The organism is Pseudomonas sp. NPDC090203 (genome assembly GCF_044746765.1).
Classification (GTDB): Bacteria; Pseudomonadota; Gammaproteobacteria; order Pseudomonadales; family Pseudomonadaceae; genus Aquipseudomonas; species Aquipseudomonas putida_AD.
The window spans coordinates 1-115,343 of record NZ_JBIVCV010000016.1 but is presented as its reverse complement, the minus strand read 5'-3'; the positions used below and the strand labels follow the sequence as shown (position 1 = coordinate 115,343).

At 60.1% G+C, this 115,343-nt stretch carries 98 protein-coding genes, 3 tRNA genes and 1 pseudogene (1 of these 102 running past the window's edge); 39 read left to right on the top strand and 63 right to left on the bottom strand.

Features of this window, described 5'->3' with window-relative positions; genetic code table 11:
• The 5 genes from iolD to iolC form a co-directional block, all read right to left on the bottom strand.
• Positions 1-1,599, bottom strand: partial view of a 3D-(3,5/4)-trihydroxycyclohexane-1,2-dione acylhydrolase (decyclizing) gene (gene iolD / locus ACIPO9_RS24035; RefSeq protein WP_400783929.1) — the 5' portion only. The gene continues 333 nt to the left of window position 1, outside the view; the window shows 1,599 of its 1,932 coding nt (coding positions 1-1,599); the start codon lies at positions 1,597-1,599; its stop codon lies beyond the left edge, outside the window.
• 151 nt (positions 1,600-1,750) lie between these two features.
• Positions 1,751-3,250 (bottom strand): CoA-acylating methylmalonate-semialdehyde dehydrogenase, encoded by a 1,500-nt coding sequence (locus ACIPO9_RS24030; protein ID WP_400783928.1) that lies wholly within the window; start codon positions 3,248-3,250, stop codon positions 1,751-1,753.
• Between the two features lie 133 nt (positions 3,251-3,383).
• Positions 3,384-4,193 (bottom strand): 5-deoxy-glucuronate isomerase, encoded by an 810-nt coding sequence (gene iolB / locus ACIPO9_RS24025; protein WP_274133554.1) that lies wholly within the window; start codon positions 4,191-4,193, stop codon positions 3,384-3,386.
• Positions 4,194-4,195: 2 nt separating this feature from the next.
• On the bottom strand, positions 4,196-5,104 hold the full coding sequence (gene iolE / locus ACIPO9_RS24020) for a myo-inosose-2 dehydratase (protein ID WP_400783927.1): 909 nt from the start codon (positions 5,102-5,104) through the stop codon (positions 4,196-4,198).
• A gap of 62 nt (positions 5,105-5,166) precedes the next feature.
• A complete protein-coding gene (gene iolC / locus ACIPO9_RS24015) occupies positions 5,167-7,104 on the bottom strand; it encodes a 5-dehydro-2-deoxygluconokinase (RefSeq protein ID WP_400783926.1) in 1,938 nt (645 codons plus the stop codon).
• 235 nt (positions 7,105-7,339) lie between these two features.
• Here iolC and ACIPO9_RS24010 point away from each other — a divergent pair, with 235 nt between their 5' ends.
• Positions 7,340-8,263 (top strand): MurR/RpiR family transcriptional regulator, encoded by a 924-nt coding sequence (locus tag ACIPO9_RS24010; RefSeq protein WP_274133557.1) that lies wholly within the window; start codon positions 7,340-7,342, stop codon positions 8,261-8,263.
• 460 nt (positions 8,264-8,723) lie between these two features.
• Here ACIPO9_RS24010 and ACIPO9_RS24005 read toward each other — a convergent pair whose 3' ends face one another.
• The 11 genes from ACIPO9_RS24005 to ACIPO9_RS23955 form a co-directional block, all read right to left on the bottom strand.
• Positions 8,724-9,728, bottom strand: coding sequence for a lysylphosphatidylglycerol synthase domain-containing protein (locus ACIPO9_RS24005; protein WP_400783924.1), 1,005 nt, complete (start codon positions 9,726-9,728; stop codon positions 8,724-8,726).
• A complete protein-coding gene (gene clsB, locus ACIPO9_RS24000) occupies positions 9,725-10,975 on the bottom strand; it encodes a cardiolipin synthase ClsB (RefSeq protein ID WP_274133559.1) in 1,251 nt (416 codons plus the stop codon). Before clsB ends, ACIPO9_RS24005 begins: the two co-directional genes overlap by 4 nt.
• The gene (locus ACIPO9_RS23995) at positions 10,972-11,685 is read right to left on the bottom strand and encodes an endonuclease/exonuclease/phosphatase family protein (protein ID WP_337993894.1); all 714 of its coding nucleotides are present in this window, start codon (positions 11,683-11,685) and stop codon (positions 10,972-10,974) included. Before ACIPO9_RS23995 ends, clsB begins: the two co-directional genes overlap by 4 nt.
• An 89-nt stretch (positions 11,686-11,774) precedes the next feature.
• Positions 11,775-12,692 carry a DUF72 domain-containing protein gene (locus ACIPO9_RS23990; RefSeq protein WP_400783923.1) on the bottom strand — a complete coding sequence of 306 codons (918 nt, stop codon included), beginning with the start codon at positions 12,690-12,692 and terminating at the stop codon, positions 11,775-11,777.
• A gap of 110 nt (positions 12,693-12,802) precedes the next feature.
• A complete protein-coding gene (locus tag ACIPO9_RS23985) occupies positions 12,803-13,438 on the bottom strand; it encodes a CGNR zinc finger domain-containing protein (protein ID WP_400783922.1) in 636 nt (211 codons plus the stop codon).
• Positions 13,439-13,538: 100 nt separating this feature from the next.
• Positions 13,539-14,150, bottom strand: coding sequence for an adenylyl-sulfate kinase (gene cysC / locus ACIPO9_RS23980; protein ID WP_400783921.1), 612 nt, complete (start codon positions 14,148-14,150; stop codon positions 13,539-13,541).
• 24 nt (positions 14,151-14,174) lie between these two features.
• Complete coding sequence (locus ACIPO9_RS23975) at positions 14,175-14,957, bottom strand: bifunctional 2-polyprenyl-6-hydroxyphenol methylase/3-demethylubiquinol 3-O-methyltransferase UbiG (protein ID WP_274133563.1); 783 nt, start codon at positions 14,955-14,957, stop codon at positions 14,175-14,177.
• Positions 14,917-16,104 carry a hypothetical protein gene (locus tag ACIPO9_RS23970; RefSeq protein ID WP_400783920.1) on the bottom strand — a complete coding sequence of 396 codons (1,188 nt, stop codon included), beginning with the start codon at positions 16,102-16,104 and terminating at the stop codon, positions 14,917-14,919. The genes ACIPO9_RS23975 and ACIPO9_RS23970 overlap by 41 nt, the downstream gene beginning before the upstream one ends.
• Positions 16,105-16,142: 38 nt before the next feature.
• Positions 16,143-16,874 (bottom strand): SDR family NAD(P)-dependent oxidoreductase, encoded by a 732-nt coding sequence (locus ACIPO9_RS23965; RefSeq protein WP_274133565.1) that lies wholly within the window; start codon positions 16,872-16,874, stop codon positions 16,143-16,145.
• Positions 16,871-17,608, bottom strand: a complete 738-nt coding sequence (locus ACIPO9_RS23960; RefSeq protein ID WP_274133566.1) for a sulfotransferase family protein — start codon at positions 17,606-17,608, stop codon at positions 16,871-16,873. The genes ACIPO9_RS23965 and ACIPO9_RS23960 overlap by 4 nt, the downstream gene beginning before the upstream one ends.
• Positions 17,605-18,687, bottom strand: coding sequence for a transaldolase family protein (locus tag ACIPO9_RS23955; protein WP_400783919.1), 1,083 nt, complete (start codon positions 18,685-18,687; stop codon positions 17,605-17,607). The genes ACIPO9_RS23960 and ACIPO9_RS23955 overlap by 4 nt, the downstream gene beginning before the upstream one ends.
• A 686-nt stretch (positions 18,688-19,373) precedes the next feature.
• Here ACIPO9_RS23955 and ACIPO9_RS23950 point away from each other — a divergent pair.
• Complete coding sequence (locus ACIPO9_RS23950) at positions 19,374-19,916, top strand: cytochrome b (RefSeq protein WP_400783917.1); 543 nt, start codon at positions 19,374-19,376, stop codon at positions 19,914-19,916.
• Positions 19,917-19,925: 9 nt separating this feature from the next.
• On the opposite strand, the gene ACIPO9_RS23945 is transcribed toward ACIPO9_RS23950, so the two are convergent.
• Complete coding sequence (locus tag ACIPO9_RS23945; RefSeq protein WP_400783916.1) at positions 19,926-21,137, bottom strand: cytochrome c biogenesis protein DipZ; 1,212 nt, start codon at positions 21,135-21,137, stop codon at positions 19,926-19,928.
• Between the two features lie 17 nt (positions 21,138-21,154).
• The gene (locus ACIPO9_RS23940) at positions 21,155-21,415 is read right to left on the bottom strand and encodes a DUF2790 domain-containing protein (protein ID WP_274133570.1); all 261 of its coding nucleotides are present in this window, start codon (positions 21,413-21,415) and stop codon (positions 21,155-21,157) included.
• 1,009 nt (positions 21,416-22,424) lie between these two features.
• On the opposite strand from ACIPO9_RS23940, the gene ACIPO9_RS23935 reads away from it, so the two are divergent.
• The 6 genes from ACIPO9_RS23935 (at position 22,425) to ACIPO9_RS23910 (ending at position 30,560) form a co-directional block, all read left to right on the top strand.
• Positions 22,425-24,104 carry an MFS transporter gene (locus tag ACIPO9_RS23935; protein WP_400783915.1) on the top strand — a complete coding sequence of 560 codons (1,680 nt, stop codon included), beginning with the start codon at positions 22,425-22,427 and terminating at the stop codon, positions 24,102-24,104.
• Positions 24,101-25,300 carry an HlyD family secretion protein gene (locus tag ACIPO9_RS23930; RefSeq protein WP_400783914.1) on the top strand — a complete coding sequence of 400 codons (1,200 nt, stop codon included), beginning with the start codon at positions 24,101-24,103 and terminating at the stop codon, positions 25,298-25,300. Before ACIPO9_RS23935 ends, ACIPO9_RS23930 begins: the two co-directional genes overlap by 4 nt.
• A 152-nt stretch (positions 25,301-25,452) precedes the next feature.
• On the top strand, positions 25,453-25,809 hold the full coding sequence (locus tag ACIPO9_RS23925; protein WP_400783912.1) for a DUF427 domain-containing protein: 357 nt from the start codon (positions 25,453-25,455) through the stop codon (positions 25,807-25,809).
• A 49-nt stretch (positions 25,810-25,858) separates the two neighbouring features.
• A complete protein-coding gene (egtB, locus tag ACIPO9_RS23920; RefSeq protein ID WP_400783910.1) occupies positions 25,859-28,006 on the top strand; it encodes an ergothioneine biosynthesis protein EgtB in 2,148 nt (715 codons plus the stop codon).
• Positions 28,007-28,308: 302 nt separating this feature from the next.
• The gene (locus tag ACIPO9_RS23915) at positions 28,309-29,406 is read left to right on the top strand and encodes an enoyl-CoA hydratase/isomerase family protein (RefSeq protein WP_400783908.1); all 1,098 of its coding nucleotides are present in this window, start codon (positions 28,309-28,311) and stop codon (positions 29,404-29,406) included.
• 2 nt (positions 29,407-29,408) lie between these two features.
• Positions 29,409-30,560, top strand: coding sequence for an acyl-CoA dehydrogenase family protein (locus ACIPO9_RS23910; RefSeq protein ID WP_400783906.1), 1,152 nt, complete (start codon positions 29,409-29,411; stop codon positions 30,558-30,560).
• A 12-nt stretch (positions 30,561-30,572) separates the two neighbouring features.
• Here the strand turns inward: ACIPO9_RS23910 and ACIPO9_RS23905 are convergent, their stop codons facing one another.
• Both ACIPO9_RS23905 and ACIPO9_RS23900 read right to left on the bottom strand, forming a co-directional pair.
• Entirely contained in the window at positions 30,573-35,822 is a 5,250-nt protein-coding gene (locus tag ACIPO9_RS23905) for a dermonecrotic toxin domain-containing protein (RefSeq protein ID WP_400783905.1), read from the bottom strand.
• Positions 35,823-35,949: 127 nt separating this feature from the next.
• A complete protein-coding gene (locus ACIPO9_RS23900; RefSeq protein ID WP_400783904.1) occupies positions 35,950-37,269 on the bottom strand; it encodes an MFS transporter in 1,320 nt (439 codons plus the stop codon).
• Between the two features lie 290 nt (positions 37,270-37,559).
• Between ACIPO9_RS23900 and ACIPO9_RS23895 the strand changes: the two genes are divergently transcribed.
• Positions 37,560-38,444 (top strand): LysR substrate-binding domain-containing protein, encoded by an 885-nt coding sequence (locus ACIPO9_RS23895; protein WP_400783902.1) that lies wholly within the window; start codon positions 37,560-37,562, stop codon positions 38,442-38,444.
• Between the two features lie 98 nt (positions 38,445-38,542).
• On the opposite strand, the gene ACIPO9_RS23890 is transcribed toward ACIPO9_RS23895, so the two are convergent.
• Entirely contained in the window at positions 38,543-39,400 is an 858-nt protein-coding gene (locus tag ACIPO9_RS23890; RefSeq protein ID WP_400783900.1) for a LysR substrate-binding domain-containing protein, read from the bottom strand.
• A gap of 111 nt (positions 39,401-39,511) precedes the next feature.
• Between ACIPO9_RS23890 and ACIPO9_RS23885 the strand changes: the two genes are divergently transcribed.
• Entirely contained in the window at positions 39,512-40,621 is a 1,110-nt protein-coding gene (locus ACIPO9_RS23885; protein WP_400783899.1) for a 2-aminoethylphosphonate--pyruvate transaminase, read from the top strand.
• A 66-nt stretch (positions 40,622-40,687) separates the two neighbouring features.
• Positions 40,688-41,515, top strand: coding sequence for a phosphonoacetaldehyde hydrolase (gene phnX, locus ACIPO9_RS23880; protein WP_400783897.1), 828 nt, complete (start codon positions 40,688-40,690; stop codon positions 41,513-41,515).
• Positions 41,516-41,620: 105 nt separating this feature from the next.
• Here the strand turns inward: phnX and ACIPO9_RS23875 are convergent, their stop codons facing one another.
• Positions 41,621-42,184, bottom strand: a complete 564-nt coding sequence (locus tag ACIPO9_RS23875; RefSeq protein WP_274133583.1) for an NADPH-dependent FMN reductase — start codon at positions 42,182-42,184, stop codon at positions 41,621-41,623.
• A gap of 313 nt (positions 42,185-42,497) precedes the next feature.
• Here ACIPO9_RS23875 and ACIPO9_RS23870 point away from each other — a divergent pair, with 313 nt between their 5' ends.
• Positions 42,498-42,713 carry a hypothetical protein gene (locus ACIPO9_RS23870; RefSeq protein WP_274133584.1) on the top strand — a complete coding sequence of 72 codons (216 nt, stop codon included), beginning with the start codon at positions 42,498-42,500 and terminating at the stop codon, positions 42,711-42,713.
• A 74-nt stretch (positions 42,714-42,787) separates the two neighbouring features.
• On the opposite strand, the gene ACIPO9_RS23865 is transcribed toward ACIPO9_RS23870, so the two are convergent.
• The 4 genes from ACIPO9_RS23865 to ACIPO9_RS23850 all read right to left on the bottom strand — a co-directional run bounded on the left by ACIPO9_RS23865 (position 42,788) and on the right by ACIPO9_RS23850 (position 46,387).
• The gene (locus ACIPO9_RS23865; RefSeq protein WP_400783896.1) at positions 42,788-43,363 is read right to left on the bottom strand and encodes a GNAT family N-acetyltransferase; all 576 of its coding nucleotides are present in this window, start codon (positions 43,361-43,363) and stop codon (positions 42,788-42,790) included.
• A 17-nt stretch (positions 43,364-43,380) separates the two neighbouring features.
• On the bottom strand, positions 43,381-44,139 hold the full coding sequence (gene dnaQ, locus ACIPO9_RS23860) for a DNA polymerase III subunit epsilon (protein ID WP_400609503.1): 759 nt from the start codon (positions 44,137-44,139) through the stop codon (positions 43,381-43,383).
• Between the two features lie 990 nt (positions 44,140-45,129).
• Positions 45,130-45,582, bottom strand: a complete 453-nt coding sequence (gene rnhA / locus ACIPO9_RS23855) for a ribonuclease HI (protein WP_274136705.1) — start codon at positions 45,580-45,582, stop codon at positions 45,130-45,132.
• A 46-nt stretch (positions 45,583-45,628) separates the two neighbouring features.
• Positions 45,629-46,387 carry a class I SAM-dependent methyltransferase gene (locus ACIPO9_RS23850; RefSeq protein WP_274136704.1) on the bottom strand — a complete coding sequence of 253 codons (759 nt, stop codon included), beginning with the start codon at positions 46,385-46,387 and terminating at the stop codon, positions 45,629-45,631.
• 97 nt (positions 46,388-46,484) lie between these two features.
• Between ACIPO9_RS23850 and gloB the strand changes: the two genes are divergently transcribed.
• The 9 genes and pseudogenes from gloB (at position 46,485) to fabI (ending at position 57,388) form a co-directional block, all read left to right on the top strand.
• Complete coding sequence (gene gloB, locus ACIPO9_RS23845) at positions 46,485-47,264, top strand: hydroxyacylglutathione hydrolase (RefSeq protein ID WP_400783894.1); 780 nt, start codon at positions 46,485-46,487, stop codon at positions 47,262-47,264.
• Positions 47,265-47,363: 99 nt separating this feature from the next.
• Positions 47,364-47,475: pseudogene (locus tag ACIPO9_RS23840) on the top strand (lytic transglycosylase domain-containing protein); the annotation flags it as partial.
• A 65-nt stretch (positions 47,476-47,540) separates the two neighbouring features.
• Positions 47,541-48,971 carry a LysM peptidoglycan-binding domain-containing protein gene (locus tag ACIPO9_RS23835; RefSeq protein WP_400609633.1) on the top strand — a complete coding sequence of 477 codons (1,431 nt, stop codon included), beginning with the start codon at positions 47,541-47,543 and terminating at the stop codon, positions 48,969-48,971.
• Positions 48,972-49,175: 204 nt separating this feature from the next.
• Positions 49,176-51,005 carry an extracellular solute-binding protein gene (locus tag ACIPO9_RS23830; RefSeq protein WP_400783892.1) on the top strand — a complete coding sequence of 610 codons (1,830 nt, stop codon included), beginning with the start codon at positions 49,176-49,178 and terminating at the stop codon, positions 51,003-51,005.
• Positions 51,002-52,867: an extracellular solute-binding protein gene (locus ACIPO9_RS23825; RefSeq protein ID WP_400609496.1), complete on the top strand. Its 1,866-nt coding sequence runs from the start codon at positions 51,002-51,004 to the stop codon at positions 52,865-52,867. The genes ACIPO9_RS23830 and ACIPO9_RS23825 overlap by 4 nt, the downstream gene beginning before the upstream one ends.
• Before the next feature lies 1 nt (position 52,868).
• Complete coding sequence (locus ACIPO9_RS23820; protein ID WP_400783890.1) at positions 52,869-53,942, top strand: microcin C ABC transporter permease YejB; 1,074 nt, start codon at positions 52,869-52,871, stop codon at positions 53,940-53,942.
• Between the two features lies 1 nt (position 53,943).
• Positions 53,944-54,963, top strand: a complete 1,020-nt coding sequence (locus ACIPO9_RS23815; RefSeq protein WP_400609494.1) for an ABC transporter permease — start codon at positions 53,944-53,946, stop codon at positions 54,961-54,963.
• A gap of 1 nt (position 54,964) precedes the next feature.
• Entirely contained in the window at positions 54,965-56,575 is a 1,611-nt protein-coding gene (locus ACIPO9_RS23810) for an ABC transporter ATP-binding protein (RefSeq protein WP_400783888.1), read from the top strand.
• 18 nt (positions 56,576-56,593) lie between these two features.
• Positions 56,594-57,388: an enoyl-ACP reductase FabI gene (gene fabI, locus ACIPO9_RS23805; RefSeq protein WP_274136695.1), complete on the top strand. Its 795-nt coding sequence runs from the start codon at positions 56,594-56,596 to the stop codon at positions 57,386-57,388.
• Positions 57,389-57,794: 406 nt separating this feature from the next.
• On the opposite strand, the gene ACIPO9_RS23800 is transcribed toward fabI, so the two are convergent.
• The 9 genes from ACIPO9_RS23800 to ACIPO9_RS23760 form a co-directional block, all read right to left on the bottom strand.
• Positions 57,795-59,669, bottom strand: coding sequence for a SurA N-terminal domain-containing protein (locus tag ACIPO9_RS23800; RefSeq protein WP_274135003.1), 1,875 nt, complete (start codon positions 59,667-59,669; stop codon positions 57,795-57,797).
• 240 nt (positions 59,670-59,909) lie between these two features.
• Positions 59,910-60,182: an HU family DNA-binding protein gene (locus tag ACIPO9_RS23795; protein WP_003183171.1), complete on the bottom strand. Its 273-nt coding sequence runs from the start codon at positions 60,180-60,182 to the stop codon at positions 59,910-59,912.
• Between the two features lie 153 nt (positions 60,183-60,335).
• Positions 60,336-62,732: an endopeptidase La gene (gene lon / locus ACIPO9_RS23790; protein ID WP_274135004.1), complete on the bottom strand. Its 2,397-nt coding sequence runs from the start codon at positions 62,730-62,732 to the stop codon at positions 60,336-60,338.
• Positions 62,733-62,915: 183 nt separating this feature from the next.
• Positions 62,916-64,199, bottom strand: a complete 1,284-nt coding sequence (gene clpX / locus ACIPO9_RS23785) for an ATP-dependent Clp protease ATP-binding subunit ClpX (protein WP_081568662.1) — start codon at positions 64,197-64,199, stop codon at positions 62,916-62,918.
• 116 nt (positions 64,200-64,315) lie between these two features.
• The gene (gene clpP, locus ACIPO9_RS23780) at positions 64,316-64,957 is read right to left on the bottom strand and encodes an ATP-dependent Clp endopeptidase proteolytic subunit ClpP (RefSeq protein WP_274135006.1); all 642 of its coding nucleotides are present in this window, start codon (positions 64,955-64,957) and stop codon (positions 64,316-64,318) included.
• A gap of 90 nt (positions 64,958-65,047) precedes the next feature.
• Entirely contained in the window at positions 65,048-66,358 is a 1,311-nt protein-coding gene (gene tig, locus ACIPO9_RS23775; RefSeq protein ID WP_400609487.1) for a trigger factor, read from the bottom strand.
• A 376-nt stretch (positions 66,359-66,734) separates the two neighbouring features.
• Positions 66,735-66,819: transfer RNA gene (locus ACIPO9_RS23770), tRNA-Leu, on the bottom strand.
• A gap of 57 nt (positions 66,820-66,876) precedes the next feature.
• Positions 66,877-66,952, bottom strand: a tRNA-His gene (locus ACIPO9_RS23765).
• Positions 66,953-66,992: 40 nt separating this feature from the next.
• Positions 66,993-67,069: transfer RNA gene (locus tag ACIPO9_RS23760), tRNA-Arg, on the bottom strand.
• Between the two features lie 309 nt (positions 67,070-67,378).
• On the opposite strand from ACIPO9_RS23760, the gene folD reads away from it, so the two are divergent.
• On the top strand, positions 67,379-68,233 hold the full coding sequence (gene folD / locus ACIPO9_RS23755) for a bifunctional methylenetetrahydrofolate dehydrogenase/methenyltetrahydrofolate cyclohydrolase FolD (protein WP_274135010.1): 855 nt from the start codon (positions 67,379-67,381) through the stop codon (positions 68,231-68,233).
• Between the two features lie 361 nt (positions 68,234-68,594).
• On the opposite strand, the gene ACIPO9_RS23750 is transcribed toward folD, so the two are convergent.
• The 6 genes from ACIPO9_RS23750 to ACIPO9_RS23725 form a co-directional block, all read right to left on the bottom strand.
• Positions 68,595-70,400 carry an ABC transporter substrate-binding protein gene (locus ACIPO9_RS23750; protein ID WP_274135012.1) on the bottom strand — a complete coding sequence of 602 codons (1,806 nt, stop codon included), beginning with the start codon at positions 70,398-70,400 and terminating at the stop codon, positions 68,595-68,597.
• A gap of 156 nt (positions 70,401-70,556) precedes the next feature.
• Positions 70,557-70,829 carry a DUF2160 domain-containing protein gene (locus tag ACIPO9_RS23745; RefSeq protein ID WP_274135013.1) on the bottom strand — a complete coding sequence of 91 codons (273 nt, stop codon included), beginning with the start codon at positions 70,827-70,829 and terminating at the stop codon, positions 70,557-70,559.
• A 12-nt stretch (positions 70,830-70,841) separates the two neighbouring features.
• The gene (locus ACIPO9_RS23740) at positions 70,842-71,642 is read right to left on the bottom strand and encodes a carbohydrate ABC transporter permease (protein ID WP_274135015.1); all 801 of its coding nucleotides are present in this window, start codon (positions 71,640-71,642) and stop codon (positions 70,842-70,844) included.
• Positions 71,643-71,652: 10 nt separating this feature from the next.
• A complete protein-coding gene (locus ACIPO9_RS23735) occupies positions 71,653-72,519 on the bottom strand; it encodes a carbohydrate ABC transporter permease (RefSeq protein WP_274135016.1) in 867 nt (288 codons plus the stop codon).
• The gene (locus ACIPO9_RS23730) at positions 72,512-73,639 is read right to left on the bottom strand and encodes an ABC transporter ATP-binding protein (RefSeq protein WP_274135017.1); all 1,128 of its coding nucleotides are present in this window, start codon (positions 73,637-73,639) and stop codon (positions 72,512-72,514) included. The genes ACIPO9_RS23735 and ACIPO9_RS23730 overlap by 8 nt, the downstream gene beginning before the upstream one ends.
• Positions 73,639-74,733 carry an ABC transporter ATP-binding protein gene (locus tag ACIPO9_RS23725; protein ID WP_400609481.1) on the bottom strand — a complete coding sequence of 365 codons (1,095 nt, stop codon included), beginning with the start codon at positions 74,731-74,733 and terminating at the stop codon, positions 73,639-73,641. The genes ACIPO9_RS23730 and ACIPO9_RS23725 overlap by 1 nt, the downstream gene beginning before the upstream one ends.
• A gap of 326 nt (positions 74,734-75,059) precedes the next feature.
• Here ACIPO9_RS23725 and ACIPO9_RS23720 point away from each other — a divergent pair, with 326 nt between their 5' ends.
• Positions 75,060-76,925, top strand: a complete 1,866-nt coding sequence (locus ACIPO9_RS23720) for a sigma-54-dependent Fis family transcriptional regulator (RefSeq protein ID WP_400783886.1) — start codon at positions 75,060-75,062, stop codon at positions 76,923-76,925.
• 223 nt (positions 76,926-77,148) lie between these two features.
• Here ACIPO9_RS23720 and cysS read toward each other — a convergent pair whose 3' ends face one another.
• A complete protein-coding gene (gene cysS / locus ACIPO9_RS23715) occupies positions 77,149-78,531 on the bottom strand; it encodes a cysteine--tRNA ligase (RefSeq protein WP_400783884.1) in 1,383 nt (460 codons plus the stop codon).
• A 10-nt stretch (positions 78,532-78,541) separates the two neighbouring features.
• On the bottom strand, positions 78,542-80,239 hold the full coding sequence (locus ACIPO9_RS23710) for a glutamine--tRNA ligase/YqeY domain fusion protein (protein WP_400783883.1): 1,698 nt from the start codon (positions 80,237-80,239) through the stop codon (positions 78,542-78,544).
• 273 nt (positions 80,240-80,512) lie between these two features.
• On the opposite strand from ACIPO9_RS23710, the gene ACIPO9_RS23705 reads away from it, so the two are divergent.
• A complete protein-coding gene (locus ACIPO9_RS23705; RefSeq protein ID WP_400609473.1) occupies positions 80,513-81,016 on the top strand; it encodes a peptidylprolyl isomerase in 504 nt (167 codons plus the stop codon).
• The gene (gene lpxH, locus ACIPO9_RS23700) at positions 81,013-81,771 is read left to right on the top strand and encodes a UDP-2,3-diacylglucosamine diphosphatase (RefSeq protein ID WP_400609471.1); all 759 of its coding nucleotides are present in this window, start codon (positions 81,013-81,015) and stop codon (positions 81,769-81,771) included. The genes ACIPO9_RS23705 and lpxH overlap by 4 nt, the downstream gene beginning before the upstream one ends.
• Positions 81,772-82,320: 549 nt before the next feature.
• Here lpxH and ACIPO9_RS23695 read toward each other — a convergent pair.
• From ACIPO9_RS23695 to ACIPO9_RS23670, 6 genes are all read right to left on the bottom strand, one after another.
• Positions 82,321-83,853 (bottom strand): DHA2 family efflux MFS transporter permease subunit, encoded by a 1,533-nt coding sequence (locus ACIPO9_RS23695; protein ID WP_400609469.1) that lies wholly within the window; start codon positions 83,851-83,853, stop codon positions 82,321-82,323.
• A gap of 62 nt (positions 83,854-83,915) precedes the next feature.
• Entirely contained in the window at positions 83,916-85,148 is a 1,233-nt protein-coding gene (locus ACIPO9_RS23690; protein WP_400783881.1) for an efflux RND transporter periplasmic adaptor subunit, read from the bottom strand.
• A gap of 10 nt (positions 85,149-85,158) precedes the next feature.
• Positions 85,159-86,655, bottom strand: a complete 1,497-nt coding sequence (locus ACIPO9_RS23685; protein ID WP_400783880.1) for an efflux transporter outer membrane subunit — start codon at positions 86,653-86,655, stop codon at positions 85,159-85,161.
• A complete protein-coding gene (locus ACIPO9_RS23680) occupies positions 86,652-87,125 on the bottom strand; it encodes a MarR family winged helix-turn-helix transcriptional regulator (protein WP_274135028.1) in 474 nt (157 codons plus the stop codon). Before ACIPO9_RS23680 ends, ACIPO9_RS23685 begins: the two co-directional genes overlap by 4 nt.
• 672 nt (positions 87,126-87,797) lie before the next feature.
• Entirely contained in the window at positions 87,798-88,064 is a 267-nt protein-coding gene (locus ACIPO9_RS23675) for an antitoxin Xre/MbcA/ParS toxin-binding domain-containing protein (protein WP_400783878.1), read from the bottom strand.
• A 528-nt stretch (positions 88,065-88,592) separates the two neighbouring features.
• Positions 88,593-88,871 carry a hypothetical protein gene (locus ACIPO9_RS23670; RefSeq protein ID WP_400783876.1) on the bottom strand — a complete coding sequence of 93 codons (279 nt, stop codon included), beginning with the start codon at positions 88,869-88,871 and terminating at the stop codon, positions 88,593-88,595.
• Between the two features lie 882 nt (positions 88,872-89,753).
• Here ACIPO9_RS23670 and ACIPO9_RS23665 point away from each other — a divergent pair.
• Both ACIPO9_RS23665 and ACIPO9_RS23660 read left to right on the top strand, forming a co-directional pair.
• Complete coding sequence (locus tag ACIPO9_RS23665; RefSeq protein WP_400783875.1) at positions 89,754-89,930, top strand: hypothetical protein; 177 nt, start codon at positions 89,754-89,756, stop codon at positions 89,928-89,930.
• Between the two features lie 373 nt (positions 89,931-90,303).
• Positions 90,304-90,537: a hypothetical protein gene (locus tag ACIPO9_RS23660; protein WP_400783873.1), complete on the top strand. Its 234-nt coding sequence runs from the start codon at positions 90,304-90,306 to the stop codon at positions 90,535-90,537.
• A 259-nt stretch (positions 90,538-90,796) separates the two neighbouring features.
• Here the strand turns inward: ACIPO9_RS23660 and ACIPO9_RS23655 are convergent, their stop codons facing one another.
• The 3 genes from ACIPO9_RS23655 to ACIPO9_RS23645 form a co-directional block, all read right to left on the bottom strand.
• Positions 90,797-91,489, bottom strand: coding sequence for a type 1 glutamine amidotransferase domain-containing protein (locus ACIPO9_RS23655; RefSeq protein ID WP_400783872.1), 693 nt, complete (start codon positions 91,487-91,489; stop codon positions 90,797-90,799).
• A gap of 139 nt (positions 91,490-91,628) precedes the next feature.
• Positions 91,629-94,154, bottom strand: a complete 2,526-nt coding sequence (locus ACIPO9_RS23650) for a GAF domain-containing protein (RefSeq protein ID WP_400783940.1) — start codon at positions 94,152-94,154, stop codon at positions 91,629-91,631.
• Between the two features lie 494 nt (positions 94,155-94,648).
• Complete coding sequence (locus ACIPO9_RS23645; protein WP_400783871.1) at positions 94,649-95,020, bottom strand: NUDIX hydrolase; 372 nt, start codon at positions 95,018-95,020, stop codon at positions 94,649-94,651.
• A gap of 223 nt (positions 95,021-95,243) precedes the next feature.
• On the opposite strand from ACIPO9_RS23645, the gene ACIPO9_RS23640 reads away from it, so the two are divergent.
• On the top strand, positions 95,244-95,495 hold the full coding sequence (locus ACIPO9_RS23640) for a hypothetical protein (RefSeq protein WP_400783870.1): 252 nt from the start codon (positions 95,244-95,246) through the stop codon (positions 95,493-95,495).
• A gap of 824 nt (positions 95,496-96,319) precedes the next feature.
• On the top strand, positions 96,320-96,754 hold the full coding sequence (locus tag ACIPO9_RS23635; protein ID WP_400783869.1) for a GFA family protein: 435 nt from the start codon (positions 96,320-96,322) through the stop codon (positions 96,752-96,754).
• 349 nt (positions 96,755-97,103) lie between these two features.
• Here the strand turns inward: ACIPO9_RS23635 and ACIPO9_RS23630 are convergent, their stop codons facing one another.
• Positions 97,104-97,358, bottom strand: coding sequence for a DUF1652 domain-containing protein (locus ACIPO9_RS23630; RefSeq protein ID WP_400783868.1), 255 nt, complete (start codon positions 97,356-97,358; stop codon positions 97,104-97,106).
• 270 nt (positions 97,359-97,628) lie between these two features.
• A complete protein-coding gene (locus ACIPO9_RS23625; protein ID WP_400783866.1) occupies positions 97,629-97,997 on the bottom strand; it encodes a DUF6388 family protein in 369 nt (122 codons plus the stop codon).
• Between the two features lie 503 nt (positions 97,998-98,500).
• Between ACIPO9_RS23625 and ACIPO9_RS23620 the strand changes: the two genes are divergently transcribed.
• Positions 98,501-98,845 carry a hypothetical protein gene (locus tag ACIPO9_RS23620; RefSeq protein ID WP_400783865.1) on the top strand — a complete coding sequence of 115 codons (345 nt, stop codon included), beginning with the start codon at positions 98,501-98,503 and terminating at the stop codon, positions 98,843-98,845.
• A gap of 33 nt (positions 98,846-98,878) precedes the next feature.
• Here the strand turns inward: ACIPO9_RS23620 and ACIPO9_RS23615 are convergent, their stop codons facing one another.
• Both ACIPO9_RS23615 and ACIPO9_RS23610 read right to left on the bottom strand, forming a co-directional pair.
• Positions 98,879-99,313 carry a DUF1810 domain-containing protein gene (locus ACIPO9_RS23615; protein ID WP_400783863.1) on the bottom strand — a complete coding sequence of 145 codons (435 nt, stop codon included), beginning with the start codon at positions 99,311-99,313 and terminating at the stop codon, positions 98,879-98,881.
• 121 nt (positions 99,314-99,434) lie between these two features.
• The gene (locus ACIPO9_RS23610; protein ID WP_400783860.1) at positions 99,435-99,605 is read right to left on the bottom strand and encodes a hypothetical protein; all 171 of its coding nucleotides are present in this window, start codon (positions 99,603-99,605) and stop codon (positions 99,435-99,437) included.
• 149 nt (positions 99,606-99,754) lie between these two features.
• On the opposite strand from ACIPO9_RS23610, the gene ACIPO9_RS23605 reads away from it, so the two are divergent.
• A complete protein-coding gene (locus tag ACIPO9_RS23605) occupies positions 99,755-100,558 on the top strand; it encodes an EAL domain-containing protein (RefSeq protein WP_400783858.1) in 804 nt (267 codons plus the stop codon).
• An 86-nt stretch (positions 100,559-100,644) separates the two neighbouring features.
• On the opposite strand, the gene ACIPO9_RS23600 is transcribed toward ACIPO9_RS23605, so the two are convergent.
• Complete coding sequence (locus tag ACIPO9_RS23600) at positions 100,645-101,751, bottom strand: Gfo/Idh/MocA family protein (protein ID WP_400783855.1); 1,107 nt, start codon at positions 101,749-101,751, stop codon at positions 100,645-100,647.
• Between the two features lie 250 nt (positions 101,752-102,001).
• Between ACIPO9_RS23600 and ACIPO9_RS23595 the strand changes: the two genes are divergently transcribed.
• Together ACIPO9_RS23595 and ACIPO9_RS23590 are read left to right on the top strand one after the other, a co-directional pair.
• Positions 102,002-102,142 carry a hypothetical protein gene (locus ACIPO9_RS23595; RefSeq protein WP_341961861.1) on the top strand — a complete coding sequence of 47 codons (141 nt, stop codon included), beginning with the start codon at positions 102,002-102,004 and terminating at the stop codon, positions 102,140-102,142.
• Positions 102,143-102,234: 92 nt separating this feature from the next.
• Positions 102,235-102,534, top strand: a complete 300-nt coding sequence (locus tag ACIPO9_RS23590) for an RcnB family protein (protein WP_400783853.1) — start codon at positions 102,235-102,237, stop codon at positions 102,532-102,534.
• A gap of 385 nt (positions 102,535-102,919) precedes the next feature.
• Here ACIPO9_RS23590 and ACIPO9_RS23585 read toward each other — a convergent pair whose 3' ends face one another.
• Positions 102,920-103,822 carry a manganese catalase family protein gene (locus ACIPO9_RS23585; RefSeq protein WP_400783851.1) on the bottom strand — a complete coding sequence of 301 codons (903 nt, stop codon included), beginning with the start codon at positions 103,820-103,822 and terminating at the stop codon, positions 102,920-102,922.
• A gap of 208 nt (positions 103,823-104,030) precedes the next feature.
• Positions 104,031-104,531, bottom strand: a complete 501-nt coding sequence (locus ACIPO9_RS23580; RefSeq protein WP_400783849.1) for a ferritin-like domain-containing protein — start codon at positions 104,529-104,531, stop codon at positions 104,031-104,033.
• Between the two features lie 237 nt (positions 104,532-104,768).
• On the opposite strand from ACIPO9_RS23580, the gene ACIPO9_RS23575 reads away from it, so the two are divergent.
• Positions 104,769-105,284: a DUF4142 domain-containing protein gene (locus ACIPO9_RS23575; RefSeq protein ID WP_400783847.1), complete on the top strand. Its 516-nt coding sequence runs from the start codon at positions 104,769-104,771 to the stop codon at positions 105,282-105,284.
• Between the two features lie 375 nt (positions 105,285-105,659).
• Here the strand turns inward: ACIPO9_RS23575 and ACIPO9_RS23570 are convergent, their stop codons facing one another.
• Positions 105,660-105,920 (bottom strand): DUF1652 domain-containing protein, encoded by a 261-nt coding sequence (locus ACIPO9_RS23570; protein WP_400783844.1) that lies wholly within the window; start codon positions 105,918-105,920, stop codon positions 105,660-105,662.
• A gap of 453 nt (positions 105,921-106,373) precedes the next feature.
• Between ACIPO9_RS23570 and ACIPO9_RS23565 the strand changes: the two genes are divergently transcribed.
• From ACIPO9_RS23565 to ACIPO9_RS23555, 3 genes are read left to right on the top strand one after another with little or no spacing between them, the layout of a single operon-like run.
• A complete protein-coding gene (locus ACIPO9_RS23565; RefSeq protein ID WP_400783842.1) occupies positions 106,374-107,738 on the top strand; it encodes an iron-containing redox enzyme family protein in 1,365 nt (454 codons plus the stop codon).
• Positions 107,735-108,721 carry a methyltransferase gene (locus tag ACIPO9_RS23560; RefSeq protein WP_400783840.1) on the top strand — a complete coding sequence of 329 codons (987 nt, stop codon included), beginning with the start codon at positions 107,735-107,737 and terminating at the stop codon, positions 108,719-108,721. The genes ACIPO9_RS23565 and ACIPO9_RS23560 overlap by 4 nt, the downstream gene beginning before the upstream one ends.
• A complete protein-coding gene (locus ACIPO9_RS23555) occupies positions 108,718-109,254 on the top strand; it encodes a hypothetical protein (RefSeq protein ID WP_400783837.1) in 537 nt (178 codons plus the stop codon). The genes ACIPO9_RS23560 and ACIPO9_RS23555 overlap by 4 nt, the downstream gene beginning before the upstream one ends.
• 53 nt (positions 109,255-109,307) lie before the next feature.
• Here ACIPO9_RS23555 and ACIPO9_RS23550 read toward each other — a convergent pair whose 3' ends face one another.
• Complete coding sequence (locus ACIPO9_RS23550; RefSeq protein WP_400783835.1) at positions 109,308-109,538, bottom strand: hypothetical protein; 231 nt, start codon at positions 109,536-109,538, stop codon at positions 109,308-109,310.
• A gap of 169 nt (positions 109,539-109,707) precedes the next feature.
• Between ACIPO9_RS23550 and ligD the strand changes: the two genes are divergently transcribed.
• Entirely contained in the window at positions 109,708-113,163 is a 3,456-nt protein-coding gene (gene ligD / locus ACIPO9_RS23545) for a DNA ligase D (RefSeq protein ID WP_400783833.1), read from the top strand.
• A gap of 23 nt (positions 113,164-113,186) precedes the next feature.
• Positions 113,187-113,411 carry a DUF2188 domain-containing protein gene (locus ACIPO9_RS23540; RefSeq protein WP_400783831.1) on the top strand — a complete coding sequence of 75 codons (225 nt, stop codon included), beginning with the start codon at positions 113,187-113,189 and terminating at the stop codon, positions 113,409-113,411.
• A 151-nt stretch (positions 113,412-113,562) separates the two neighbouring features.
• Here ACIPO9_RS23540 and ACIPO9_RS23535 read toward each other — a convergent pair whose 3' ends face one another.
• Entirely contained in the window at positions 113,563-114,303 is a 741-nt protein-coding gene (locus ACIPO9_RS23535; protein ID WP_400783829.1) for a DUF72 domain-containing protein, read from the bottom strand.
• Positions 114,300-114,725 carry a DNA methylase gene (locus ACIPO9_RS23530; protein WP_400783827.1) on the bottom strand — a complete coding sequence of 142 codons (426 nt, stop codon included), beginning with the start codon at positions 114,723-114,725 and terminating at the stop codon, positions 114,300-114,302. The genes ACIPO9_RS23535 and ACIPO9_RS23530 overlap by 4 nt, the downstream gene beginning before the upstream one ends.
• Positions 114,726-115,343 lie beyond the last annotated feature (618 nt).

Genomic DNA, 115,343 nt, shown 5'->3' with positions numbered 1-115,343 from the left:
GCCGTTGCCCATCTGCAGGTTGTTGATGCAACCGAAGGCCATGTTGTCCAGCAGCACCACGTTGATCTTGCGCCGTTCCTGAATCGAGGTGGCCAGTTCCGAGTGCAGCATCATGTACGAGCCGTCACCCACCAGCGCATACACCTCGCGCTCGGGCGCGGCCATCTTCGCCCCCAGCGCGGCGTTGACCTCGTAGCCCATGCACGAATAGCCATACTCGACGTGGTAGCTGTCGACACTGGTGCTGCGCCAGGCCCGTTGCAGATCCCCAGGCAGGCTGCCCGCGGCGGCAACAATCACCGCATCTTCCGGCAGCTGTTGATTCAGCACCCCCAGGACACGACTTTGGGTGAGGCACGAGCCCGTCATCTCGATGAAATCCCGGAGTACCTGCGGATCAAGGTGCCCGGCCACTTCCGGTTCGAAATCCTGGGTCTGGTATTGCACCGCGTACAGGCGATCGACTTCGGCATCCAGCGCCGCACGGGCCTGGCGAGGTGCGTCACCCCATTGCGCGCGGTAGTCACCCAGCCCGTTCGCCAGCTCCTGCAACGCCAGTTGCGCGTCGGCCAGCACCTGCACGCCATCGAGCTTTTGCACGTCGAAGGCGCCGACGTTGAGGTTGAGAAACTGCACATCCGGGTTCTGGAACAGCGACTTGGAACCGGTGGTGAAGTCGCTGTAGCGGGTACCGACTCCGATGATCAGATCCGCCTCGCGGGCCAGGGTGTTGGCGGCCAGCGAGCCGGTTTCGCCGATACCGCCCATGTTCAGCGGATGGGCCGAGACGATGGCGCTCTTGCCGGCCTGGGTCTCGCTGAAGGGAATGTCGAAGCGCTCGGCGAAGGCCTGCAACTGCGCCGCCGCACCGGAATACCGAACGCCCCCGCCGCAGATCAGCAGCGGTTTGCGCTTGCCCTTGAGCAACGCCAAGGCGTCCTTGAGCATGACCTGGGTCGGCGGGCGACGGTCGATACGGTGCACGCGTTTTTGCAGGAAAGCGTCGGGGTAGTCGTAGGCCTCACCCTGCACATCCTGAGGCAGGGCCAGGGTGACCGCGCCGGTTTCGGCGGGATCGGTGAGCACGCGCATGGCATTGAGCGCGGCGCTCATCAACTGCTCGGGACGGTTGATGCGGTCCCAGTATTTACTCACGGCCTTGAAGGCGTCGTTGGTGCTGATGCTCAGGTCGTGGAATTGCTCGATCTGTTGCAGCACCGGGTCCGGCTGACGGCTGGCATACACATCCCCCGGCAGCAGCAACAGCGGGATGCGGTTGGCCGACGCAGTGGCCGCCGCCGTGATCATGTTTGCCGCGCCCGGCCCCACCGATGAGGTGCAGGCGTAGATCTTGCGGCGCAGGTGTTGCTTGGCAAAGCCCATCGCCGCGTGGCACATGCCTTGTTCATTGCGGCCCTGATGCACCACCAGTTCGCCGCTGTCCTGCTCGAGGGCCTGGCCCAGGCCCAGCACGTTGCCGTGGCCGAAAATGGTGAACACCCCGGCGACGAATTTGCTCTGCACGCCGTCGACTTCGACGTACTGGTTATCGAGAAACTTCACCAGGGCCTGGGCCATGGTCAATCGTGTCGTGGTCATGCTTGCACCTTGTTATTTTACATTGGAGGTACATGAAACACCCTGTAGGAGCGCGCTTGCCCGCGACGGCAATCGTTCGAACGCAAGATATGCGTTGGATGTACCTGCGTCGTCGCGGGCAAGCGCGCTCCTACAGAGTTCGGCGTATGCGTTACTTCGCCGTCGGCATGCTGAACTCCGCGCCCTTGGCGATGCTGTCCGGCCAGCGCTGCATCACGCTCTTGTAGCGGCTGAAGAAACGCAAGCCCTCTTCGCCGTAGGCGTGGTGGTCGCCGAACAGCGAGCGCTTCCAGCCGCCGAACGAATGCCAGGCCATTGGCACCGGAATCGGCACATTGATCCCGACCATACCCACCTTGATGCTGCGGGCGAACGCGCGGGCGATGCCGCCGTCACTGGTGAAGCACGACACACCGTTGCCAAACTCATGGGCGTTGATCAGCTCCACCGCTGCGGCGAAATCCGCCACGTGAACGATGCCCAGCACCGGCCCGAAAATCTCTTCCTTATAGATGGTCATCTCAGGGGTGACGTCATCGAACAGCGTCGCACCCACGAAGAAACCGTTCTCGGCGCCCGGCACCTTGAAGTTGCGGCCATCGACGATCAGTTTCGCGCCTTCCTTCACGCCCTGTTCGATGTAGCCCTCGACCTTGGCCTTGTGCACCGCCGTGACCAGCGGGCCCATGTCCGAATCCTTGTTCATGCCGTTGCCGACCTTGAGGGAGTCGATGCGCGGCAGCAATTTGTCGATCAGCTTCTGGCCTACATCGCCGACCACCACGGCGATGGAAATCGCCATGCAGCGCTCGCCCGCCGAACCGTAGGCGGCGCCAATCAAGGCGTCGGCGGCCTGGTCCAGGTCGGCATCGGGCATCACGATCATGTGGTTCTTGGCACCGCCCAGCGCCTGTACCCGTTTGCCGTTGGCAGTGCCTTGCTGGTAGATGTACTCGGCAATCGGCGTCGAGCCCACGAAGGAAATCGCCTCGACATCCTTGTGTTGAAGCAGCGCATCGACCGCCAGTTTGTCGCCCTGGACCACGTTGAACACGCCGTCCGGCAACCCGGCCTGCTTGAGCAGGCGGGCCATCAGCAGGCTGGCCGAAGGGTCCCGCTCCGAAGGCTTGAGGATGAAGCAGTTGCCGGTCACCAGTGCCATGGGAATCATCCACAGCGGCACCATGACCGGGAAGTTGAACGGGGTGATACCCGCGCACACGCCCAGGGGCTGGCGCAGGTTCCAGTTGTCGATGCCGCCGCCGATGTTGTCGCTGAAATCGCTTTTCAACAGGCTCGGCGCGCCACAGGCGAACTCGACGATCTCGATGCCGCGCACCACTTCGCCCTTGGCATCGGAAAACACCTTGCCGTGTTCGCGGCAGATGATTTCGGCCAGTTCGTCGTGGTGCTGGTCCAGCAGTTCCTTGAACTTGAACATCACCCGTGCGCGACGCAGGGAGGACTGGTCAGCCCAGGCGGGGAACGCGGCCTTGGCAGCGGCTACCGCCTGGTCGACGGTTGCAAGTTCGGCCAGCGCCACCCGAGCCTGGACCTCGCCGGTGGCGGGGTTGAACACATCGCTGAATCGCTCGCTGGCGTCCTGTACCTGGCCATTGATGCAGTGGCCGATGATCGGGGCATTGCTCATTGCGGGGCTCCTTGAAGAGTGTACCTACGTAGCAGCACGGCTTGCCGGCGGGTGCGGTGTGTCAGGCGACCATGATGTTGCTGATCCACCGCTCCCGCCGGCAAGCCGTGCTGCTACGGGGTATGTGTGAGGTTCAGAGATCCAGCAGCCACTGATGCTGCGGATCGTTGTGAAATTGCCAGGCGCGTTTGGGGCCGGCCATCACGTTCAGGTAGTAGGACTCGTAGCCGTAGGGCACGCTGACCGGGTGGTAGCCCTTGGGCACCGTGACCAGGTCGTTGTTTTCCACGGCCATGGCCTGGTCGATGCTGCGATCGTCGGTGTAGACGCGCTGGAAGATGAAGCCCTGTGGCGGGTTGATCTGGTGGTAGTAGGTCTCCTCCAGAAAACTCTCGTGAGGCAGGTCGTCCTTGTCGTGCTTGTGCGGCGGGTAGCTGGATGAATGACCCGACGGCGTGCGCACTTCCACCACCAGCAGCGAATGGGCAGGCTCCGAATCCGGCAGGATGTCGCACACATAACGGGTGTTGGCCGCCTTGCCGCGCACGCTGCGCTTCATGGTGTCGGGCTTGATCAAGCGTGCAGGCAGATCCCCTTCCGGATTGCCGGGCGCCGCACACACCGCGATCTGCACAGCGCTCAAGGCCACCACCTGCGCCTGGCTGCCGGGCGGCAGGTACACGGCGAAGGGCGATTTGTCTTCGAACACCGATTGTCGGTCGCCGATGTTTTCCCAGTTGAAGGCGCCCTGCCCCGGCGCTTCGCCGCTGACACTGACGCGCCCGCTGAGCAGCACCAGGCACAGCTCCTTGTCGCCCGCGCTGACCGGCAGACGCTCGCCCACTGTCAGGCGATGGGCAGCAAACCCGACGTACTCCAGCACGCCCTCACCCAGGGCCACCACATCGCGCCCTTCAGCCTTGCTCTTGACCAGAAGATTCATGTTCACAAACTCCCTTGCTTTTGCGCAGCGGCCAGCAGGCTGCGCAGGGTGTCGTAGCCTTTCTTCGCATAGACATAGCTGGGTGCGACGGCAGGATCCTGCTCGGCCTCGACCACCAGCCAGCCCTCGTAGCGCGCCTTTATCAGCACATCGAGCAGGGCTGCGAAATCAATGTCGCCATCGCCCGGCACGGTGAAGGTGCCATTGACGATGCAATCCGGAAAGCTCCACAAATTATTGCGCGCCAGTTGCACCACAGGTTTGCGCACGTCCTTGAAGTGCACATGGCACACCCGGTCGATGTGTTTGCGCAGCACTGCAAGCGGCTCGCCACCGCCCATGTAGCAATGGCCCGAATCGAACAGCAGGCCCACTTCACTGCCGGTCAGCGCCATCAGTTTGTCGATGTCTTCAGGGGATTCGACATAGGCGCCCATGTGGTGGTGATACGCCAGGCGCACGCCTTGTGACAAGGTGAAACGCGCAAGCTCCGTGAGTTTGTCCGCGTATTGCTGCCACGCCGCCTCGCTGTGAAAGCGCGGACGCTCCACCAGACGAATGCGCTGGCCCTGGATCGAGTCGGCCACCTCACCGTAGACCAGCACCTTGGCGCCGTTGTGCTTGAGCAGCTCGACGTGTCTGGCGATGGCTTCGATCTCTTCGGCCACCGAGCGGCTGGCCAGGCGGCTGGAGTACCAGCCCGACACCAGCGCCAGGTCATAGGGCTTGAGCACATCGGCAACACCCTTGGCGTCCTTGGGGAACTTGCCGTTGAGTTCGAAGCCTTCGTAACCGATTTCCCGGCCCTCGCTCAAGGCGGTGCTCAGTGGGGTTTCGCCGCCCAGGGCCGGCAGGTCGTCGTTGCTCCAGGAAATCGGGTTGATGCCAATTCGGATTGCAGAAGCGTGCATGGCTGGACCTTTGTTGTTTTTTTCGCGTTGAACATGGGATTGCAGCGGATCAGGTCAGGTGCTCAGCCCCGCGCCTCGCGCCAGGATTCGATCAGGAAACCGAAGGTGCTCTGCACCCGGCTGATGAGCCCGGCGTCGTCGATTTCCCCTTCCAGCCAGGCGCGGCTGGGTTCGTGGAAAATCGTGCGGCCCACGGCAAACCCGCGGCAGGTCGAACTGCGGCTCGCTTCGCGAAAACCTGCGGCCAAGGCTTCGGCCGGTGCGTTCAGGCCCAGCAACACGACGCCACGGCAGTAAGGGTCGCGCTCCTGAATCAGTGCATCGAGCTGTTCCCAGACGTGCGCCGGCTGGGTTTCGATCTTCCACCACGCAGGGTAAATCCCCAGATTGTAGAGGCGTTTGAGGGAGCGATAGATCACCTCGGGGTGAGTGCTGGGGTGATCCTTGGGCGGAATGACCTCCAGCAACAATTCATGACCGCTGGCCTGGGACGCCTGATACAGCCCCATCAGTTGCGCTTCCTGTTCCAGGCGCAGCATGGGTTCGTCATCGGGATGGTATTGCACCAGGCATTTGATGATCTGCTCCTTGGGCCAGGCCATCAGGTTGCTGCCGATGGAACGGCCATGCTCAAACGCCAGCGGTCGCGAGCCCTGCACTTCGACCGGCCGGGCGATCCACCAGTCGCGGCCGGTGGCAGCGTTCAGCGAATCCTGGCCGAAGCGTTGATCGGCCAGCAGCCCGACATCGGCGGCGATTCCGCGCCGGGCCAAGTCGGCCTCGACCCGCTCCACCGCCTGAATGAACAACTGCTTGAGCTGACCGATGCAGGCCAGGTCACGCCCGGCCTTCTGCGCCAGTTCCACCAGTTGCCCGCGATGATCGAAGGCGAAAATGAACAGCTGCTTCCATTCCCGGCGCGGCACGCTGACCTGATGCAGGCGCTGCAGCGTGACGTCCTGGTCGGGCCGGGTGATTGGCACCGGGCTCTGGAACAGGTAGTCCAGTTCCGCCAGCGTCGGCATGGCCGGGGCACAGGCATGGCGCGACACCACCAGCCCGCCGCAGGCATTGGCCAACTGGCAGCAGCGCTCGTCGCTTTCGTCGTTGAGCCAGCCTTTCAGAAAACCGGACATGAACGCGTCGCCTGCGCCCAGCACGTTCAGTACCTCGACACGCACGCCGGGGTAGATCGCGCCGTCTTCGAGCCGCGCAGGAATCGCTCCATGGATCACCGTGCAGCCTTGTGGCCCGAGCTTGACGACAAGGGTAGCGGCGGTCAGCTCGCGCACGTTACGCAGGGCGCCGAGCAGGTCGGTCGAGCCGCCGGCGATGAGAAATTCTTCTTCGGTGCCGACGATCAGGTCGAAGCGCGGCAGAATGCGTTGCACATGCTGGCTGACACTCTGGTTGGCGACAAAGCGGGTCTGGCCATCGGCCTTGCCGGTCAGGCCCCAGAGCACCGGGCGATAGTCGATGTCCAGCACGCGCTTGACGTTGTGCTTTTCGGCGTAATCGAGCGCCTGGCTGCTGGCCTTGAACACCTGGTCGGTGGAGAAATGGGTGCCGGTGATCAACAGCGCCTTGCTCGACGCGATCTGCGCCTCATCGATGTCTTCGGCGGCCAGGGCCATGTCGGCGCAGTTTTCCCGGTAGAACACCAGCGGGAAGGTTTCGCGATCCTTGATGCCCAGCAGCACCATGGCCGTCAGGCGTTCGGCATCGACCTTGATGCCACTGACATCGCAGCCTTCGCGGGCCAGGGATTCCACCAGGAAACGCCCCATGTGATCGTCACCGACGCGGGTCAGCATGGCCGACTTCACCCCGAGGCGCGCCGTGCCAAACGCGATGTTGGCGGAGGACCCGCCCAGGTACTTGGCGAAACTTGAGACATCTTCCAGCCGCGCGCCGATCTGCTGCGCGTACAGGTCCACGCCCAGACGCCCAAGGCACACCACATCCAACTGACGTCCACTGGCAAAACGAGTCTGGCCCATGCCGGCTCCTCATATTTATTGTTATCAGCCAGGCCTGCGTGAGAGGTGCAGGCCGCGTTCGTGAATGCAGACTAGAACGGCATCGCGTCCGGATCAATGATTTTTTCTAAATTATTTTCATGTGGAACTTTTTTTCTATTTTGCGCAAATGCTGGCAGATCGTGCTAAACAGGCAGGATATAAATGTGAAGCCCTGTAAACTGGGGCGATAAGAAAAGCTTGAGGATCCGAACGTATGTCCAGCACTGATCAGCCGTCCCTGCCCGACACCGACGACAGCCCCGCGTCGTCCATCACCGCGCCGGAAACCGCTGATGCCCTGCTCAAGCTGATCACCGCCGAATACGAAAGCCTGCCGCGCCAGCTCAAGCGCATCGCCAGCTACATGAGCCAGCAGAGCGACCGGATCATGGTCGACCGCATCAGCGACATCGCCCGCGAGTGTGAAGTGCACCCGTCGGCCATCGTGCGGTTTTCCCAGCGGTTCGGTTTCAGTGGCTTCAGTGAAATGCAGGCGCTGTTTCGCGAGGCCTACACCCACAAGGCCACGCCGGTGCAGAACTACCAGCAACGCATCCGCAGCATGATCGCCAACAAATCGCAGAAAGCCAGCGGCGGCGACTTGGCGCGCGAATGCGTGAACGCCACGCTGTCCGGGCTTGAGCGGCTTGCGCTGGAGCTGGACGACGAATCGTTCGAAAAGGCTGTGGATCTGGTGGTCAACGCCGACAACATCTACGTGGTCGGCGTGCGCCGCTCGTTCGCGGTGGCCGATTATCTGGTCTACAACCTGCAGCACACCAACAAGCGCATCCATCTGGTGTCGGGCCTTGGCGGCAGCTATCGCGAGCAGATGCGCAGCGTGCGCGCCAATGACCTGGTGATCGCGATCAGCTTCACGCCCTATGGCAAGGAGACGCAACACTGCCTGCGTATTGCCCAGCATCATCAGGCCAAGACGTTGATCATTACCGACAGCAACCTGTCGCCGCTGGCCAAGCGGGCCAATGCGGTGTTGTTGGTCAATGAGGGGAGCTCGTTTGCGTTTCGTTCATTGAGTGCGACGCTGTGTTTGTGTCAGGCGTTGTTTATCGCTGTGGCGTATCGGTTGGAATTGAAGGTGGATGAGATTTCGGAGCAGGTGGGGTTTGAGGATTGAGGTGTTTTTGGCTTTTGATTGGAGGCTGATCCGTTAGTTGTGGTGACGGGGACTCAGCCTCCCGCCCTTACGGCGGGGTCGATCTTGCGGACGCCATCAGTTCCGTATTCTTTGCCATACCCAAAATCGTAGGAGCGCGCTTGCCCGCGAATGGGCGGTACATTCGATGGAGAGGTGTCGGATGCACCACCGCCATCGCGGGCAAGCGCGCTCCTACAGATGCAACTCCCCCCGTAGCAGCACGGCTTGCCGGCGGGGGCGGTCTTGCGGACGTCCCCGCCGGCAAGCCGTGCTGCTACGGGTCGGGGGTGTGTTTTAGAATTTGATCTTGGTGCGCGGTGGTGAATGCCTCAACCACCGCGAAGACGGATATACACACGACTTCAGCGTCGCAAGAAGACGCAGAGCGTCAAACACGCCGTTACCACGCAGAGCGTGGGAACGATCATCAATACAAAAATCAGAGATCCCGCGCTTCGTTACGCCTGCGCATGCCCTTGGCCCGTTTCTCCAACACCAGATACACCACCACCGCCAGCATCAGCGGAATCAGGAAATAAATCACCCGATACCCAATCAGCGCCGCCAGCAACTGCCCCTTGCTGAACTGATGCTGCATCAGCGTAATGAACACCGTTTCCAGCACCCCAAGCCCCGCCGGGATATGAGCGATGACCCCGGCGATGCTGCTGATCAGCAAAATCCCCAGCACCGCCGGATAGAAGGCTTTTTCCGGCAGCAGTATGTAGATCAGCAGCGCCATCAGCCCCCAGTTCAGCGCCCCTAGACAGGCTTGGCGCAACGCCTGGTTCAACGACGGCAAGACCAGCTTCTGCTTGCGAATGGTCCAGGTGCGCCGACGAGAAAAGCGGCACGCCAGAAAGTACCCGTAACACACCGCCAGCAGCACAAAGCCGATCAACTGCAGCGTCGTGTCGCCGATCTTCCAGCCTTCGGGCAGGTCAATGAAATCCCCGGCGAACACGAACCCGGCCAGCAGCATGTAGCCCAGCCAGTTGGTCACCAGGCTCAGGCTGAGAATGCGTGTGATGGTCGGCACATCCAGCCCCAGCCGCGAATACAAACGGTAACGCAGGGCGATGCCGCCGACCCAGGAACTCAGGTTGAGGTTGAAGGCATAACAGACGAAGGTCACCGGCACGATCTGCTTTACCGACAGCTTGTGCTCGGTGTAGCGCCGCGCCAGCACATCGAATCCGCAATAGGTCAGGTAACTGCCCGCCGCCACCACAAAGCCCAGCGCCAGGGTGCTGGCCTTGTAGGATTCCAGCGCGTGGGTCACCTCGTTCCAGTCCAGGTTTCTCACCAGCAGAAACAGCAGCACCGGCACGGCGACGAAGAAAAACAGCGTAAACAGGCGCTTGGCCCATTTAAGCCAAGGGCCGTGTTTGCCAGTGACCTGCTCCGTCCCTGGGTGCCCGGTTGTCCGCGACAGACCGCTCATGACGACTTCTCCTGTTCAGGCGCCAATTCATGCTTGAGCACCTGGGCCTCTGGCAGCCCGTCGGCGGCGCGCATGGGCTTGAGCCGCGGACCGTGGACCGGAAACAGGCCGGCGATGGCAGGGAAATGCCGCAGAAAGTGGAAGCTCAGGAAGATCATCGGCGCCCGCCACCACTGCCCTTTCGCCAGCCCTTTGAGGTTGGCCTGCTTGCTGTGGGCGGCCGCCAGGTCCTGCAAGTGCTGATGCAGCTGCTCGTTCAGCGCCCGGTCGCGGATGAACAGATTGGCCTCAAGGTTCAGCGCAAGGCTCAACGGGTCGAGGTTGCTGGAGCCCACGGTCGACCATTCGTGGTCAATCAGCGCCACCTTGCCGTGCAGCGCACGTTGCTTGTATTCGTGGATCACCACCCCTTCGCGCAGCAGCCAGGTGTAGGTCAGGCGCGAACACATGCGCACGAACGGCATGTCCGGCTTGCCTTGCAGGATCAGGGTGACCTTCACCCCCCGACGCGCGGCGTTGCGCAGTTCACGCAGGAAGCGGTAACTGGGGAAGAAGTACGCATTGGCGATGGTGATGCGTTGTTGGGCGCTGCGCATCGCGAGCAGGTATTGCTCTTCGATGTCGGTGGTGTGCTGGCGGTTGTCGCGCTCGGCCAGCAACATGCGCGCAGGGCCCGCCTGGCGGGTTACAGGTTTGAGTGGCGCAAAGGTCTTGCGCAACGCGGGGCTTAGCATGTTCAGGGTCGAGCGATGGATGTCGGCCACGATAGGGCCGCGCACCAGCACCGCATAATCCTGCTTGGCGGTGATGCCGGTGTCCGCCATGTGATCGACGCTGTAGTTGATGCCGCCCATGAACGCCAGCTCGCCATCGATCACCACCACCTTGCGGTGCAGGCGGCGGAACAGGTTGGTGCGCATGCCCATGAGCCGCGGCTGCGGATCGAACAGCTGGATCTGCACACCGGCCTCGATCATCTTCGCCACGAACGCCGAACTCAGATCACAGGTGCCATAGTCGTCCACGGTGATCACCACCCGCACGCCACGGCTGGCCGCCTCGATCACCGCCTGTTGCAGGCCTTCGCCGATGCGGTCTTCGAAGATGATGAAGGTTTCCAGCAACACCTCTTGCCGGGCCGCACGAATACAGGCGAAGACCTTGCTGAAATAGTCCTCGCCATTGATCAGCAACTCCACCGAGTTGCCGTCCTGCCAGATGCCGCATCGATCGTTGAATGTCTTCACAGGATCACCTCCACGGCCAGTGGCGCGTGATCGGACAGGTGTGACCAGGGCCGGTTGGACAGGACCTGGGGTTTGGCGATGCTGACGTTGCGCACGTAGATGCGGTCCAGCCGCAACAGGGGAAAACGCGCCGGAAAGCTCTTGGCCGGGGCGCCGAAGGTTTCGACGAACACCTCGCGCAAGCCGGTCGAGGCCAGCGCCGCATCGGCCTTCTGGCGCCAGTCGTTGAAGTCTCCGGCGATGATGACCGGTGCATCGGCCGGCAGCCGCGCAACCAGGTCGGCCATCAGCGCCAGTTGCTGCTGGCGATGAATTTCCTTGAGGCCCAGGTGCACGCACACGGCGTGGACCTCGCCACAGTCCGGCACCTGCAACACACAATGCAGCAGGCCGCGCTCTTCGGTGCCGAGGATCGAAATGTCGAGGTTCTCATGGCGCACGATCGGGTACTTGGACAGCAGCGCGTTGCCGTGGTGGCCATGGGGATACACCGCGTTGCGACCGTAGGCGAAGTCCTGCCACATGCTGTCGGCGAGGAATTCGTACTGCGAAATGGTCGGCCAGTTCTTGACCTTCTGCGCATGGCTCTGATGCTCGCCGTGCACCTCTTGCAGAAACACCACATCGGCCGACACGCTGCGCACCGCATCGCGCAGTTCGGGCAGGATGAAGCGCCGGTTGAGAAAACCGAAGCCCATGTGCATGTTCATGGTCAGCACGTGCAGGGTGATGCGGGTCGACGCCGGCGGTCGTCGGCGGCCGGTGTCCTGGGGGGCGAGGACGCTACTGGAAATGCTGCTCAAAACTCAACTCCTTGCAGATCGCCGGGCGCGACTTGCAGCGCGTCGGTCAGCTTGAAACGCGCAAGCAAGGCCCGTGCGTCATAGGGCGCGCGCACCTTGATGTCGTTGTCGAAGTAACAGAAGACATCCCGCGACTTGCGCGCCCGCATGGCCTTGGCACTGGCCAGGTGCGCGTCAGCGGGTTGCTCGCCCTGGCGCCATGCATCGATGCGGTCGCCCCAGCGCTTGAGCGCAGGCTTTGTGTAGCCACTGGCGTAGAGTTTTTCGTCGCCGTGCAGGCGCAGGTAGATGAAGTCGCAGGTAAGGTCTTCCAGATACGGCCACTTGCCGGCCGTGTCGGCGGTTACCAGCGCCACCTTGTACTTGCGCAACAGGGCGATGAATTCGGCGGCGGCAAAGCTTTCATGGCGAATTTCCACGGCATGACGCAGGCGCGCCCTGGCCGGAATGTCGAGATAGCCCGGTTTCTCCATGCGCGGCGCGCAGCCCTGGGCGCAGGTTTTGGCGGCCTTGCCATCGTGGGGCAACTGCTGCAGGAAATGCTCGAAGCGTTCAGCGTCGAATTTGAAGCTTGGCGGGAATTGCCAGAGGATCGGCCCCAGCTTGTCCTTCAACTGAAACAGCCCCGAGGCAAAGAAGTTGGCCAGGGCTTCGTCGATGTCCTTCAGACGCTTGACGTGGGTGATGTAACGCGGCGCCTTGAGGCTGAAAACGAAGCCCTTGGGCGTGTCGGCATACCAGCGGGCGTAGAGATCCGGCGACTGCAGAGAGTAGAACGAGCCATTGATTTCAATGCTGTTCACCGCTCTGGACGCGAATTTGAGTTCGTTTTTCTGAGCCAGGCCTTCCGGGTAGAAATCACCGCGCCACGGCACATAGCGCCAGCCCGAGATGCCGATACGGATATCGCCCATGCAAGTGCTCTCTGTGCTTCCCGCCACGGCCCGTGCCGTGAGCGCCTTCAAAAGGATATGAAGCTTGAGAGGTGGCCAGGTTCCGTAGTTTTTTGCAGGGATTGGCTGGCCTAGAAGTGCCCTACCGCCCTGCGAGCCTTCTCGCGCGCGCCACAGACATTCATCTGACACCAGCGGCGCCGGCCGTTTTTCGAGGTGTCGATGAACAGCCAGTCGCAGTCAGGTGTCGCGCAGGCCTTGAGCCTGGAGAGGTCGGGGGATGTCAGCAGCGCCGCAGCCTGTACCGCCATGCGGCCGATGAAACCTGCGGTCATGGCTTCCAGGGAGTTGGCCGGCAACCAGCGCCAGATGAACCCGCCCGGCACCGCTACCACCTGACGCTGCGCAGCGGTCTGGGCCAGGGCCGCGTTCAGCTCGTCCATGGCCACAGGATCTGCGGCTTCGCCCAGCGCCAAGGCCAGGAACAGCCGGTACAGCGACTCGCGCAACGCAATCAGCTGGCTGAACGCCGTGATGCTGTGCCAGGACGCATCATGCACCAGGTGCACCAGCCGCTCATGCTCATCCGAACCGATCAGGCCAGCGTGATGAAACCAGTGCACGACGTCTTCGAGATTCGACAACTTGTCGATCACCTCATCAAGCCCTGTGCCGGGCCTGCGGCCATCGCAGGTATTGAGGAAGTCGAGCACGCCCATGCCGCCGACCAGGCGGATGGCATTGACCTTCAACTGACCGATAGACATCGCCCGTCCCCAGCAGTGGCTCACTGCTGAATAATGGCAGAGACGGGCGAATTCGAGGGAATTTCTGACGACTGCCCCTTCAAACGAGGGGGATGAACGGTCATTCGCCTCTGGAACGGCGCAGCCAGTCGTCGATCATGCCCACCGCCTCGGCGACGCTGGTCCGGTCGCTGTGGATGTGCAGCTCAGGGCACACCGGCGGTTCATACGCCGAATCGATGCCGGTGAAGCCGCGAATTTCACCCTGGCGGGCACGCCGGTAAAGCCCCTTGGGATCCCGCGCCTCGGCCACCGCCAGCGGCGCATCGACAAAGACTTCGACGAACCGCTCGGTGCCGATGATCGAACGCGCGTAATGGCGGCAGGCATAGGTCGGCGAAATCAGCGCCACCATGACGGTCAGCCCGGCATCGGCCATCAACGCCGCCACCTCCGCCACCCGGCGCACGTTTTCTTCGCGGTCATGGTCGCTGAACCCGAGGTCGCGGCACAGGCCGCTGCGCACCGAGTCTCCGTCGAGGATGCAGGTCCTGAGCCCGCGCCCCTGCAATACCGGTTTGAGGCCGTCGACGATGGTGGACTTGCCGGCCGCGGACAGCCCGGTCAGCCAGATGACATGGGGTGCAGGCTGCCCTTCGCCCGGGGCCTTGCGGGTGAATGAATAGGCGAACAGGTTGTGGGTCGAGCCCGAAGGGGCACTCTGGATGTTCATGCTAAAGCCTCCCTGGCTTTGTTTTCAGGCGAAGGCCTGGTGGATGATGAAGTCGGCGCGCATCGGGTCATAGACATGCTTGAAATCGCCCACGCTCTTGCCGACTTCAAACCCGGCCAGCGCCAGCTCGCCTCTCAGTTGCGCGGGCAATACGGGGTACACCCGCAGCCGGAAACAGGCGCCATCGCTGAAGGTGTAGATGAACTCGCACAGGGAGCGGTTGAGCTCGCCCAGCGTGACCTTCGCGCTCTTGCCACAGTAGTAATAGCGCCCCGACGACGAAAAATGCCCACTGAGGATCGCCTGGAAATTGCGCTGATCGATCAACAGCAGCCCGCCGGGCTTGAGCACGCTGCGAAAGCGCTTGAGCACTTCGACCCGCTCGTCCTGCTCGAAGAGGTGGCACAGCGAGCTGCCCAGGCACACCACTGCATCGAAGGTGCCGAGCAGCCTGGGGTCAAGACGATGCCAGTCCAGGCACAGCAACGGGATGTCGAGGCTGCGCCGGGCGAAGTTGACCTTGGCCCGTTCGAACATGCTCGGGCTGCCATCGCAGGCCACCACATCGAACCCGGCCCGGCGCAGTTGCACCGCGTGAAAGCCGGTGCCGGTGGAAGCGTCGAGCACTCGACAGGCGCCGGCCGCAAGCAGTTGATCGGTGAAGAACGACCCCTCCCCCGCGGCGCGTTTGTCCCAGTCGATCAATTCATCCCAGCGGGCGACGAAATCGGCGCTGTACTGTTGGGCGTAATCCTGATCGTCAAGATCAACTGGCGCGGCGGGTGATAGCGGGTTGCTGACTGACATGGCTGCTGACTCCCTGCTGATGAATGTCGCTGGCGAACGCCCGGTATTTACGCCCCAGCTCCTCTGCACAATGCGCCGCTTCCGATACCTTCATCTGCGGCATGAAATAACCCAGCATCTGTTCCATCACGCCCATCTGCGCGCGGCCGAACACCACCGTGCCATCGGCCAGGATCGACTCGATGCCGTCCTGGCGCTGCCCGGCCTCGTTGAGCGTGATCGCCTCCTCGCGGGTGACGCCATACGGCAGCCCGAGCAGCACCTGGCCCATGCCGACCTTGACCGGATACCCACCCGGCAGGCCGTGGGGGCCGGGGGCATGGACGTGCACTTCGTCTTCGGCGAACAGGTTTTCCAGCACCCGGATCGCCGACATGGCGGTCAGGTACTGGCCATCGATGCCGCCCAGCCGGCGGAAGTGTTCAGCGACGCTGGCAAAGATGGCCTGGGCAGGGAATTCGTCGGTGCGTTCGCGGCCGTCAATCCAGTAACTCAGGTTGAAATGGGCCTGGGCCGGCAAGCCACGCCGCGGCACGTAATGACTGAAGTAATGCTGGCCGATCAGCTTGACCCCGACCTGAAGCGGCTCGCAGTGCGCCAGCCGGGCGATGGCGCAGCGGGTGGCCGGCACCAGATTGGCGATGTTGCCCACGCCCACGTCCGGCGCCAGGCCGGCCTTGAACAGCACCGCATTGACCGCATCGGGGTACGCGGCGTTGACCACCAGCCTTCTGGGGCAGGACTGCTTGATCGCCCGCATCAAGGCATAGGCCGGCGCCAGGTGCATCGGCAGCCAGGGCCCCAGTTGCGCCTCGTCCAGCGCGTCGAAGGTCACCTTGGGAAGCTGGGTGATGATGCGCCAGGACTGCAGCGAAGCGCAGTTGAGAATGATGTCGGGCTTGATCTTGGCGAGGGTGTAGGCGTTGCGCTCGATGGTGGCCTCGGTCAGGTCCATCTCCCAGGGCTGGATACTGACCTGCACGTCCCGCTGCAAGGCCGCCAGCCGCACCAGGTTGCACAGCCGCGTGGCCTGTTCCAGGTTGCGGCTGGCCACGTGAAATTCGAACTGATTGCGTCCGGCCAGAATCTGCAGGATCTGCAGGCACAGATTGCCGCCGCCAACGATCAACAACTTTTTGCGTTGCATGTCGTGTTCTCCTTGTTAGCGTCCCTCGCCCGGTCGCGTCAGCGCGGGTAGGCGCCGTTGTCGACTGCGATGACTTTCCCGGTCAGGTGGCGGCTCTGGTCAGACAGCAGAAACATGATCACATCGGCCACGCCCTGGGGTTCGATGGGCTCGTCGAGGATTTCCTGTCGTTCGTACTCCTTGCGCCGATGCTCGGGTATGCGGTCATGGATGGAGGTATTGCGCACCAGCGCCGGAGACACGGCGTTGACCCGCACCCGAGGAGCGAAATTCCAGGCGTTGGCCTTGGTCAGGCCGATGACGCCCGCCTTGGTGGCGCCGTAGAGAGCGTCCATGCTGCCCACCTCGCCGGCCACCGAGGTGATGTTGATGATGCTTCGCGAATGCTGCGCCTGGGGTTCGTGCCGGGCGAAATCCTTGGACAGGTAGACCAGCGACTTGAGGTTTACCGCCCACATTTCCTCCATGTCCCCGTCGCTGTAGTCGTACACGCTCTTGCCGTTGTAGACGCCTGCGTTGTTGACCAGCCCGTGCAGGCTGCGGTGCTTGTGAACCTCGTAGAGATTGCCGATGAACGACTGGTAGACCGATGCCTGGGCGAAATCGACCAGGTGGGTTTCCAGCCTGTGGGGTGGCAGGTCGCGTTGCAGGGCCTGCAAGCCGAGGCGATCCTTGTCGGCAGCGATCACGAAGAACCCCGCCTCCACACAGGCCATCGCGGTGGCCCTGCCAATGCCGTTGGCGGCGCCGGTGATAACGATCTTTTTCATGGATGTCCCTGTTGCACGAAGTGATTCATGCGCTCGTAGAACGGCCGATGGACCTGGTAATACGCCATCAGATGGGGGGATTCAGTGAGCTGGCGTTCGTCGAATCCGGTTTCCGGCGCGACGATCCGGGTGCTGCTCTCCGCCTCCTTGTGCCAACTGCGCCAGGCCATCCATTGCGCAGGGCAACCGGCCTCCCAACTGAGCGCCTCGGGCAGGAAGTCCAGCTGCAAGTGGTCACAGAGCCTGCGCAGGGTCTGCTCCGGCTGCCTGGCCAGGTCATCGCCATTGACCACGTAGGGAATCTTTCCGGTGAGCCGCGTCACCTCGCAGAAGATTTCGTACAGTGCCTTGTGCCCGATGGCCGCCAGCGGCATCTGCGCGAACATCGCGTGGTGGGACAGGATGGCCCGGCCCGGCTCGCGAATGATGAACACGTTCTGCTGCTCCAGCAGAAACTCGGGGTCGGCCTTGAGCTCGTCCAGGCAGTGGTAGCACATGTCCTTGTGAAACACGTTGCGGGCCTGGCGGGTGTCGCGCAGCAACGCCTTGATCGCTTCGTAGCTGCGCGGCAAGCCGCAATCCAGATCGTCGTGGGGGATGGCCGACTGCTCGTCGAACGCCATGTGCGCGAAGGGTTCATGGAACACCTCGAAATCGCCGCGTTCGATGAACACCCGCTCAAGCACCGTCGAGCGTGAACGCGGGTGCGCCCACAGCGCGATCATGCGGTTCATGAGGCACGCTCCATGGGCATGCCATTCACAGGCGCGCCGTGCGCATTCTTGACGAACGCCAGCAAGCGCTCCTGGCCATCGCGTGCATCGCGGCTGGCGGTGATGAACGCCGGATGACGGGAAAATTCGGACGGCGCCAGATCGCCTTCGAAGTACGCCTGGTTGAAATAGGGAATCGCCATCAGCCGGTTCAGCACCCGCTTGGGCACCTGCACCCAGTCCCGGGCGGGCACGATCGGCTGGCCTTGCTGCTGGCGGCGGATGAGAAACTCGAGGATCTGCGGCGTCATGGTATAGAGCGTGGCATCTGCCCCGGTCCGCTGCAGGTGCCAGCAATGCTCGCGGCCGCGCACGTCGGTGTCGATCTTCAGGCTGCACAGCAACAGCCGCGCCGGTGTCTGCCAGCGGCGCAGCAGCGCCTGCATCGCCTGATAGACCGCAAGCTCGGCCCAGCGCCGGTCGGCTGCGGTCAGGTGCAGACGGCGTTGCCGGGCCTGGCCTTCGAACTCGGGCTCGGCGCCCAGCCGTCCGATCATGAAACTGATGACATAGCGTGCATGATCGGTATTCACGCCCTGAACCTGTGCACGCAGGCGTCCGTTGTGGATGGCCTTGAGGCAGGCGGCCACCTGCGACACCGTAAAGCAGAAGGTGTTGTTGACCGAACAGCCCTCGGCCACCAACTGTTCGATGGCGCGATAGCCCTGCTCGCTGCCCGGCACCTTGACCATGACATTCGGCGCCAGGCTCGCCAGTTGCAGCCCCCGGGCCACCAGCATCCCCTCGCCCATGCGCTCGCCGCCATCGATCTGCGCCGACAGCCAGCCATGGCGCCTGGCAGAACCCACCCACGAGGGATAAAGCACATTCGCGCCTTCGACAATGGCTTGGTCGTAAACCCTGCGGGCCTTTTCGGCACTGGGCAGGCTCAGGGACAGGCTGGCGAGGTAGTCGCGCCATTTAGCGCTGTTTTCCAGTACGGTGCGGCTGATCAGGCTCGGATTAGTGGTGGCACCGCTGATATCGCCAGCTTGTCGCGAAAAGACTTCGGGCAATAAATGAGCGATGTAATCCGACATATCGGGATAAAGCGACAACATGCGCCTTTTAAAGAGGGCGCACTCTGTGGGGGACGAATCCCACCACACTTCGGAGTCCATGTTTTGCTGTTTCAACAGGCGAGCGAATCCGGGGACGTCCATGTGCAGAGTCCTGTGTGCAAATATCCATGAATGGTGGTGAAGGCCCCAGTGGAGCTGGGCAAAATGCCAGTCTGGTCAGACCGATAGTCAGGGACGCTGAACCGTCGGTGATAAAGATGGATCCAAGTGGATTACCTGTCAAACTCGTTTCGATGGATTGCTAATTATGAATAATTATAAACAGAGCAATTGATAGATCTTAAAAACAAAATAACTTCAATATCGAGCCATACCCTCATTTGAATAACATCATTCGAATTAACTCTTTAACAAATAGTATTACTTATTACTGACAAGTTATTTATTTGGCGCCTATTTGTTGGACATGAATGTAAACCACACACTTTTACGGTTATGGATGCAAAACATTCTAAGGACCGTGATATGCAACATTCTTCCGATCAGCGTTTTGCAACGTTTCAAGGCATGGGGCTGCGCTGGTAAAACCGGCACGCCATTTGAAAGCCATCACAGCGCTTGATCGAAACCTGTGGCGCTGACAGCGTTCATAAAGGCAAGGCAAACTGCCTGCGAAAAAAAACCAGGAACCGAGGGACCCGACCGTGAGTACACCTATCAATACCGAACGCTACAGCTACAAGGCCCGCTGGTTTCACTGGGTGATGGCCGTGCTGATCGTGCTGGCCTACGCGCTGATTCTCAGCCGCAGCCAGTTCGCCAAGGGCACCGATCTGCGCGCGCTGGTGGTCCAGAGTCATTTCTGGGTGGGGATCGTGGTGTTCATCATGGCTTGGTTTCGCATCGCCGAGCGTCACCGCCACACGCCCCCGGGCATCACCCCGCCACTGGAGGGTGCCCTGCGTCTGGCCGCGACCCTGTCGCACTACGCGCTGTATGCCTTCCTGTTCGCGCAGCCGCTGCTGGGCCTGTTCACCGTGTTGCTGGAACGCGGTGCGTTGCCGATTCCGCTGACGTCGCTGAGCATTCCTGCTCCGTTCGCCATTGCCAAGGACACCGCCGAAACACTGGAGCATTACCACGTGCTGCTGGGGACGATCTTCTACTACGTCATCGGGCTGCATGTGATTGCAGCCCTCTGGCATCACTTCGTGCGCAAGGACAATACCGTGCGCCGCATGGTGTAACCCGCTCGATCAGCCTTTGGCGCGGGCCTCGGCGAGGAGTTGCTGGATCACCTGCTCCTGGGTGTCGTAGCCGCCTTCGCCGAAGTGGGTGTAGCGGATCTGGCCCTGGGCGTCGATGATGTAGTGCGCAGGCCAGTACTGATTGCCGAATGCGCGCCAGATGGCGTAGTCATTGTCGATGGCAATCGGGTAGTTCAGGCCCAGCTTGGCGACGTTCTTGCGCACGTTGTCCACCACCCGCTCGTAAGGGTATTCAGGGGTGTGGACGCCGATCACCACCAGGCCGTCCTTCTCGTACTTCTTCGCCCACTCGTTCACATAGGGAATGCTGTGCTGGCAGTTGATGCAGTCGAAGGTCCAGAAATCCACCAGCACCACCTTGCCCCGCAGCGACTCCTTGCTCAGCGAGGGTGAGTTCAGCCATTGCACGGCTCCGGACAGCGACGGCATTTCACCCTTGGCACTGACATCAGGTGCCGAGGCTGCCTTGACGCTGCTGACCAGGTAATCGATGACCTTCGGCACGCCACTCAGCAGGCCCTGCTCCACCGCCGCCGCGCCCTGGGATGAGGTGCCGGCCAGCAACTGATTCTGCGAACCGCTGGCGATGGTCACCGCCACCACCAGCGCCGCAAGGCCCGCCCCGCGACGCAACCAGGAAGTGACCGGCAACGACAGTTTCATCTTCGCCACCAGGCCGCGCCCGGCGAAGATCAGCGCCCCCAGCGACACTGCGCTGCCTAGGCCATAGGCCAACAGCAAGAGGCTGGTCTGTGCGCTCGGGCCTTGCAGCATGGCGCCGGTCAGGATGATCCCCAGGATCGGCCCGGCGCAGGGCGCCCACAACAGCCCGGTGGCCACGCCGATCAGCAATGAAGCCGAAGGGCCGGACAGCCGGCGGGTGGCCGGGTCCAGGCGATTGCCCAGTGTCACCAGCGGCCAGGTCAGCCAGTGGCCGATCCTGGCCGATAACAGCGACAGGGCGAACAGCACCAGGATCACCAGCGCCACCTGCCGGCCAATGCCGTTGGCGGTCACTACCCAATCACTGCTCACCACCGCAAGGCTTGAAACCAGGGCGAAGGTCAGGCTCAGGCCGAGCAGCGTCAGCAGCACCGAGGACACCGAGCGGTCGGCGCGGGCGAACAGAAACGGCACCACGGGGAGGATGCAGGGGCTGAGAACGGTGACGATCCCGCCCAGGAATGCGATGAGCAACATAGGGAGTACCAGCCTGATCAGTTGTCGTGGCAGCCGCCGGAGAAGCTCTTGTAGTCGAGCACGTGGGTCTGGTTCATTGAGTCCAGGTAGGTCAGTTGCGAGGTGACGACGCCGCAGACCGGGGTGGTGCCTTCGTGGGAGGAGATGACTTTCTGGATGTCCAGGTGGTCGCCGTATTTGTAGGCCTGTGGTTTGGCCAGGTCCTGGGCCTGGGCAGACAGGGCGCCCAGGCTCAGGGCGGCGAACAGGGTGGCGATTGAGAGGTTTTTCCAGTTCATGGCGATCTCCAAGGGTTTTCAATGTGTTCAAGGTTGTGTGTTTCGTTGGAGCCTATTGAACGGTCTGGAGGTATCGCGGATGTGTCGGGGGGGCGGGGCTATTTCATCGGTAAGTGTCTATGGGGGGTGTGGATACAGTGGGATACAAATCCGCGTGGGCGTTCCCCTGCTAAATGATCGTTCCCACGCTCCGCGTGGTAACGGCTTGTGTGACGCTCCGCGTCTGCGGGTGACTTCTAGGTCGTGTGAATATCCATTTTCGTGGTGGTTTTGGCCTAGGGTTTCGCCCCTTACGGGCGACTGACTTTCCTTACGGGGAAAGTAAGCAAAGCCATTGCGACAGGCTGGGGTCCTTCGGACTTCCCTCGACTCCGGCGCCGCTCCGGGGGCACGCCGTGATGGGCCGTCCCTGGCCCGCACGGCTTTCGCGGCATCCATGCCGCTCATCCCCCTACACGACACCTGCGCTCGGCCTGGCGCCTTAACGTCGCGTTAGGCGGCGCCTGCACCACCGCGTATGAAGATCAAAATCAAAAACACACCCCCGCCCCGTAGCAGTCCGGCTTGCCGGCGTCGGCGCCCCCAAAATCGCCCCCGCCGGCAAGCCGTGCTGCTACGGATCGGTGTTCGCATCTGTAGGAGCGCGCTTGCCCGCGATGGCGGCCTCACGATCGCCGACGCCGGCAAGCCGGACTGCTACGGGCGGGTTGACTCGACCCTGTAGGAGTGAGCTTGCTCGCGACGGCGCCCTCGAGATCGCCCCCGCCGGCAAGCTGTGCTGCTACGGATCGGTGCTCGCATCTGTAGGAGCGCGCTTGCCCGCGACGGCGTCTTCAAGATCGCCCGCATCAGCAAGCCGTGCTGCCGTAGACATAAATTGCTGACCCACCTCCAATCCAATCCAGAGCATCTAAACTCCTCTCACGCACAATCGTCATACGCCACGGGCATCTGGTGAGTAATATCGCTGCAGCCACGGTCTCAGGACAGCATCCTTCAGGTCTGCTCGATGAACGACAAGTACACACCCCACAACTGGGCACCCCACGAGCGGCCGACGATTCCCGGATCGCCGTCTACACCTTTGCATTCCGCGCCCAAGCGCTGGGCGTTTGCGATTGTCGGGGTGATCGTTGCCCTCACCGGCGGACTTGGGAATGCGCTGGTGGTCGCCAACCTGCAATACCTGCAAGGTGCGCTGGGCGCGACCCAGGCTGAGATTGCCTGGCTGCCCGCCGCCTATGTGATGACCAACGTCTCGATCAACCTGCTGCTGGTGAAGTTTCGCCAGCAGTTCGGCCTGCGGGCGTTTACCGAAGTGTTCCTGGTGCTCTACGCGCTGGTGACCTTCGCCCATCTGTTCGTCAACGACATCGAATCGGCCATCGCCGTGCGCGCCGCCCACGGCATGGTCGGCGCGGCGCTCAGCTCCCTGGGCCTTTACTACATGATCCAGGCCTTCCCGCAGAAGTGGCGCATGAAAGCGCTGGTGCTGGGCCTGGGCACGGCACAGCTGGCCACACCGCTGGCGCGGCTGGTGTCCGAAGACCTGCTGCAGATCGCCGAATGGCGCGGGTTGTACCTGTTCGAGCTGGGAATGTGCCTGCTGTCCCTGGGCTGCGTGTTGATCCTCAAGCTGCCGCCAGGTGATCGCTTCAAGGCTTTTGAAAAGCTCGACTTCCTGACCTTCATCCTACTCGCCACCGGCTTCGCTGCCCTGTGCGCGGCGCTGTCGCTGGGGCGCATCGAATGGTGGCTGGAGGAGCCGTGGATCGGCGTGGCCCTGGCCTCCTCCATCGCCTTGATCGTGATGGGCATCTGTATCGAGCACAACCGCACTCGCCCCTTGCTGATCACCCGCTGGCTGGGCAGTGGGCGGATGATCCGCTTCGCCATGGGCGTGCTGCTCACCCGTATCGTGCTGTCGGAACAGGCCACCGGCGCCGTGGGTTTTCTGCAGGGGATGAATCAGGGCACCGAACAGTTGCACACCCTGTATTTCTTCATGCTGCTGGGCAGTGTCGCGGGGCTGGTGGTCAGTGCGATGACAATTCACCCGCAGCACCTGTTCAAGCCGCTCATCATCTCCCTGGCGCTGATGGCCACAGGTTCGATCATGGACAGCTTCTCCACCAGCCTGACCCGTGGCCCGCAAATGTATTTCAGCCAGTTCCTGCTGGCGTTCGGTGGCACGTTCTTTCTGGGGCCAACGCTGGTGCTGGGCATGAGCGGCGTGTTGAGCAACCCGCGCAACATGGTCAGTTTTTCGGTGCTGTTCGGGATCGCACAGAACGTCGGCAGCCTGATCGGCTCGGCGTTGCTGGGCACCTTTCAGGTCTGGCGCGAGAAGTTTCATTCGGCGCACATCGTCGAGCACGTGACCCTGCTCGACCCGCAGGTGCAGGCGCGCTTGCAGAGTTCCAGCGCCTCGTACCTCTCGGCCATCGCCGACCCTTCGGCGCGCACCAACCAGGGCATTCGCGCCCTGGCCACCGCCGCGACCCGGGAGGCCAATACCCTGGCCTATAACGATGTGTTCATGCTGATCGCCCTGATCGCGATCCTGACCATGATCTGGATCACCAGCCGCGCGACCTGGCTGTGGATCACCACCGAACCGGTCGCGCCGTTCACGCCATCCCCTTCGACACCCTCTTCCGTTCAACCCAGCGGCGTACAACCTTCATGACAGAACCGAGCAAGCCTTCCGGCACCCCACCGCCCACCCAGGCCGCCCCGGCACCTTCGGCAAGCCCCGCCCCGGCACCGGCAGCGATGCCCGCCACCAGCCAGCCGCGTTCGGCGAAGATTCGCCTGGTGTCGTCGATCCTGTTCGGCGGTGTCGCGCTGGCCGGGGTGCTGGTGGTGCTGTACGCCTGGCAACTGCCGCCGTTCAGCAGCCCCATCGAAAGCACCGAAAACGCCCAGGTACGCGGGCAGACCACGATCATCGGGCCGCAGCTGAGCGGCTACGTGTATGAAGTGCCGGTGCAGGATTTCCAGTGGGTCAAAACAGGCGATCTGCTGGTGCGCATCGATGACCGCATCTACCAGCAGCATCTGGATCAGGGCCTCGCGCAATTGGGCATTCAGAAAGCCGCGCTGGACAACAACCTGCAACAGCGGCGCAGTGCTGAAGCGACCATCGTCCAACGCCAGGCAACGGTCGCCAACGCCCAAGCCCAGAGCGAGAAGGCCGCCGCGGACCTGCGCCGCAGCACGGCACTGGTGACCGATGGCTCGATCTCGAAAAGCGAACTGGACGTGACCCGCGCCGCCGATGCCCAGGCCCGTGCCGCCCTGGCCGAGGCCAAGGCCACGCTGGAAATCGCCCGTCAGGATTTGCAGACGGTGATCGTCAACCGAGGCTCCCTCGAAGCCTCGGTGCAGAACGCCGAAGCCTCCATCGAGCTGGCGCGCATCGACCTGAGCAACACCCGCATCACGGCGCCTCGAGACGGCCAGCTCGGCCAGATCGGCACCCGCCTGGGCGCCTATGTCAACTCTGGCGCGCAACTGATGGCGCTGGTGCCCAAGCCGCGCTGGATCATCGCTAACATGAAGGAAACCCAGATGGCCAATGTGCGCCTGGGACAGCCGGTAACCTTCACCGTCGATGCCCTGGAAAACCGCAAGATGCGCGGGCGGGTGCAGCGGATCTCGCCAGCGGCAGGTTCGGAATTCAGCCTGTTGCCGGCGGACAACGCCACGGGCAACTTCGTGAAGATCGCCCAGCGGATCCCGGTGCGGATCACCGTGGACGACGATCAGGACGGTGTTGAACGGCTACGCCCGGGGATGTCGGTGGTGGTGAGCATCGACACCAGCCAGGACGGCCCGGTGCCGCCAGATCCTGTCGACGGCTCGGTGGATACCCAGCACTGAGGGGTCGCCCGTTCATCGGCTCGACAAGGAACCTGCAAGCAAAAACCACGGTCACCTGCCGGGAGGGCAACTACACTGCCCTTCCTCCCTTGGCGGCCCGACTGCCTCACGCCTGGTTTGCCATCTCCCTCGATCAGACAGGATGACGCGCCATGAAAACCTCAGGTCCGGATCACCCCATCACCATCGCCCCGCTCAAAGGCCGGGTCACCGTGCAATTCAAGGGCGTGCGTGTCGCGCAAAGCGACAAGGCGCTGGAATTGAAGGAAGCACAGTACCCGGCGGTCATCTATGTGCCCCGTTCGGATATTTCCATGGAACATTACGAAATAACCGACCATCGAACACATTGCCCCTACAAAGGGGATGCCAGCTATTTCAGCCTCAAGGCCAATGGCGAGTCCGCTGAAAATGCCGTCTGGAGCTATGAGCAGCCCTTCCCTGCGGTCAAGGAGATCGCCGGGCACGTCGCGTTCTATCCAGACAAGGTGACGATCGAAGTCCACTGATGCTCAAACCGGCGCAGCAATGCGCAGGCAAACACCGGAGAAAGCCCCGATGACGCGCCACTCCCGTCAGCTACGTGAAACACCTGCCGCCACTGCACTGTACAAGCGTTATCAGAGCGTTCGCAGCCGTACCGAACAACTGGTCGCACCGCTGAGCCCCGAAGACATGGTGGTGCAATCGATGCCCGACGCCAGCCCCGCCAAATGGCACATGGCGCACACCACCTGGTTCTTCGAGACCTTCCTGCTGGCTCCGAACATCCCCGACTACACGCCGTTCGATCCCGCCTTCTGTTACCTCTTCAACTCCTATTACGAAGCCGTCGGCCCACGCCATCCGCGCCCGCAACGGGGTCTGATGACCCGCCCCGGTGTCGATCAGGTGCGCGCCTACCGCGCCCATGTCGACGAACAGATGGCCCGGCTTTTTGCCGGCAGCCTTTCGACCCAAACCTGCAGCCTGATCGAACTGGGCCTGGCCCATGAAGAGCAGCATCAGGAACTGCTGCTGATGGACATCCTGCACCTGTTCAGCCTGTCCTCGCTCAAGCCCGCCTATGATCCGCGCTGGCCCAAGGATACCTCCGGCCGCCGCGGGCGTTTCAAGCCGCTCAACGCCGGCCTCACGCAGATCGGCCATGGCGGCGAGGGTTTTGCCTTCGATAACGAAGGCCCGCGCCACACCACCTACCTGCAGGCGTTCGAGATCAGCGACCGGCTTGTCACCAACGGCCAGTGGCTGAGTTTCATCGCCGATGGCGGCTATCACACCGCTGCATTGTGGCTGTCCGAAGGCTGGACGCTGGTGCAGGAAGCTGGCTGGAATGCGCCACTGTATTGGCAACATGACGACAACGGCTGGAAACGCATGAGCCTGCGCGGCCTTGAAGCCATCGATCCGAATGCCCCGGTCACCCACATCAGTTATTACGAAGCGGCGGCCTTCGCCAACTGGGCCGGCGCACGCCTGCCCACCGAGGCTGAATGGGAAGCCGCCGCCCGGGCAGGCTTGCTCGAACAGGTTGACGACGTGGCCTGGCAGTGGACCCAGACCGCCTACAACGCCTACCCCGGCTTCAAGCCTTCGGTGGGTGCGGTGGGCGAGTACAACGGCAAGTTCATGGTCAACCAGATGGTCTTGCGCGGTGGCGCCAGCGTGACCTCGCCCGAGCATTGCCGAGTGACCTATCGCAATTTCTTCCATGCCGAAAAACGCTGGATGGTGTCGGGCCTGCGCCTGGCCCGTGATGCGCGCCAGCCCGGTGTGGTCAACCCCCACGACAGCGAATTTGCCCGCGACGTGGTCGCCGGTCTGTCGGCGCCGGTCAAGACCCTGTCGCCCAAGTATTTCTACGACGCCAAGGGTTCGGACCTGTTCGAGGCCATCTGCGAAACCGCCGAGTACTACCCCACCCGCGCCGAAACCGGGCTGTTGACGGATGTCGTCGGGCAGATTGCCGCGACCATCCCCGAAGGTGCCGCACTGGTGGAGTTCGGCAGTGGGGCCAGCGAGAAAACCCGTCTGCTACTCGACGCCGCGCCGCACATCGCGGTGTATGTGCCGATCGACATCAGTGCCACGGCGTTGAACAAGGCGGCCAAGGCCTTGCGCCAGCGTTATCCATCGCTCGTGGTGGCGCCCCAGGTGGATGATTTTACCCGTGTGCTGACCTTGCCCAAGGAAGCCAACGGCCACACTCGCGTCGGATTTTTCCCCGGGTCCACCATCGGCAATTTCACCCATGAACAGGCCGTGGAGTTTCTGCACTCGGCCCACGATGTACTGGGCAGGAACGCGCATTTCATCGTCGGCGTGGACATGGTCAAGGACGAGCACACGCTGGTGGCGGCCTATGACGATGCCGAAGGTGTGACAGCGCGCTTCAACAAGAATCTGCTGACGCGGATCAACCGTGAGCTGGGGGCGAACTTCAACGTCGACGCTTTCCGCCATCTGGCGGTGTGGAATGCCGACCAGGCGTGCATGGAAATGCATCTGGTCAGCCAGATGGATCAGGTGGTCGAAGTCGCCGGGCAGCGTTTCCATTTCGCCGCCGATGAGCGGTTGCACACGGAAAACTCGCACAAGTTCACCGTGCAATCCTTCACCGCCCTCGCCGCGCAAGCGGGCTGGATGGTGACCGAGCACTGGGTCAGCGACGCGCCTGAAGTGGCGCTGTTCAGCCTGCAGGCCTGAACAGCCCCGCGGGCAAGCCGTGCTGCTACGGAATTCACACAACCCCGTAGCAGCCGGGCTTGCCCGCGGGAGCGATATTGAAAACGCCGCGACCTCAACATGGACGCTGTAGGAGCGCGCTTGCCCGCGACGGCGGTGTGTCTCTTCGCCAGCATCCTGACAGGCAAAGTTGCCCGCCCACCCTGCAACTATTCGTCATTGTCATATGCAAATTTGCACTGTTAGCATCCCTGACGAACTTCATGGAGCGCGGCTGGTTTTTGGCCGCCTGAACGAGAACAAGAAGCAACAGGGAGTCTGCAATGACGGCACAGGTAGTATCGGCCCACTCTTCAGGTCAGGAACCGGCCTGCGACGCCGTTCTGTCCGAAGTACGCAACCACATCGGGCACATCACCCTCAATCGCCCGCAAGGGCTCAACGCCATCGACCTGGACATGGTCCGCCAGCTGCAGCAACAACTCGACCACTGGGCAAACGATGACAAGGTCTACGCCGTAGTCCTGCGCGGCGCCGGCGAAAAGGCCTTTTGCGCCGGCGGTGATATCCGTGCGCTGTACGACAGCTACAAGCAAAACCTGCCCCACCATCAGCAATTCTTCGTCGAAGAATATGCCCTGGACCTGACCCTGCATCAGTACCGCAAACCCGTCGTGGCCCTGATGGACGGCTTCGTGCTGGGCGGTGGCATGGGGCTGGCGCAGGGCGTGGACCTGCGGGTGGTCACGGAACGCAGCCGCCTGGCGATGCCGGAAGTGGCCATCGGCTATTTCCCCGACGTCGGCGGCAGCTATTTCCTGCCCCGGGTCCAGGGCGAGCTGGGGATCTACCTGGGCGTGACCGGCGTGCAGATCCAGGCCGCCGACGCGTTGTATTGCGGCCTGGCCGACTGGTACCTGCAAAGCGCCCGGCTCGATGACCTGGACCGTCAGTTCGACAACCTGAAGTGGGCACTGACCCCGCTCAAGGATCTACAGGGCGCGCTGGCCAAGGTCGCGGTGCAACAACTGCCGGACCCGCCGCTGGAAAAACTACGCCCGGCCATCGACCACTTCTTTGCCCTGCCGGACATCCCGAGCATCATCGAACAACTGCTGGAAGTCACGGTCGTCGATACCCACCGCTGGGCCGTCGACACCGCCAACCTGATGAAAACCCGTTCCCCGCTGGCCATGGCCGTGACGCTTGAGCTGTTGCGTCGCGGGCGCCACCTGCCGCTCGAGAGCTGCTTCAGCCTTGAACTGCACCTGGACCGCCAGTGGTTTGAACGAGGCGACCTGATCGAAGGCGTTCGCGCCCTGATCGTAGACAAAGACAAGAAACCGCAATGGAGCCCGTCCTCAGTCCAGGCCTTGAACCCTGAACACGTGGCGAGCTTCTTCAGCGGTCATGAGGCCTGACCATGCAAGACCTTGAACTGACCGAAGAACAGATCATGATCCGCGACATGGCGCGTGAGTTCGCCCGCCATGAAATCGCCCCTCACGCCAGAGATTGGGAAACCGCCGGCTGGATCGACGATGCCGTGGTGGCCAAGCTCGGCGAGCTGGGCCTCTTGGGCATGATCGTCCCCGAGCAATGGGGCGGTACCTACATCGATTACGTGGCCTATGCGCTGGCAGTCGAAGAAATCTCCGCAGGCGACGCCGCCACCGGCACGCTGATGAGCGTCCACAGTTCGGTGGGCTGCGGGCCGATTCTCAATTACGGCAGTGAAGATCAGAAAACCCGGTGGCTGGAGAAACTCGCCACAGGCGCGGCCATCGGCTGCTTCTGCCTGACCGAGCCACAGGCCGGTTCCGAAGCTCATAACCTGCGCACCAGGGCCGAACTCAAGGACGGGGAATGGGTGCTCAACGGCGCCAAGCAGTTCGTCAGCAACGGCAAGCGTGCGCAACTGGCCATCGTGTTTGCGGTGACTGACCCCGAGCTTGGCAAGAAGGGCCTGTCGGCGTTTCTGGTGCCCACCGACAACCCCGGTTACAAAGTCGATCGCATGGAACACAAGATGGGCATTCGCGCCTCGGACACCTGCGCGGTGACCTTGAGCGACTGCCGCATCCCGGCAGCAAACCTGTTGGGCGAGCGCGGCAAGGGCCTGGCGATTGCCCTGTCCAACCTTGAAGGCGGGCGCATCGGCATTGCCGCGCAGGCCTTGGGCATCGCCCGCGCCGCGTTTGAAGCGGCGCTGGTTTACGCACGCGAGCGTGTGCAGTTCGACAAGCCGATCATCGAACACCAGAGCATTGCCAATCTGCTGGCCGACATGCACACGCGGATCAACGCCTCGCGCCTGATGGTCCTGCACGCCGCACGCTTGCGCACGGCGGGCAGGCCCTGTCTGTCGGAGGCTTCACAGGCCAAGCTGTTCGCCTCGGAGATGGCCGAGTGGGTCTGCTCCAAGGCGGTGCAGATCCACGGCGGCTACGGCTATCTGGAAGACTACCCGGTGGAAAAATACTACCGGGATGCGCGCATCACCCAGATCTACGAAGGCTCCAGCGAAATCCAGCGCTTGCTGATCGCCCGCGAGCTGCGTCATTACAGCCTCTAGTCGGTGACGCTGTCAGGGGCTTGGCGGCACCAGTCTGTTACGCCCCAACAGCAGCACCAGCAATGTCACCGAGTCGGCGTTGCCCATCAGGACCCTTATCCTGACGTCCTCATCAGCGAGAAACCGCTGACGAGCCTGCACCAGGTCGCGAGCCCCGGTCAGCCTCAGGATCGCAAAGTACGCCGGGCCGTCGTCAGCCTGCAGGGCGCGCCTGACCCCGCCGGTAGAGATCATGAACAGGCTATCCCTGGGCGTCTGAGCCGACAGGCGTCGTTCACGCAGCAGCGTCACTCTTCGCTGAAAGGAGATTTGCGCTGGAGTTTCCTGCGCCAGCAAGTCCGGATACGGCAGCATAGAATCCAGATAAGCGATATCCTCGGTGTCGAGCACCAGATGGCTCAGCTCATGGATCAGGTTCGCCGCCCTGTGGTGGACACCCTCGTTGAAACCTTCCGATGCCGCAGTTGCATTGAGTGCTGACAGCATCGGATGGAAGAATTTTTCAGTCAGGAACACCCGTCGCTGCGGATCACTCTTCATCACGAACGCCGTCACTGTCTCGAAGCCAGGACGCGTGGTGCCCACGACGTAACGCGGCGAACTGAAAGGCGACATCGAAGGATCCATCACCGCAGCGAACAGCGTCCTTATCGTGTTTTCGGTTGTGGCGAGCAAGCTGGGCAGTACATCGGTCACCCCGAAAAACGCCTGTATGATCCGCATGACCTGTGGATTGTGTGGCTGCCCGGCCTTGGGTGCCTGCAGGTTATCCAGGCAGGTTTCCAGCATCCGCATGGTGTGAAGATGCGCCTGGCCGATCCGTCTGGCGCGGTCGCGGTATAGCGTCCTGATTTCAGGCATCCCACTGGCTTCGATGGTGATGGTGTTCTCGACGCTGCTGATGATCCGTGACTCACGGAACCGGCTGGTGAACCCGCCTCCTCCTCGCAGGCGCATTTGCAGATCCACTAGCCAATGCTGGTGGCTGTCGGACTTGAGCCTGGGCCCGGGGGAGCCATCGGCACCGACGATCTGCCAGTAACCTTCCTCGGCAATATGTGCGACCTGATACACCCTGCCGCTCACAACGGCATAGGGCACCTCGCCGGTTCGGCTCTTGTAAATGTTCAACAGGGCATCGTGATCCATGTCCTTGAGGGCCACATTCCTGGCCTCCAGCGAGCTGAGCCGGTGAACCTGTTCAACCGTCAGCCCTTCATGACTCCACCCTGATCCGGGTTTGCTTTCCGGTTCCTCGCTGACCGACTCCAGGCGGTTGCCATGTCGATCATGCAGAACATCCTGCTTGATCTTTTGCTCACGGGCCGAAACCAGGACTCCCAACGCGGCACAGAACTCCGAGAGTGCCTCGCCCCACCGATGCCCTAATGCCGAAACAGCAGAAGCCTGAAACAGCCCGGTGCTCTGCCAGAGCGCCACCAGAGTGGCCAAGCGGCCCGGCAGTAGCATGAGCAGTTGCTCAAGCCCCAGCAACCCCAGAAACTCGCGCCCTGCCTGGTCTTCCTGTGCATTGGTCACGATGGCGGCCACGCTGTTTTCATCCAGCAGCATGATGGTGTCCTGGAACATCAACTGCACCACATTGCCTTTGACGGGCGCCACGTCCAGGGTTACGGGGCCCGGGGCACGCACGGGTACGTCGTCGGTTTCAACGCTGAACGGCAGGTGCGGTTCGACGAACCCGCCATGGTCATAGCGTGAGTGAGCGGCAGAGGCTACCCGGTCAAGCAGAACCTTTTGCAGAGGCAGCTCGGTACGCATGGCAGCAAGTAGCGCAGCCATGTCACTGAACTCGCGGAACATGAGCGTGGGATGCAGCAGGGTGAACAACACCAGCGGCCCCTGCTCGGCTCCGGCCGCACAGATCAGGTACATACCGCACACGGTATCGGGCGACATGCCAGCGTCAGGCACCAGTTGAAGCGGGCTGATAATCACATCGACCTTGTCGATCGGCTCACGGGCGATGCCGTCAGGCATCTCGAACACCTGGAAGACGTACTGGTAGGCCTTGTCGCTCAGTTGGCCCTTGAATTTCTGCTCCAGCGCCAGCGAAAGCAGCATGGCCGGCAACTGGTCGGTGAACAGGCGCTTGCGCTCGGAATATCCCGGGTCCGCAGCACCCAGTGACTTGCGCAGGAGTGCCAGATAACCGCTGCCGACATCCAGTGTCCTGACCATATTGCGCAGGTGGTCAGGCGTCAGCAGGCGCACGACCTCAGGGTCTGCGGACTCGACACTGAGCGCTGATTCCTGCTCGTGCCTGAAACGGTTGATGGCGTAGCGTGTCAGCGATTCGCTTTTCTTGAGGGTCGCGGCAGGGACCATCGATGGCATCTGTCCCGGCGGCGGCAATGCACTCAGGTAGCGCCGCGCGGTCACGGTTACCCTGTCAGGGTCGATCGTGTGACCGGGGAAGTCCAGCGCAAGTTGAGCCTTCAACTGGTTCGCGGCGTAATCGTGCACCGTCGGAAGATCCACCAGAAACTTCTTGCCGCCGTCGGTTGCTGCGTAATAGCGGCGGACCATGTCGCGGAACACCTTGAGGTCTTCCAGCGGCACCTTCGTCAACCACTCGGGCAGCATCTCTTCGAACAAGGTGGTGCTGACTCGCGTCCACAATCCGTCGAGGGTTTCGATCAATTGCCCATCGACTTCGGCCGCCCCCGCCAGCCGGGCAAACAGTTGCGCCTCAAGTGCGCAGCGCTCGACACGCTTGCAGAGCTGTTGCAGATCCTGCTGCTGGCGGGCCAGTGCATGCTGCGTCAGTGCCTGGGCGATGTCCTGGGTTACCATATGCAGGTGCACCTGCGCCCCGTTGGTGGCGGAGGCGTTCAGGTGCTGACGCAGGTCGGCGCTGTCACCGTCGCCAAGGCGCTGTAACCAGCCGTCCCGATCCTCACTGCGCAACTTGCGCAGCAGCGCATCTTTCAAGCGTTGGATCGAGGTGAATTGCTGCCAGCCGCCCGCGCCGCTCCAGAACATCACGGCGCTGTCGGGATCGTCCGGCCGCATCACCACCAGGGTGTCGGTCAGCATGGCGTTTGACTTGGCGAAGACCAGCGACAGGGTGAACGCCTGCACCATCATTGCCGTGCGGGGGCGCAACGAAAGGGCCGGATAATCCAGAACCTGAGTGACCATGTCGAACGCCAGCGGGTCCGTCCAGCCCTGACGCTTGCTCAGTGCAAGGTCCAGACGCATGCAGTCCTGGCGCAGGCTGATCGCCGTTCGCGCAGGCTGAATCGCCTGGTCCTCATGGCGCAGCAACCCGCTTCTGGACTGTTGGAACGCCTGGATATACGCCGAGGCAAAACCTGTCGCTACCTTGCCCAGCATGTGGTCGATGACCTCGGCGGGCGGACTATGGAACGTGGTCCCGCGTCCCTGCACGATCTGCGCATCGACAGGCAATGGCGAGCTCCGATGGCCACTCACCCGATCCAGCAGCAAGGTCCTCACATCGAAGCTGACCAACTGCGTCGAGTCGCCCTCGGCGGCCTTGGTGCTCCAGCTCACGTACAGGTCCTCGGCCCGCGCCTGTGGCCCGAACAGCACGCAGAGGTAGGGCTGCAAGACCTGGGAGGCGTAATCCAGCAGCACGTTACTGGTCTGGCGCAGGGAGATCGACAGGCTTTCGAGCAGGTGCGTCTGCTCGACCCAGGTGGGCATCTGGAACTCGTCGAGCCCGGACTCCGGATCCACCGCCTGCTCAGCGTCTTCGTCGATCTGTGGCAGCGGCCCAGGTGGTGGGACCGGGTCAGGCGCAGGCGTGTGCCAGGTACGCAGGAAGTCACGGGCTTCTGAATGCCAGCGTCGTGCTCCAAGGACCTGCTGTCCGGGATCAAGCAACTGACGGACGTCCAATGCATCATCGATCATCGCTACCCAGGCATCACCCGTGGTGGACAACTGCGTCACGTACTCCAGGTTGCGCGCCTGCATTGCGATGATCGAAGCCACCCGCTCGGCGATCAGGGGTGTCAGGATCTCGTGCTGCTCGACCCGCATGACTGCTTCTGCCGGCAGGGCTCGCAGATCATCCAGCGCGAGGGCAGGACGAAGCTGCTCCAACCCCTGGACCGAGGTAAGATGAGCAGTCAGCGCCGCCCAATCGGCAAATACCGTCAATTGCTGATCCGGCGCGAACCATATCAACGATTGATCGCCGTCCATACGTGGCTGAACCACAAAGGTGCTCGCCAGAGGCAACGGCGCGCCTTCTCCGGCCTGCAGCGTCAACTTCCAGCACGGGGTGGCGGCCTGCTCGGTGGTATTGTCCATTGCCCAGCGCAACACCGACCTCAGTGCCCTCAACGTAGCCGGTGTCAGGTTGGCATCGCGAGCGCGCACGTCCAGATGACGGAGCAAGCTCGCGCTGAAGCAGTCATTGGCCATGTCCTTGCGGGTGTGGATGTGATCGGCGCTCACCGGTGCCAACCAGTAGTTGTCGAGCAGCTTGGCGTAGTGTTCGTTGACCCCTGTAACCGCATCAGCCATTGCCTGGGTGTACAGCAAGGCATCGGCGGTGCCGACGATTGCCCCTTGCAGGTCGAGAAACTGCCGTCTGCAGCCCTTGACCACAGTGGCACCGCGATACTGGTCAAACACCGCCTCGGCCAGAGTCTGAGTCATGATGATCTTGTCGGCGTTGGTGCCCTTGTCGATGACGATGCGCAGCAGGTGCGTATACGGGTCGATCGCAAGCTGCGGGAATACCACTTCCAGTTGCCGCTTCAATGAGGCCGTCGAGGCATCGTACAGGCTGGGCATCTTGCACAACTCAGCGCTCATTCGCCCCATCTGTTCGACCTGATGATCGATACACGTCAGCGCCTGGGCCTTGAACGGGTCACCCTCGAGGCGCTCGAATTCGAAGAGGGCGTTGGGGTCATCCTTGGCGAACCGGTCGCGCAACATGGCCAGCAAGGCATGACGATCGGCGTAAGCCTCTACTCCCCTGCTCAGGCTGAACAGGTAGACCTGAGGCCTGGCGGTATCGGTGTGGCTCAACAACAGCGCGGCCGACAGCTCGAACGGGTTGGCCGAGCCGTCGCCACGCATCAGCCGGTCGACGCGCACCGGGTCTGGATCGTTCTCGACCGCAGGCCGTGCCGGCCCCAGCAGCCAGGTGTGTTCGGTGGGGCTGAACAGTTTCTTCTGACGCGCAGCGGCCAGTTCATCGATGTAGCGACGCTTGAGCGCCTCGCGCTGGAAAAACTCGGGTGTAATGTCGGGCATGTCTGCTCCTGGTCATTGTGCCCGCCCGGAGCGGGCGGGCATTCATGACAGGAGCGTATGGAGAAACGTCGTACCGCCTGCGCTACATAATGCTGTACATGCGCGTCGACATTTGCGATTCAATGGATCAGGTACGCAGTGCCTTCAATTCCTGCGCCGGGTTTTGTGCTTCAGGCAGTTCGACCATGGCCGGGCGGCTATTCCAGTGCGGGATCAGCACCAGTGCCGAGACCAGCGCGCAGGCAGCGAAGACGATGAAAACCGTCACGGTGTCGAAATAACCTGGCAGCAAACCACCGAGAATCGCCCCCACCGAGCCGCAACCGTTGACGAAACCCGAGGCGGTCGCGGCGGCTCTGGCGGTGCCGAAATCGATGGCGGCAGTGCTGCTGATCATCGAATCCGGCCCGTACAGCGTCAGGCCCATGACGAACAACAGCGCCACCACCAACAGCACGCTGCCGGTGTGCATCGCGCCCATGAACAGGCCCAGCGCAACGGTCAGCGCCACCAGGCTCAAGACACAGGCCGGCATACGCCGGGCGCCGAACAGTTTGTCCGAGGCAAGGCCAATCATGATCGGTCCCAGCAGCCCGGCCAGTTCGAATGCAGTCGGCACGATGGCGGCGCCGACCTTGCCGACATTCGGCATCTGCTCGAAGACGATCACCGGGCCCCACAGCAGAATCGCGTAACGCGCCGGCTTGAGCAGGAAGTACGCAAGGCCCAACGTCAGCACCGTGCGATTGCGCAGGATCTCCTTGAGCGGCGTCCAGACGCTCATGCCCTTCTGCGCATCGAGTTGCGCCGCACTCAACTCGGGTTCGGGCTCCACGGCTGGCAGGCCGACATCCTGGGGCGTGTTGCGCTGAAAGATGAAAAACAGCAACGCCACAAAAGCCACCACCGCTGCGCTGGAAAAGAACGCCGCGTGCCAGGTGCCAATCAGGTCATAGGCCCACCAGCCGGCAAACGGCGAGGCCACCAGGCCGCCAAAGGCGTAGCAGGAACTCCACAGCCCCAGCACCCGCCCGCGCTGGATGGCCGGGAAAAACGCGCCGATGTTCTTGCACAGCCCTGACCAGCCGGTGGACTGCGCCAGGCCCTGGATCAGCATGCAGGTGGCAAAGATCGGCAGCGTGGCGAAGCTACCCATGACCACCGCGGCTGCGGCGGAAATCAGCAAGCCGCCGAGCACCACCACCCGCGGGCCGAAGCGGTCGGCGAGCATGCCCCAGGTGAACTGGCCCACGGCATATGCAGCCAGGTAGATGGCGTCCATGTTCGCCATGGCCATCTTGTCCAGGTGAAACGTCGGGTCTTCGGCGATGCCCAGCTTGGCCACCGAAAAGGCTTTGCGGGTGAAATAGAAAGCAGCGTAGGCAAGCCAGGTGATGGCGAAGATCTGCACGCGCCAGCGCTTTATCGTTGCGACGGTATGGTTCATTGGATCTGACCTCGGGGTTGAGTGTGCCGGCAGAAATCTAAGGAATAACGCCTGTGTTCTTATTGGTGTAAGCACGGCATTCGCCGCCTTTTGATGGGTTGCGAATGGTCAGATGAGTCGCCAACGGTGTGCCGCGTGCACACAACACCCGGTGGTCGCTCATGGCCTCGACCGGCCAGTCGTCTCACGACTGGCCTTTGGGCTGGAGGGGATCAAAGCAAGTGCAGACTAATAAGTGAAATCGATTTATCGTATTTCAAATATAAGTTCAGCTTGTAACAGGTGATTGCATGTCGGTGTCCCACGCGCAGTTGAAAGCCTTCCACGCCGTCGCCCAGCACGGCAGCTTCACCGTTGCCGCGCAAAAGCTGTTCCTGACCCAGCCGGCGATTTCCGATCAGGTGCGCAAACTCGAAGAGCGTTACGGGGTGATGCTGTTTCATCGCAACAAGCGCTCGGTGAAGCTCACCGACCTGGGCGAACGCCTTCTGGGCATCACTCAACGCTTGTTCGCCGTGGAAATGGAAGCGCAGGAACTGCTACAGGATTCCCAGGCCCTGCAAACCGGCAGCCTGACCCTGGCGGTGGACGCGCCCGTGCACGTGCTGCCGCAGATCGCCCGGTTCTGCGAGCGTTACCCCGGCATTACGGTGAAGATCGAAACCGGCAACACCGATGAATCGCTGCACCGGCTGTTCAACTATCAGGCCGACCTGGCCTTGCTCGGGCGGGATGTGAGCGATGACCGGCTGCTGTCGATTCCGCTGCGCAGCGACCCGTTCGTGGCGTTCGTCGCGCTGAGTCATCCTTGGGCGAGCCGCGGCTCGATCACCCTGGCGGACTTGCACGACACGCCGTTGGTGCTGCGTGAGCCGGGTTCGGTCACGCGGCAGATCGTCGAAGAAGAAATGAACCGCCTGGGCCTTAAGATCCGTCCGGCGATTCAGGTCGAGGGGCGTGAAGCGGCCCGCGAGGCAGTGGTGGTGGGGATCGGCGTGGGGGTGGTGTCGGCCGCGGAGTTCGGCGCCGATTCACGGGTGATCGCCCTGCCGATTCTGGACTGCACCCGGCGCATGACCGAGACGCTGGTGTGTCTGCCCGAGCAGAGCTCGCGGCGGGTGGTGGCGACTTTTCTGGAGATGGTGAATGAAGGATTGGCATCCTCATCCCTGTAGGAGCGCGCTTGCCCGCGACTGCGATCCGTCTGCCCCGGACTCGCTGACTGACACTACGCCATCGCGAGCAAGCTCACTCCTACAGGACCGGGGCTGATTCAAATAACCGCCAAATCGAAAAACGCCTTGATCAAGCGCAGCTCCCGACGCCGCTCCAGGCAGCCGATGAAATGCTGATTGAGCAGTCCCTCCCCCGCAAGCGGCAAGGCCACCACCCTGGGATCGTGGCTGACCTCCACCGATGACACGATACCGATGCCCAGATCCGCCGCCACCGCTTCGGTCACCGCCTCGCGACTGTCCAGCTCCAGCAGCACCCGCGGCCCGACCACGGCCAGCGAGCAGGCCTCATCGAAGGTGCGGCGGGTGATCGAACTCGGTTCGCGCAGTACCATGATCTGCTGATCCAGCCGCTCAAGCGCAATCTCGCCCTCGCCTGCCCACTCATGCCGCGCAGGCAGCAAGGCGCAGATTCGCGACTGCGCGAGGCTCTGCAGATGCATGCCCTTGCGCGACTCCACCTCCGTGAGCACCGCGACATCCGCATGTTCCGACACCAGTGCTGCCAGGGTTTCCTGAGCGTTACCCAAACGCAGATTGACCGTGATCCCCGGAAACTTCGCGCGCAGCCGGGCCAGCATGGGCATCACCATGTGCGGCCCGTCCGCCGCGACTTCCAGCCGCCCGGTAAGCAGTTGCCGGTTGGCTTCGAGCATTGCCTGGGCCTCTTCGGCCATGCCGAACATCGCCCGGGTGATCGCTGCCAGCTTGATGCCCTCGTCGGTCAGCTCGACCCGCCGCGCCGTTCGTCGCAGCAGGGTGATCTGGTAGTGATCCTCCAGGGCCTTCACATGCCCGGTGACCGCTGGCTGGCTGATGAACAGGCGTGCCGCGGCGCGGGTGAAGCTGCCTTCCCGGGCGACGGCGTCGAAGGCACGCAATTGGAAGAGGTTCATGAATCGACCTGACTTATAGTTCGGATAACAACAAGCAATTTGATTGATAGTTCGCCTGCGGTCAACGTATGCCCGTCGCTTCCGATCCCCTGACGCTTCGAGGACACGCCCATGAGCATTGCGCAACCGATCCTGCTGACTCCCGGCCCGCTGACCACTTCTGCCCGCACCCGTCAGGCGATGATGGTCGACTGGGGCTCATGGGACGACCGTTTCAACAAGCTGACCGCCAGCCTGTGCTGGCAGTTGCTGGACATCATCAACGGCCACGAAACCCACCGTTGCGTCCCCCTGCAAGGCAGCGGCACCTTCGCCGTGGAAGCGGCCATCGGCACCCTGGTGCCCCGCGACGGCAAAGTGCTGGTGCTGATCAACGGCGCCTACGGCAAACGCCTGGCGAAAATCTGCGAGGTGCTGGGCCGCGACTTCTGCACGTTTGAAACTGCCGAAGACCAGCCGACCACCGCTGCCGACGTCGAAACGATGCTGCAGACCGATCCACGCATCACCCACGTCGCGCTGATTCATTGCGAGACCAGCACCGGCATCCTCAACCCGCTGCCGGAAATCGCCGAGGTCATCGCCCGGGCCGGCAAGCGCCTGATCATCGATGCCATGAGTTCCTTCGGCGCGCTGCCGGTGGACGCTGCGAAAGTCCCGTTCGACGCCCTGATCGCAGCGTCCGGCAAATGCCTGGAAGGCGTGCCGGGCATGGGCTTCGTCTTCGCCCGCAAAGAGGCGCTGGACGCCGCTGCCGGCAATCCGCACTCGCTGGCCATGGACCTGCACGACCAGTACACCTACATGGCCAAGACCGGCCAGTGGCGTTTCACCCCGCCGACTCACGTGGTCGCCGCGCTGCACGAGGCGCTGCTGCAATACAAGGAAGAAGGCGGCCTCCCTGCGCGCAACGCCCGTTATGTCGACAACTGCAAGGCGCTGCTCGATGGCATGGCCGAACTGGGCCTGCGCAGCTTCCTGCCTGCCGCGATCCAGGCGCCGATCATCGTTACCTTCCACGCCCCGCGCGATGCGCGCTACCAGTTCAAGGACTTCTACGAGCGGGTCAAGGCCAAGGGTTTCATCCTTTATCCCGGCAAGCTGACCCAGGTCGAAACCTTCCGCGTCGGCTGCATCGGCCACGTGGACGCCAAGGGCATGCAGGCCGCCGTGGACGCCATCGGCGAAGTGCTGCGGGAAATGGAAGTGCTGGACATCTGAACCTCGCCACCTGTTTGAAACCCTGATCTGACACCCTGACTTCGCTACGAATTTGAGGATTGACCCATGAACTACAGCAACCCGACCCAACTGCAAGCTGCGATTCTCGACTGGGCTGGCACCGTCGTCGATTTCGGCTCCTTCGCCCCGACGCAGATCTTCGTCGAAGCCTTTGGCGAGTTCGACGTGCAGGTGTCCATCGAAGAAGCCCGCGGCCCGATGGGCATGGGCAAGTGGGACCACATCCGCACGCTGTGCGACCAGCCGCAGATCGCCGAGCGCTATTGCAAGGCCTTCGGCCGCACGCCGACCGACGATGATGTCACCGCCATCTACGAGCGCTTCATGCCGCTGCAGATCGAGAAGATCGCCACCCACTCGGCGTTGATTCCGGGTGCGCTGGATACCCTCACCGGCCTGCGCCAGCAAGGGCTGAAGATCGGCTCATGCTCGGGCTACCCGGCGGTGGTGATGAAGAAGGTGGTCGAACTGGCGGCGAAAAACGGCTATGTCGCCGATCACGTGGTGGCCACCGATGAGGTGCCCAATGGCCGCCCGTGGCCTGCTCAAGCGCTGGCCAACGTGATTGCCCTGGGGATCGATGATGTGGCGGCGTGCGTCAAGGTCGATGACACCGTGCCGGGGATTCTCGAAGGGCGTCGCGCCGGGATGTGGACGGTGGCGCTGGTCTGCTCGGGTAACGCGCTGGGCCTGACCTACGAGCAGTATCAGGCCCTGGCGCCGGAGAAGCTGGACACCGAACGCAAACGCATCCACGCCCTGTTCGAAGGCTCACGTCCGCATTACCTGGTGGACACGATCAACGAATTGCCCGAGGTGATCGCCGATATCAACCGGCGCCTGGCCAAGGGCGAGATGCCGCAAAGCGCCTGAACCGTGGGAGCGCGCTTGCCCGCGACCGCGGTGTGTCAGCCGGCGTTGATTTGGCTGACACACCGCCATCGCGGGCAAGCGCGCTCCTACGAAGAGCGTTGCCAATCAGGCCTTTAGAGTCCGCTCAACATGCCCGGCAAACGCATCGATGATGCTCTGCAGGAACGGGCGGGTCTTCTCGTTCAGCTTGCCTTGCTCATCGAAGAAACTCCCGGCACCGCCCAGATACGCCTCGGGCTGCTGCATGCACAGCACATCCAGGAACACGAACGACTGACGCAAGTGCTGGTTCGCCCCGAAGCCGCCGATGGCGCCGGGCGAAACGCTGACCACCGCCGCAGGCTTGGCCTTGCCCCAGGAGCTCTTGCCATACGGGCGCGAACCCACGTCGATGGCGTTTTTCAGCACACCCGGCACCGAGCGGTTGTATTCCGGGGTGACGAACAGGAAACCGTCAGCGCCTTGCAGGGCCTGACGAAACGCGGTGTAGGCCGCAGGTGGCGAATCGAGGTCGATGTCTTCGTTGTACAGGGGCAGATCGCCGATTTCGACGATTTTCAGCGCAAGGCTCGAAGGTGCCAGCTCCGCCAGCGCCTTGGCGACCTTGCGGTTGAGGGACTCTTTTCTCAAGCTGCCGACGATCACTGCAATCGTATGAACCTGGCTCATGAACCTGACCTTCTTCTGATGGAGGAGTGACAGTTATAGATCAAGGCGACGAATTGGTCAGCGCAGTTTTTTCGTTCTCTTTGATCGAACCAGCCGATCTGCAACGCAAAACTTCGCTCCGTGAGCCTACCGTTGGTCGCGACTATTTTTTCCTCATTCGAAAACTACCCCGTAAAACGGCGGTCTGAAAGCCTTGAGCGGGGAAAGCCCCTTCGCAACCCAGGGAACGGTCTTACAAGCGGACACGGATTCACGGCCTGCGGTGGTACGATGCAGGCGAAACGAGCAGTTATTTCCAGAGGTTACAAAGCAAATGGCTTCAAACGATCATGTCGCACAATTTCATGCACGAGATGCAGAGGGTCGCATCTACCCCGTGCGGGAATTCCATGATTTAAAGCCAGACGAGACAGGCGAGATGAAGCAGGTCATCACCTATCGCCTGGTCATCGGCGACCGTGTGAATCATCTGGGCGGTGACGAGTTCGAACTGATTCAGTCGGGGATCAAGTTGACGCGCGTCAGTTGAACCCCGCAGTGCCGTAGCAGTCCGGCTTGCCGGCGTGGCACCCTTGAGATCGCTGTCGCCGGCAAGCCGGACTGCTACGGGGCGGTGTCTTCAAAGAACAGATACCAGAAAATCGCGGATTCCCGAGTGCTCGGGTCGATCGCGCGATAGCGCAGGTGATCCACCCCGCCCACCACGAACCCGTAGCGTTCATACAGCCGGCATGCCGCCAGGTTGTTGTTCTGGGTTTCCAGCATGATCCCCGGCAACTCGTGCTTGCGCGCCCAGAAGCGCGCCACGTCCAGCAGCTTGCCCGCCACACCGCTGCGCCGCATGGCCGTGTCCACCGCCAACTCGTCGATATGAGCGAAACCGTTCCAGTGCTTGCTGATGACGATGTGCCCCACCGGATCTTCGTCCAGCCAGGCCACCAGCACCGTGCCATCGGCCGCATCGCGGTAATGGCAGAACTCTTCAGAATCGATCCCGTAGTTCTTCAGATAAGGCTCGACCGCGTCGATGGGCCATTGCGCAACCGGTACGCCGATCTGCACCTGGGCGTAGCCAGTGACCGTGAAGGTGAATTCGCTGTTGAGGATGTAATCCTCGAAGCACTCGTCGGCGACCCGAATGCTCAGGTTCAACTCGTCGCGGCACGCTCGTTCGTTCACAGGACCGCCCCCTGACGTCAGGCCTGGGCCTCGCTCTCTGATAACTGCGTCCACAATGCCGGCGCACCGGCCGACTTGGCGATCACTGCCAGGCGGGCAGCGTGGTCGGCCAGCTCCGCTTCGCTGGCGACAATCACCCGGCCCGGCGTGCGGTTGGCGATACGGCGCACTTCCGACGGCCGCTCGGCCCCGCCTTCACCGTCGCTGTTACCGGCCAGGGACAGGGTCGTCTGGCCGCCGGTCATCGCCAGGTAGACGTCCGCCAGAATCTCGGAGTCGAGCAAGGCGCCGTGCAGCTCGCGGTTGGAGTTGTCGACGTCGTAGCGTTTGCACAGCGCGTCGAGGCTGTTGCGCTGCCCCGGATGACGCTCGCGGGCCATGGCCAGGGTGTCGAGCACCGTGCAGAAGCTGGCGATGTCCGCGCGGTCGGTCTGGCCGATCAGGGCGAACTCGTTGTTGAGGAAGCCGACGTCGAACGCCGCGTTGTGGATGATGAGCTGGGCGCCCTTGATGAATTCGTAGAACTCATCGGCCACTTCGGCAAAGCGTGGCTTGCCGATCAGGAACTGGTCGGTGATGCCGTGGACGCCAATCGCGCCTTCATCACTGGAACGGTCCGGTTGCAGGTAGACGTGAAAGTGCCGCCCGGTCAACCGGCGCCCGATCACTTCCACACAACCGATCTCGATCACCCGGTGGCCGTCGGTGACGGGCATACCGGTGGTTTCGGTATCGAGTACGATTCTTCGTTCTGTGATGTTGTTTTCTGCAGTCATAACCTACGCCTCAGCTTCAGGCGCGGATATTACCACGGGAGTTTTGGGCGTGCGCCCTTCGCGCTCCCTCGCTTTTTCTATGATCGTTCCCACGCTCTGCGTGGGAATGCACTGTGCGACGCTCCGCGTCTTGGGGTGACGCTGGGATTGGGTGTATATCCGTTTTCGCGGTGGTTGGCGTTTAGGGTTTCGCCCCTTACGGGCGACTGACTTTCCTTACGGGGAAAGTAAGCAAAGCCATTGCGACAGGCTGGGGTCCTTCGGACTTCCCTCGACTCCGGCGCCGTTCCGGGGGCGCGCCATGATGGGCCGTCCCTGGCCCGCACGGCTTTCGCGGCATCCATGCCGCTCATCCCCCTCCACGACACCTGCGCTCGGCCTGGCGCCTTGACGTCGCGCCCTGTGTCGCCTGCACCATCGCGTAAGAAGATCAAAATCAACATCTAAAACACACCACCATCCCGTAGCAGTCCGGCTTGCCGGCGTCGGCGCCCCCAAAATCGCCGACGCCGGCAAGCCGGACTGCTACGGGTCGGTGCTCTCATCTGTAGGAGCGCGCTTGGTCTGGGCCGCATTCGGACGATGGCGTCCTCAAGTTCGCCCCCGCCGGCAAGCCGTGCTGCTACGGGGCGGTGGCGTGCTTTTGATCTTGATCTTGGTGCGCGATGGCACAGGCGCCGCCGAACGCGACGTTAAGGCGCCAGGCCGAACGCAGGCGTTGCATAGTGGGTTGAGCGGCAAGGATGCCGCGAAAGCCGTGCGGGCCAGGGACGGCCCATCACGGCGGACCCACGGAGCGGCGCCGGAGTGAGGGAACCGAGACGAAGTCGAGGCCCAGCCTGTCGCAGGGCTTTTTTGGTTACTTTTTCAGCTCTTGGAAAAAGTGACCCGCCGTAAGGGCGGAACGGTGAATCCGCGTCACCCTCGCCAACGGATATACCCACCGATCTCTCTACCACCGTGCCGCACCACGTGACCGAACCAAGGCATTCAGCCGTGCTTGATCCCGCGCACTTCATCTACGCCGCGGTTGGCGAGTTGGTCCGCCCGTTCGTTGCCCGGATGACCAATGTGGCCGCGTACCCATTTCCAGGTAACGGTGTGGCGGTTGACCTGCTCGTCGAGCTGTTTCCACAGGTCAGCGTTCTTGACCGGCTCCTTGGCCGCCGTCTTCCAGCCGCGCTTCTTCCAGTTGACCATCCACTCGGTGATGCCCTTCATCACATACTGCGAGTCCGTGACCAGAATCACCTCGCACGGGCGCTTCAACTCTTCCAGGCCGCGAATCGCGCCCAGAAGCTCCATGCGGTTGTTGGTGGTGTTGGCTTCACCGCCCCAGAGTTCCTTTTCCACACCCTTGCACACCAACAACGCGCCCCAGCCGCCAGGGCCGGGATTGCCTTTGCAGGCACCATCGGAGAACAGTTCTACGGTATCGCTCATTACGACTCTTTCCAGAATTCAGAAGGCTTGTTTCGGCCATTGCCGATCAAGGCTCGGGGGTACGCCGGTTGACCTTGGCCATCGGCAGGGGCAACAGTTTGCCCATCGGTTCGCGCCGCGGCATGCGCACAGGCCGCAATCCGACCACCAGTTTGCGCGCCACCAATAAATAGAAGCCGCCACCCGGGCTCTGCCAGCCGTCGCCCAGACGCTCAAGGCCCGACAGGCGTTGCTGCCACACAGGTGAGGCAAGGGGCGGACGATAGCACCCGAACCTGCGTTTCTCCAGCGCGAAGCCCAGCAGGTTGAGCCAGTCCCCGACCCGTGAGGGCGAGATGCAGCGGGCCCGGCGCAAGGCGTCGTTGGTGAAGAAATGACGAATGCCCCAGGTGCTCCAGGGATTGATTCCGATAATCAGCAAATGGCCACCAGGCCGCACGCTGCTGGCCGCCTCGCGCAACAGGCCGTGGGGCGAGAGGCAGAAATCCAGGCCGTGCTGCATCACCACCACATCGGCGGCGTGCTCGCTCAAGGGCCAGGCCTGCTCTTCACAGACGATCTCGACGCCGGGCAGCGGCGCGCCGAGGCGTACATTGCGCTGCACCTGCTTGGCCGCCGGCGGGGTTTGCGCGGACGGGCCGTAGTGCACCAGATAGCCACCAAAAAAGCGCTCCAGCTCCTCTTCGAGTACCCGGCGCTCCTCTTCCAACAGTAACTGGCCCAAGGGCCCGGACAACCACTCTCGGGCAGAGCTGATCAACTCAAGCCATTCGGGGTCGGCCTGGGCGAACGCTTCATCGGTCATTTCCGGTCTCCTGGAGGGGTCCCTCATGCGACTGGCTCGCACAGAAACGGTTCAGACTCTAAGATGCTTCTTTGTTTTCACAAAAGCGAATCGCGCCATGATACAGATCGATGCCCTGCCCGCTTTCTCTGACAACTACATCTGGTTGTTACAAGACAATGCCAGCAAACGCTGCGCGGTGGTCGATCCGGGCGATGCCAAGCCTGTGCTGGCCTGGCTGGAGCGTAATCCGGGCTGGCAGTTGAGCGACATTCTGGTCACTCACCATCATGCCGATCATACCGGTGGCGTGGCAGAGCTTAAAAGTATCACGCAGGCCAGGGTCTACGGCCCGGGCAACGAGAATATCCCGGCACGGGACGTCGCCCTGTCCGATGGTGATGAGGTCACCGCCCTGGGCCTGACCTTCACCGTGCATGCGGTCGCCGGCCACACCCTGGGCCACATCGCCTTTTACCATGAGGATGCGCAACGGCCCCTGCTGTTCAGTGGCGACACGCTGTTCGCCGCCGGTTGCGGTCGCCTGTTCGAAGGCACGCCGCAACAGATGCACGCGTCGCTCTCGCGCCTGGCCGCCCTGCCCGGCAACACGCAAGTCTATTGCGCCCACGAATACACCCTGAGCAACCTGCGCTTTGCCGTGGCGGTCGAGCCGGAAAACCAGGATGTGCGGGCACGCTTCGAGGAAGTCACCCGCCTGCGCGAGCAAAACCGCATCAGCCTGCCGTCGAGTATCGAGCTGGAACACCGGACCAATCCGTTTCTGCGAGTTTCGCAACGTTCTGTCAAACAAAAAGCAGACGAACGGACTGGTACAGACAACAGCTCGCCTGCGGCGGTTTTTGCAGCGTTGCGAGCGTGGAAAGACACGTTCTAAAGGTGCATGGCTTTGGTACAAAAATTCTGAAAGGTTGACCGTTCCCAAGACGCTTTCTAGAATCGCCCGACATTTTCGACTGGAACTATCTCCCAGCCAATGTCGTCATCTATACGCAAAACCTTTAATTCCGACGCATTGACTCGGTTGGCACAGGCAATCGCGGTGGTCGCGAGCGCTACGTTGGCAGGCTGCCAGACTACCGGTAGCCTGGAATCCAGCAACGCGACGAGTGCCGCTCATCCCCCCGCTTCCGTCAAGCCAAAGCAGGTTTTCATCGCCCGCAAGCCGGTTCCACTGGCCCCGCCCCATGATGTCTGGGAGCGCATGCGCCAGGGCTTCCAGTTGCAGGATGGCAATGACCTCAACCCGCGTATCGACCAGCAGCGCCTCTGGTTCGCCAACAACCCGTCGTTCCTGGAAACGGCCGGTGAGCGCGGCAGCCTTTATATGCACTACATCGTCGAGCGCCTCGAAGAGCGCAACATGCCGCTGGAGCTGGCGCTGCTGCCAGTGATCGAAAGCGCCTACAACCCGATGGCTCTTTCGCGCAGCGATGCTGCTGGCATCTGGCAGTTCATCCCGTCCACGGGGCGCTACTTCAACCTGCGCCAGACCAGCTTCTATGACGGGCGTCGTGACATCACGGCCTCCACCACCGCGGCACTGGACTACCTGACCAAGCTGCACGACATGTTCAACGGCGACTGGCTGCTGGCGCTTGCCGCCTACAACGCCGGCGAAGGCACGGTCAGCCGCGCCATCGAGCGCAACGAAAAGCTCAACCTGCCGACCGACTACTGGAACCTGCCACTGCCGCAGGAAACCCGCGACTACGTGCCGAAACTGCTGGCCCTGTCGCAGGTGGTCATGTCGCCGCAAGCGTACGGCGTGAACCTGAACCCCATCGACAACAAGCCCTACTTCGAAGTGGTCGAGCTGAACCAGCGCATGGACCTGACCAAGGTCGCGCAGATGGCCAACATCGACGAGGACGAGCTGATCCAGCTCAACCCGGCTTTCAAGAAGCGCCTGACCATCGACGGACCGCAGCACCTGCTGGTGCCGACTTCCAAATCGCAACTGCTGACCACCAGCCTCTCGAACATGAAACCCGAGGAACTGGTGGACTGGCAGCAATACCGCGTGCGTCCGGGTGACAGCCTGGCCAGCATCGCCAGCCGCTACAAGGTGTCGACCAGCACGCTCAAGGATCTGAACAAGCTGTCGGGCAACCACCTCAAGCGCGGCCAGGCGCTGACCATTCCGGTACAGCCCGGCATGAAATACGCGATGCCGGTGTTCGAGGAAGTGGCCGAAGTCGACGAGAAACCGGCCCGCACCCGCACCTACAAGGTCAAGAAAGGCGACAACCTGGGCCAGATCGCCCGCATCAACAAGGTTGAAGTGCACGATCTGCAGCACTGGAACAAGCTGTCCGGCTACAACCTCAAGGTCGGCCAGACCCTGGTGATGCAGGACAACAGCAAGCCGGCCAAGACCAGTTCCCGCGCCGTCGCCAAAAACGACAGCAAAGCGAAGGACGCCGAAGGCAAGGCCACGCAGTACAAGATCCAGAAAGGCGACTCGCTGTACCTGGTGGCCAAACGTTTCAACGTCGAGATGCAGCACCTCAAGCGCTGGAACCCGCGCAGCGGCCAGGCGCTCAAGCCGGGGCAGACGTTGACGGTTTATTTGCCGCATTGATCCAGCCAGCACCTATTCACCTGTAGGAGCGCGCTTGCCCGCGATTGCGTTTTGCCTGTCGCCGTATTATTCGCTGACACACCGCAATCGCGGGCAAGCGCGCTCCTACAGGCCTATGCAACGCTCACGCGCCCTCCACCCCACCCTTTTTCCAGCCCATACAAGCTGTTACTGTGACCGACCGCTGCCTGGATCGAAGCCGACTTGATACGCCTTCTGCTGCTGTTTTCCAGCCTGGTCTTGAGCACGACAGCCACCGCGACCATCAGCGAAAGCCATGGTTACGCCCAGTTCGGTGTCCTCAAGTATCCGGCCAGTTTCACCCATTTCGACTGGGTCAACCCCGAGGCGCCGAAGGCTGGCACCTTGAGGATCATGGCATTCGGCACCTTTGACACCCTCAACCCCTACACCTTCAAGGGCAGCAGCCCGATTTCCACGCCCAATTTCGGCCAGTACGGCGTCAGCGAGCTGAACGAGCCGTTGATGGTCGGCACCGGGCAATACGACCCGTCCGGTGACGAACCAACCTCAAGCTATGGCCTGATTGCCAAGTCGGTGGAGTACAGCGAGGACCGCAGCTGGGTGGTGTTCAACCTGCGCCCGGAAGCGCGCTTTCACGACGGCAAGCCGATTACTGCCTACGATGTGGCGTTTTCCTACAGGACGCTGCTGCGTGACGGCCACCCGCAGTACCGTACCGCATTGCAGGAAGTGCAGCGGGTGGACATCCTCAACCGTCACCGCATCCGCTTCGTGCTCAAGCGGTCCGGCAACCCATTACTGATTCTGCGTCTCGGCGAATTGCCCGTGCTGCCGCAGCACTACTGGAAGAACCGCGACTTCAAGGCCACGACCTTCGAACCGCCGCTGGGCAGCGGCCCGTATCGCATCACCCAGGTGCGCCCGGGGCGCAGCCTGGTGTTCGAGCGGGTCAAGGATTACTGGGGCAAGGATTTGCCGGTCAATCGCGGCAAGTACAACTTCAACCGCGTGCAGGTGGAGTTCTACCGTGATGCCGATGTGGCCTTCGAAGCCTTCAAGGCCGGCGAGTTCGACATCTACATCGAGCATCAGGCCAAGAACTGGTTCACCGGCTACGACTTCCCTGCCGTGGCCAACGGCAGCGTGATCAAGGCGCAGATCCCGCACCAGATCCCCACGCAGACCCAGGGCCTGTTCATGAACACCCGCCGCAGCACCTTCGCCGACATCAAGGTGCGCGAGGCGCTGGGGTTGATGTTCAATTTCGAGTGGACCAACCGCACGCTGTTCAACAACGCGTACAGCCGTTCGGTCAGCTACTACCCCAACAGCGAGTTCTCGGCGACGGACCTGCCGGCCGGACGTGAATTTCTGGCATTGTCGCCGTACCGCGATCAACTGCCGGCAAAACTCTTCACCCAGCCCTTCACCGTGTCGAAAACCGACGGTGGCGGCGTGCCTCGCGACACGATTCGTAAAGCTCTGGGGCTGCTCGCCGAGGCCGGCTGGAAATACACTGACCGCGGCCTTGCCAACAGTGCCGGGCAGCCGTTGCGATTCGAGATACTGCTGGTCAACCCGAACCTCGAACGCATTCTGCAACCGTACATCGAAGACCTCACGCGGATCGGCATCGACGCGCGCCTGCGCACGGTGGATCGCGCCCAATACAAACAGCGTCTGGACCAGTTCGATTTCGACATGATTCTGATGACCCTGAACCAGACGCTCAGCCCCGGCCTCGAACAGTGGCAGTATTTCCACTCAAGCCAGGCCGGTATCCGGGGCAGCAAGAACTATGCAGGTGTCGCAAGCCCGGTGGTGGACAACCTCCTGAACCAGCTGCTGGCCGCGAAAACCCGTGACGACCAGGTCGCGGCCACCAAGGCCCTGGACCGCGTCCTGCTCTGGCAGCACTACATGATTCCCAACTGGTACCTCAGCAATCATCGTCTGGCGTACCGCAGTCGTTTCGCCATGGTCACCACCCCGCCCTACACCCTGGGCCTGCGTGCGTGGTGGCTCAAGCCTTCGGAGAAAACCCAATGACCGCACTGCGCTCACTGACGCGGGCTGGCGGCCTGTTCCTGTTCGGGCTGGCCTGCTCCGTGCACGCCGCCCCGCAGCATGCCATTACCCTGTACGGCGAAGCCCCCAAGTACCCTGCCGACTACAAGCACTTTGACTACGTGAACCCGGACGCGCCCAAGGGCGGGATCCTGCGCAGCGCCAGTTTCGGCGGCTTCGACAGCCTCAACCCGTTCATCAGCAAGGGCGTGCCCGCCGATGACATCGGCCTGATCTACGACACCCTGATGCGCCAGGGCCTGGATGAGCCGTTCACCGAATACGGCCTGATCGCCGGCAAGATCGAAAAGGCCCCGGACAATAGCTGGGTGCGCTTCTACCTGCGCCCCGAGGCGAAATTCAACGACGGCCACCCGGTGCGCGCCGAAGACGTGGTGTTCAGCTTCGACACCCTGATCAAGGACGGCTCGCCGCTGTATCGCAGCTACTACGCCGACGTCGATCAGGTCGTGGCCGAAGACCCGCTCACCGTGCTGTTCAAGTTCAAGCACACCAATAATCGTGAATTGCCGTTGATCATCGGGCAACTGCCGGTGCTGCCCAAGCATTGGTGGGCCACCCGGGACTTCAACAAGGGCAACCTGGAAATCCCGCTGGGCAGCGGGCCGTACAAGGTGTCGGAGGTCAAGGCCGGCCGCTCGATCCGCTACGAGCGGGTCAAGGATTACTGGGGCAAGGATCTGCCGGTGAACAAGGGCTTCTACAACTTCGACCGCCTCTCCACCGACTATTACCGCGACAACACGGTTGCGCTGGAAGGCCTCAAGGCCGGTGCGTTCGACTACTGGCAGGAAATGACCGCCAAGAACTGGGCCACCGCCTATGACGTCCCGGCTGTCAGGCAGGGCCGGCTGGTCAAGGAAGAAATCGCCAACGGCAACCCGCAAGGCATGCAGGGTTTCATCTTCAACCTGCGCAAGCCTATGTTCCAGGACGCCCGCGTGCGCCAGGCGATCAGCCTGCTGCTGGACTTCGAATGGACCAACAAGCAGCTGTTCTTCAGCAGCTACACGCGCACCAAGAGCTACTTCGACAACTCGGACATGGGCTCGCGCGGCCTGCCGTCTGAAGCCGAGCTGAAAATCCTCGAACCGCTGCGCGCACAACTGCCGCCGCAGGTATTCACCGAGGAGTTCAAGCTGCCGATCACCGATGGCAGCGGCATCATCCGCGAACAGCAGCGCAAGGCCTTTGCCCTGCTCAAGGAAGCCGGCTGGAAGATCGTCGGCGACAAGATGGTCGATACCCAGGGCAAGCCTGTGAGCATCGAATTCCTGCTGGCCCAGACCGAGTTCGAACGGGTATTGCTGCCGTTCAAGCGCAATCTGGCCGACATCGGTATCAACCTGGAGATTCGCCGGGTCGATGTCTCGCAGTACGTCACCCGGCGCCGCTCGCGGGACTACGACATGATCGTCGGCAGCTTCCCGCAGTCCAGCTCGCCAGGTAACGAACAGCGCGAATACTGGGACTCGTCGGCCGCCGACAAGCCGGGCAGCTACAACCTCATCGGCCTCAAGGACCCGGCGGTGGATGCACTGGTCAGCGGCCTGATCAACGCCGACTCGCGCCAGAGCCTGATCGACCATACTCGTGCGCTGGACCGTGCGCTGCTGTGGGGCTACTACGTGATTCCCAACTGGCACATCAAGACCTGGCGCCTGGCGTACTGGGACCATCTGGGCCATCCGAAGAAATCGCCGCTGTACGACATCGGCACCATGACCTGGTGGGTCAAGCCCGACACCACGCCAGCCATTTCGGTGCAACCGGCGCAAGACGGCGCCGAGCCTGAAGCGGCCCCATCCAAGGACGAGCAATAACATGCTGGCGTACATTCTGCGGCGCTTGCTGCTGATCGTGCCGACCCTGTTCGGCATCCTGCTGATCAACTTCGTGATTATCCAGGCCGCACCAGGCGGCCCGGTGGAACAGATGATCGCCAAGCTCGAAGGCTTCGAAGGCGCCACCAGCCGCATCGCCGGTGGCGGCGCCGAGGTCTCGGTGGCCGGCTCGAACTACCGTGGTGCCCAGGGCCTGGACCCGGCCCTGATCAAGGAAATCGAGCACATGTACGGGTTCGACAAGTCGGCCCCGGAACGCCTGTGGATCATGGTCAAGAACTACTCGAAGCTGGATTTCGGCGACAGCTTCTTTCGCGACGCCAAGGTCATCGACCTGATCGCCGAGAAGATGCCGGTGTCGATCTCGCTGGGGCTGTGGAGCACGCTCATCATGTACCTGGTATCGATCCCGCTGGGGATCGCCAAGGCCACGCGCCACGGCAGCCAGTTCGACGTCTGGACCAGTTCGGCGATCATCGTCGGCTATGCCATCCCGGCGTTCCTGTTCGCCATCCTGCTGATCGTGGTGTTCGCCGGCGGCAGCTATTTCGATTGGTTCCCGCTTCGCGGCCTGACCTCCAGCAACTTCGACGAATTGAGCTGGCTGGGCAAGGTCGGTGATTACTTCTGGCACCTGATGTTGCCGATCACCGCGCTGGTCATCGGCAACTTTGCCACCATGACCCTGCTGACCAAGAACAGCTTTCTGGACGAAATCGGCAAGCAGTACGTCATTACCGCCAAGGCCAAGGGTCTGACCCAGCGCCGGGTGCTCTACGGTCACGTGTTCCGCAACGCCATGCTGCTGGTGATCGCGGGCTTCCCGTCGGCATTCATTGGCATTTTCTTCACAGGTTCCCTGCTGGTCGAAGTGATCTTCTCCCTCGACGGCCTGGGCCTGATGAGTTTCGAGGCGGCGATCAACCGCGACTACCCCGTGGTGTTCGGCACCCTGTTCATCTTCACCCTGCTGGGGCTGGTGGTGAAACTGATCGGCGACCTGACCTACACGCTGGTTGACCCACGTATCGACTTCGACCGCAGGGATCATTGACATGACGTTGTCCCCTCTCAATCGACGCCGTTTCGAACGCTTCAAGGCCAACAAGCGTGGCTGGTGGTCGTTGTGGCTGTTCCTGATCCTGTTCGTTGCAAGCCTTGGCGCCGAACTGATCGCCAATGACAAGCCGCTGATCGTCAAATACGACGGCCAGTGGTATTTCCCGGTGTTCGAGCGCTACCCGGAGACCACCTTCGGCGGCGAATTCCCGCTGGAAGCCAACTACAAGAGCCCCTACATCAAGGAGCTGATCGCCAGCAAGGATGGCTGGACGCTTTGGGCGCCGATCCCCTTCAGCTACCAGAGCATCAACTACGACCTGAAGGTCCCCGCCCCTGCCCCGCCCTCGCGGGACAACCTGCTGGGCACCGATGACCAGGGCCGCGATGTGCTGGCCCGGGTGATCTACGGCTTCCGGGTGTCGGTACTGTTCGCCCTGACCCTGACCGTGCTCAGCTCGATCATCGGCGTCATCGCCGGCGCCCTGCAGGGCTTCTATGGCGGGTGGGTCGATCTGGTCGGCCAGCGCTTTCTGGAAATCTGGTCGGGGCTGCCGGTGCTGTACCTGCTGATCATCCTCGCCAGCTTCGTGCAGCCCAACTTCTGGTGGCTGCTGGGCATCATGCTGCTGTTCTCGTGGATGAGCCTGGTGGACGTGGTGCGGGCCGAATTCCTGCGCGGCCGCAACCTGGAATACGTGCGCGCCGCCCGGGCGCTGGGCATGCAGAACGGCGGGATCATGTTCCGTCACATCCTGCCCAACGCCATGGTCTCGACCATGACCTTCATGCCGTTCATCCTCACCGGCGCCATCGGCACCCTGACCGCGCTGGACTTCCTGGGCTTCGGCCTGCCCGCAGGCTCGCCGTCGCTGGGCGAACTGGTCGCGCAGGGCAAATCCAACCTGCAGGCGCCATGGCTGGGCATCAGTGCCTTTGCCGTGCTGGCACTGATGTTGAGTTTGCTGGTGTTCATCGGCGAATCCGCCCGTGACGCATTCGACCCGAGGAAATGAGATGAATCAGGACAATCTGATCGAAATCCGCAACCTGTCGGTCGAGTTCGTCACCGGCCAGAAAACACAGCGCGTGGTCGAGGGCATCAGCTTCGACATCCGCAAGGGCGAGACCTTGGCGCTGGTCGGGGAAAGCGGCTCGGGCAAGTCGGTCACTGCGCATTCGATCCTGCGCCTTCTGCCCTACCCGCTGGCGCGCCACCCGACGGGTACCATCCAGTACGCCGGGAACGAGCTGCTGACGGTCAGCGAAAAACGCATGCGCGCCATCCGTGGCAACCGCATCGCCATGATCTTCCAGGAGCCGATGACCTCGCTCAATCCGCTGCAATCGGTGGAAAAGCAGATCAACGAGGTGCTCGGCCTGCACAAGGGTCTGACCGGCAAGGCGGCCACACGCCGCACCCTGGAGTTGCTGGAGCTGGTCGGCATCCCCGAACCGCTCAAGCGCCTCAAGGCCCTGCCCCACGAGCTCTCGGGCGGGCAGCGTCAGCGGGTGATGATCGCCATGGCCCTGGCGAACGAGCCGGAACTGCTGATTGCTGACGAGCCGACCACCGCGCTGGACGTCACAGTGCAGTTGAAAATCCTCGAACTGCTCAAGGAATTGCAGGCCCGGCTGGGCATGGCGCTGCTGCTGATCAGCCATGATTTGAACGTGGTTCGACAAATAGCCAACCGAGTATGTGTCATGCAGCGCGGTTGCATCGTCGAACAGGCATCGTGCGAAGAACTGTTCCGTGCACCGCAGCATCCGTACACCAAAGAATTGCTCAGTGCCGAGCCCAAAGGGGGGCCGGCAGACAATGCGCCGGGCGCGCCGATGCTGGAAGTCGAAGACCTCAAAGTCTGGTTTCCGATCAAGAAAGGCGTGTTCAAGCGTACCGTCGATCACATCAAGGCCGTGGACGGCATCCACTTCAGTCTGCCCAAGGGTCAGACGCTGGGGATCGTCGGTGAAAGCGGCTCGGGCAAATCGACGTTGGGCCTGGCGATTCTCAGGTTGATTCGCAGCGAAGGCGAGATACGCTTTCAGGGCCAGTCGCTGGCCTGCCTCAAGCAGGATCAGGTCAGGCCCCTGCGCCGGCAGATGCAGGTGGTGTTTCAGGACCCGTTCGGCAGCCTCAGCCCGCGCATGTCGGTGTGCGACATCGTTGGCGAGGGCCTGCGGATTCACAAGATAGGAACCCCCGCCGAGCAGGAAACGGCGGTGATCGAAGCGCTCAAGGAGGTAGGCCTGGACCCGGCAACCCGGCACCGCTACCCCCATGAGTTTTCCGGCGGACAGCGGCAAAGGATCGCCATCGCACGGGCATTAGTGTTAAAACCTGCGCTGATTTTACTGGACGAGCCCACTTCGGCCCTCGACCGGACCGTTCAGCGCCAGGTGGTGGAGCTTTTGCGCTCCCTGCAAGCGAAGTACAACCTGACGTATTTGTTTATCAGCCATGACCTGGCGGTAGTCAAAGCGCTGAGCCACCAGTTGATGGTGGTCAAGCAAGGCCAAGTGGTCGAACAGGGTGTGGCAGAAGATATCTTCGCCGCACCGCAACATCCTTATACACAGCAGTTGCTGGAAGCCGCTTTTCTGGCACCAGCAACTGTCGATTAACCTGAAGAGGAAAAAACCATGGGTTTTCTCGCCGGTAAGCGCGTCCTGATCGTCGGTGTCGCCAGCAAACTGTCCATCGCATCCGGTATCGCTGCCGCCATGCATCGCGAGGGTGCTGAGCTTGCCTTCACCTACCAGAACGAAAAACTCAAAGGCCGCGTCGAAGAATTCGCCGCTGGCTGGGGTTCGAGCGCCGACCTGTGCTTCCCTTGCGACGTGGCCAGCGATGAAGAAATCGCCAAGGTCTTCGAAGCACTGAGCAAGAAGTGGGACGGCCTGGACTGCATCGTTCACTCCGTAGGTTTCGCCCCGGGCGACCAATTGGACGGCGACTTCACCCAAGCCACCACCCGTGACGGTTTCCGCATCGCCCACGACATCAGCGCCTACAGCTTCGTGGCACTGGCCAAGGCTGGCCGTGAAATGATGCAAGGCCGCAACGGCAGCCTGCTGACCCTGTCGTACCTGGGCGCCGAGCGCACCATGCCCAACTACAACGTGATGGGCATGGCCAAGGCCAGCCTTGAAGCCGGCGTACGTTACCTGGCCCGCAGCCTGGGCCCGGACGGCACCCGCGTGAACGCGGTATCGGCAGGTCCGATCCGTACCCTGGCAGCTTCGGGTATCAAGAACTTCCGCAAGATGCTGGACGCCAACGAGGCTCAGACTCCGCTCCGTCGCAACGTGACCATCGACGAAGTCGGCAACGCCGGCGCATTCCTGTGCTCGGACCTGGCGTCGGGTGTGAGCGGTGAGATCATGTACGTTGACGGTGGTTTCAACACCACTGCGATGGGTGATCTGCAGGACTGATTCACAAGGGCTTGACGCGCTTTTTGTAGGAGCGCGCTTGCCCGCGACAGCCATCGGCCAGTGACCTTGGTGGTGCCTGACACGACGTCATCGCGGGCAAGCGCGCTCCTACAGCGATAGCGTGCTGCCAAAAGAAGCCCCGACTCTCACGAGCCGGGGCTTTTTGTTTGGGAGCGGGCTCGCCCGCGAAAGCGTCGGGGCAAACGACACTGCGTTACCCGACCGAGTGCCTTCGCCGGCAGGCCGGACGGCTACGGGCTGTTACCTGTAGGAGCGCGCTTGCCCGCGACGGCGTCCTCATGATCGCCCCCGCCAGCAAGCCGTGCTGCTACGTAATAAACGCCACACAACAAAAAAGCCCCGACTCTTTCGAGCCGGGGCTTTTTGTTTCAGCGTGTTGCGAGGATCAGTATTTCTCGATCTTCGCTGCCGATTGCAGCTGCGCCTGGAACGATTCGAAGTCCTGACGGCCCTCGCGGGAGGCGAGGAAGCGACGGTACTGCGTCTTCTCGGCGTCGGTCGCCGGAGCTGCCTGATTCACGCCGTTGAGGCGCACGATCACGAAGCTGCCGTCGGCGGCGGTGAGGCTGCCGTAGACCGGTTTGTCCTTGCCTTGCGGCTTGGTCATGCGGAACAGCGCCTGCAGCACCTGAGGGTCGACACCCTCCTGGCCGCGCGATGCCGCTTCCACGACTTTCCAGTTCTGACCTTCCTGCTGGGTGGCGGTGTACGGCACCTTGCCATCGCGCAGACCAGCCAGCAGCGTGTCGCCCTTGGCCTTGATGGCCTCGCTTGCATGGTCCTTGGTCAGTTGCGCACGAATCGCATCAGAGACCGCTTCCAGAGGCAATTGCTCAGGCTGGCGATGCTCTTTGACGCGCACCACGATGGTGGTTTCAGGATCCAGCTCGATGGCCGAGCTGTTGGAGCCCTCTTCCATCACTTCCGGGCTGAACGCCGCCTGGATCACGGCACGGTTGGCCGCGATGCCTTCGCCGCCTTCACGACCGAACGCCGGGGTGGTCTGCACCTTCAGGCCCAGGTCCTGGGCAGGCTGAGCCAGGTCGGAGGCTTCATATGCGGCGTCCTGCAGTTTCTTGCTTGCGTCCACGTAGCTCTGCTCGACCTGCTGCGACTTGAGGTCGTGGGTCAGCTTGTCTTTCAGACTGGCGAAGGTCGGAACCACCGGTGCCTCGACGCCCAGCAGCTTGATCAGGTGCCAGCCGAACTGGCTCTTGACCGGGGTCGATACCTGGTCCTTGTTCAACGCATACAGCGCGTCTTCGAAGGCCGGGTCGTAAACGCCCTTGCCTGCGTAGCCCAGGTCACCGCCCTTGGCGGACGAACCCGGATCCTGGGAGAACTCCTTGGCCAGCGCCGCGAAGTCTTCGCCCTTGGCCAGGCGCTGCTGGATCTCTTCGATCTTCGCCTTGGCCTGGGCATCGGTGGTCTTGTCGTTGACTTCGATCAGGATGTGCGCAGCGCGACGCTGCTCGGCCAGGTTGGCGATTTCCTTCTGGTAAGCGGCTTGCAGGTCTGCATCCTTCACCGAAACCTTGTCGAAGAACGAGGATTTCTTCAGTTCGATGTAGTCCAGCACCACTTGCTCAGGGCTCAGGAATTCCTTGGCGTGCTGATCGTAGTGGGCCTTGATTTCGTCGTCGGTGACTTTCACGTTGGACGGATCGGCAGGCAGCGTCAGGGTGGCGAAGTCGCGGGTCTGTTTTTCCAGACGGGCGAACGCATCAACCTGGGCATCGGTAATGAAGGCACTGCCGGCAATGCCCGCACGGATCTGGCCGATCAGCATTTCCTGACCGAGGATCTGGCGAAATTGCATCCGGCTGTAACCGAGCTGACGAACCACCTGGTCGAAACGGTCGGCGTTGAACTTGCCGTCGACCTGGAATTCAGGCGTGAGCAGGATCTGCTGGTCCAGCGCGGCTTCCGAGAAGCTGAACTTGGCGTCGGCTGCGCCTTGCAGCAGCAGCTTGCGATCGATCAGGCCCTTGAGGGCCGAGTCGCGCAGCATCTTCTCGTTGAGCATGGCAGGATCGAAATCCTTGCCCAGCTGTTGCATGAGCTGGCGGCGTTGCATCTCTACGGCCTGGCCCAGTTCGGTCTGGGTGATTTCATCACCATTGACCTTGGCGGCATCCTGGCTGTGGCTGGTGGCCCTGAAAATGGCATCGAAGCCGGTCAGTGCCATCAGCGCCATGACAACGCCGATGATGGTCTTGGCAATCCAGCCTTGTGAATTGTCCCTGATATTCTGCAGCATGCGTCCCCCAGAGGGTTGTACTCAACTCACCAAGCTGCGACACACGGAGCGGAGCGTGGGTGTATTCCGGATAGAAGAAAGGCGCATCCGAGGATGCGCCTTCCCGTAACGTGCTAAGCGGACAGGGTTCGAATGTGCGTCCCCTGGGGTGACAGGCCAGCGCTTGACCAACCGCACTTGCCGCTTCGCGACCAGGACAGAGGTAACGCTGTCCTGGCTGGGCAAAGGTAAAAAAGAAACTTAGTTGACCGCTTCTTTCAGAGCTTTACCGGCTTTGAAGCCTGGCTTCTTGGCCGCTGGGATTTCCAGAGTCTTGCCGGTCTGCGGGTTGCGGCCAGTACGGGCAGGACGATCAGTTACGGAGAAAGTGCCGAAACCAACCAGTACAACAGAGTCGCCAGCCTTAAGAGCGCCAGTGACGGATTCGATTACTGCGTCCAGCGCACGGCCAGCAGCAGCTTTCGGGATGTCAGCGGATGCGGCGATAGCATCAATCAGTTCCGACTTGTTCACTCTAAGTCCCCTTATATCTATATTGAGTATATTTTCTAAGTTTTTTGATGTCACTAAACGAACGCTGTGTGGCCCCGCTGCATTGACTGCATGGGCTTCAAAGAGCCGCTTTATAACAAGGGCTCTAAAAAGCTGTCAAGGAAGCCCCCCAGACTAATGCGTGCTAATTCTTTCCTTAGAGTCAGACTCGCGTTTTTCATCCTTTGCAACCATCTCCGGAGCCACATCCGGCAAGGGCTCCGGCGCGTATTGCAGCGCAATTTGCAGGACTTCGTCAATCCATTTAACAGGTTTGATTTGCAGGTCGGCCTTGATATTGTCGGGGATTTCCTTCAGATCACGTACGTTTTCTTCCGGAATGATCACCGTTTTAATTCCGCCGCGGTGAGCCGCCAGCAGTTTTTCCTTCAAACCGCCGATCGCCAGAACTTGCCCGCGCAGGGTAATTTCGCCGGTCATTGCCACATCGGCGCGTACCGGGATCTGTGTCAGCGCCGATACCAGCGCCGTGCACATGCCTACGCCCGCGCTGGGGCCGTCTTTGGGCGTTGCCCCTTCCGGCATATGGATGTGGGTGTCGCGCTTCTCGTGGAAGTCCAGGGGAATGCCCAGGCTCTTGGCGCGGCTGCGCACCACGGTCAACGCGGCGGTGATGGATTCGACCATCACGTCACCCAGGGAACCGGTCTTGATCAACTGGCCCTTGCCCGGTACCACGGCGGCTTCGATGGTCAGCAATTCGCCACCCACCTGAGTCCACGCAAGGCCCGTCACCTGACCGATCTGGTCCTGCTGTTCGGCCAGGCCGTAGCGGAATTTGCGCACGCCCAGGAAATTTTCCAGCATCGCGGCCGTGACCACGACGGTGAAACGCTTCTCGCCGGCGTGCTCCTTGACCGCCTTGCGGCAGACCTTGGCAATCTGACGCTCCAGGCTACGCACACCCGCTTCACGCGTGTAGTACCGGATAATGTCGCGTATGGCCTCTTCTTCGAACTCGATTTCACCTTTCTTCAGGCCGTTGGCAGCGATCTGCTTGGGCGAGAGGTACTTGGTGGCGATGTTGATCTTCTCGTCTTCGGTGTAGCCCGGCAGACGGATCACTTCCATACGGTCCAGGAGGGCCGCCGGAATGTTCATCGAGTTGGCGGTGCAGAGGAACATCACATCGGACAGGTCGTAGTCGACTTCCAGATAGTGATCATTGAAGTTGTGGTTCTGCTCGGGGTCGAGCACCTCAAGGAGTGCCGAGGCCGGATCGCCGCGCATGTCGCTGCCCATCTTGTCGATTTCATCGAGCAGGAACAGCGGGTTGCGTACGCCCACCTTGGTCATTTTCTGGATCAGGCGACCTGGCATCGAACCGATGTAGGTACGACGGTGACCACGGATTTCAGCCTCGTCACGCACGCCGCCCAGGGCCATGCGTACGAATTTGCGGTTGGTGGCGTGGGCAATCGACTCGGCCAGCGAGGTTTTACCCACACCAGGAGGACCGACCAGGCACAGCACAGGGCCACGAATCTTCTTCACGCGCTTCTGCACGGCAAGGTATTCGAGGATCCGCTCTTTGACTTCTTCCAGACCGTAGTGGTCGGCATCGAGGATGTCTTCGGCGCGCGCCAGGTCCAGACGTACCTTGCTCTGGGCCTTCCACGGCACCTGGACCAGCCAGTCGATGTACGAGCGCACCACGGTCGCCTCGGCAGACATTGGCGACATCTGCTTGAGCTTGTTCAGCTCGGCAGTGGCCTTGGTCATGGCGTCCTTAGGCAGGCCAGCGGCATCGATGCGCTTTTTCAGCTCTTCGATTTCGTTATGGCCTTCGTCGCTGTCGCCGAGTTCTTTCTGAATGGCCTTCATCTGCTCATTCAGGTAGTACTCGCGCTGGCTGCGCTCCATTTGTTTCTTCACGCGACCACGGATGCGCTTCTCCACCTGCAGCAGGTCGATTTCGGCATCCAGCAGCGCCAGTACGTGCTCGACACGGGCTGGCAGATCGATGATCTCGAGGATTTCCTGCTTCTGCTCGATCTTCAGCGCCATGTGCGCGGCCATGGTGTCGACCAGACGCCCAGGCTCATCGATGCTGTTCAGCGAGGACAGGACTTCAGCCGGGACCTTCTTGCCCAGCTGTACATATTGTTCGAACTGCGCCAGCAGGCTGCGCACGAACACTTCGGATTCGCGGTCAGGGGCATCGGCTTCGTCGATCAGCGCTACTTCGGCACGGCAGTGGCCGTCCACTTCCATGAAGCGCTCGACGGAACCACGCTGCTCGCCTTCGACCAGCACCTTGACGGTGCCATCCGGCAGTTTCAGCAGCTGCAATACGGTTGCAACGGTACCCACGCTATAAAGAGCGTCCTCACCGGGATCATCGTCTGCGGGGTTTCTTTGCGCCAGAAGCAGGATCTGCTTGTCGCCGGTCATCGCGGCCTCAAGGGCCTCGATGGACTTCTCGCGCCCCACGAACAGTGGGATAACCATATGCGGATACACCACGACATCACGCAATGGCAAAAGAGGCAATTCAATGGTCGTCTTCATGATTTCGCCTCTACGGCGGCCATAAGGCCATGGACAGATAGAAATAAGCTGAAAACCAAGATGGGGGCACTGCCCCAAAAAAACAAGCTTCGCTTTTAGTTAATGAGAAAGAGAGGCCCAAATGCAAAAAGGGGCCCGAGGGCCCCTTTTCTGTTCCAGTCGCCCGGTGCGCAGCCCAGAGGGTTACGCGTCGGGAGCCGCCTTGGCAGGTGGCTCGCTGTTTTCGTAGATCAACAGCGGCTTGGAAGTCCCTTCGATCACGCTTTCGTCGATCACCACTTTGCTCACGTCGGTCTGCGACGGGATTTCATACATGGTGTCGAGCAACACGCCCTCGAGGATGGAACGCAGGCCACGGGCACCGGTCTTGCGCTCCAGCGCGCGACGGGCAACCGATTTCAGCGCATCGGTGCGGAACTCAAGGTCCACGCCTTCCATTTCGAACAACTTGGCGTACTGCTTGGTCAGCGCGTTCTTCGGCTCGGTCAGAATCTGCATCAGCGCAGCTTCGTCCAGCTCGTCGAGCGTTGCCAGTACTGGCAGACGGCCCACGAATTCCGGGATCAGACCGAACTTGACCAGATCGTCAGGCTCGACTTCACGCAGGGATTCGCCAACCTTCTTGCCCTCTTCCTTGCTGCGCACTTCGGCGTTGAAACCGATGCCGCCTTTGGTGGAGCGGTTCTGGATGACCTTTTCAAGGCCCGAGAACGCACCGCCGCAGATGAACAGGATGTTGCGCGTGTCCACTTGCAGGAATTCCTGCTGTGGGTGCTTGCGACCGCCCTGGGGCGGAACCGAAGCCACGGTACCCTCGATCAGTTTCAGCAAGGCCTGTTGCACGCCTTCGCCGGACACGTCGCGGGTAATCGAAGGGTTGTCGGATTTGCGCGAAATCTTGTCGATTTCGTCGATGTAGACAATACCCATCTGGGCCTTCTCGACATCGTAATCGCATTTCTGCAACAGCTTCTGGATGATGTTTTCCACGTCCTCACCCACATAACCGGCTTCGGTCAGGGTGGTGGCGTCGGCGATGGTGAACGGTACGTTGAGCAAACGTGCCAGCGTTTCCGCGAGCAGGGTCTTGCCCGAGCCGGTAGGCCCGATCAGGAGGATGTTGCTCTTGCCCAGTTCAACGTCGTCATTTTTCTTGTCGCGCTGGTTCAGGCGCTTGTAGTGGTTGTACACCGCTACTGCGAGAACCTTCTTGGCACGCTCCTGACCGATGACGTACTGGTCAAGGATGCCGCTGATTTCTTTAGGCGATGGCAATTTATGCGCGCTGCTTTCTGCCTGTGCTTCCTGCACCTCCTCGCGGATGATGTCATTGCACAGGTCGACGCACTCGTCACAGATAAATACCGAGGGGCCGGCAATCAATTTGCGCACTTCATGCTGGCTTTTGCCGCAGAAGGAGCAATAAAGCAGTTTGCCGTTGTCCTCGCCGTTGCGGGTGTCAGTCATTCGATCGATCCAATCCGGTAGGCTTGCAACACAAGATGAAGGCAATTGCGGGCTTTTTCAAGTCCGCAGGTGGCACGCACGTGCACGCCACCCGGGATTTACTGCCTATCAAGCAATCATTTGATCATTTGACGCTTGTCGAGCACCGAGTCCACCAGACCGTATTCAGCAGCGCGCTCGGCGCTCATGAAGTTGTCGCGGTTGGTGTCACGCTCGATGGCTTCAAGCGATTGACCGGTGTGGTGCGCCAGCAGTTCGTTCAGGCGCTGGCGAATGTACAGAATTTCCTTGGCGTGAATGTCGATGTCCGACGCCTGGCCCTGGAAACCGCCCAGTGGCTGGTGAATCATCACGCGGGAATTGGGCAGGGCAAAACGCTTGCCCTTCGCACCACCTGCCAGCAGGAACGCGCCCATGCTGCAGGCCTGCCCCATGACGGTGGTCGACACGTCGGGCTTGATGAACTGCATGGTGTCGTAGATCGCCATGCCAGCGGTCACCGAACCACCTGGGGAGTTGATGTAGAGATGGATATCCTTGTCCGGGTTCTCGGCTTCCAGGAACAGCAATTGCGCCGAGATCAGGTTGGCCATGTAGTCTTCAACCGGACCTACCAGGAAGATCACGCGTTCCTTGAGCAGGCGGGAGTAGATGTCATAGGCGCGTTCGCCACGGGCGGACTGCTCGATAACCATCGGGACCAGGCCGCCAGCGGCCTGGATGTCAGAGTTCTGCTGAATATAAGAATTGCGGGACATGTCTCGCATTCACTCCCAAATAGTCATGTCTTGAATACGCATAAGCCAGCACGAAGGCTGGCTTATGGTGTTTTCGAACGAGAGAGGAAATCAGTCGGCTTTTGGAGCTTCTACCGGCTTGACTGCTTCTTCGTACGAGACCGCTTTGTCGGTCACGCTCGCTTTCTGCAAAACAGTATCCACAACTTGCTCTTCCAGCACAACCGAACGCACTTCGTTCATCTGCTGTTCGTTTTTGTAGTACCAGGCCACGACCTGCTCTGGCTCCTGGTAGGCGGAAGCCATTTCCTGGATCAGTTCGCGAACGCGAGCTTCGTCAGGCTTGAGGTCGAACTGCTTGACCACTTCAGCGACGATCAGGCCCAGCTCGACGCGACGCTTGGCTTGTTCTTCGAACAGCTCGGCCGGCAGTTGATCAGGCTTGATGTTGCCACCGAACTGTTGAACGGCCTGAACGCGCAGACGGTTCACTTCGTTTTCCAGCAGGGCTTTTGGCACTTCGATCGGGTTGGCAGCCAGCAGGCCGTCCATTACCTGGTTCTTGACCTTGGACTTGATGGCCTGACGCAGCTCGCGCTCCATGTTCTTGCGAACTTCGGTGCGGAAACCTTCCAGGGTCGCTTCCTTGATGCCGAACTGGTTGAAGAACGCTTCGTTCAGCTCAGGCAGGGTCGGTGCCGACACGGTGTTGACGGTGACGGTGAACTCGGCGGTCTTGCCAGCCAGTTCCAGGTTCTGATAGTCCTCTGGGAAGGTCAGGTTCAGAACGCGCTCTTCACCAGCCTTGGCGCCAACCAGGCCGTCTTCGAAGCCAGGGATCATGCGGCCCGAGCCCAGTACCAGTTGAGTGCCAGTAGCCGAGCCGCCAGCGAAGGCTTCGCCGTCGATCTTGCCGACGAAGTCGATGTTCAGCTGGTCTTCATTTGCAGCAGCGCGGTCGGCGGCTTCGAAACGAACGTTCTGCTTGCGCAGGATTTCCAGCATGTTGTCCAGGTCCGAGTCGGCGACGTCAGCGGACAGGCGCTCGACGGAAATGGACTCGAAACCGGCAACGGAGAATTCAGGGAACACTTCGAAAGTAGCGACGTACTCGAGGTCCTTGCCTTTCTCGATGGTTTTTGGCTCGACGGAAGGTGCGCCAGCCGGGTTCAGCTTCTGCTCGACTACGGCTTCGTAGAAGGAAGACTGGATGACATCGCCTACCGCTTCCTGACGAGCGTCAGCTTCGTAACGCTGACGGATCACGCTCATTGGCACTTTGCCTGGGCGGAAGCCTGGGATCTTGGCCTTCTGGGCAGTCTGCTGCAGACGCTTGTTGACCTGGCTTTCGATACGCTCAGCCGGCACGGTGATGCTCATGCGGCGCTCGAGAGCAGTAGTGTTTTCAACAGAAACTTGCATGGATATTCCTCGTTGCACAGACGTTAGCCGGCCGTTGTCCGACCCTAGAATCAAGGGCAAGCATTCTAGTGGGTCAAACTCAAGAAGTCACCCTACTCAAAGAGGGTAAATACAGGGCAATGCTGCCAGGAACGAAAGGACGAAGACTTGCAGCGTCGCAAGCGGTCTGGAACGCACCTTGCGCACCCTCTATATAAAGGAAGCGAGGCACGACCGAATATCGATCCAGTCCCTGGAAACACTGTGCCTACGCCCGCCGCCGACCGGGATAGCGGCGGGAATCGGCATGAAACCAATACGCTGAAACAAAAAAAGCCGCACTAAGGCGGCTTTTCGAGCCTTGGGAAGGCATTTGGCTCTTCTCAAGGTTTGTAGCTGGTGCGGACGAAGAGACTCGAACTCTTACGCCTCGCGGCGCTGGAACCTAAATCCAGTGTGTCTACCAATTCCACCACGTCCGCGTTTTGAAGCGCTTAAAGCAAAGGCGCCAGATTATGCATCTGGCGCCTTTTCGAATATGGGGTGGACGATGGGGATCGAACCCACGACAACAGGAGTCACAATCCTGTGCTCTACCAACTGAGCTACGCCCACCATATTGCGTTGTAACCTACTTGTGCCAAAGCTGCCTGATTGGCGCACCCGGCAGGACTCGAACCTGCGACCATCCGCTTAGAAGGCGGATGCTCTATCCAGCTGAGCTACGGGCGCTTGGTTTATTTGTACTCTTTCGACTACAAATAAAGAGTCTTCAATCACGCTGAGCAGATCTGAACTCTACCTGACTTAATCAACCTTTCGACCTGACTCACCGCTAGCGGCTTGTCCTGTGTGGGGTTGTGCCCGACAAGTGCGACGAATCTTATAGACGACCCTGAAGGTCGTCAACACTTTTTTAAAAAAAATTCAGTTAATTAAAGGGCTTAGCTTATTAAGCAGACCAACCGCCTTTGCCCATGCGTCAGGTCATGCGAGAATGCGCGCTCTTTTTCCCTCCCTTCCGATGGTTAATCACGCGTAATGACTGCAAAACTAATAGACGGTAAAGCGATCGCAGCCAACCTGCGCCAGCAGATCGCCCAACGAGTCGCCGAGCGTCGCGAACAAGGGCTGCGCACGCCCGGGCTTGCGGTGATTCTGGTCGGCAGCGACCCCGCCTCTCAGGTTTACGTCTCGCACAAACGCAAAGACTGCGAAGAGGTCGGCTTCATTTCGCAAGCCTACGACCTGCCCAGCGAAACCACCCAGACAGAACTAACCGATCTGATTGACCGTCTGAACGACGATCCGGCCATCGACGGCATCCTGCTGCAATTGCCACTGCCCGAACACCTGGATTCCTCGCCGCTGTTGGAGCGGATTCGTCCTGACAAGGACGTCGACGGTTTCCACCCTTATAACGTCGGCCGCCTGGCCCAGCGCATTCCGCTGCTGCGTCCCTGCACCCCGAAAGGCATCATGACCCTGCTGGAAAGCACCGGCGTCGATCTGTATGGCAAGGATGCGGTGGTGGTGGGTGCGTCCAACATCGTCGGTCGTCCAATGGCCATGGAGTTGCTGCTGGCCGGTTGCACCGTGACCGTGACCCATCGCTTCACCCAGGATCTGGCCGGCCACGTCGGCCGTGCGGACCTGGTGGTGGTCGCCGCCGGCAAGCCTGGACTGGTCAAGGGCGAGTGGATCAAGGAAGGCGCCATCGTCATCGACGTGGGCATCAACCGCCAGGACGACGGCAAGCTGGTAGGCGACGTGGTCTACGAGACCGCCCTGCCCCGCGCCGGCTGGATCACGCCGGTTCCGGGTGGCGTCGGCCCGATGACCCGTGCGTGCCTGCTGGAGAACACCTTGTATGCGGCGGAAACGCTGCACGGTTGATCGAACCGGCACGGCAATGAAAAACGGCACCTTCGGGTGCCGTTTTTTTTGAGTCGTAACTCGCCCCTGTAGGAGTGAGCTTGCTCGCGATTGCGGGTGATCAGTCACCCCAATGCCGACTGACACGACGCCGTCGCGGGCAAGCGCGCTCCTACAACGATTTGTCCCAGCCGAATGATCTGCGGCGTACTTATCCTACGTAGGAGCGCGCTGCCCGCGATTGCGGTGGGTCAGCCAAACGTGATTCAGGATATGCCACCGCGATCGCGGGCAAGCGCGCTCCTACAGGGCCGGAGTGGCACGTGGTATCGACGCATAAAAAAACGGCACCCGAAGGTGCCGTTTTTTATGCCATCACAGGTTACTTCTTCGCAGCTTCCCAGCTCTTCAACAGGTCCGCGTAGGCGATGGTTTCGCCCTTCGGTTTCTCGTTGGCCAGTTTGCGTTGTGGTGCCAGGAAGGCGCCGTTGCTCTTCTCGGCCTTGGTGTACCACTCTTCAGCCGAGGTTTCCGGGTTCATCTTCGGTGCGCAACCGCTCGCATCCTGAACCTTGGAGCGCTCGATCCGGGTCATGATCGCGTCCTGATCCTTGGCCAGGCCGTCCAGCGCCGCTTGCGCGGATTTCTCGCCGGTGACCGCCTCAGCCACGTGGCTCCACCACAGCTGCGCCAGTTTCGGGTAGTCCGGAACGTTGGTGCCGGTCGGCGACCACTGCACGCGGGCCGGGCTGCGGTAGAACTCCACCAGACCACCGAGTTTCGGCGCCAGGGCGGTCATCTCCTTGGAGTTGATGTCCGACTCGCGAATCGGCGTCAGGCCGACGATGGTTTTCTTCAGCGACACTGACTTGGACGTCACGAACTGGGCATAGAGCCAGGCCGCCAGACGTTTTTTCTCGTCGGAAGACTTGAGGAAGGTCCACGAACCCACGTCCTGGTAGCCCAGCTTCATGCCTTCTTTCCAGTACGGGCCTTTCGGCGACGGCGCCATCCGCCATTTCGGCGTGCCATCGGCATTCATTACCGGCAGGCCAGGTTTGGTCATGTCAGCGGTGAATGCGGTGTACCAGAAAATCTGTTGCGCAACGTTACCCTGCGAAGGCACCGGACCGGACTCGGAGAAGGTCATGCCCGCCGCTTCCGGTGGCGCGTAGGCCTTCAGCCAGTCGATGTACTTCTGAGTCGCGTAGACAGCAGCCGGGCCGTTGGTGTCGCCGCCGCGGGTGATGCTGGAGCCGACTGGATGACAGGCCTCCACGCGGATGCCCCACTCGTCCACTGGCAAACCGTTGGGCAGGCCCTTGTCGCCGCTACCGGCCATGGAGAACCAGGCGTCGGTGAAGCGCCAGCCCAGGGACGGGTCTTTCTTGCCGTAGTCCATGTGGCCATAGACTTTCTTGCCATCGATTTCCTTCACGTCTTCGCTGAAGAATTTGGCGATGTCTTCATAGGCCGACCAGTTCACCGGAACGCCCAACTCGTAGCCGTACTTGGCCTTGAACTTCTCTTTGAGGTCAGCACGCTCGAACCAGTCGGCGCGGAACCAGTACAGGTTGGCGAACTGCTGGTCAGGCAGCTGGTACAGCTTGGCCGGGGTGATGACCTTGCCCGACGCGTCCTTCACCTCAGGCGAGGTGGTGAAGGAGGTGCCGATGAAGTCCTTGATATCCAATGTAGGAGAAGTGACTTTCGCGCCTTCCGGGCTTGCCATCAGGTCTGTCAGAGACAGCGCCTTGCCGTAGCGGAAATGAGTACCGATAAGGTCGGAGTCGTTGACCCAGCCGTCGTAGATGCTCTTGTCCGACTGCATCGCGGTTTGCAGCTTCTCGATGACGTCACCTTCCTGCAGCAGGTCGTGGGTCACTTTGATGCCGGTGATCTCGGTGAAGGCCTTGGCCAGGGTTTTCGACTCGTATTCGTGGGTGGTCAAGGTTTCGGAAACCACCTTGATGTCCATGCCACGGAACGGCTCGGCGGCCTTGATGAACCACTCCAGTTCCTTGAGCTGGTCAGCGTCGGACAGGGTCGTCGGCTTGAACTCGCTGGCCGCCCACTTCTTGGCCGCGTCTTCGTACTGATCCGCCCAGGCCGACACGCTCAAGCCGCTGAGCATTACCATCGTCGCTACCGTCACACTATGTCGCAGCTTGTTTTTCTTATTGAACATAGACACCTCCAGTGTTGATTCTTATGTATTCCCGCTTTGCCTTTGCGTTGTAGGAGCGCGCTTGCCCGCGAATGCGATCTGCCTGCGAACAATATGTCGACTGACACACCGCATTCGCGGGCAAGCGCGCTCCTACAAGTGTTCATTCATTTCCTTTCAACCCCAACGCATCACCACCAACAGCCAGACCAGGGACAGCCCCGAGGCGACCCAGATGCTCCAGTCGGTCGCGCCAATGACCAGCAGATGCAGGTAGGCGCTGCCGAGAAGACCGATGAACAGCCGGTCGCCACGGGTGGTGGCAATCGGCAGGAAACCGCGACGTTCGATGCTCGCCGAGCGCAGCTCCCAGACGGTCATCGCCACCAGGATGGCAGCGATGGAACCGAAGAAGATTGCGGTCGGCAGTGTCCAGGACATCCACTCCATTTTTTCGACTCCTCAGACACGACCAAGGGCAAAACCCTTGACCACGTGATTGCGAACGAACCAGATCACCAGCATGCCCGGCAGGATGGTCAACACCCCCGCTGCCGCCAGCACGCCCCAGTCGATCCCCGATGCCGACACCGTGCGGGTCATCACCGCCGCAATCGGCTTGGCGTTGACCGACGTCAGGGTCCGCGCCAGCAACAGTTCGACCCACGAGAACATGAAGCAGAAAAACGCCGTCACACCGATTCCCGAACCGATCAGCGGGATGAAAATCTTCCCGAAGAACTTGGGAAAGCTATACCCGTCGATGTAGGCCGTTTCGTCGATCTCCTTCGGAACACCGGACATGAAGCCTTCCAGAATCCACACCGCCAATGGCACGTTGAACAGGCAGTGCGCCAACGCGACGGCAATGTGGGTGTCGAACAGGCCGATGGACGAGTACAACTGGAAAAACGGCAGCAGGAACACCGCAGGTGGCGCCATGCGGTTGGTCAGCAGCCAGAAGAACAGGTGCTTGTCACCGAGGAAACGATAGCGTGAAAACGCATAAGCGGCAGGCAGCGCCACGCTCAGCGATATCAGGGTATTCAGGCAAACGTAGTACAGCGAGTTGATGTAGCCGCTGTACCAGCTCTCGTCGGTGAAGATCACCTTGTAGTTCGCGAGTGTGAAGTCCTGCGGAAACAGCGTCAGACCGCCGAGGATTTCGGTGTTTGTCTTGAAGGACATGTTCACCAGCCAGTAGATCGGCACCAGCAGGAACAGCAGGTAGATCCACAACGGCACGACTTTACGAAGATTCATGGGCCGCTCCTCAGTCTTTTTCGCCGTGGGTCATGGCGGTGTAGAACACCCACGACACCAACAGAATGATCAGGAAGTACACCAGCGAGAATGCCGCCGCCGGGCCCAGGTCGAATTGCCCCAGCGCCATGGTGGTCAGGGTCTGGCTGAGGAAGGTCGTGGAGTTGCCCGGTCCGCCACCAGTGAGCACGAACGGCTCGGTGTAGATCATGAAGCTGTCCATGAAGCGCAGCATGACGGCGATCAGCAGCACGCTCTTCATCTTCGGCAACTGGATGTGTCGGAAAACCGCCCAGTTGGAGGCCCGATCAATACGCGCCGCCTGGTAGTACACATCCGGAATGGCACGCAGGCCCGAGTAGCACAGCAGCGCCACCAGTGAGGTCCAGTGCCAGACGTCGATGATCAGCACCGTCACCCAGGCATCCGAGGCATTAGCCGCGTAGTTGTAGCTGATGTGCAGCACGTTGTTGAGAAACCAGCCCAGCAGGCCGATGTCGCCACGGCCGAAGATCTGCCAGATGGTGCCGACCACGTTGAAGGGGATCAGCAGCGGAATGGTCATCACGATCAGGCACACCGAGGACCAGCGGCCCTTGGTCGGCATGGTCAGGGCGATGGCGATACCCAGCGGGATCTCGATCAGCAGCACGCACGCCGAATAGATGAACTGACGCAGCAGCGAGTCGTGCAGACGCGGGTCCTGCAGCACCTGCTTGAACCAGTCAGCGCCGACGAAGTAGCGGCTGGACTGATCGAAAATGTCCTGCACCGAATAGTTGACCACGGTCATCATCGGGATGATGGCGCTGAACGCCACCAGCAGGAACACCGGCAGCACCAGCCACCAGGCCTTGTTGTTCTGCACCTTACTCATGGGGCACCTCGCTGGCCGGCACGTGCTCGGCGGCTTCCAGCAGAAATTCATCGGCGTAGAGCATCAGCCACTGGGCCGGGAAGCTGATCCAGGCCTGGCCTTGCGGCACCGGCTTGTCTTCCTGCAGGCGGACTTTCAATGACTGGCCAGCCAGGTTCAGGGTAAGAATCTTGTAGGTGCCCAGGTCCTCGACGTAGGTCACGTCGGCGCACATGGCATCGTCGAACGGACCGTCCCAGACGTGCACGAACTCGGGCCGGATGCCGACTTTCAGCGTGGTCCATCTGGTTTCAGCCAGACGTTGCTGCAAGGCTTGCGACAGCGGCAGGTGAATGCCGCCGAAGCCCACACCGCCTGCCTCGGGCTTGACCTCGATCAGGTTCATCCCCGGACTGCCGATGAAGTAGCCGACAAAAGTGTGATGGGGTTTTTCGAACAGCTCGCGCGGGGTGCCGAACTGTACGATCTGGCCGCCGTACATCACCGCGATCTTGTCGGCGAAGGTCGAAGCCTCCAGTTGATCGTGGGTGACGTAGACCATGGTGATGTTAAATTGCTCGTGGATCTGCTTGAGCTTGCGCCGCAGTTTCCACTTCAGGTGCGGGTCGATCACGGTCAGCGGTTCGTCGAACAGGATCGCCGAAACGTCATCGCGCACCAGCCCGCGGCCCATGGAGACCTTTTGTTTCTCGTCGGCGGTGAGGCCCTTGGCTTTCTTTTTCAGCAGCGGTTGCAGGTCCAGTACGTCGGCAATTTCCTGCACCTTGGCCTGAATCTTCGCTTCGGCCATGCCCTGATTTCGCAGGGGAAAAGCGAGGTTGTCGTACACCGTCATGGTGTCGTAGACCACCGGGAACTGGAACACCTGGGCGATGTTGCGCTGCTCCGGCGACATGTCGTTGACCACCGTGGTGTCGAACATCACCTTGCCTTCGGACGGGCTGAGCAGGCCGGAAATGATGTTGAGCAGGGTCGACTTGCCGCAGCCGGACGGGCCGAGCAAGGCATAGGCCCCGCCCTGCTCCCAGATGTGGGTCATCTCGCGAATGGCATAGTCTTCAGGCCCTGCGGGGTTGGCGCTGTAGCTGTGCGCGAGTTGTTGCAAGCGGATCTCGGCCATCAGGCAACCCTCGCCATGCGCAGGCCCGGCGCCTGGATAAGGCCGCCCTGCTGATCGAATACGAACAGTTTGTGAGTGGGGATGTACACGCGAATCGGCGTATCGACGTCGTATTCGTGGACGCCCGGCAGGTGCAGCACCAGCGAGAAATGCTCGTTGCGCACGTGCAAAAAGGTTTCCGAGCCGCTGATTTCCGCCAGCTCCACGGTCACCGCCAGTTCCAGATCGTCGTCATTGGACGGCACCAGGCTCAGGTGGCTGGGGCGAACGCCGAACTTGTACTCACCGTCGCCGATGTTGCGCAAATCGACGTTGAGCGGGAAATGCACGAAGTTGGCGAAGCTCACTTCATTGCCGTCGATGCGGCCCGGCATCAGGTTGATCGGCGGCTCGGAGAACAGCTCGGCGGCCAGCACGGTTTTCGGCTGGTGATAGACCTCGGGGGTCCTGCCGCTCTGGATCAGCCGGCCCTCGTGAAGAATCGTCGTGGTCCCGCCTAGGGCCAATGCCTCGTTGGGCTCGGTGGTGGCGTAGACCGCGATGGTGTTGCGGGTCTCGAACAGCTGACGCATTTCCTGGCGCAGCTCTTCACGCAATTTGTAGTCGAGGTTGACCAGCGGCTCGTCGAACAGGATCAGCTCGGCGTCCTTGACCAGCGCCCGGGCCATGGCCGTGCGCTGCTGCTGGCCGCCGGAGAGTTCGAGGGGGTAGCGGCTGAGGAATTTCTCGATACGCAGCATCTTCGCGGTTTCCCGCACACGGCTGTCGATTTCGTCTTTGGACATCTTGGCCTGGCGCAGCGGCGAGGCGATGTTGTCGAAAACGGTCATGCTCGGGTAGTTGATGAACTGCTGGTAAACCATGGAGACGTTGCGATGGCGCACCGCTACCTGGGTGACATCTTTGCCATTCATCAGTACTCGGCCGCTGTCTGGCTTGTCCAGACCGGCCATCAAGCGCATCAGGCTGGTCTTGCCTGATAAGGTGCGCCCCAGCAATACGTTGAATGAGCCGGGTTCAAAGCTAAGCGACGCATCAATGATCCAGTTCTGACCGTCGACGGCTCGGCTGACGTGCTCAAGCGTGAGAGACATGGCGTGCCCTTTTTATTTGTCTTGTTCGGGGTGTTGCAGTTGGTCGTAATGTTCAGCGACCGTTTGTTGGATAGCGACAATCGTGCCAACCGGCCTTCGCTTGCGAACCCTGCGCCACAACCCGCCAACTAGAGCGATCGAGACAAACCGGCGAGTCAGGACATATTCGTTGATGAACATAAGTGAACAGGAAAGACTGAACACCTGAACAAAATGAACATTGACTTTGAACACATCTGAACAACAATGGGTGAACGCTTCGAGCACGGATGCTTGGCCCCAGCCGTACCCCAAAAACAATAAAAGCAACAGGACGGAGCTCGACCATGGCCGCTACAGGCGCATCCACCGCTCACGACACCATCATTCGGGACTCCTGGGCCCGCTGCCGCGAATTCGGCCTGGATCATCAGTCCCGGCCGGCGTTCGACCGACTGCCTGAACAGCAGGTCTCCCAACTGCTGGCGCGCCACCACTCGCTGGTGCAGACCACCCACCAGCAGGTCCTGCCGTTCTACGAGAACATCCTGAGCAACTCCAACTGCCTGATCCTGCTGGCCGACCAGCAAGGCCAGGTGCTCAATTCCTGGGGCACCAAGCGCTTCGTCGAACCCGATCAGCAACGTGGCTTCGTCGCCGGGGCCAGTTGGCTGGAGCAAGGGGTGGGCACCAATGCCATCGGCACGGCGCTGGCCTGCGAACAAGCTGTTCACATTGAGCACGATGAACACTTCCTGAAGGCCAACCGCTTCATGACCGGCTCGGCAGCGCCGATCTTCGATGCCTCACGGCGGATGATCGCGGTGCTCGATGTGTCCAGTGACAGCTTCCTGCCGCCGTCCCACACCTTGGGGATGGTCAAGATGATGAGCCAGACCATCGAGAACCGGCTGATCCTCGACCAGTTCCAGCACGGCTATTTCCAGTTGACCTTCAACACGGGCCTGAACAACCTCGACAGCCAGTGGGCCGGTTTACTCGTGTTTGACGAGAGCGGGCGCATCCTGTGTGCCAACCGCCGCGCCGACAATCTGTTGGGCGTGAGCCTGCTGCGAGCAAATATCGAGGACCTGTTCAAGGCGCCGATTGCCCATTTGCTCGACCAGCAGGAAGGCCAGCCCTTCGCGCTACAGGCCGCCGGGCATAACCGTTTCCACGGCCTGTTGCGGCGGCCGAAAGCGCCGGTGCTCAAGCTGCGCAGCGTGCCGACGCCTGCCAAGGCAGAGGTTGCGGACACCCAAGGTCTAGCCGCCCTGAGCTTCGGCGATGAGAAAGTGGCCAAGGCTGCGCGTCAGGCCCAGCGGCTGTTGGAGAAGAACGTCCCGCTGTTGATTCTTGGCGAGACCGGCGCCGGCAAGGAGGTGTTCGTCAAGACTCTGCACCAGGCCAGCTCACGGGCCGAGCAGCCGCTGATCGCGGTGAACTGCGCGGCGATCCCGTCGGAGCTGGTGGAAGCCGAATTGTTCGGCTACGAAAAGGGAGCGTTCACCGGCGCCCATCATAAGGGCAGCGTCGGCCTGATCCGAAAGGCCGACAAAGGCACGCTGTTCCTCGACGAAATCGGCGACATGCCGCTTGCAGTTCAGGCGCGTCTGCTGCGGGTGCTGCAAGAGCGTTGCGTGCAGCCATTGGGCAGCAGCGAGCAGTATCCGGTGGATATCCGGGTCATCTCCGCCACGCACTGCTCGTTGCGCGAACAGGTGCAGAGCGGGCTGTTTCGTCAGGATTTGTACTACCGCATCAGCGGCTTGAACCTGGAATTGCCACCGCTGCGCGAACGCACGGACAAGGCGCAGTTGGTGCGGGCGATCTGGGAGCAACACCGTGAGCCGCAGCAGAACGCCGGCTTCGAGCCTGGAGTGCTGGCGCTGTTCGAGCGTCATCCATGGCCGGGGAACCTGAGGCAGTTGAGCAACGTGATTCAAGTGGCGCTGGCGCTGGCGGATGATTTGCCGATTGCCACCGAGCATCTGCCGGAGGACTTCTTTGCCGATCTGGAGCTTGCGGATCTGGAGATGGAAAGTGCGGGCAGCGAACCGGAGATGGCCTTCAATCGCAAGGCTGTTCTGGATACGCCGGAAGAGTTGAACGAGCTGTTGCAGGCGGCCGGGGGGAATATTTCGCAGTTGGCCAAGAGGCTGGGGGTGAGTCGCAATACCTTGTACAAGCGGCTGCGCGAACAGGGTTTCTGATTGTGGATCTGCGTTGCCAGAGCCGACGCCATCGCGGGCAAGCGCGCTCCTACAGTTTGAACGCGATCACTTGTAGGAGCGCGCTTGCCCGCGATGGCGTCAGGCCTGCGATATAGGTGCATCTGATACACCGTCATCGCGAGCAAGCTCACTCCTACAGGGGGTCGCATTGAACCTGTAGGAGTGAGCTTGCTCGCGATAGCGATAGATCAGGCGCTAGCGATCAATCCGCCAACCGCCAGGTCGTTGCGCCCTTGCTGTCTTCCAGCACCACGCCCATGGCGGTGAGCTGGTCGCGGATGCGGTCCGATTCGGCCCAGTTCTTGTCGGTGCGGGCCTGCAGACGCGCCGCGATCAGCGCTTCCACTTCTGCCGCATCCACACGACCTTCGGCACCAGCACGCAAGAAGTCATCGGCTTCGAGCTGCAACACACCCAGCACGCTGGCCAGTTGCTTCAAGCGCGCCGCCAGCCCCGCCGCTGCCTCGACATCGCTGTCACGCAGGCGGTTGATCTCACGGACCATCTCGAACAGCACCGCACAGGCTTCGGGCGTGCCGAAGTCATCGTCCATCGCCGCCGAGAACCGCTCGACGTAAGCTTCGCCGCCAACCGGCTCGGACAACGGCAGGCCTTTGAGTGCGTGGTAGAAACGCTCCAGCGCGCCCTTGGACTCTTTCAGGCTGTCTTCGGAATAGTTGATTGCGCTGCGGTAGTGGCTCGACACAAGCAGGTAACGCACCACTTCCGGATGGTACTTAGCCAGCACGTCGCGGATGGTGAAGAAGTTGTTCAAGGACTTGGACATCTTCTCGCCATTGATGCGAATCATGCCGCAATGCATCCAGGCATTGGCGTAGGTCTTGCCGGTGGCCGCCTCGCTCTGGGCGATTTCGTTTTCGTGGTGAGGGAATTCCAGGTCGGAACCGCCACCATGAATGTCGAAGGTCTCGCCCAGGCAGCAGGTGGACATCACCGAGCACTCGATGTGCCAGCCCGGACGGCCAGCGCCCCACGGCGATTCCCAGCTCGGCTCGCCCGGCTTGACGCCTTTCCACAGCACGAAATCCAGCGGATCCTCTTTCGCTTCGTCGACCTCGATCCGCGCACCGATGCGCAAATCTTCGATCTTCTTGCGCGACAGCTTGCCGTAGCCCATGAACCTGGCGACGCGGTAATACACGTCTCCATTGCCCGGCGCGTAGGCGAAGCCCTTGTCGATCAGGGTCTGGATCATGCTCAGCATGCCAGGAATGTGATCCGTGGCACGCGGCTCAAGGTCCGGCTTGAGGATGTTCAGGCGCGCTTCGTCCTCGTGCATCGCGTCGATCATGCGCGCGGTCAAGGTATCGAACGCTTCGCCGTTTTCACGGGCGCGATTGATGATCTTGTCGTCGATGTCGGTGATGTTGCGCACGTAGGTCAGGTCGTAGCCGCTGAAACGCAGCCATCGGGTGACCAGATCGAAGGCCACCATGCTACGGCCATGGCCCAGGTGGCAGTAGTCGTACACGGTCATGCCGCAGACGTACATGCGCACCTTGTTGCCATCCAGCGGCTTGAAGGTTTCTTTGCTCTTGGTGAGCGTGTTGTAGATAGAGAGCACGTTACTTACCTTAGCTCCACGAATCGCGGAGCGTCACAGTCCGGTTGAACACCGGGCGACCTGGTTTCGAGTCCTTGATGTCCGCGCAGAAATAACCTTCGCGTTCGAACTGGAAACGGTCTTCCGGCGCAGCTTCAGCCAACGACGGTTCGGCCCGACAACCGGTCAGGACCTGCAAGGACCCCGGGTTGATGTTGTCCAGGAAGGTCTTGCCCTCTTCTGCCTTCTCCGGGTTCGCGGAGAGGAACAGGCGGTCATACAGACGCACTTCGCATTCGATGCTTTCAGCAGCCGGGACCCAGTGCACAACGCCCTTGACCTTGCGGCCTTCAGGGTTCTTGCCCAGGGTGTCCGGGTCATAGGAGCAGCGCAATTCGACGATATTGCCGTCGGCGTCTTTGATCGCTTCGTCGGCACGGATCACGTAGCTGCCACGCAGGCGCACTTCGCCACCCGGCTCCAGACGCTTGTAGCCTTTTGGCGGCTCTTCCATGAAGTCATCGCGGTCGATGTAGATTTCACGGGAGAACGGCAGCTTGCGCACGCCCAGTTGCTCGTGCTGCGGATGACGCGGCAGTTCGAGGTGGTCGACCTTGTCTTCGGGGTAGTTGGTGATCACTACCTTGAGCGGGCGCAGCACGCACATGGCGCGCGGGGCGTTGGCGTCCAGGTCCTGACGGATGCTGAACTCGAGCATGCCGAAATCGACCACGCCGTCGGAACGGTTGGTGCCGATCATTTCGCAGAAGTTGCGGATCGAGGCCGGGGTGTAGCCGCGACGGCGGAAGCCCGACAGCGTCGACATGCGCGGATCGTCCCAGCCGTTGACGTGCTTTTCATCGACCAGTTGCTTGAGCTTGCGCTTGCTGGTGATGGTGTAGTTCAGGTTCAGGCGCGAGAACTCGTACTGGCGCGGCTTGCACGGCACCGGCAGGTTATCGAGGAACCAGTCGTACAGCGGACGGTGGCTTTCGAATTCCAGGGTGCAGATCGAGTGGGTGATGCCTTCGATGGCGTCCGACTGACCGTGGGTGAAGTCGTAGATCGGGTAGATGCACCACTTGTCGCCGGTCTGGTGGTGATGGGCGTGGCGAATGCGGTACAGGATCGGGTCGCGCAGGTTCATGTTCGGCGAGGCCATGTCGATCTTGGCGCGCAGTACGCGGGCGCCGTCTTCGAACTCGCCGGCCTTCATGCGGTTGAACAGGTCCAGGTTTTCCTCGACCGAACGGTCACGGAACGGGCTGTTCTTGCCAGGCTCGGTCAGGGTGCCGCGGTATTCGCGGGCCTGTTCCGGGGTCAGGTCGTCAACGTAGGCCTTGCCGGACTTGATCAGCTCGACAGCCCAGTCGAACAGCTGGTCGAAATACTGCGACGCGTAACGCACTTCGCCGGACCACTGGAAGCCCAGCCATTTGACGTCGCTTTCGATGGCGTCGATGTATTCCTGGTCTTCCTTGGCCGGGTTGGTGTCGTCGAAACGCAGGTGCGTGACGCCGCCGAATTCCTGAGCCAGACCAAAGTTGACGCAGATCGACTTGGCATGACCGATGTGCAGGTAGCCGTTGGGCTCCGGCGGGAAACGGGTCACGATCTTGGTGTGCTTGCCCGAATCCAGGTCTGCCTGCACGATCGGGCGCAGGAAGTTGGTAGGGATAGCAGGGCCTGCCTTGGTGTTGGCAGCAGCGTCTTGAGTGGGCTTGCTCATAGGATCCTTGAAAACCTGACAGTCGCGGCCAGGGTAGGCCGAATAAATCAAAGCGCTTATCATAGCCGAACCTGTCAAGCCCCTGACAGCGTGCTGTGAGAAAACTGCACTGCGCGATACCCATTGGTGAGCGAGTGTTACAGGCAATGGCAGCTTTTGCTTGTTCCGCTAGCCTCTGTAGACTGCGCGTCCGGGTGAAATCGCCGGCACTTTTTGTGCTGCATGCGGCGATTGGCACGTCAAACCACGAATTCCAAAAGAGTGACCTTGAACATGTCCAAAGTAAAACTTTCCACCAACCACGGTGACATCGTCCTGCAACTGAACGCAGAAAAAGCGCCGATCACTGTCGCCAACTTCATCGAGTACGTTAACGCTGGCCACTACAGCAACACCGTATTCCACCGCGTCATCGGCAACTTCATGATCCAGGGCGGCGGTTTCGAGCCAGGCATGAAAGAGAAGAAAGACAAGCGCCCAAGCATCCAGAACGAAGCCGACAACGGCCTGCCGAACAAGAAGTACTCGGTTGCCATGGCCCGCACCATGGAGCCGCATTCGGCCTCCGCGCAGTTCTTCATCAACGTCGCCGACAACAGCTTCCTGAACCACAGCGGCAAGACCGTTCAGGGCTGGGGCTACGCCGTGTTCGGTGAAGTGGTCGAAGGCTCGGACGTGGTCGACAAGATCAAGGGCGTTGCCACCACCTCCAAGGCTGGCCACCAGGACGTACCGGCTGAAGACGTCGTCATCGAGAAAGCAGAGATCGTTGAGTGATACTGCTGATCTCCGATCTGCATCTGGAAGAAGGACGCCCGGACATTACCCGGGCGTTTCTGGATCTGCTGAGTGACCGGGCGCGCGCCGCCCAGTCGCTGTATATCCTCGGGGATTTTTTCGAAGCCTGGATCGGCGATGACGCGATGTCGCCCTTCCAGCGCTCGATCTGCGAAGCCCTGCGCGCCTTGAGCGACAGCGGCACGCAGGTGTTCCTGATGCACGGCAATCGCGATTTTCTGATCGGCAAGGCCTTTTGCAAAGCCGCAGGCGTCACCCTGTTGAAAGACCCGAGCGTGGTCGAGTTCAACGGTGAGCCGGTGTTGTTGATGCACGGCGACAGCCTGTGCACCCGCGACGAAGCCTACATGCGTTTGCGCCGTTACCTGCGCAATCCACTGACTTTATGGGTACTGCGCCACCTGCCCTTGAGCACCCGGCACAAGCTGGCGCGCAAGCTGCGCAGCGAAAGCCGCGCGCAGACCCGCATGAAAGCCAACGACATCGTGGATGTCACGCCTGAAGAAGTGCCGCGGATCATGTCCGAGCATGGCGTGAAAACCCTGATCCACGGCCACACCCACCGCCCGGCGATTCACAAGCTGCAGATCGGCGACGACACTGCGCAACGAATTGTATTGGGGGATTGGGACCGCGAAGGCTGGGCGTTGCAAATCGATGAGCACGGCTTTCAACTCGGCTCGTTCGGGTTTGTGCCCGAGCAACCGGTGGCAATCGGACATACACCCGATTGACCACACGTCACTGCAGGAGCGCGCTTGCCCGCGACAGCGTCAGGCCTGCGACAACGATGTGTCTGACACACCGCCGTCGCGGGGCAAGCGCGCTCCTACAGCGGACCAGGGCCAGACCGCCCTTCCGCAGCCTCCACAGCACCTGTAGGAGCGCGCTTGCCCGCGACAGCGTCACCTGCAACAAAGATGTGTCTGACACACCGCCGTCGCGGGCAAGCGCGCTCCTACAGCGGACCAGGGCCAGACCGCCCTTCCGCAGCGTCCACAGCACCTGTAGGGGCGCGCTTGCCCGCGACAGCGTCAGGCCTGCAACAAAGATGCGTCTGAGGCACCGCCGTCGCGGGCAAGCGCGCTCCTACAGTGATCACGGCCAGTCCAACCTTCCGCGGCGTCCACAGCACCTGTAGGAGTGAGCTTGCTCGCGATGGCGGTGGATCTGTCGCATCGAGGGTGAGTGACGAAACGCTATCGCGAGCAAGCTCACTCCTACAGAAGGTCGGCGGCTGGCGAATATTGTGCGGTATACGCTCTCCTACAATGGCTGGTTCATCAATGCCCTGCCCCGGGCCCTGCCTTGGCGGCAAACGGCGGCTTGGCCAGCCAGACGATCAGGATCAGCACCAGGAACATCCAGCCCAGCATGTAGAAATAATCCACGGTGGACATCATGTAGGCCTGGCTGGTCACCATGCTGTCGAGCCGGGCATAGGCCTGGGTACTCGCCCCGCCCAGAGTGTCCAGGGCCTGGCGCGTCGTGGACTCATAGGTGTTGACGTTTTCGCTCAGGTACGCGTGGTGCACGTTGGCCCGGCGGATCCAGATCCAGGTGGTCAACGAGGCCGCGAAACTGCCCCCGAGGTTACGCAGGAAGGTCGCCAGCCCCGAGCCGTCGGCGATTTGCGACGGCGGCAGGTCCGACAGCAGGATGCTCAAGGTCGGCATGAAGAACAGCGCAACCCCTGCCCCCATGAACAGCTGCACCAGCGCGATGTGCTCGAAATCCACCTGACTGGTGAAATTCGAACGCATGAAACAACTCGTGCCGATGGCCAGAAACGCAAGCCCAGCAAGCAGCCGCAGATCGACCTTGTTGGCATATTTACCGACGAACGGCGACATCAATACCGGCAGGATCCCGATCGGCGCCACCGCCAGCCCCGCGTAGGTCGGCGTGTAGCCCATCTGCGTCTGCAACCACTGCGGCAGGATCAGGTTGATGCCGAAGAATCCGGCGTAGCCCAGCACCAGACAGATCGTCCCGACCCTGAAGTTGCGGAAGCTGAACAGGCGCAGGTTGACCACCGGATGCTCGTCGGTCATCTCCCAGATGATGAACGCCGCCAGGCCAATCACCGAAATCACCGTGCCGATGATGATGAAGTTCGACGAGAACCAGTCCAGGTCGTTGCCCTTGTCGAGCACGATCTGCAAGGCGCCCACGCCAATGATCAGCGTTATCAGCCCCACGTAGTCCATCGGTTGGCGGCTGGTGGTCACCGGCCTTGCGGCCATTTGCGTGCGCACCACGAAGGCTGCGAACAGACCGATCGGCACGTTGATGAAGAAAATCCACGGCCAGGTGTAACTGTCGGTGATCCAGCCGCCGAGAATCGGCCCCGCAATCGGCGCCACAACCGTCACCATCGCCAGCAGTGCCAGTGCCATCCCCCTTTTTGCCGGGGGATAGACGGCAATCAGCAGCGTCTGGGTCATCGGGTACAGGGGGCCGGCGACCACGCCCTGCAGCACACGAAAGCCCACCAGCTCCGGCATCGAGGTCGAGATACCACAGAGGAACGAGGCCAGCACGAACAGCACCGTGGCCCATATGAACAACTTCACCTCACCAAAGCGGCGGCTCAGCCAGCCGGTCAGCGGCAAGGCGATAGCGTTACTCACCGCAAACGAGGTGATGACCCAGGTGCCCTGCTCGGAACTCACGCCCAGGTTGCCGGAAATCGTCGGCAGCGCGACGTTGGCAATGGTGGTGTCGAGCACCTGCATGAAAGTCGCCAGCGACAGGCCGATGGTGGTCAACAACAGGCTTGGCGGCGTAAAAGAAGCGGGAGCGTTATTACTCATCGCGAATCCTTTGACACTCGAAAGATGCGCCAGCCCGAAGGCCGGCGCAGGGGACAGGCGACTTAACGCTGTACGGTCTTGCCGGTGGCTTGGGCGCTGTTCTCGTGGATCAGGCGCGCAATCAGCGTGTCGGCATCGGCCAGTTGCCTGGTGTAGACGTCAGTGGTGAACGACGCCTGCTTGGGCGGCTGTTGCGCCAGCACCGGGCCGCTCTGGTCGTGCAGATTCACATCGACCACGGTGGACAGGCCGATTCGCAGCGGATTCTTCGCCAACTCGTCAGCGTTGATGTGAATCCGCACCGGCACACGCTGCACGATCTTGATCCAGTTACCCGTGGCGTTCTGCGCAGGCAGCAGGGCGAACGCGCTGCCGGTACCGGCGCCGACGCTGTCGACGGTGCCGCTGAACTTCACGTCGCTGCCATACAGGTCAGCCTCGATGTCCACCGGCTGGCCGATGCGCATCTTGCCCAACTGGGTTTCCTTGAAGTTGGCGTCGATCCACAGCTGATCCAGCGGAATCACCGCCATCAGCGCAGTGCCTGGCTGAACGCGCTGGCCCAGTTGCACGGTGCGCTTGGCGACATAGCCGGTGACCGGCGCGATCAGGGTGCTGCGCGCGCTGTTCAGGTAGGCCTGGCGCAGTTGCGCGGCGGCGGCCTTCACATCCGGGTGCGACGACACCTGAGTGTCATCGATCAATGCCGTGCTGGTGACCAATTGCTGCTGGATGTTGTTCAGGGCGTTCTGCGCGCTGGTCAGGTCATCCTTGGCGTGGGACAGTTCTTCCTGGGAAATCGCCCCGCCCGCCGCCAGGTTGCGCCGACGGTTGTAGTTGTCCTGGGCCTTCTGCACTTCGGCGCGCTGGGCCGCCAGTTGTGCCTTGATGCCGTCCACGCTGCTGTACAGACCGCGAACCTGACGCACCACCTTGCCCAGATTGGCCTCGGCGCTTTGCAGCGCGACTTCGGCGTCGTTAGGGTCGAACTGCACCAGCACCTGGCCTTCACGGACCAGATCGCCATCATCGGCGCCAATGCTCACCACGGTGCCGGTCACTTGCGGGGTGATTTCCACCACGTTGCCGTTGACGTAGGCATCGTCCGTGCTTTCGTTCCATTGGCCGTAGACTTCGTACCAGCCCCAGACACCAAGACCGCCCAGAATCACGACGATCAGCAGGCCGAACATCAGGATCTTGCGCTTGCGCGGGTTCTTCTGCGGCTGGCCTGGCGCAGCCTTTTGCGCCGAAGCTTCGTTTGTTGCGTTGTTTTCGCTAGTGGCAGTGGCCATGACGAGTACCTTAATGAGTCAGCGAAGCAGTTGACGGGACAGCTGGGGCGGCGTCTTCGCCGGGCTTGCTCTCTTCGAAGCCTCCCCCCAGGGCCTGCATCAACTGGATCGAAAGATCGATTCGTTCCGCGTTGAGATCAGCCAGTTGGCGTTGCGATTGCAGCAGTTGCTGCTCGACGCTCAGCACATCGAGGTAGTTGCCGATCCCCGATGAATAGCGCGTGACCACCGTGTCATAGGACTTCTGAATCACGTCGGTGGCTTGCTGGCGAGCGTCGATCTGACCGCTGATCGAATGCAGCTGGCCGATGTTGTCGCTGACATCGCCCAGGGCACGCACCAGACTCTTGTTGTACTGCGCGACGGCGAGGTCGTAGTCGGCATCCCGCGCATCCAGATCGGCACGACGGCGGCCGCCATCGAAGATCGGCAACGAGACGGTCGGCGCCACATTGAAGAAGCGGCTGGCCGAACCGAACATTGCATCGCCCAGCAGAGACTCGACTCCAGCCGATGCACTGAGGTTCAGGTTCGGATAGAAGTTGGTCTTGCTGGCGACGATGTCCTTGCTGGCCGCCTCGACTCGCCAGCGCGCAGCCACCAGGTCCGGGCGACGACCGAGCAACTCGGCAGGCACCACGGATGGCAATTGCACCACCGCAGGTTTCAGTACCGCAGGTCTTGCCAGCTCTTCACCACGGTCCGGGCCTTTGCCCATCAGCACGGCCAGGGTGATCTTGGCCGAGCGCAGGCGTTTTTCCGCATCCACCAGCGACTCACGGGAGCCCGCTTCCAGGCTCTGGGTCTGCTGGTACTGGTATTCGCTGTCGATGCCGGACTTGAAGCGGCGGGCGCCCAGTTCCAGCAACTGACGGGTACGCTTGAGGTCTTCGGCGGCCAGATCGCGGACGATGTAGGCCTGGCCCAGATCACTGTAGGCGCGGGCGACATCGGCGGCGAGGGTCAACTGCGCGGCGCGCTGGTCGATTTCGCTGGCGCGGGCCTGGCCCAACGCGGCTTCCCAGGCAGCACGCTGCCCACCCCACAGGTCGAAGGTGTAATTAAAGCTGGCGCCCAGGCTACGCAGGGTGCTGTAGCGACCGCCCTGCCCCAGCGGATCCTGATCCTTGGCCAGGCGCGAGCGGCTTACGCTGGCGCTGGCATCGACGGTCGGCATGCGCGCGGCGTCGGCGCCATAGGCCGCAGCCGTGGCCTGGTGGGTGCGGGCGGCGGCGATCTGCATGTCCGGGCTGTCGCGCAGGGCCTCGACAATCATGCCGTCGAGTTGCGGATCGCCCAGGCTGGTCCACCAGTCGCGTCGTGGCCAGGCGGCCGGCGACAGGTTGACGCCTTTGAGGCTTTGCGAAGCCTGCAGGCTGTTGGCATCGATCCCGACGCCTTCGGTGTTCAGGCCTTTGGAATTGGCGCAACCGGCCAGCACCAGTGCGACAAATACCAGGCTCAACGACGTTCGCAACGCCGTGCCTTGCTTGAGGGCAATGTTCATCGTGCGGCAATCCGGGCAATAGTGATCGGATCGGCTGCAGCCACCAGTACCTTGGTGAGCAGCTTCTCCAGCATGGCCAGCTCGCTGTCTTCCAGGACACCGACCATTTCGTTCATCGCCTTGGCGCCAATCTCGGACAGCAGATCGGCAATTTCCTTGCCCGAGTCGGTCAGCACCAACCGCACCTGGCGGCGGTCCGCCTCGGAACGGGTGCGCACCAGCAGGTCTTTCTGTTCCAGCCTGTCGAGCATGCGCGTCATCGAACCGCTGTCCAGACACAACGCCCGGCACAGGTCGGCCGGGGTTTCTGCGTCATACAGCGCCACGATCACCAGCACCTTGAACTGCTGCGCAGTCAGGCCGTGGGGTTCGAGGTGCTTGTCCAGAATGCGGTTCTTCAACAAGTCAGCGCGGCCGATCAGCATGCCAAGCAGGCTGGTCTGGAACGTCTCGGGAGTGAAATGAGCCATTGATAGTCACCAATTATCTGCCTAGGCAGTGAATGGATCAGATATTACTGCCTAGGCAGCAAACACACAATGAAACAATTTTTAAGATGCAGAGTTCCGGACGAACGTGGTTCGCCAGATGCAAGGAAGGAGCGCTCAGAACTAAAGGTGTGAAATGGGGTGAACTAAATCTAGAAAGTCCCGACCTTCGCATTTTTTGGAAAATTTAGTTCTCTAGAGCAACCAGTAGGTCAACACGAGAGCTGAATCAGATGCTCTCCTCCCGGCACTGAATGTGATCCATGAATGGCAACGTCGCGCGCTTTTGGAACGACTGCAGTCACGGGCACGTTTACGCACTTGCAGTTTCTGGCTGCGCCATCAGATCAGACTGTCTAGATCTTCTCGGTAGCAATCGATGGACCATTGAATGCACCAAAGCAACACCAATCGATTTCAGCGGATGACGGCTAGGCTTAGGGTGGGGGGCGGGGGGTCTTGAGATGTGGACGAACAAGAGAGAGTGAAAGGCAGAGAATATACCCAAGGCGCTCACTACCTCTGGTCGAGCTGGGCCGCTTCGAAAATACGAAATTTCCGAAATTGTTGCGACGAAAAGACCAACGTGTGTTACCCACAGAGTTAGACGGCCTGCGACATTAGCAAATGGTCTAAAGGGTCGTACTCGTTGAATTAAATGTACACGCCGTATTCAATCTGGCCCAGCAGGTCGCGGACTTGCCGATATCCCTGCGACGTCGACAGCATGGAGCACGGTGGCTGATACTCGAGGCCGCGGGCAGGATGCACAAACCATTGGTCTGCGGCTACTTTGGTCCCTAGCACCCGTTCGGCCTCAGTTAGAACCAGCTCACGCCTTCGGGCAAAAGATCGGTGCTCGGTGCTCCAACAGCCGTCTTGAGGCTTGAGCCCTTTCTGGAGAGCTTGGAAAGTGCTCATTGAAAAAACCTCTGATTGGTGATTTCAGCTTGCATGGGCAAGATTCTAGGCCAGCTCTGGTGAGCGCCACGAACTGGCTTGGCTTCTTCCGGCGACCACCGGACGGTCAATCTTGTACTCGGCGCCTCCCAGCGAGTATTCCCGTAGGCTCTTCACGCGTTGCTTGGACCGCTGCTCGTAGAAAGTCCCCCTGATTCGGCTTACCCGCCAGGACGGCTTGAGCTTCTCTGATGAACTGCTCCTTGAGCCACCACTTGTCGGTTCTGACCTTACGACGCCCTTTCATTAGATACCTCGCTCACCAAATTGAGAACTATCCCAGGCACCTCCACGAGCCTTAACACTTGAGCAGGTGATCTGTCAGCGGTCACCACCCTAAAAAAATCTTTCCTGACAAGAAGCCCCAGATCACTGAAGCGTTCCGGAGCGTCAGCGCTGAACATGTGCTGCACCCGCCTCTCCTCTTTGAGATTCGCCAAAGCGAGGAAGAAGCAATCCTCACAGAGATGAACCTCGTAGCGCTCTCCATCATGTCTGGTGCCATATCCCCAAGGTGCCTGCAGCGCCGTACTGGTACTCGTCTTCATCCAGGCGCGTTGAGGCACCACATACATCGCACGTCACATTGATGACGCTCTCGTACTCAACGAGTCCAATGACGTTCATCGCTTGTACCTGTATGGACGCTTGCTGCCTTGGCGAGAAGCAACCAGCTGGCGAATTAGAACGCATCTTGCCAGCGCGACTAATGGTCATGCCGTTCAGCATCACCATTGAGGCTGGAGCTAAAAAGTTCAGGGTATCCACTGATTTGACATTCCCGTCTCAGCTCCCCGGCTCCATTGAATGAATAGTTTCGTCCAACCAGGCTACGTTTAGCAGCAACTGTGCTTTCGGGTGATGACGAGCAGCGGCGCCGCTTCAGCTCGAAAGGACTCAGGTATCTGAGGTTTTCCTGACATCACGCGCAAAAACTCCGTTTAAAAACGCTGTGAGTGCGCTCCACCGGCATCGTCATCTGCGGTCTCCAAAAGGAAACCAGTGGGCCGAAAGCATCGATACTGCACGACTTGAGCTGCGCCCGCTCAGCCTTTTTGAGACAACAGAATCAGTTTAGCTTGACTTGGCAGTAGTAAATACGTCGACCCCTTACCCATCGTCAGATTTAAAGATCACCACGTAGATCTGCATTCTACCCCGTGGCGCCGCCCTCTTCCGCCAGTGAAAATCTGGTGAGAGCCCGAAGCCAGTCGCCTTCTGGCGAACTGAGATTTCAGGCTTCTGTCCTTGGTCTGTTCCTAAGTAGCGCGGTCAGCAGCTCTCGTGTTATCAAAATCATGTCGTTCAAACCTACAGGGATGGGAGGTGAACATATGGGTGAAGCCAGAAGACGCGGCACGAAGGCACAGCGAATAGTCGCTCTGCTGGGTGAAAGTGGCGTTGTTCGGTTGACCGCCGAGCAGTACAACGCTTTTATCGCCTGGACCCGATCCCCAGCCGCTACTGGTATGGGTGTGGAGCTCGAGTTTTTTCCGACCGGGCCGAAGACCTCATTGGCGTCTTGATACAGTACCCGTCAGATTCCGACCACGGCTTCGTGTTGCTGGGTCGCTACCTCAAGGGTCGATTCCGAGCGATCAAATTGAGTTTGGCTTCAAAAAGACAGATGCCTGGCACGCCCTGTTTGCCATGTTCAAAAAGATCATTTCGAGCGGAAAGACCATCTTCCCTCAAGGCGATGAAAAGACCGACAAATCGGGTGTAGACCTGTTCGAGACGAGTTTGCCACAAGAAAAGCTTCACCGTGGTTTCCAGATGTTAAGCCAGCCTCAGTGGGTGCCGGCTCGCATTATCATGACGGAATGACGCGGCACTTCGTCGACGTTGATGGCAATTTTGTCGATCAGTTCCAGACCACCGCGTTCGACTCTCGGACCTGGGAGCTGTATCGCTACGCCGCACTTTTGGAGGGCCAGCAAACAGCCAGAGGGGGTCTTAGAACTTTGGTCGACTCATCGAGGCTCACAGAGTGTCAATGAATAGCCCCTGGCAAGCTCGTATGAACACGCTCCTTTGGCGCGAGGGCAGAACTCAAGTGGTTGGCCCTGAAAGCGCTTCCCAGGCGATCCCTTCAACATTTGACCGATCGCATTCACACGAGGCGGCGGATCCCTTTGAAATAACGCGAACTCGCGAGGGCATTGCGGCCTCCAATTCTTAACTACTGGAGATCATCGATATGAATAATGACGCTAAAAAACAAACAGTACCGCCGTCATCCCCCTCGCAGTCTGTGGACACTTCCGGCAAGCCCGTCGACGTGGTCAAAAGGGACCTTGAGGACGGTGACGACGATACTCGCGCGATTGATGAGGTCATAACCCCTACGTCTACCCGCACCAAAGAACAGGACGCCGAGACGCTTCAAAAGACCGTTGACGAGATCGAACGAAAAGTTGCCGACAGCAACTGAGAGGGACTGAGCCATCGAGCGTCAGGCTACCTTGGACGACGCTCGTATGGCCCATTTAGAGTGGGATGTGATGAAAGAAAACAACAGACGGGACCATACTGGCGACTGAAACGCTCTTCATTTGGCTTTCAAGCATGGATACCGTTCCAGCAATCACACCATCCTGAAATTCGCTACTGGAGTTAAAAATAGGTCGCGGATAAGTAAACGAGCAGTGACTACTGCCCGGCCCCCCTGACCGCAGGCCGGGCAGCATAAATCAGGCTGGTACTTCGCCGGCTAACCGCTTCAATAGCGCTTGGGCCACTGCCTGTGATGACGCGGGGTTCTGTCCGGTGATGAGGTGGCCGTCCTCGACCACGTAACTTGCCCAATCAGCAGCCTTGGAATAGTGCCCCCCTTTTGCCTTCAGCATGTCTTCGACGAGGAAAGGCACGATCTGCGTGAGCCCGACGGCCTCTTCTTCCGAATTCGTAAAGCCGGTGACGTTCTTGCCCTGCACCACAGGGTGACCGTCGGGCGCATTGACGTTCTTCAATACACCTGGCGCGTGGCACACGGCGGCGATGGGTTTGTTGGCTGCATAAAACGCTTCGATCAGCGTGATGGAGTCGGTGTCTTCGGCCAAATCCCACAGCGGGCCATGGCCACCAGGGTAAAACACTGCATCGAAATCATAGGGGTCAACTTCGCCCAAGGGCACGGTATTGGCTAACAACCCCTGAGCCTCGCGATCGGCACGGAAACGTCGAGTGTGCTCGGTCTGGGCGTCCGGCTCATCACTTTTAGGGTCCAGCGGCGGCTGTCCACCCTTGGGAGAAGCCAGGGTAATTTCAGCGCCGGCATCCGCAAATGTGTAATACGGGGCTGCAAATTCCTCCAGCCAGAAGCCCGTCTTCTTGCCGGTATCACCCAGCTGGTCGTGAGAAGTGAGGATCATGAGGATTTTCATACGCGCCTGTCTCCTTGCGATATGGGCAGTACTGAATCGCACCGCATAATGGTCAGAGACGTTCACCACGCAGACGTTCACGTCGAATGACGGCGGCTCGTCCGGCCGGTCTCCGGCGGGCAAAGTGATCGATGACTGACTATCGCTCGATTCGAGACAGACACGCTGCAAGCTCATCCTTGCGAAACGGCTTGGCCAGTCGCGGAAGGTCAGGATCGAGCCCCTCGCGTTCGGCGTACCCTGAAACAAGCAGGATCGCCGTTCCGGGCCTGGCGGCACGGACCTGCCCAGCCAGCACGGTTCCGCTGATGCCCGGCATCAAGTGGTCGGTGACCAGCAGATCGAATGGCTCCCCTGCAGCCAGCAGTTGCATGGCCTCCTCGCCCGACGCTGCTTCAATGACCCGATACCCGAGTTCGGCCAGCATGTACGAGGTGCTCGAGCGCACCAGTTCTTCATCATCGACCAACAACGCGATCCCCCGAGCCGGCCGCGTCTGCGAAGGCTCGAGGATATGCAAGGGGGCTACAGGCTCGGTCATGCTGCGCGCCAGCCACAGCTCCACGTTCGTCCCAAGCCCTGGCGAGCTGCGAATCGTCAGGGCACCGTTCAACTGTGAAGCCAGCCCATGCACCATCGAAAGGCCCAGGCCGGTCCCTTTGCCCACGCCCTTGGTGGAAAAGAACGGCTCGACCGCGCGCGCAAGTGTCGCTGGGTCCATGCCGACCCCGGTGTCCGCCACGGACAGACACAGGTACTCGCCTGTCGCCAGCCTGGAACGGTGCCCCGGCCCGACCCATTCGGTGCTGGCAGAGATGCGCATCGTACCGCCCTCCACCATCGCGTCGCGTGCGTTGACGGAGAGGTTCAGGAGTGCCATTTCGAGCTGGTTCAGATCCGCGATGGCTGCCGGAAGGTTGGGCGGGGCATCCACCACGACTTTGATTTGCGGGCCGGTCGTGCTGGCGACCAGCTCGCCCATATCGTTGACCAGTTTCGCCACATCCACCGCGACCGGCTGCAGCGGCTGACGGCGGGCGAAAGCCAACAACCGCTGCACCAGCGTCGTGGCACGTTCTGCCGACTGCATGGCGCCTGAGATGAGCCGTTGCTCGCGCTCGCCGCCCACGCCCCGCCGCTGAAGCATGTCGAGCGTACCGACAATCGGGGTAAGCAGGTTGTTGAAGTCGTGGGCGACGCCGCCGGTAAGCTGCCCCATCGCTTCCATCTTCTGGCTCTGACGCAAGGCCTTTTGAGCTTCTTCCCGCTCGGCAATGGCCTCGGCAATCCGCCCTTCGAGGCTGGCATTGAGCTCGCGCAGCTCCTCTTCGGCAGCCTTGCGGGCGGTGATTTCAATTGCAGTGCCGGTCACGCGCAGACAGCGACCGGCCGCATCGAACACGCCCCGGCCTTTTGCCGCCACCCAGCGAACGATGCCGTCTTCGCGACCGATCGTGCGATAGTCGACCTCGTAGAGCGCACGACGCTCGGGATCGACCGCCGCGGTAAAGGCCTCGATGGTCGCTTCATGGTCATCGGGGTGCAAGCCGTCATAGAAGTCCTGCAGCGTGACGGGCACGTCTGCCGATATACCGAACATGGCCTTGGTTTGCGATGGCCAGACCAGCGTGTCCTGCACGAAATCCACGTCCCAGAACCCCACGTCGGCGTGGTCGACGGCAAGACGCAATCTGGCCTCGCTGACCCGGATCGCGGTATCCGTTCGCGCGCGATGGACGACTAGCGCAACGGTTTGCGCGACGAAGTCCATGATTTCCGTATCGGCAGGCGACGGCTCACGCCTCTCGGGGTGGTGCATGACGAAAGCACCCAGCAGTGCGCCCTGCGCCGAGCGGATTGGGACTGACCAACAGACATGCAGCCCTTGTTCCTCCGCCTGCGTGTGCAGCTCGGGCCAGAGCGGGCCACTCGATACCTCGGGCAGATTCGTGCGCGCGTCGAACAATACGGCAGCAGCGTAGGCATGGGTGTGGGTTTGCAGGCTGATGTCCCTGACGCCTCTGTTATAGGCGCCGGGCAGGCTTGGTCCCGCCCAGTGCTCCAGATGTCGGCCCTCCTCGTCCAGCAGCATGATGCTCCCCAGAAACCGGGCAGATGACAGCGCTTCCACTTCGCGGACAATGGCGTCCAGCGTCACGGTGAGCGCCGCCTGTTCGACAGCCAACTCCAGAATGCGGGTCTGTGCAGCGCCGATGGCGATCGCGCGATTTCGCGCCTGAGTCAGCCGCGCATTCTCGATGGCGATGGTTGCAAGACGCGCCAGGCTCTCCAGCCGCTTAATCGTGTCGCCGCCGTGGTCGCCAACCTCTGACCAGTAAGCGCCAAGCGCCGCAACAGGGACAGGTCTGCCGATGGGCACCATGACCAGGCTGCGCACGAACGTCGGCGCGTAAGCATCTTGCGGAATGCGTGGATCAAAGCGCACGTCACGAATCGCAACGGTCTCACGGTGATGCATCACCCAACCCGAAATGCAGTGGTCCGCCTGAAAGGTCTGGCCTTGCCAAAGCGGGGAAACCGCGTCTTCGGCGACATAGGAGCAACGGCCTTCATCTTCTATGACAACGGCGATGCCCTCGGCTCCGACGGCAGCACGGGCAGTGTCGCGCAGCACGTCAACGACCTCGTCCACTGACCGTGCCATGACCAGTCGCTCACTTGCATTGAGCACATGGGACAGGCGGTCTTCGTTGTTTTGATCTACTGAAACAGTCGACAAGCAGAGCTCCCAACGAATGCCACAGAGAAATTTCCGTGGGTAAATTCAAAATGTGGTTGATGTAAGGGGTGCTACTGGGTGAACCTCTTTTCGAGGCGCGGTGAGCCTGAGTTTCTCAAAAATACGACGACTTGCCATGACTGCCTATCGGAACATCTCCCCAAATAGTTGCAAGACGCTTGGGCGTCCAGCCTCAGGCTCATTACCGATCACCGTTTATATGAGGGGCAATTCAGGTCAGCCCCGTACACTTGCTTGCAGGGCTCCCTCTCAATGAAGGAGGGAAAGGCCTGAACAATCACACGTTTGGGGAGTGCGAACTCAGCCTCCTACTTATGCTTAAGCGTGGCTTGTCCGAGAGGCTGCGATGGTTCAAACGATCCATCACTTCACCGTTGCCAATGATCCCAGGGTAGCGGTCAGATTGACCTGATGTCGTTGCGAAATGTCCGGATAATCAATTTTGAATCTGTTGTCAGCTTAAGGCTCGTCAAATAATCGGTACTCCACCGACATTCGGTAATTTCGCTTAAAGGCATCGGTGCAAAATAATCCTTGTCGAAGTCTGCAATGAATATGAAATGCTCGACGGTGAGGGTCTCAAATCTCGCAATCAGCACCATTTCATTGGGCTTTAAACCTGTCTCTTCCTCCAATTCTCTGAAAGCTGCTTTCATCAAAGATTCAGAGCGCATGGGGCGCCCTCCTGGGAGATTCCATCTCGATCCGGCCCGGCGAACGAAGAGTAACTGGCGCCCTCGACGACAGATGACGGTAGCTCGCTGCTTCATTGAACCTCCTGAACGATCTCGCTCTGATTAGAGCCACTCCGACCGTAAGGAAAGAGCCCACAGCTGCAACAGATGCTGCTTACATGAACGAGCATAGCCATAATGGCGACTCACCGAGAGTCTCCCTGCCATTTCATCGAGTCAGGGACGAGGAGTGCCACTCCCATGCCAGACCCCGATATCGTTGACAACACATTCTCCACGCACCTTGGGATCAAGACTTGTGAACAAACTTGGCCACACGAATGCACCAACCGCAGAACTGATTCGGAGCATGCGTGAGGTCGCGGTTACCTTGAAAAGCTCCTCTACTTCGCTTTTATCAGTTGCGGTTCGCTTGGCTGAAGCAGGGCAGGATGCTGAGGCAATGGTGCTCATAGACCTAGCGAAAGGGATTCAGGAAGCAGAGGACAAAGTGCGCCGGCACGCCAAGGAAGCTGGGACGGGAATGATCGTGAAGCTGAGCATGCATTAAGACAAGTCTCTCTGCGCCTCAACTGCGTCCACGGTAATGATATCGGTCGCCACCTCTTGGCAACCTTGAGATTCGACAGCAGTGGTGACCTTCCGATCGGTTGGGTGCCAGATCTCAGACGAGCAGTCCTGCGAGCCATCCGATAGCCCACCATAGATTTGAGGGAATCGCAGGCAGAAAAAAGCCCGCAGGAGTGGCGGGCTTAAAGGGATTCAAAAGGAGTAGATGTCACCGTAGTCGACCAGAAGTGAACAAAACGTGAAATCCATTTTTTAAACCATTCTCATTAGCGAAATTGCCGACGAATGGTTTCCTTGGGTTCCGCAGCGCAGTCCGATCACTTATGCATGGAGCGATGGGGGCTGGCGTATCACTGCGAAGCAATCGAACGAGAGGTAACCGTGGACGGCGCCCGTGTGTTCAAGGCCTCTCGGATAGCCTCTGGTGAAAGATCTGCTGAGACATTCAATGCCGAGTCCGACGGCGCCCACGAAGCAAACTGATCATGAGAAAACGCTTCGACAGAAGGCTCAAACCTGGAATAGAGGTACCTGACCTCATTGGTTACAAACTGGGTCGAATACGCCGCACCCACTCCGAATATGATCAGTCCAAATGTGGCGGCAACCTTCTGTAGCTTCGGATGCATCGTGTCCTCTCCGCGTGGCAGCACCATGATCCTAGTCCCGCGAGGATAAAACGCAAAGGCCATCACGGAACTGAATGGCTCTAGAATCTTCGAACAAGCTTCAGGTCTCCGGCCTCATATCGGCGACTGCCCCTACCACCACAACCTGCATTGTGTAACTTGAGGAGGAGATCAAATGAACAATGAACCGTCTGAATTTCAAGGCTCATGCCACTGCGGGACAGTGCGCTTCCAAGTAAGAATCTCCGAGGGCCTGAAGACTGCTCGCCGCTGTGATTGCTCCTATTGCCGCATGCGAGGAGCGGTCGTTGTAACGGCATCACTAGGAGACTTCGATCTCATATCTGGCGAGGAAGCTTTAAGTCTCTACCAATTCAACACCCACATCGCGAAGCACTTTTTTTGCTCCAGATGCGGTATCTACACCCACCACCAGCGACGATCCGATCCCCACCAGCTCGGGATCAATGCCTCATGCCTGGACGGTGTCAGCCCGTTCGATTTTGAGGAGATTCCCGTTAACAATGGAGTGAATCACCCATCCGACCGAGTAAGTCGTGGCGGCAGCGAGATTGTAGGTGTCTTGAGTTTTGTGCCGTCCAATCGGTGACCGCCAACTTCACCTAGCTTCCTCGAGCCCAGCCATGCCCCCGCATGAGTTCATCTGTTTGAGCGTATACAGAACCGGCTGACAGACTTAGCCTGAGACTGATCATTGGCGCAAAGGATGCGACAGCATGGACAGCAATCAACGCATGATTCATTGGTCAGCGGCCTGGGCTTTGGTCGGAGGAGTCGTCGTATGCACCGGGTGCATGCGTGGCCAGCCAATAACTCAAAGTGGTGAGTCATTTACCCATGAGGACGACTGTAAGGCCAAGGACGAGGTGGCAGCAATGCCTTGGGCAGAGCTGCACGAGATACTCGATAAGGAACGTGGCTGAGCGCTCAACGACAGGTCACCCCCTCCGCGAAACCATCTCTCCTGCACCCTGTATCGCCAGTTGCGCTTTCATTTCGGCAATGAAGTTGGCGATCCCACGGCATGAGTCGAACTGAGACCGGGAAATACCACCTGCTACCAGGTTCTGGCCTGTCGATTGATCGAGCAACTCGACTGAAAGATCGCCGCGCGAGTCAATGATGCATTTGCATTGAAGGGGCAAGAAGCCACGCTCAATGATATGGCGCAGCTCAAGCTCAGATAGAGCCATGAAGAACACTCCTTGTTATTGTTTTGGGGCGTGCGGCGAGCCTACGCGGCTCATTGGTTGACGCACGCGCCTCACCTTGTTTTAGCAGAGAGTCAGAGACAAACCGGCGAATTAGGGTATCCAAATGTGACCAGCAAAACGTTCACGCCTGCGGTCGTTTCTAGAAGAGGGCAGCCGCGATAATTCTGCGCCAAGCCTCATCACCTGGCTCGTTGTCTGCCTGGTCAAATCGTCGGGGATTCGCGAAAGCTCGACTACAGACCATTGAGATCAACGGGCACCCAAAGCTCTCTGTGATGTGGCGGGCTGGAAGTTGTCGTTGGCATTGCCCTGCAGGATTTCACCCTTGGATACGTGCCCGCACTGAACGTTTTGACGAAGCTCCTTGCGGCGTGACTCTCGCATCTCTTCGAGTTCAGCCGGGGTTCTGGCTAAGAAGCGCAACGCGAAGTCGTAGGGATTGGTGCCCTGCTCCTCGACCGCATTTAGGTAGGCAGCTTGTGCGTGCCTCGCGCGAAGCTCTTCGACATATAACCCGCCAGGGTGCCGGCTCAAGTTCGCCAGCTCTCTTTGAAGCTTCTCGTTGCGACTGATGAAAATCTCGAGCGCTTTGGCGACACTATGATTCGTGAACGGCATTTGTTTCTCCCTGATTTGCACTGGATCTCAATCGGCAGCGCCTGAACTTACATGCAACTCGTCTCCTAGGCGCCTAGCGGTACCTGCACATGAGCGAGGTCAGAAGCATGCAATACCGAGTGTTTGAACAATAAAAAACCCGCCGAGGCGGGTTCTTTTCTATCAACACCATCCCAACATCTTGTCAGAGGCCGCCTTGGCCGATGGCAGATCATCCTTGACCTCTGAAGCACTCCTGCACTCCAGTTGATGGATCCAATTTATGCCTGAGGCCATTCGCCGTAAACGGCCAATGTGCTGAAGAGTGTGTAAGACATTCGCTAATACTTCGCCCATCTCCGCCTAGAACCGACGTATCGCCCAACCAGGGATGAGCCTCTAGAGCTAGCGGTGCGCGCCTAGAACAGATATGCCGGATATTGGTATGGCCTAATGCCTCTCTTTCTCTTCCAAGGGAAAAAGCGCAGGTTAAGTGATTATGCAGTAGCCATGAGAAGTCCAAAATGACTGGTCAACAGAGTCGGCACTTGGCAGAACCATCACCAGATTTACGAAAGGCTGAACCCGCGCAGAGCAATATCCAATGGCGGCAGGCGCTTCTAAAGCTTCAGCTGAGCCGGGATTCTCATTTGGCTGCTGACTGCTACCGACGCTGCTCTGCCCTGCTGTCACATCTGGTGGAGAGTAAGCTGGTGACCTCTGTGGAAGAGGCAGCAATGCGGGTTGAGATCAAAAGCGCTTGGGTGGCGGCGGTAGAACGGGTTGATCAGCCGGATTCTGTCTCGATTCGGCAGGAAGACCCGGACTCATGTGGGGTAAATGTCGCGACGCATCGCAGTGATAACTGATAAATCCAAGAAGACCGTTGTGTTCCAACAAGATCACTCACGGGACGCATGAAGCAAATGAATTGTTCTGTCGTCCGGCTCTGCGCCAAAGAACTGATCGAGCGCTCGCTGAAACACGGCGGGTTCCGAAGCAACCTCGTTGAACAATGTCAGGCACGAGTGCAGCTTGAGATCATCTGGCGTGCCAAAAATCTGGAATGCGCTCAAATTGCCATGCTCTAACAGCGTATGGACGCAGTCATTAAGTCGCGGCCCGAGCACGGGATGGGCGAGATAGGCACGTGCCTCTTCCATACCGGTAATGCCAAAACGCATCGCGATTTCGCTTCTGCCCAACCCCTTCAACTGGGGGAAAACGAACCACATCCAATGGCTCGTCTTTCGGCCTGACCGCAGTTCATCCATGACCCGGCTGATAACTGGACGCTGCGCTTCAACAAATCGCGAGAGATTAAAAGAGTCGTTCATGCTGCGATTCCTAGGCGTGGTATCAGGCAACGCGTATACCTTCGCCGTTCCCATCGGCAGCAAGCGGGGCTCAAAAGCACCCGGCTTAGATAGTCCATGCCTACTACGCCGATTGGTTGTTCTACTGGTCAGTGTCTATTCCGCCATCGGGATCAGGCTCAACATTCTCGTCGTCCGCCTCAACAGACTCACCATTCCTGTTAGAGGATTTAGAAGAAGGCTTTTGGGGATCATTGATGAATGGGACGCGGCTAGGGCCTTGCTCTTCAAAGCCTTCAGTTTTTGGCTGCATGGTGAGTCCTCCTAGTGTTGAGGTTTAGAAGTCTCGCGAATGCGTACGTTCAACCTGATCGCGACAGGCAGACTTGCAGTCAACCACAGTAAGAGTCTGGGCTATTACACGAAAGTGCACTGCGGCGAACCGTCAAATCAGGAACCTCTATGGCAGAACAAATACCGGTGGCCCCATTCAAGTCCGTTGGGTGCGCCGAATGTCGAAACCTTGATAGTCTGGGTTTTAGCTTCACCATGGCCTTCCAGCCAATCTTCAACGTCAGGACAGGCTTGCCATATGCCTACGAAGCCCTTGTTCGTGGTCTCAATGGTGAGTCCGCTGCCAGCATTCTGGGACTGGTGAATGACCAGAACCGATACCGCTTTGACCAGGCATGCCGCGTGCGGGCCATTGAGCTTGCAGCGGACTTGGGCTTACCCGCCATCCCAGAGTGCAAGCTCAGCATCAACTTCCTTCCCAATGCCGTGTACAGGGCCGAAACCTGCATTCGTGCGACCTTGGAAGCTGCACGAATGTTTGACTTCCCAGTTGAGCGTCTGATGTTTGAGGTAACCGAAGGTGAACGAGTCGATGACCCTGATCATCTGAAATCTATTTTTCAGGAGTACGAGCGCCAAGGTTTCACTACCGCAATCGACGACTTTGGGTCAGGGTATTCAGGCCTGAATTTCCTGGCGATGTTTCAGCCGAATGTTCTCAAGATCGACATGGCGCTGACACGGGGTATTGACCGGGATGGAGTACGACGCGCCATTGTTGAGGGCATCGTGCTGGTATCTGAGCGGCTGGGAATCACGGTCGTGGCGGAAGGCATCGAGACGCTCGAGGAACGTGACACTGTGCTCGCGCTGGGGATCGATCTCATGCAGGGCTACCTCTTTGCCAAACCTGTTGTAGGCGAACTGCAGACCATGCCTCAATCACTGATCGCTTCACCCCCCGAGACGTGATCTGGGCACCGAAGACCAGGAGTCCAACACTATCAATTGGTAAGCCGACGGGTGATGACCTGTGCCTCACTCGTCGGCTTCGCCGATCACTCAGTTGGCGATTCGGTATTGATGAAGGGAGGCACGTCGGCCAGCGCCAACTTTCGACACTGCGTGCTCCGAGGCAAGCGTCTTGCCGCTAATGGCTCCAACTTTTGCGGCAGCCCGGTTTCCAGCGCTCGCTCAATCGCCATCACAACCCGCACGTCCCGCCATCCTTCTTCGCCATCAGGCTCAGGTGCTTGGTCATTGAGAATGCAGCTGGAAAAATACGCGGTCTCGCCAGCGAACTGATCAACAACCGGGTGCACATGCTCACTGGTCTCGCCGTTGATCGTCGCCCGGTAACTGATCGCCACGCCTTTGCCGTACCCGAAGCATGGCGATGCCTCGATCTCGCCCTTGGTGCCGAGGAGTTGAAAGCGCTCAGTGTCCGGCAGCGTGTAGCTCACGGTGAAGTGAGCCAGCCGCTCTTGCGGGAAACGCAGCGAGACGGTCACTGTGTCCCATGAGTCAAGCGGGGAGCCTGACGTCCTTGAGCCTAATGCCATGACCTCAATGGGCTCAGCGTTGAAAAGCTTCCTCACCATGTTCAAGGGATAAGGCCCCATGTCCGCCACGGGGCCAGCGGCGAAACCATTTTTGTTGCGGTGGTTGCTGGCTTTAACAACTTGCGCGAAAGTCGAAGTGAACACCCGAGGGTCACCAAACTCACCCTTTTGCACACGTTCAATCATCTCAAGCGTCCCGGGCTCACAATGCAGCCGGTAAGCGACCATGAGTTTCGCGCCCGTCCGTTCTGCAGCTTCGGCCATGTCCTGGCACTCGGCTTCGGTGGTTGCCATGGGCTTTTCCAAAAGAACATGGATACCGGCGTTAAGCGCGGGGATCACATACTGGGTATGCAGGAAATTCGGTGTCGCTACGTAGACAGCGTCGATTTCACCGGAAGCCAGAAGCTCGGGATACTCAGCATACGAATAAGACTTCAGGTCATAGATCGATGCCAGATCTTGTGCCTTGACCGGATCCCCTGTGACAAGGGCTGTCATCACTGAGTTATCAGTCTGGCCAACACCAGGCATGAAAGCGCCCTGAGAAATTGAACCACCTGCCACAACGGCATACCGAATCTTTCCATCTGAGCTGGGCATCTCATTCTCCTGTCGAGTCTCAACTGATCACACAGGGAATGGGCAAGTCTGGCCCGGCAAGGTTCCATCTTTGTCAGTGGAGAGCCAGGAGGTTGCTTCGAAAAGCGCGGGCTGCTGGTAGCGGTGATCCGGTGATCTTTTACTCGGAACGATACCGGGCTGGGTCGATCAACTTTATTAAGTGAGTCAACACCAGGACTTGCTGGCAACGTTCAGATAACCCTGCATCCGATCAGGTGGAGCACACATTATGCAAACCATGGATGACCTCAAAAACTCCAAAGCTGTGGCCAGCTTCATCTCGCGCCCAAGGCTAATGTTGGGAATGGTGATTTTCTGCGCCGGCGTGACCCTGTTGACGGTCGAGGCCGCGTCAACCTTGTACCGCTAACTACTGCCGTGTCCTTCCCCTCAGTTCCAGTGCGGGGTTACCGACGCTCACGACCGAACATCTTCAGAATTTACCCACCGAAGGAATAACCTATGCCGTGCAAACGACCAATGGCAGCTGTAGCCCTCACCCTACTTTGCGCAGTTTCAAGCGTTTCTTACGCGGCTGAGGATCCCGGCGTCACGCTGGATCGCCCTGGAACGGGGGACAGGGAATACAAGGTTGGAGATCCCGTACCTGATGAGTACCAACGTGAAAGTATGGAAGTCAAAGACTGGAAAAGTCGGCACTTGAAGGCGCCTGGTGAGCACGAGCAGTGGGTACAAATTAAAGGCAAATATGCCTTGATCAGTGTGCCTACAGGCACCATCAAGGAAATGGTCAACAAATGAGACGAGACGGAGCGCAAGCACGCGTCTCTAACGCGTAGATCTGCATTAACGGAGCTAATTGGCTGAACTGGCAATGCTGGGCACAGATGTTTGCCATCAAAAAAACCCGTGCAAAACACGGGCAAAAACGCCTGGCTCGGGCTACGACCGGCCAAGCAATCCTCGTTTGAAGCGGTGTACAAACAAAGCGGTGTGCAAGCCACGCACACTGGCGGTGGCCTGAGATTCAAAACTGCGGGCACATCGACTCAGCTCATTGGATATGAGTGCTTGTACACCGGTTTTTTTGATTGATGAACTTCCAGATTCAATGGCCATGATTTTGTCCTGATCGAAGCAGTCATTAAGCTGGCAGCAACCGCTACAGTTGCCGCCTTCTCAGGTATTACAAAGCTGGATCGATGTCTTTCTCAGACCCTTGACCTAAGCCAGAACCTAGATCTGCACCTGTTACAGGATCAGAGGTCAGATCGGACTTAGTACGCTCCTTGAGCATTGTCAGGGTCACTGAATCATCCTCACTGAGCTCAACCGTCGCCGTCCCATCGCCACCATCGACTGCTGGATGGGGATTCTCAACATACTCAAATTCCGCATCGCTGTTCCACGGCCCGCGCACGTTCGGCTCGCCATTGGACATGCTGAAGTAGGTGCGGCTGAATTCCGGCATGCCGGGGAGCTTGCCTTGCGGAAAGTTCGGCTGGATCGAATGCAGCGCTTTCTCGAAAGAGAGCTGGTGGGCGATCTCGCGAGTCATGAGAAAACCCAGCGCGTCCTTGATTCCCGGATCGGTGGTGACGTTCATCAAGCGCTCGTAGACGATCTTGGCACGGGCCTCTGCAGCGATGTTGGAACGGAAATCCGCCGTCGGTTCACCGATGGTGTCGATGTACGCTGCAGTCCAAGGAACGCCTGCCGAGTTCACCAAAGGCGCGCCTCCCCCGTATAGGAGGCTGGTGATATGTGAATCATTGCCAGCACCATTGATATCGCGGTAAAGCTCGCCCTCTGCCTGAACGCCTTCGGCCAGCTTACCCTTGGCGCCCTTGTTGAGCATGACGATGATCGACCCGATGATTTCCAGGTGGCTCAACTCTTCGGTGGCGATGTCCAAGAGCAGATCCTTGCGACCTGGGTCTTCCTCGGCGAGCGCCTGGGTGAAATAGCGAGTGGCAGCCGCCAGCTCACCTTGAGCTCCACCAAACTGCTCCAGAAGAAGATTCGCCAAACCCGGATTAGGCTCAGCGACGCGCACGGTATATTGCAAACGTTTGTTATGTAAGAACATGTTGTTACTCCCATCCCTAGCTATTTTTAGGCGAATTCGGGCCGAAGCCCGATATCGCTCACGGTTTACTACTCAGGAATCAACTTCAAACTTAAAGCTGCTTAGCCGCTACTAAACTCAGTGTGCTCGACTTATACATAGTTCCAGCTTTGTATAGGTTCCGTCTCAAAGTTAGTTCGCGACACTAAAATGGCGATGACGCAGTCCATCACTTTTTAGCGAGCGTCGCTGCTTGGTTACCACCCTCCTCAGCAATGGCCGAAAGCTTCTCATCGGCGGCCTTTTCTTCTGCCAGCGTTTCGGCCAAGAGATTGGCAGCGTCAGTCATTCCAAGGTGTTTGGCCATCGCGATCAGCGTGCCGTAGCTCGCTATCTCGTAGTGCTCAACCTTCTGGCAGGCCCCGATTAGTGCGGCGTCCAGCACCTCGCCTTTCTCGATCTCCTCTAGCAATTCCTTACTATCCTCTACGAGGCCTTCCATCGCGACGCACTTCATGCGTTTGAGCTTTAGCCCGGCTTGCTCGACGAGTTGGTCAATGCGTTCGATCTGACCTTGAGTCTCCTCAAGATGCGAGGTGAAGGCTTCTGCGAGCTTTGGGTTAGTGGAGGCGCGCGCCAAGCGTGGGAGTGCCTTAGTAATCTGCTTTTCCGCGCTATAGACGTCGGAAAGTTCATGAATAAACAGATCATCCACAGTGGTTCTAGCCATGAGCAAGTCCTCTTACTGAATCCCGTTTGAAAAAGCAGGCGCGGTAAATCATGCGCCCTGTTATGACTCGACCTGACGCGAACGCCGGATGTTCTGGAAACTAAAGGTGTTACCGACCGGTGGTTAAAAGTGCCTTATAAACCCACCGTTGACGAAATAGGGTGAACGTTCGTGATGGTCATTGCTCACAAGCGCATGGGCGCTCATGCCCATCATGGAACGGTGAGGAAAATAATAATGGCGAACGTACTAAATACTTGCGCACTGACCCTGCTGATCGGATTGGGCACGCAAAGCGCTTTCGCGGCGCAGGACAACGATCATTTTGTAGAAGACGCCTCCGCTAAAGGCGTGGCTGAGGTGGAGGCTGGCAAGCTTGCACAAGAGAAAGGAAGCGCTGCGGATGTCAAAAGCTTCGCGGACATGATGGTCAAAGACCATACAGCCGCGAACTCCAAGCTCAAGTCCATTGCTGACAAGAAAAACCTTGAAGTTTCGGACAGTGCCGAGCTGGTCGACAAAGCTAAGGCGATGATCCTGGAGCTGCGCAGCGCCAAGTCTTTCGACCAGGCCTATGCCAATAATCAGGTCAAGGCCCACGAAGCGACGATTGCTCTCTTCGAAGAGGAAGCATCCAATGGCAAGGATGCAGATCTCAAAGCCTTCGCCACCGAGACCCTACCGAAGTTGAAAGCCCATCTGGAGCATGCCAAGACATTGGCAAAAGCTCATGGTGGTGATGCCGCGAACTGAGACCAGATGCGCCGCCATTTAATGCGCGGCGCTTTTACTCAATGTAGAAAAGGATTTCGCCCATGGTCATTTCCTACGATGGTATCGCGTCGCTTTGCGTGTCCGCAGGCGATGATCAAATCCCCCTCCGCCGTCTTCACACCATAGCGTTTATCAAGCTCAGAGCCGAGTATCCCAAAGGGTTGGGGGTAGTGGACTTCGTAGGCCATTTGAACCGACCGACTGTGTTTAGGCAGGTACAGATTTGCACGTCTGCAGGCCCATCAGTGACGGGAGAGATTACTGATTACCTGGAGCATGGTACCGGTGGGTGGATCAGGTTTGAGGTTGATGACCAATAAGGTGTCCTCTCCCCTTTCAATCCTACTCATCCCCTCATGCGATCTTGGCAGAAAGCTGCTCATCGCCTTGTGAGAGGCCACCGAACTCAGTTCGCAGCTCCGCAATCAGCTCCGAGATCGCACGACTTGTGCCCAGTGTGGCCACATCAATCCCACCCACGACGAAATTGGCGCCTGTGGTTCGGTCAATAATCTCAATGGTGAGTTCGTTGGCTGAAGGCGAGGTACACCGACACTGAAGAGGCAAGAAACCCGATTCGATGATGTGACGTAATTCGAGCAGTGAAATAGCCATGGTGATTTCCTTGTTATGTGAGCGGTGGACTGCAACGCGAAGGTCTTGATTCAATCTTTCGGCGGTAGAGAGGGCGTGAAAATTGATCGTTGATCAGCAGGGGGCATATGAGCACAATACAGGTGAGCCCTGAAAAGGCAGTCGCGACGCATTTGAAGGCTCTACGACGTACGATTCGAGCCTTGGCTAAATTGCGCATGTCTCAGATTCATGAGCTTTCGGGACATCAGACGGTCGATTCAAGACAGAGCTTGCTCCTTAGCTTCGAGCGTCTGGAGGCTTGCCTGTCGGAAATGGAGGAAACGCTCGCGACAATCACAGAAGCGACGAAAGGTGGCTGATCAACTTCTCGCTTGAAGAAGCGGTCACCCGTCCATGCCGGACAAATTACGTTGAATTAATCGCTGTAACCCTCTCTCTCACCTACATACCAAGAGACCTATGTAGGCCCCCATGACTTCCTTTAGAAGTGTCGCTGACCGCCTGACTGCCACCCCTGCAGGTTCGTCCGAACCTGTTGACGTTTATCACAAGCTCTTGCATGAGCCTCATCGCGCAGACACGGCCCAACTCCGTCTTTTTCTGGAGAAGCAGCTGCAATCAGCGAATGCTTTTCCTGATGCGTTGCCCGGCGACCTCAATGGGCTCCCGCAATGGATTGAGGCGAGTGCAAACAAGGTGGCAGCTTCGTACCGCGAGTACCTGGAAGGTCGGCGCGCAGGCCACGGTCGAACATTCTTCAGCAACAAAGCTCACGCCTTGTACTTCCTGCAGCATGTGGCCCCCACCAAGCTGGTAGACGGTGCCTGGCTGTACAGCTCGGTTTCGCACGCTGATGACTGGCGCTATCGCGACCTGATTCGCACCTATCTGGAGGAGCTTGGGGATGGGGAGCCGGCACTGAATCATGTTGTGCTCTACCGCAAACTATTGGCAGATCATGACTGTGCACCAACTGAAACGCTTGATGATGAGTACTACCTCCAAGGCGCCATTCAGTTAGCGCTGGGGCATCTGGGCGATGAGTTTCTGCCTGAGTTGTTAGGCTACAACCTGGGCTATGAGCAGCTGCCGTTGCATCTGTTGATCACGGCATTCGAACTCAACGAACTGGGGATCGACCCCTATTACTTCACCCTCCACGTCACCATCGATAACGCCAGCACTGGCCACGCGCACAAAGCGGTCAAGACCGTGCTCGATCTGCTCCCGAATGACGAATCTCGACCAGACTTCATCGCGCGACTGCGCAACGGGTACCTGTTAAATGAATTGGGCAAAGGCACCCAAGCCGTCATTGGCTCCTTCAATCTGGAACAGGAAGTGGTGGCAATGTTGGAGCGCAAACGTTCCTTCGGCCAATACATGCACTCCGATTACTGCCGTCTAGAGGGCCTGACGGTCAATGAGTGGCTGGCCAAGCCAGGGCAATGCAGGGCATTCCTGGCGGCGCTTGAAAACAAGGGCTGGATCAAACGCCATCAAAACCCGTCGCAGAGTCGTTTCTGGCAATTGATTGATGGGCCCGGTGCTGTGATGTTCGGCGTGTTCAGCGGGTATGAAATGCAGCTGTTGCAAGACTGGATCACCGGGGACTGGAAAGAAACGGGCGCCGCCAAGCCAGCCAATCCATTCCGATCACGATTTCGCAATCGCCCTCGAGCCGAGGCCGCTGAGACTACCCCTGCGGCGCAGGCCACCCACTCAACATCTCGTCTGATCGATCTGCTTTCGCCTGCCCACCACTGCACTCCCGAGGGTTTGCACGCCACCCGAGCCTACGCTCGCCAACTCGCCGAAGGAACGTTAGCGCTATGAGTCAGTCCCCTGCATTCAGAACCTCAAACGCTGCCGCCGTATTGGAAGACCAGACACACGACGTAGCCTTGCTACAACTGGGCCGGCGTCTTCAGGCAGATGGGTATCAATTCACGACCGTCACGCCGCTGACCCATCAACGCAATAACCAACGTGAAGACAATCGGCAAGCCCGGGATTTGCGCGGCATTTTCGGCTGGAATCGTCCGTTTGAATCACAGCTACTACCTGATGCCGAGCTCAAGGCATTGCTTGACAGCGGTGTTATCAGGGCTCATGCCGGGTTGTGGATCAGCGACGTCAGATGGTCGAGTCTGAGAGACACGCTTTTTGTCCACTCAGGCTTTCCAACCGTGGCCCATGACTCGGTATTTTTCGGCCCCGATACCTATCGGTTCGCCCAAGCCATCGAAGAACACTTGCGCACCTCGACTCATCCCATTCGCACGGCAGTCGATATCGGTTGCGGCAGCGGTGCAGGCGCCATCCTCATCGCCGAGGCTAGGCACGACGCCCAGGTACTGGCATTGGACATCAATCCCACGGCCCTGAGGTTCACAGCAGTGAATGCGGCACTGGCTGAGACAGAGAACGTCTCTGCATGGCACAGCGATCTGCTCGACAGTGCATCGGGAGATTTCGATCTCATCGTCGCCAATCCGCCGTACATGCAGGACTCCCAGAAACGAGCCTACCGGCATGGCGGAGAGCGGCTGGGATCTGCTCTTTCCGTCCGCATCGTCGAACAGGCCATACATCGTCTGACGCCAGGCGGCAGTCTCGTGCTTTACACCGGCGCACCCTGGATTGATGGTGTGGATCTGTTCCTTGAGCACGCCCGACCTATTGTGGATCTGCCAGGCTTCACGTGGTCGTATCGCGAGGTTGACCCTGACGTCTTCGGTGAAGAGCTTGAGACTGAAAACTACACCCAGGCCGAACGCATTGCGGCGGTGGTTCTGACGGTGACCAGGCTCTCATGAGCCAAATCATCACCCAGCGATCAGAGGCTGACGTCCAGGATGCTTCTGACGCGATCATGTTCGGATCGCTGAAAGATCGGCTGGACTTCTATCGGAAGGAAATTCAGTACGAAACGACCATGCTCTCCAGTCGGACAAACGCCTATCTGGGGGCGCAGTCGTTTCTGGTGATTGCCTACTGCTCCTCCATGGCGAACATCAATCCGCAATGGGGCGACATTTTCTCGCTGGTGGTCTCAATTCTTTTGTCAGTTCTGGGGCTGATCACCTCTCTGCATGCCTGGTCGGGCATAAAAGCTGCGTACGAGATCATCGACCACTGGTATCTGAAGCAAAGCAATCTGTTGCAAAGCCAGCCCAAAATGAGCGATGCGTACGACGATTCCCCCCTGTTCGCTAAACGGGAATCCAATCAGCGTGGGTATCGGGATGCACTGAAGTTTTCGATGCGCTCACCCTGGATCTTTTTCACTCTGTGGATTCTGCTTGGCGGGTTCTCAGCGCTGATTCACTTCATCGCGATCAAAGTCTGATAAAAAAGCCGCCTTTGAAAGACGGCCCTTAACCACTATTAACGCCTTCACCATCAGCGTTGCGGTGGATGCTCCTGAGACACGGAGTCGTTGGCTTCTACGTCTGACATGTCCTCGTCCACCAAGATGTCGCCATCGAGGATTGGCGCCGGTTCGTTGTCCTTAGAGTCGCCCTCGTCGCTGCCAGGAGGCGGATTGGGCATCACGTCAGGACGACCTGGTTCCAATGGCTCGATGGCGTCATTGGCATCTCTGTCATCACCGGGTATTGCGGAACTGTTCATAAGCACCTCGCTCGACCACGAAAGAGTCGCGATCTACAGATTTCGAAATCGCTTTGTGCTTCCCGTTCGATGAAGTTCTCGAACGGTCATTGCCTCGTGATAAATCGCGAACTCCTCCCCCTGCAAACCCTCACATGAGTAGGCTCGGACTGCTGGAAGGTACGCAACGGTGCAAGACCTGAAGATCGCCACGTACAACGTGAATGGCATCGGCGCCCGACTGCCCAATTTGCTGCAATGGCTTGACCGCGAGCAGCCTGACATTGTCTGCCTACAAGAACTCAAGGCACCGGACAAAGCGTTCCCGGCACGAGACCTTAAGGCCGCAGGCTACGGCTCGCTGCACCTCGGCCAGACCTCTTGGAACGGCGTTGCCATTCTGGCGAGGGATTCCGAGCCATTGCTGATCCACAAGGGCTTGCCAGGTGAGGAAGCCGATACCCAGGCGCGGTACATCGAGGCAGCGGCCCATGGCGTCATTGTCGCCTGCCTGTACCTGCCCAACGGCAACCCTCAGCCCGGCCCGAAATTCGACTACAAGCTTCGTTGGTTCGAACACCTGATCGAGCACGCGGAATCATTGCAGGCCAGTGAACATCCAGTCGTGCTGGCCGGGGATTTCAATGTGGTGCCGTCTGACGAAGACATCTACAACCCACGCTCATGGCTCAAAGACGCCCTGCTTCAGCCCGAGAGTCGCGAATGCTACAGCCGGCTGCTGGCTCAAGGCTGGATCGACTCGGTTAGGCACCTGTATCCGGACGAGCGCGTATACACGTTTTGGGATTACTTTCGTCAGCACTGGCAGAAAAACTCCGGCCTGCGCATCGATCACCTCCTGCTGAACCCAGTACTGGCGCCCCGTCTGCAAGATGCGGGTGTTGACGCCTGGGTGCGCGGCGAAGAGCACGCGAGCGATCACGCACCCACCTGGATTCGCATCGGGGATGCGCCACAGAAGCCGGAAAATAAAACCCGGAAGAAAAGCCAATCCGCTGCCTCGCTGCCAGCTCACGGCAAAACCCAATCGAGCCTTGAAGAGTACAACCGCAAACGTGACTTCAACGCCACGTCCGAGCCAGCCGGCGGCAGCGACCACAAACGTGGCTCAAAGAAAAAAGCTTCCGATCAAGCGCTTCAGTTCTGCATTCAGAAGCACGATGCATCCCGGCTTCATTATGATTTTCGGTTGGAGCTGGATGGTACGTTGAAGAGCTGGGCCGTACCCAAAGGCCCGTCCCTTGACCCCAAAGCCAAACGCTTAGCCGTGCATGTCGAAGATCACCCCATCGATTACGCGACGTTTGAAGGCAGCATCCCCGAGGGCCATTACGGGGCTGGCGATGTCATCGTGTGGGATCGGGGCGTCTGGAAGCCATTGTCAGACCCCGCCGAAGCCTACGCCAAGGGACGACTGAAGTTCGAGTTGCAGGGCGAGAAGCTTGGCGGCGTATGGAACCTGGTGAAGACCCATATTCCCGGCAAACAGGAGCAATGGTTCCTGATCAAGCATCAGGACGAGTTTGCCCGTGCTGAATCGGATTACGACATCGTTAAGGAACAGCCCGACAGCGTGTTGAGCGAACGGACAATCGTGGCCAAGAAAAGAGGTGGCAAAGCTGCCGAGCCGAAACCCGTCGAGAAGGTGCCAGCACGCAAGAAAAGGCCTGCGAAAGCCAAGCTTGAGGGCGCACAGGCGGCAGACCTCCCCGATACTCTTAAACCGGAGCTGGCGACGCTGGTGGAGTCAGCCCCCGACGGCGACTGGCGCTACGAGATCAAGTTCGACGGCTATCGGGTCATGGCCAGGGTGGATGACGGGAAAGTGCAACTGTTCACCCGCAACGGTCATGACTGGACGCACAAGCTCCCGCGCCAGGCCGAAGCCATCGCCAGTCTCGGGCTGGCCTCTGCGTGGCTGGACGGCGAGATGGTGGTCGCCAACGAGGACGGTGTCCCTGACTTCCAGGCTTTGCAGAACGCATTCGAATCCGAGCGCAGCGGCAATATCGTTTACTACCTGTTCGACATGCCCTTCCTCAACGGTATCGATTTACGCGAGGTGCCGGTCGAGCAAAGGCGCGCCGCCTTGGCCAAAGCGCTGGAAGCCAGCGAGGACGAGATACTCAGTTTTTCTGAGGACTTTGGGGAGGCCCCCGACGCTCTACTTAACAGTGCCTGTCAGATGAAGATGGAAGGCCTGATCGGCAAACGCGTCGGCAGCACTTATGTGTCGCGGCGCAGCGGCGACTGGATCAAATTGAAATGCAAACGCCGGCAGGAATTCGTGGTGGTCGGCTACACCGAGCCAAAGGGCGCTCGGAGCAAATTCGGCGCGCTGCTGCTGGGGCTTCACGATGCCGACAGCGGCGAACTGCGTTTTTCGGGCAAGGTCGGGACAGGCTTTAATGAAGCGACACTCAACACCATCTTCCATCAGCTCGTCCCGCTGGAGGTAAAGAAAGCGACCGTGGTCAATCCACCTACGGGCTTCGAGGCCAAGGGTGTGCACTGGCTCAAGCCTCAGTTGCTGGCCGAGGTGGCGTTCGCTGAAATCACCAAGGATGGCTCAGTCAGACACGCGGTGTTCCACGGCTTGCGCACGGACAAGCCGGCCAAGTCCATCACTGAAGAACGCCCTGCTCCGCCATCCGACGTCGAGAAAGCCCCAGCGGCGAAAACCTCTCGAAGCAAAACCGCCAAGGTCGCCCCAACTCAAAAATCAGAGTCTGCTGCCGGATCGACGTCAGGAAAGATCCGCTTAACCCACCCCGAGCGCATCATTGATCCCACGAGCGGATCGACCAAGCGTGACTTGGCGGACTACTACATCAGCGTCTCCGATTGGTTGCTACCGCAGTTAGCGCAACGCCCTGTTGCGCTAGTCAGGGCGCCCGAGGGCATCACCGGCGAGTTGTTCTTCCAGAAAAACGCTGATCGGCTGTCAATCCCGGGCATCGAGACGATGGGCAAGGAGTACACCGGCCATCCGGTCATGCTTATCAACAATCTTGAAGCCCTGATCGGGGCCGTGCAGATGAGCGCGATGGAGCTGCATACCTGGAACGCTGTTTCCAAAGATCTGGAGCGGCCCGACCGCTTCGTGCTCGACCTCGACCCCGACCCCTCGCTACCGTGGAAGAGCATGGTGGAAGCCACTCAACTGACCTTGGCGGTGCTCGATGAACTGGGACTCAAGTCTTTTCTCAAGACCAGTGGCGGCAAAGGCATTCACCTGGTCGTGCCGCTTACCCCCAAGGGCGACTGGGAGGCTGTGAAGGGCTTCAGCCACGCCATCGTCAAACACATCGCCAAGCTGCTGCCAGATCGTTTCTCAGCCGTCTCGGGGCCGAAAAACCGCGTGGGGCGCATCTTTATCGATTACCTACGAAATGGCCTGGGGGCCACGACGATCAGCGCCTACTCAGTCCGCACGCGGGAGGGGCTTCCGGTATCGGTACCCATCTTTCGCGAGGAGCTGCTTGAGATAAAAGGTGCCAACGTCTGGAACATTCATAACCTTCATGAACGCTTGGGGCAGCTTGACAGCGATCCGTGGGCAGACCTGCCGACCACCCGGCAAACGATCACCGCCGACATGCGTCGGCGGGTAGGCATCAAATAGCGAATAACACGAGGACAAAGACAATGGACAACTACCACATCACCAAAACCGATAAAGGCTGGGCACTCACGAAGCAAGGCGCTGACCGTGCATCTAAAACCGCTTCGACCAAAGCCGAGATCACCTCGCTCGCCAGCGAATTTCTAGAGGGTAAAACCGCCTCACTGAAAATTCATAAGGAGGACGGCACGATTCAAGAAGAACGCACCTACCCTAGATCAGCCGACCCGGCCAAGACGAAAGGATAGGCATGCTCCCTTACTATCGACGCTACCAACCACACATGGGTGCGGCACCTAGTCTCAGGTAACCAAGGCAGGGACGTTGTGCAGGGACGTTGTTGCTCTGCCTTGGCACCCGAGGCTCAATAATCAGGGTGAATGCTCGCCTTTCCGGGTCTTACTCATTGCGGCCACCGATCTTCAACAACCGCTGCATGAGCAGCGCGTTGCCAAGTGCTGCATCACGAGCTGTATTGTCGAAAATACACCAGGTCGGCACGTCCTCCGACATCGCCTCAATCCTTTTCACAAGATGTTCAAGCCATGGCGTGTCATAAGCGCTGTAGTAGATTCTAGGTGCCCCGTGTAGGCGCCAATAGCGAACTCCCGGCCAACCACTCGGCTGCGCACCATTACTCAACCTGACAGGATCAGCCGCCACTTGTGCTATGTGTTGATCAACGAGAAGCCCGTTAGCGTTTGCCCAAGACTCATGGCGCGGCTCGATCACCACATGCCCTGAAAAGCGAGCTCTCAGCGAGTCGAAGAAGCAGGCTGCGACCCGGGCATCGAATGAGAGTGAAGGTGGGAGCTGAATCAGCAGGCAGCCGAGCGCGCTACCCAGTGCAGTGACCTCCGACAAGAATTTATCAAGCAGATCTGAGCAATCCACGAGTCGGCTCTCGTGGCTGATCGACTTGGGCATTTTCACTGAGAAGCGGAAATCGCTGTCTACCGATGATGCCCACCTAGCGTAGGTTGCAGGTCTGTGTGGCCGATAGAAGGAACTGTTGATTTCAGCAGCGCCCAACCGTAGTGCGTAACGTTGCAGGTGCGTACCTTCGCCTTCAAACTCAGGCGCGAATTCTTGGGCCAGCTTCCAGCCAGCGCACCCTACATAAACTTCTGCGGTTTTCAATACAGTACCTGTTGTGCGTCGCGCATGAAGATCTCAACCGTCTTGGGGCCAATGCCTTCGAATTCTTTGAGCCTTGCCTCAAACTCAGATCGGTCTTTGCTGGCCTCAAGAATGTTCAGCACTTTCCCACCGTAGTCGCGCGTCAAACGCTCGCTCAGCTTCAGTAGTCGGTTGGCGGTAGATTCGTCGTAACGGGTGTAACGGCCCTCTCCCAGCATCCTCACCAACTGGCCGTGCGTACATGCCGCAAGCTTGTCAGGCGTGTCACGATGGTGTTTCTCGACGATGATCCTGTAGGCCTGAGCGGCAACGTCACTTCGAATTCTCTTCCCCATCAGAAAACTTGCAATGAGCCACTTGAACAGTGCCTCCTCAGCTTTCTCGGCAAGGTCGATGTTTAGGTCTGCGGCACCAATCACCATCGTTTGTTCCTCAATGACTCTGGGATGCACTAGAGCCCATGCGCCCCATTTGATCGCAGAGTTCGATGCGGCGGATGGTAGGGAGCTCGGGTTCCTTACCATCGGCATAGCCGAGGATTCCTGCGGGCAGTAACGACCATCGCCCCAACCGAGGTAAACCAGCACAGGGGTTCGATATGAACACCCCGATCTCTAGCCGTAGTGAATCAAGCGGCGGCATATGTCCACCAGGGCACCCGTACCTAATCCTCTGAGCCAGTTTCGGAGAGCAACATGGTCGTAGGTATGGCTGATGTGCCTTCTTAATCATCCCCCCAAGGGCGAAAGTTAGGATGACCCTTGAGAACCCTGAAACACTCGCCGGATGTTGGGCCGAGCCTTTCGCGTTATGTTCATTTGAAGCGACGAACAGTCTGAAACGAATGGTTTCACCAGCCAGCTGATTTTACTCGCGAGGTTGCGGCTATCCGAAGGCATGAACTTAACCGACGCTCCATAGCTCCGCTCTTTAGAGGCCACACTCAACAGCGGAGAAAACAATATGCGAGCTCTCACCTATCACGGTGCCCATGACGTCAAGGTCGACACCGTTCCCGACCCGATCATCGAGGCGCCGGA

Coding starts and splice junctions, on each gene's coding strand:
- ACIPO9_RS24030 (WP_400783928.1), bottom strand. CDS start 3,250: ATGAGCAATGCCCCGATCATCGGCCACTGCATCAATGGCCAGGTACAG.
- iolB (WP_274133554.1), bottom strand. CDS start 4,193: ATGAATCTTCTGGTCAAGAGCAAGGCTGAAGGGCGCGATGTGGTGGCC.
- iolE (WP_400783927.1), bottom strand. CDS start 5,104: ATGCACGCTTCTGCAATCCGAATTGGCATCAACCCGATTTCCTGGAGC.
- iolC (WP_400783926.1), bottom strand. CDS start 7,104: ATGGGCCAGACTCGTTTTGCCAGTGGACGTCAGTTGGATGTGGTGTGC.
- ACIPO9_RS24010 (WP_274133557.1), top strand. CDS start 7,340: ATGTCCAGCACTGATCAGCCGTCCCTGCCCGACACCGACGACAGCCCC.
- ACIPO9_RS24005 (WP_400783924.1), bottom strand. CDS start 9,728: ATGAGCGGTCTGTCGCGGACAACCGGGCACCCAGGGACGGAGCAGGTC.
- ACIPO9_RS23995 (WP_337993894.1), bottom strand. CDS start 11,685: ATGAACATGCACATGGGCTTCGGTTTTCTCAACCGGCGCTTCATCCTG.
- ACIPO9_RS23990 (WP_400783923.1), bottom strand. CDS start 12,692: ATGGGCGATATCCGTATCGGCATCTCGGGCTGGCGCTATGTGCCGTGG.
- ACIPO9_RS23985 (WP_400783922.1), bottom strand. CDS start 13,438: ATGTCTATCGGTCAGTTGAAGGTCAATGCCATCCGCCTGGTCGGCGGC.
- cysC (WP_400783921.1), bottom strand. CDS start 14,150: ATGAACATCCAGAGTGCCCCTTCGGGCTCGACCCACAACCTGTTCGCC.
- ACIPO9_RS23975 (WP_274133563.1), bottom strand. CDS start 14,957: ATGTCAGTCAGCAACCCGCTATCACCCGCCGCGCCAGTTGATCTTGAC.
- ACIPO9_RS23970 (WP_400783920.1), bottom strand. CDS start 16,104: ATGCAACGCAAAAAGTTGTTGATCGTTGGCGGCGGCAATCTGTGCCTG.
- ACIPO9_RS23965 (WP_274133565.1), bottom strand. CDS start 16,874: ATGAAAAAGATCGTTATCACCGGCGCCGCCAACGGCATTGGCAGGGCC.
- ACIPO9_RS23960 (WP_274133566.1), bottom strand. CDS start 17,608: ATGAACCGCATGATCGCGCTGTGGGCGCACCCGCGTTCACGCTCGACG.
- ACIPO9_RS23955 (WP_400783919.1), bottom strand. CDS start 18,687: ATGTCGGATTACATCGCTCATTTATTGCCCGAAGTCTTTTCGCGACAA.
- ACIPO9_RS23945 (WP_400783916.1), bottom strand. CDS start 21,137: ATGTTGCTCATCGCATTCCTGGGCGGGATCGTCACCGTTCTCAGCCCC.
- ACIPO9_RS23940 (WP_274133570.1), bottom strand. CDS start 21,415: ATGAACTGGAAAAACCTCTCAATCGCCACCCTGTTCGCCGCCCTGAGC.
- ACIPO9_RS23935 (WP_400783915.1), top strand. CDS start 22,425: ATGAACGACAAGTACACACCCCACAACTGGGCACCCCACGAGCGGCCG.
- ACIPO9_RS23930 (WP_400783914.1), top strand. CDS start 24,101: ATGACAGAACCGAGCAAGCCTTCCGGCACCCCACCGCCCACCCAGGCC.
- ACIPO9_RS23925 (WP_400783912.1), top strand. CDS start 25,453: ATGAAAACCTCAGGTCCGGATCACCCCATCACCATCGCCCCGCTCAAA.
- egtB (WP_400783910.1), top strand. CDS start 25,859: ATGACGCGCCACTCCCGTCAGCTACGTGAAACACCTGCCGCCACTGCA.
- ACIPO9_RS23915 (WP_400783908.1), top strand. CDS start 28,309: ATGACGGCACAGGTAGTATCGGCCCACTCTTCAGGTCAGGAACCGGCC.
- ACIPO9_RS23910 (WP_400783906.1), top strand. CDS start 29,409: ATGCAAGACCTTGAACTGACCGAAGAACAGATCATGATCCGCGACATG.
- ACIPO9_RS23905 (WP_400783905.1), bottom strand. CDS start 35,822: ATGCCCGACATTACACCCGAGTTTTTCCAGCGCGAGGCGCTCAAGCGT.
- ACIPO9_RS23900 (WP_400783904.1), bottom strand. CDS start 37,269: ATGAACCATACCGTCGCAACGATAAAGCGCTGGCGCGTGCAGATCTTC.
- ACIPO9_RS23895 (WP_400783902.1), top strand. CDS start 37,560: ATGTCGGTGTCCCACGCGCAGTTGAAAGCCTTCCACGCCGTCGCCCAG.
- ACIPO9_RS23890 (WP_400783900.1), bottom strand. CDS start 39,400: ATGAACCTCTTCCAATTGCGTGCCTTCGACGCCGTCGCCCGGGAAGGC.
- ACIPO9_RS23885 (WP_400783899.1), top strand. CDS start 39,512: ATGAGCATTGCGCAACCGATCCTGCTGACTCCCGGCCCGCTGACCACT.
- phnX (WP_400783897.1), top strand. CDS start 40,688: ATGAACTACAGCAACCCGACCCAACTGCAAGCTGCGATTCTCGACTGG.
- ACIPO9_RS23875 (WP_274133583.1), bottom strand. CDS start 42,184: ATGAGCCAGGTTCATACGATTGCAGTGATCGTCGGCAGCTTGAGAAAA.
- ACIPO9_RS23870 (WP_274133584.1), top strand. CDS start 42,498: ATGGCTTCAAACGATCATGTCGCACAATTTCATGCACGAGATGCAGAG.
- dnaQ (WP_400609503.1), bottom strand. CDS start 44,139: ATGACTGCAGAAAACAACATCACAGAACGAAGAATCGTACTCGATACC.
- rnhA (WP_274136705.1), bottom strand. CDS start 45,582: ATGAGCGATACCGTAGAACTGTTCTCCGATGGTGCCTGCAAAGGCAAT.
- ACIPO9_RS23850 (WP_274136704.1), bottom strand. CDS start 46,387: ATGACCGATGAAGCGTTCGCCCAGGCCGACCCCGAATGGCTTGAGTTG.
- gloB (WP_400783894.1), top strand. CDS start 46,485: ATGATACAGATCGATGCCCTGCCCGCTTTCTCTGACAACTACATCTGG.
- ACIPO9_RS23825 (WP_400609496.1), top strand. CDS start 51,002: ATGACCGCACTGCGCTCACTGACGCGGGCTGGCGGCCTGTTCCTGTTC.
- ACIPO9_RS23820 (WP_400783890.1), top strand. CDS start 52,869: ATGCTGGCGTACATTCTGCGGCGCTTGCTGCTGATCGTGCCGACCCTG.
- ACIPO9_RS23815 (WP_400609494.1), top strand. CDS start 53,944: ATGACGTTGTCCCCTCTCAATCGACGCCGTTTCGAACGCTTCAAGGCC.
- ACIPO9_RS23810 (WP_400783888.1), top strand. CDS start 54,965: ATGAATCAGGACAATCTGATCGAAATCCGCAACCTGTCGGTCGAGTTC.
- fabI (WP_274136695.1), top strand. CDS start 56,594: ATGGGTTTTCTCGCCGGTAAGCGCGTCCTGATCGTCGGTGTCGCCAGC.
- ACIPO9_RS23800 (WP_274135003.1), bottom strand. CDS start 59,669: ATGCTGCAGAATATCAGGGACAATTCACAAGGCTGGATTGCCAAGACC.
- lon (WP_274135004.1), bottom strand. CDS start 62,732: ATGAAGACGACCATTGAATTGCCTCTTTTGCCATTGCGTGATGTCGTG.
- clpX (WP_081568662.1), bottom strand. CDS start 64,199: ATGACTGACACCCGCAACGGCGAGGACAACGGCAAACTGCTTTATTGC.
- clpP (WP_274135006.1), bottom strand. CDS start 64,957: ATGTCCCGCAATTCTTATATTCAGCAGAACTCTGACATCCAGGCCGCT.
- tig (WP_400609487.1), bottom strand. CDS start 66,358: ATGCAAGTTTCTGTTGAAAACACTACTGCTCTCGAGCGCCGCATGAGC.
- folD (WP_274135010.1), top strand. CDS start 67,379: ATGACTGCAAAACTAATAGACGGTAAAGCGATCGCAGCCAACCTGCGC.
- ACIPO9_RS23750 (WP_274135012.1), bottom strand. CDS start 70,400: ATGTTCAATAAGAAAAACAAGCTGCGACATAGTGTGACGGTAGCGACG.
- ACIPO9_RS23745 (WP_274135013.1), bottom strand. CDS start 70,829: ATGGAGTGGATGTCCTGGACACTGCCGACCGCAATCTTCTTCGGTTCC.
- ACIPO9_RS23740 (WP_274135015.1), bottom strand. CDS start 71,642: ATGAATCTTCGTAAAGTCGTGCCGTTGTGGATCTACCTGCTGTTCCTG.
- ACIPO9_RS23735 (WP_274135016.1), bottom strand. CDS start 72,519: ATGAGTAAGGTGCAGAACAACAAGGCCTGGTGGCTGGTGCTGCCGGTG.
- ACIPO9_RS23730 (WP_274135017.1), bottom strand. CDS start 73,639: ATGGCCGAGATCCGCTTGCAACAACTCGCGCACAGCTACAGCGCCAAC.
- ACIPO9_RS23725 (WP_400609481.1), bottom strand. CDS start 74,733: ATGTCTCTCACGCTTGAGCACGTCAGCCGAGCCGTCGACGGTCAGAAC.
- ACIPO9_RS23720 (WP_400783886.1), top strand. CDS start 75,060: ATGGCCGCTACAGGCGCATCCACCGCTCACGACACCATCATTCGGGAC.
- ACIPO9_RS23710 (WP_400783883.1), bottom strand. CDS start 80,239: ATGAGCAAGCCCACTCAAGACGCTGCTGCCAACACCAAGGCAGGCCCT.
- ACIPO9_RS23705 (WP_400609473.1), top strand. CDS start 80,513: ATGTCCAAAGTAAAACTTTCCACCAACCACGGTGACATCGTCCTGCAA.
- ACIPO9_RS23695 (WP_400609469.1), bottom strand. CDS start 83,853: ATGAGTAATAACGCTCCCGCTTCTTTTACGCCGCCAAGCCTGTTGTTG.
- ACIPO9_RS23690 (WP_400783881.1), bottom strand. CDS start 85,148: ATGGCCACTGCCACTAGCGAAAACAACGCAACAAACGAAGCTTCGGCG.
- ACIPO9_RS23685 (WP_400783880.1), bottom strand. CDS start 86,655: ATGAACATTGCCCTCAAGCAAGGCACGGCGTTGCGAACGTCGTTGAGC.
- ACIPO9_RS23680 (WP_274135028.1), bottom strand. CDS start 87,125: ATGGCTCATTTCACTCCCGAGACGTTCCAGACCAGCCTGCTTGGCATG.
- ACIPO9_RS23675 (WP_400783878.1), bottom strand. CDS start 88,064: ATGAGCACTTTCCAAGCTCTCCAGAAAGGGCTCAAGCCTCAAGACGGC.
- ACIPO9_RS23665 (WP_400783875.1), top strand. CDS start 89,754: ATGTTCAAAAAGATCATTTCGAGCGGAAAGACCATCTTCCCTCAAGGC.
- ACIPO9_RS23660 (WP_400783873.1), top strand. CDS start 90,304: ATGAATAATGACGCTAAAAAACAAACAGTACCGCCGTCATCCCCCTCG.
- ACIPO9_RS23655 (WP_400783872.1), bottom strand. CDS start 91,489: ATGAAAATCCTCATGATCCTCACTTCTCACGACCAGCTGGGTGATACC.
- ACIPO9_RS23650 (WP_400783940.1), bottom strand. CDS start 94,154: ATGGCACGGTCAGTGGACGAGGTCGTTGACGTGCTGCGCGACACTGCC.
- ACIPO9_RS23645 (WP_400783871.1), bottom strand. CDS start 95,020: ATGAAGCAGCGAGCTACCGTCATCTGTCGTCGAGGGCGCCAGTTACTC.
- ACIPO9_RS23635 (WP_400783869.1), top strand. CDS start 96,320: ATGAACAATGAACCGTCTGAATTTCAAGGCTCATGCCACTGCGGGACA.
- ACIPO9_RS23630 (WP_400783868.1), bottom strand. CDS start 97,358: ATGGCTCTATCTGAGCTTGAGCTGCGCCATATCATTGAGCGTGGCTTC.
- ACIPO9_RS23625 (WP_400783866.1), bottom strand. CDS start 97,997: ATGCCGTTCACGAATCATAGTGTCGCCAAAGCGCTCGAGATTTTCATC.
- ACIPO9_RS23620 (WP_400783865.1), top strand. CDS start 98,501: ATGACTGGTCAACAGAGTCGGCACTTGGCAGAACCATCACCAGATTTA.
- ACIPO9_RS23615 (WP_400783863.1), bottom strand. CDS start 99,313: ATGAACGACTCTTTTAATCTCTCGCGATTTGTTGAAGCGCAGCGTCCA.
- ACIPO9_RS23610 (WP_400783860.1), bottom strand. CDS start 99,605: ATGCAGCCAAAAACTGAAGGCTTTGAAGAGCAAGGCCCTAGCCGCGTC.
- ACIPO9_RS23605 (WP_400783858.1), top strand. CDS start 99,755: ATGGCAGAACAAATACCGGTGGCCCCATTCAAGTCCGTTGGGTGCGCC.
- ACIPO9_RS23600 (WP_400783855.1), bottom strand. CDS start 101,751: ATGCCCAGCTCAGATGGAAAGATTCGGTATGCCGTTGTGGCAGGTGGT.
- ACIPO9_RS23595 (WP_341961861.1), top strand. CDS start 102,002: ATGCAAACCATGGATGACCTCAAAAACTCCAAAGCTGTGGCCAGCTTC.
- ACIPO9_RS23590 (WP_400783853.1), top strand. CDS start 102,235: ATGCCGTGCAAACGACCAATGGCAGCTGTAGCCCTCACCCTACTTTGC.
- ACIPO9_RS23585 (WP_400783851.1), bottom strand. CDS start 103,822: ATGTTCTTACATAACAAACGTTTGCAATATACCGTGCGCGTCGCTGAG.
- ACIPO9_RS23580 (WP_400783849.1), bottom strand. CDS start 104,531: ATGGCTAGAACCACTGTGGATGATCTGTTTATTCATGAACTTTCCGAC.
- ACIPO9_RS23575 (WP_400783847.1), top strand. CDS start 104,769: ATGGCGAACGTACTAAATACTTGCGCACTGACCCTGCTGATCGGATTG.
- ACIPO9_RS23570 (WP_400783844.1), bottom strand. CDS start 105,920: ATGGCTATTTCACTGCTCGAATTACGTCACATCATCGAATCGGGTTTC.
- ACIPO9_RS23565 (WP_400783842.1), top strand. CDS start 106,374: ATGACTTCCTTTAGAAGTGTCGCTGACCGCCTGACTGCCACCCCTGCA.
- ACIPO9_RS23560 (WP_400783840.1), top strand. CDS start 107,735: ATGAGTCAGTCCCCTGCATTCAGAACCTCAAACGCTGCCGCCGTATTG.
- ACIPO9_RS23555 (WP_400783837.1), top strand. CDS start 108,718: ATGAGCCAAATCATCACCCAGCGATCAGAGGCTGACGTCCAGGATGCT.
- ACIPO9_RS23550 (WP_400783835.1), bottom strand. CDS start 109,538: ATGAACAGTTCCGCAATACCCGGTGATGACAGAGATGCCAATGACGCC.
- ACIPO9_RS23540 (WP_400783831.1), top strand. CDS start 113,187: ATGGACAACTACCACATCACCAAAACCGATAAAGGCTGGGCACTCACG.
- ACIPO9_RS23530 (WP_400783827.1), bottom strand. CDS start 114,725: ATGGTGATTGGTGCCGCAGACCTAAACATCGACCTTGCCGAGAAAGCT.